The following is a 115343-nucleotide window of genomic DNA, read 5'->3' on the forward strand; positions in this document are numbered from 1 at the left end:
TCTGGGCAATTACAAATACCCTGCTACCCTACACTCTGAAAATCATTATTGATAAGGCCACAGGATTTCAAGGGGATAAGGCTGCGGCCTTTGCAGCTATTCAGCCCTACATCTTTTTATACATCGCTTTATGGATAGGCTTATGCCTGGACATGCGTCTATTGGATTGGGTAAAACTCAAGTTATTTCCAAGCCTTAGACAAGACACAATGACAAAGATGTTTGCTTATTTAAATCAGCACTCCCATCATTACTTCCAAAACAATTTTGCAGGTAGCCTGATTAATAAGGTGGTGGATATGCAAGGAGGGATTGTTGATATTCTAACGACCCTTGATGATGTTTATGCCCAATCATTGGGATTAGCCATTGCCATCGTTACTTTATTATTAATTCATCCGGTATTTGCCATTATTTTAGTTGCCTGGGTCATTGTATTCCTTGGCATTACCTTTTTATTTTTGAAATCGATTGAAAATCTTTCCCATGTGTTTGCAGAAGCGCGGAGCTCTTTGGTCGGTAAGATGGTTGATAGCATTAGCAACATTGTGAATATTCGTTTATTCGCAAAGCATCACTATGAAAACAGCCATGTCGGAGCCTCAATTGCCGATACAGTCCAGAAAGACAGGGACATGCTAGGTAAAATTATCCATATGCGCATCTGGTGGGATATCAGTATCGTTGCTTTGTTAGGTATTAATCTTTGGATGCTTGGCAAGATGTATAGCCAGAATCAGGTAACCGTGGGCGACTTTAGTTTTATTATTACTCTCTCAATCAGCATCTTATGGAATCTGTGGTTTATTGCAGGACAATTCGTGTCTTTTTCAGAGCAAGTTGGTAAGTGCAGGCAAGCGCTTTCTATTATTAATGCTGTTCACGATATTACAGATATCAAAGATGCAAAACCTTTAAAGGTTACTCATGGTGAGATTCAATTTAAAGATGTCAACTTTCACTATCGAGATGGCGGAAAGCTATTTCACAATAAAAATGTCCTCATTCATTCGGGCAAAAAAGTGGGGCTAGTCGGTTTTTCAGGTAGTGGTAAGAGTACCTTTGTAAATCTTATCTTAAGACTATTTGAAGTCGAGTCCGGCTCCATAACGATTGATCAGCAGAATATTAATCAGGTCACTCAAGAATCACTGCGTGAGAATATTGCCTTAATTCCTCAGGATGTCTCTTTATTTCATCGTAGCTTAATGGAAAACATTCGCTACGGCCGCTCCAACGCGAGCGACGAAGATCTAATCGAAGCCTCTAAAAAAGCCCATTGCCATGAATTTATTAGTCAACTTAATGAGGGCTACCAATCGATGGTAGGAGAGCGAGGCATAAAGCTATCCGGCGGCCAGCGTCAGCGAATTGCGATTGCACGGGCCATCTTAAAAAACGCGCCCATTCTCATTCTGGATGAGGCAACCTCCGCACTAGACTCTGTCACTGAAAAATACATTCAAGATGCTCTTCATCATTTAATGAAAGGCAAAACAACTATAGTCATTGCGCACCGTCTATCTACTCTTTCTGAAATGGATAGAATCTTAGTATTTGATAATGGACAGATTATTGAAGATGGGTCGCATGAGGAATTAATTCAGTTAAATGGCCATTATGCCAAAATGTGGCACATGCAAGCGGGTGGTTTTCTTCCTGAGCGCCCAGCCCCTTAGGGGCAAACATTGATAAAGACCCTGTCATCCCGAACATAGTGAGGGATCTCCGGGATTAGCACGGTGCCACACTCAGGAGATGTCTCTCTACGTTCGACATGACGTACGTCTTTGGGAGCATAATGATTAAATTTATACTCAACCCTTTACAAGGAAATTTATGTTTCAAGCGCTTATTTTCGATTTTGATGGTGTGATTTTAGACAGTGAACCACTTCACTATGAAGCTTGTTCTTTTGTTTTTAAACAATTGGGCTTGGCGCTAAGCTATGAGGAATATGTAGAGAAATACCTTGGTCTCTCAGATAAGGAAATGTTCCCTAAGGTTCTTTCTGCAAAAAATTTCAACCTTTCATTGGACAAAATTAATGCCCTTATTGAAGAAAAGACGAAGCACTATCAAGAAATAGTCAGGCTCTGTGATAGCTTGCCGATGATTGACTCTGTTGATCGATACATTGAATATATCTCTCAAAAAATACCTAAACTTGCTATTTGCTCAGGCTCCACTCGAAATGAAATTAGGGCGGTGCTCACAAAATTAAAACAAGGTAGATTGCAAAGCTATTTCAATACGATTATTACCTCAGAAGATGTGCAACAGGGTAAGCCCTCTCCTGAAGGTTATTTGCTCACCGCGAAGCAACTTAATGTTCCCCCTAGTGAATGTTTAGTTATAGAAGACACACCTCACGGGGTAGACGCTGCGAAAGCTGCTGGGATGCAGGCCATTGCCATATTGACTAGTTATAAAAAGGATCAATTTCAACATGCGGACAAAGTAATAACGAATTTTAACCAACTCATTGTGGAAGAAGTTTATTAAGGAGTATTTGAATGAAAGTAGCATTTAAAAATCAAGCAAAGGAAAAGGCAAATAGTAACAGCTGCTCTGTTATAGAATATCCCTTAAACGACCCTATGTTAGATATTGCCATTGCTGCTATTAGCGGTCGTTATCCTGAAAATGGCAGGGCGGTTAATCAAGAGTGTCAGGAACTGGCCTATGTGAAAGCGGGCGAAGGCAAGATTGTCATTAATGGCGAAGAAATTCCTTTAACCGTGGGTGATAGCATTATTATAGATGCTGGAGAGCCCTATTATTGGGAAGGGAGCCTAGAACTTATCCTTTCCTGTAGACCGGCATGGACAGCGGCTCAGCATCAGCAAGTCGATTAGTAACGCTAACAATGACGGAGTAAGGTAACCTATTACAATTTTGCCCGATGCCTATTTTTCCTCTAATAGTAAGATCAAATATCTTGCAAAAAACTAAATTGTAAATTTAAATATCAATTATCGCCAACTACACGAGACTCGATATGGCATTTGATGATGTGTTAATAGACTCGGGCATTTTACAACAATATATAGATTACTTCGTTCAGCTCCATCAGAAGCATCCCTTAGCTTTAAAATATATAGAGCAATTTTGGCTAAAAGGAGACGCTGCCTCTGAGGACTCCCCTCTTTCTGGACGTTTGTTTTTTTCAAATTTTTACATTGACAATGATGCTGTTGGCGAAGAGCTTGCGCCCCTAATAGTCAATAATCTCCTTTGCTCTACTAAACAACAAATTGATATATGCATGAATCTCTATATGAGTACCCCTGCAGATGAAAGACTCAAGTGCCTTCCTGCACAGATCGTTAAGGTATTTCATTTTTTCGTAACATTTTCTATGGAGATGACTGATTGGAGAACACTTTGGAATACCCTTTCTCTTGATGGTAAAACTGTTGATAGCGAGCGCAATAAGAAGTTATGCGATTTTGTCATTCAGCAAATAGCTTTCGGTATTGCCCCTATTATTCAAGATCACATAAAAAGAAGAGAAAGTGGCTATTATCTCGGGTTTAAAACCATTGAAAACATGAAACAACTGAGAAAACTTAATTCTCACGAAATAAAATGTCCTGCACTTATTCGTCTTAACGATGGTCAAGATGGGACTGCTTTTTATCTATTAAAATCGATAAAATCAGGTCCCATCTTGCTTAAGAATCTCGATAAAAGCACGCCTTGTAACGCTAATGAGCAACCAGACTTATGGGTCAATAGCGCAGAAAATCAGGCAATTTATAAAGCGATCGATCCGCTGTTAAATACCAGTAAAAATGGGAAAAAAGCAACTTTCTTCTACTATGCTAATAGCCTTTCCTCATCAGATAGCCAATCACCACGCGTAACAGCGCAATACACAGGCTGATCGCTTACAAACATTCTTTTATTGCCGATATTCTATATTGCCGGGAGCTAGCTCTGTATCCTCTGCACGACTAAGCTGCTCCTTCGCATCGCGGGCAAATTGCCCGCCCTTACTTAAGGCGCCATCTTTGCTAACAAGCGCTTTAAGTTTACGCCACAATTCATAAAGCAAAGAATCGTCGCGGTGCTTTTCCAGCTTAGACGTTTTCTCCTCTGAATTGAGTGTCTCGTGAAGGGAGGCAAGTATTTGGCTAGGCTCCTGATCTTGCGTTAACGCCATATTAAAATCAGAGATTATTTCCCTTTTCTCTAGCAATAACTGTTCACTTGCAGGCAACTCTTGCTGAGCATCATGTCCACGCCCCTCAGGGGCTTTTGGCAAATAACGCTCATAGATCTGCAAAGTTTGATTAAATGCTAATAATTTCTCAGTTTGTCCTATCCAGGTACCTAATCTCGGTAAGTCATCCGCTTCAAGCAAATGCTTTACGGAATTTGTAATGATTTGAGCTGCTATATTTCGCTCCTCCTCAGAACCCGCTGCACATAAATATTTAGACTTTAATTCATCCAATTTTAGAAGAGCAGAATGAATACTTGCTGCCTGCTCTAGATCAGCAAGACTTCCAAGTGACTCAGGTTTTCTAATAGCTAACCAAGGGGCTTCAGAAAAAAGTTGTTGCTTAAAATCAGCCAAAAGCTTTGGTGGTGCATCGGCAGGAAGGCTTTTCTCAAATTGAGCCAGATATCCTAATTTATCTGCATGCAATTGCAGATGTCTTTGCAGGAGCCCATTTGGTGATAGATATAATTGGTAGGCCTTGAGCAGATAGGCTTTTTGATTATCAGGACTGTCACTAGTAAACGCATCAGAAAGCAGATGTTTTGCAAGCTCTGGAGCAGCATCCACTAAAGCACAAACGATTGCATCACGTACTCGCTCAACCTCGTCTTGCCGAGGATCCAGGGTAATTTCACTACTACCAATAACCGAATGATCACGCGCAGCTCCTGCAACGGGTTGAATTATAGAGCCGTCTAACTCAACCACTGCAGAGGTTGACGAAGCCAATTGCGTTTTAGCTGCATCAATATCTGTATGAGAAACAACATCGAGCATTCCGCCTTTCGCCCTACCTACTCGTTTCTTATCAGCCCTGTTCAACACATCCACCCCTTCAATATTTAAGTAGGTTGAAGGCCGCGATTGATGGTGATTACCAAGAGGGGCCATGGCAAAGCCCTGCATATCTGGATTAGAAAGGTGGTCCCATGCGTTTTCGCTTTGTATTGTGCCATGGCTGTCTTGGCTCATAATATTGCGGGTATTCATATCAAGACCGCTACAGCTAAGATGAGGGATTACCCCACAGAGCTCCGTCCAGTTAGTAACATTAAATTTTTGTAAGCCGTGAACATTTGCCCAATCTTGGGCTCGCTGGGCATCACTAAAGGCATCGAGATGCCCGTTTACAGCATCAATGCTATAAGTCTCTTGCCCTTTTGTCGCTTTTATCCGGGTTAGCATACCCCCTTTGTTGTAACCACTTCCGCCACGAATACGCTCCCCATCTCGTCTCGCATGACCGCTCACCTTATCATCAAATTCAACACTAACTTCCGGTTTATGCAACACAATAGACATCATGCCTGTATCTTTATGGAATTGCGTGCTGAATTTAGTATGAGTCGCCATCCTAGGGCCTTTGCTAACAACGAGGTCAGTGGTTCCTATAGCTTTTTGCAAATCCTCCATCGCTTCATTAAAATCCACCTCCTGACAGTTCAAGATAAACAGATCGGTATCGGAGTTAGCTAAATCCTCAACAAGGCTTTTTGCGACTTCTTGGCCTGGGGTGCTATTACCACAGTTAAGAGTATAAACTTGTAATGTTAAGGGCATAATTGCAAATCACTCTGTTTAGGACCATTCTTTTTATTATACTCTTAAACAATTAGTTTTCGAGCATGTTTTGCATAAAAAATAAGCTTTTAGAACACCGTGATCCAATAATAAACAACCCTTGCCTCTAAATCTATTTCAAAATTAAGCCTATTCGAGCTAACATTAGAACTTAACTAGTTTCCTAGTATTAATACCCACTTATTGAGATAAAAAATGGGCCATCTTAGTTTTATTGAACACCTTATTTGCGGAGTTGATGACGCTTTGCGCACCTTAGCGCCCCCTAAAAGCCGCCCATGCCAAAGAAAATCCCCTGGCGAAAATCTTGCAGATGCCCCTTTAAACTCGCAGGAGAAAAAACATGTGGCGGGATTAATGCGGGTTAATCACTCAGGTGAGGTCTGCGCACAAGCACTTTACCAGGGACAAGCATTAACCGCGCAATTAACAGCGGTTAAAGCGCAAATGGATGCGGCTGCAGAAGAGGAGATCGATCATTTAGCCTGGTGCGAACAAAGATTAAAGGAACTTGATAGTCAGCCTAGTTTGCTAAACCCCTTTTGGTATTTAGGCTCATTGCTGTTGGGGACCTTGGCAGGCGCCGCAGGTGATCGCTGGAGCCTGGGTTTTGTCGCAGAGACAGAAAAGCAAGTTGTCGACCATTTGCAAAAGCATTTACAAAAACTACCCGCCCAGGATCAAAAGTCAAAAGCAATTTTAGAACAGATGAATGAAGATGAGGCACAACATGCTGAGGTTGCTATAGAAGCCGGTGCGGCAGAGCTACCTTTTTTTATAAAACAATTAATGCAGAGCGTATCCAAATTGATGACACGCTCCAGCTATTATTTCTAGTATGGAAAATTTCCTTTTTATTCTTGCAGCCTTTGTGCTGGTTTTACTAAATGCCTTTTTCGTCGCAGCTGAATTCGGCATGGTGAAATTACGCTACACGCGTGTGGCAATCATCAAGGAAGAATACCCCCGACGAGGCAAAATTCTAGCCAAGGTTCATCAAAATCTTGACTCCTATCTCTCAGCCTGCCAGCTTGGTATTACACTCGCCTCCTTAGGTTTGGGCTGGGTTGGTGAGCCGGCCTTTGCTCAGCTTTTAAGTCCTTTTTTTTATTGGATTGGCCTTAGTAATCCCGCTGTAATTGGATTTATTAGCTTCGCCATCGCTTTTACACTTCTTTCCTTTCTGCACATAGTCGTCGGTGAGCTAATGCCCAAATCGCTGGCAATTCGCCAAAGCGAGCAAATATCACTATGGACAGCAACTCCCCTATATTATTTTTATTGGCTAATGTACCCGGTGATTTGGCTGCTTAATTCCTGTTCAATTCTATTGCTGAAAAGCCTCAAGTTAGACGTTATTCATCCCGGAGAACAATATCACTCCAGTGCGGAGATTAAATTAATCCTACGTTCCAGCCAATTGCACGGCGAGTTGAGCCAACAAGAAGGAAGCATTCTGGCCCACACCTTGGAAATGGGTGATCTTAATGTGAGCGATATCATGCGCTCCTATGACGATATGGTCATGCTGGACAACAAAATTGCCAGCAATGATTTGATGGAGATTTTGAGTCGCTATCGCTATAGTCGTTATCCAGTCTATGACCGCAGCAAAAAACAAATTATTGGAATTCTTCATGTAAAAGATTTACAACCCTTGCTGCACGAGGCTCAAGGCAATGTCGAGCTTTCTTTTGATAGTTTAATTAGACCTGTCCCTAAAATTTCCTACAGGCTTCCTGTTTTAAACTTATTACGACAATTTCAGGGTGGAATGCCTCATTTTGCCTTAGTTTATGGGCGTCAGGGAGCAATTGCCGGCTTTGTGACTTTGGATAATTTATTGCATTTAGTTCTTGGTGTGATTAAAGATGAATTCCACAAAACACAGGATGCCTGGCTTAGCCACAGTGATGGCAGCATCACTGTGCAAGGCGATTGCCCTCTGTATGCACTTGAACGAGCATTACAACGTGAGTTATCGTTAGACATTGATGAGGAAACCGAAGTCGCCACTATAGCCGGCCTCATTCTACATACACTCGGCTCCGTGCCCAAAGAGGGAACAACCATTAATTTTCCTGAGTTTTCTGCCACGGTTGAACGAATAAAAGGGGCGCGAATTAAACAGGTTAGGATTAGACCTGAGATCTAAGCACTTAATAGTCTGCATAAATACGCGGTAATTTCGAAGATATACTAACGGTGTGTTAGCTGTTTGGAGGGAGTTAATGATTTATAAGGATGAGCGATGGAATCAGGCAGTTTATTTATCATCTTGGTAATTATTATTGCCTTTAGTTTTGATTTCATAAATGGTTTCCATGATGCAGCCAATTCTATTGCTACGATTGTTACCACAGGTGTACTAACACCGCGCCAGGCAGTACTTTGGGCAGCTTTTTTTAATTTGATTGCCTTTTTAGTCTTTAACCTTATGGTGGCTAAGACCATTGGTAGTGGCTTGATTGATACTGCAATTGTTGATGCGCAGCTTGTCTTCGCTGCTTTAATTGGCGCTATATTTTGGAACTTGGTAACCTGGTTCTATGGTTTGCCCTCCAGTTCATCGCACGCCCTGATTGGCGGCCTTGCTGGCGCTGCCTTAGCAAAAGCAGGGGTAGGCTCCCTTAAACCACTGGGATTTCTTAAAGTTGCCATCGGTATTTTTGTTTCACCAGCCGTAGGTATCGTCACCGGTTTTTTATTGACCTTCTTATTTACCCTCTTATTAAAAAAGTATTCAGAACCCGCAGTCACAAAAGCGTTTAATAGCTTTCAACTCGTCTCCTCTGCCTTGTTGAGCCTCACTCATGGTGGGAATGATGCACAAAAAACAATGGGGATCATTGCTGTCTTGCTGTTTTCCGCCAATATGCTAGGCGATACCTTTTATGTACCCTGCTGGGTAGTCATCTCATGCCAAATTGTGATTAGCCTGGGAACCCTTACAGGTGGCTGGCGTATTGTTCATACTATGGGTACAAAGATAACTGAACTTAACTCACTGCGCGGCTCTGCAGCTGAATCCGGGGCAGCAATAATGATCTATCTGGCCACAGAGCAAGGTATCCCTGTATCCACAACACACACAGTGACGGGTTCCATTGCTGGTGTCGGTTTGTATAATGGTATGAAAGCAACTCATCGAACCGTTCTAAAACGCATTTTCCTTTCCTGGCTCCTAACCATTCCTGCAGCAGGGATTATCTCTGCTGCGATCATGCTGACCTTTTTCTAAGGAAAAATCTAATAGATGACTCCTCTATATTCCGTCATCCAGAGCGCAGCGAAGGATCTCCGGGATTAGCACGGTGCCTCATTCAGGAGATCCTTCGCTGCGCTCTGGATGATGGGGGTTCTGTGGCATAGCTATTACGAAAAAATAAGGTGCGTTAAACCGCGCGCCAAAGAGATCAGGAAAAGGGCATATAAAAAAGAACCAAGATAGGCCAAAGCCAGTACAATCCCATCTCTTTCAGAGATTCCTAAGCCAAACAGGATAATTAAAGATGAAAAAAAGAAGTTGCTAAAGGGAATAGGCAGCAATAAAAGCAAGCTTAGGCCTAATAAGACTATTCCATGTAGGCGTTCCATAGTGGGCGAGGAAAAAAATAACCAGCGCGTTTTTAGCATACGTTCTATATAGAGCAGATAAGGCAGGGTCTTCTTTATAACTTGGCTAAGCTTATCCATAGCAATACGGCGCTTAGCCAGGGTTTGCGGCAGCCATAAGGCAGGTCGTGCCAAAATAATATGGACTGCAATAAAGACAATGGGTAAACCAAAGATAAAAGAAATTCCCGGAATAGCTGAAACAGGGAGAGCACTTGGTAAGGCGAATAAGATTGCAATGAGGCCATAGGCCTTTTCACCCATTGTTTTTACCAGTTCCTCATAAGACACTGAAGATTCATTCTGATGAGTTTTAACCAGCTTTTTCAGCATTCCTGAAACAGAAGAGCCATTATTAACGCGTTCTTTCATTTAAATTTAATTCACTGCGATGTCGACTATAAGAAAAGTAGATTACCAACCCTACCGCCATCCAAATTATAAAACGGAGCATTGTGAGTCCAGGCAAATTATAAATCAGATAGCTACAACTAATTATGCCTAATGCAGGAATTAAGGGCATTAAAGGTGTTTTAAAAGGACGGGGCATATCTGGTTGGGTATAACGTAAAATAATTACTCCTGCACAAACCGTAATAAAAGCAAAAAGAGTTCCAATATTAACCAACTCGGCCAGATCATGCATAGGCACAAAGGCGGCAAGCAAGGCCATGAACAGACCACAGGTTACAATAATGCGCAGGGGGGTTTTTGTATAACCGTTCACCTGAGAAAAAAAACGCGGTAATAAACCATCTCGCGCCATAGCTAGAAAAATACGGCTAAGCCCATAAAACAGCACAAGCATAACGGTAGTCAAACCAGCAATAGCCCCCACACCAACCATTCCCGCAGCAAACTTATAACCCAGATTGAGTAAGGCATAACTAATAGGTGAAGACACATTAAGTGTGCTATAGGGTGCTATTCCGGTGAGCAAACCTGAAACAATAATATATAAAACTGTACAGATCAGCAAAGAACCAACAATTCCGACCGGTATATCACGCTGGGGATTTACAGCCTCTTCGGCAGCGGTTGAAACCGCGTCAAAACCAATGTAAGCAAAGAAAATCAACGAGGCGCCGTGCATTACTCCTGACCAACCAAAAGGCATAAAAGGAGACCAATACTGTGGTTTAATTGCGGTCGAAGCTATCACAATAAAGAGCAGAATCACCGCTAGCTTGACCAGAACCATTGTATTATTAAAGCGAGAACTGGATTTAACACCATAACCTAATAAAACCATTAGAAAAATAATGATAGAAAAAGCGGAAAGATTAAAAAGCCCACCATCATGGTGCAGTTTTGTTGGCACATAAAGTTTAAGCGCCGTGAGAAAATCATTGAAATAGCTAGACCATCCAACGGATACTGCAGAAACAGAAATAGAATATTCGAGCAACAAATCCCAGCCAACAATCCAGGCAATTAATTCGCCAAAACCAGCATAAGCATAGCCATAAGCGCTACCGCAACCACCAATACTGGCTGCTAACTCAGCATAAGATAAAGCGGCAAAGGCGCATGCGAAACCTGCGACTACATAAGATAAAACTATTGCAGGGCCTGCATCGTTCGCAGCAACTATACCGGTTAACACAAATATTCCAGCACCGATAATCGCCCCAACACCTAACAATAGCAAATCAATAGAAGACAAGCACTTCACTAAATTTGTTTCAGTATCTGCCGTATCATCTTTGTCTTTTTTACGAAACAAGTCCATGTTAGTATGCTCTTTCGATTTTTGAAATTGAATACACAGCGGTAAATGCCAAGATGGGTATTTTCATTTCAAGGATGTATAGGTTTTTAGAAACTTTAGCACTAAAGTATGACCTGAGAAACCCCGTTTATGCTGAATATCGAATGAAAAAATTTCTCATTACTCTGTTATTACTAAGTTTTTTGAATACGGCTAGCGCAAATGGCACTAATTCCGTATTACCGCAGCAAAGTCCTGCCGCAACAGAGTTACCCAAAGACTATACTGAAAGCTGCACCAAATGGTGGTCTTGGACAAAGCCCATTTGTAAGCGTTTTCATCAGATTTGGACAGAGGGTGACAAGGAACTTTATCTCAGTGGTTACGCCTGGCATAACCGTTATACCTACTCAAAACATAAAATCCGTTCTTACAATGAACAAGCTTGGGGTGGCGGCTTAGGTAAAGGGTTCTATGATGAAAAAGGGGACTGGCATGGGCTTTTTGCCTTTGCATTTCTGGATTCACATAAGAACATTGAACCTGCTGTTGGCTACGCCTTTCTCAAAGTTGCCCATCTAACACCTAATTTAAACCTTGGTGCCGGGTACACAGTTCTTGTCACTCAACGCCCTGATATATTTGGTGGCATTCCATTTCCGGGCGTTCTTCCTTGGGTTTCAGTAAGTTATCGCAAAGCGTCTATTTCAGCGACTTACATTCCCGGCGCAGCTGGTGCAGGCAACGTGCTTTATATCCTTGGCAAACTAAGCTTTGATCTCTTCTAAGATAGCGTTTTACGAGACTTGCACATTTCTATTTCAGTTGTTAGGCTGGCGGGGTTTTTATTTTTTATGGAGTAAGTTACATGATGTTAAAGTCCGGAATTCTTATGCTCTTAGGTACTTTGTCAGCAAACGCTGCTTTTGCAACGATTCAAATGCAAGCACCAGATGCCTGCCCTAAGATTAGCCTAATCAAAAGCGAAGGAGTCTCGATGGCCTATCAATTACCTCCAAAGAACTATTTTTTTGCCTTCCAGGAAAGCTCCTATGACACAAATCACACTTGGTACTTTGCTATCGGTTTTTTTGAAACAGACTCTATGGATGTTGCACTTTCGAAGGGCAATAGCGCTCTAAATAAATTGTCTGAACCTTCAAAACCTTACTATGACAAGGAAGGTTATTGGGTATGCAGTTACAATGTGGTTGGGACAGATCTTGCTGCGGTCGCTTTCTATGCAGATCAACCTATCTCCCCCTTACAGACCAAGCATCTTCTGAGAAAAATACGCTAAAGGATTCGTCTTTATGGAAAAATGCAGCTGGTGTCTTAAAGATCCGTTATATATTGCTTATCACGATGAAGAATGGGGAGTTCCCGTTAGAAATCGTGAAAAGCTGTTTGAAATGATCATTCTTGAAAGTATGCAAGCTGGATTAAGCTGGTTTACTGTTTTGAAAAAACGTGCAGCAATGCGTGAAGCCTTTTTAAATTTTTCTCCAGAAAAACTGGCGGTATTATCCGATGCAGACATGCAGCGTTTATTAGGCAATGAAGCAATAATACGTAATCGCTTGAAGATTAAATCCGTCCAAACCAATGCCCAAGTTTTTTTAAAAGTGGCAGACCGTGAGAATATCATTGACTATTTTTGGCAGTTTACGGATGGACGGGTTTTACAAAACAAAAGAGCGTCTTTAGCGGACATTCCTGCAATTACTCCTGAATCAACGGCCATGGCTAAGCAATTGAAGAAAGACGGTTTCGTATTTATGGGACCAACAACCTGCTACGCATTTATGCAGTCAGTCGGCATGGTCAATGATCATGTACAGACCTGTTTTCGCCACAACCAGCTTTCTCGTTAGTTGTGGAATTTGATCTTCGCTTGAAAATAAAGGTCTATAATTAACAGCAAGAGAGGGCGTGCCGAGGTCTAATGCAGGGGTTAAGCCCTGGTTCAAAGCAGCTAGGTAAAAATGCAGGAGGCTCTTATTATGAAAGGGTTAATCAAAAAGCTGTTCTCTGTACTTCTTGTTATCAGTTCTTGCGTAGGCTATGCCAATAATAAGATAGTAGTCACAGGAAAACCGGTCATTTTATTACCAGAGGCAAACTACTATGTCTTTCCCAAGACCTATTCTCCTGTCCGTAGTTATCATCTTGTAAATATTAGCGGCGATAATCGCGTCTGTTTTATCACGCCGCAACCAGATTTGGCTTCCCTTGATACACTAAAAATCTATATCGTACTCAATGATAAAAAATTTCTTTGGTTTTGTTATCGCTATAGCCCACAGTTTTTTACTATGGACTATTAGTAACTGTTCACTCTATTCAAGCACAAGAGATTCTTTAAAGGCCTTGATGTGGCTGTAGGCCTCATCAATCCGGCTTTTAGGAATCTCTCCTGATTTTACTTTGGCTTCAACAATATCGATAACCTCTGCAGGATCTTGTGCCCTATCAGCTAACTGGTTACCGAAAATCAGCATATCTGAGCCGGCATTAATAGCCAAGGTTAAGGCCTTATCTAGGCTGTAATGAGCGGTTATGGCTTTCATTTGCATATCATCAGTAATAATGACCCCATCAAATTGCAGCTGTTCACGCAAGAGTCCGGTTAGAATTTTGTGTGACAAGGTCGCAGGAAGGCCAGAATCGTCTAACTGACGGTTTACAATATGAGCCGTCATGACCATTTTACAGCTATCACTGCCATCCAATAATAACTTATAGGGTTCCAATTCAGAGTCGAGCCAGCTATTAGAGACATCCACAAAGCCTAAATGTGAATCAGCATTTGAGCTTCCATGACCCGGGAAATGTTTGTAAGCACATTGTGTTTTATGCTTTATAAAATTATGCGAATAGATCGATGCATAATGAGCAACCTCTTTGGGATTTGTCGAAAAACTACGTTTCAATTTAGCAATTATCGGGTTATCTGGATTCACATTAACATCTAAAACAGGAGCAAAATTTAAATTAAAGCCAGAATCGCTTAGCGTTTTAGCCATAGCTTCTGCAACCTGATTTGCTTCTTCATCCGGCATCTTACCTACATCAGCTGCAGAATGTGTCGCGGAAAAACCATAGGACTGTCCTAAGCGATTGACAGCGCCCCCCTCATAATCAACCGACGTCAGCAGAGGTAACTTCGGGCGATGATATTTTGCATTCGCCAGTTTGGTCGCTTTCTGTAATTGATGATTTAATTCGCTGACCTGCTCTGGACTCGCAATATTTTTATCATAACTAGCTGTACGAAAATTATAATCAAATAGAATAACGCCACCTATATTGACCTCATTGATTGCTTTAATAATTGGCGAATTTTTATTGACCGTTTTGCCATCAAAACCAATGATTAGCATCTGGCCAATCTTATCTCTTAAACTGGGTTCATCAGTGGCAAAACTCTGCTGTAGGTATAGCGAGGCAAAAAATAAGATTAAAACTTTAAGAAACTTCATAAATCTGTCCTTGTATGGGAGGACAGATATGATAATATTTTAAACAAAAATAATCAATTATTATCATCATGCTCTAATTTGTTTCTTTTGCTCCATAGTTTGTTGCCTATGCTTCAGCTAAACAATAAGCTATCAATTAAATCGTTTTACCATTTCAGGACTCACTATGTGGAAATCCATTATAGCCATCGCTTTAGGTGCATCCTTAGGCGCACTTCTTCGCTGGTTTCTTGGTGTAAAACTTAATACTCTTTTGCCGAATATTCCACCGGGAACCTTAGTTGCCAATCTTGTTGGCGGCTATATTATCGGAGTAGCTATTGCCTACTTTGTCCAGATGCCCACTATTGCGCCTGAATGGCGATTATTTATCATCACAGGATTTTGTGGCGGTTTGACAACCTTTTCAACCTTCTCTGCCGAGGTTGTCGGTTTGCTACAACAAGAAAGATTTGCCTGGTCTTTAGGCGCAATTTCTGTCCATCTCTTCGGCTCACTTTTTATGACACTTGCGGGGATGGCTAGCTGGCGATATTTAGGACGATTGCTAGGCTAAGAATTGCTTGTCTAATAAAGAGATGCTACTTTTTAATTAAGCCCTATTCAGGATGACCATAATGAATTCGTTTATAGAACAAGCAAAGTTTTATGCGGCCTATCACCAAAAACCTATTACTCGTTACACACATTTCATTGGTGTTCCCCTCATTATTTTTTCAGTTATGGTCTTTTTTGGGTTTCTCCATCTGATTATTCCTGGAGTTATGGATATTACACTTGCAGGTTTGGCCTCTTTAGTCTTACTTGGCTATTACTATTATCTAAATTGGCGTATTGCCTTGGCTCTGACCCTTATTTTTATTGTACTCCTGTGGTTTGCGAATTTAGTCAGTCAAAATGGTCCTAATAGCACCTCATTATGGGTTTTTATCATCACCTTTGTGTTGGGCTGGGCTTTTCAGCTTGTGGGGCATTTTATTGAAGGCAAGCGTCCTGCATTTATGGATAATCTATGGCAATCCCTAATTGCCCCAATGTATCTAACTGCGGAGCTTTTCTTTTTAGCAGGCTATATGCACGACCTGCAAAGGGAAATTGAGAGTGCGCCGACAAGCGACGAAACTACGGATGTAAAATCTGAGTAATAGCTCAGGTGGGATGTAAAAATCTTGGAGAAAGTTCAATTTTGAGCGTAATAGGTCACCCCCATCCCGAAATCCCACGGCTTGACCGCGGGATCTATGGGCTCAGAGTGAACACCGGATCCCGCGGTCAAGCCGCGGGAATTCAATACTGGGGTGGGGGCTGACCTATTACTTTTAATCACGTTTTTCTCTCGAGATGGGTCCAAAGCGGACTTTCCTGAGTATGGGGTGATCTATTACTCAGTTAGAAGACTGCGTTATCATATAGCACTGATGAATTCGCTTAGATCGCTTAAAATCCAAGTCGATAGTTTCTGCGCTAATATCCTCTATCTTATATTTTTGGCTAATCTCTGGCGAAAGCTTAAACTGCCGCAAGTTCGTCGAAAAATATAAAACCCCTTTAGCATTTAGCAAACGCATAGCAGCATTAATTAGATCAATATGATCACGCTGAACATCCAGGGTCTGCTTCATCCGTTTTGAATTTGAAAAACTTGGCGGGTCAAGAAAAATAACATCAAAGCGATCAGAGGTGATCTGCAACCATTCCAAACAATCGAAATGTATAAATTGATGTCTGGATAAATCAATATGATTAAGCCTGAAATTATCTTCTGACCAGCTTAAATAGGTTTTTGAGAGATCTACATTCGTAGTTATTGCCCCTGCCAAAGCGGCATGCACGCTAGCGCTTGCGGTATAACAAAAGCAATTTAGAAACCGCTGACCAGATTTTAATTGAGCAAAACGCATCCTGAGCGGCCGATGATCAAGAAACAAACCAGTATCCAGGTAATCATAGAGATTAACCTTTAATTTTGCCTGACCTTCCACAACCGTCATGTTATGTCGAGTTTGACTCATTTTTTGATATTGGCTACTTCCCTTTTGTTGTTTACGCTGCTTAACCACTAATTTGTCAGCTGAGATTCCTAAAGCAGCAGGGACAACTTGAATAACATCCAGGCTGCGTTTTTCAACCTTATGGGCAGCAATACTGGCCGGTGCGGCATATTCCTGCAGTACGGCATAATCATTATAGATATCTATGGCAAAGGCATATTCTGGTAAATCTGCATCATAAACGCGATAACAGTTGATATGGCTGCGTTTAGCCCATTTTTGCAAATGGTTATGATTTTTCTTTAACCGGTTTGCCAACATCTGAGCTGCAGAAGAGAAATGCCCTCTTTCAGCATTTTTAAGCTGATTCTCTGCATTAAGTGTTAAACAGTATAATTTGCATTCTAGGGCACCATTAAATAAGGTGTACTGCTTCTCGGCACGTAAACCTATTGCCTTCGCAAGCATCGGATTTGAAGTCAAAATTGCAGCATGCCAGCCCTGATAATAGGAATGAAGAATTGTCCCTAACTCATGATAAAGCGGGACAAGCTGCGTAGCGTCACCCAAGCGCTCACCATAGGGAGGGTTTGCAATAACCAACCCTTTTTCATTGGCTGGACGGCAATCTTTCACCGATAAATTGGCAAATTCCACTAAGGGCAATACACCCGCACGTTCAGCATTGTCCCGAGCGATATTTATTAATTTAGGATTGTTATCTGTCCCTAACAACTTAAGTTTTATAGGTTTAACTTGCTGTAGAGCCTGCGCCCTCACCTTATCCCATAATGAGGGTTGATGCTGAGCCCAACGAATTAAAGCCTGATCATGGCGCAATAATCCAGGTGCAATATGCCCCGCCATCATCGCAGCCTCGATAACGAGGGTGCCAGCACCACAAAAGGGATCATGTAAAACATAACCTTCCGCAGCTAGTTGCGGCCATTTGGCACGAATCAGCATAGCTGCAGCAATATTTTCTTTTAAAGGAGCCTCACCAGCCTGAGTACGATAACCACGCTGATGCAAGCTATAGCCTGTCAAATCAAGACTGACTGTAACCTGGTCATTTTTTAAATGGGCATGCAAGCGAATATCTGGCTGCCCCCGATCAATTGTTGGGCGCATCCCTTTAAAGCTGCGAAAATGATCAACAATACCGTCTTTGATTACCTGCGCGCCAAACATAGAATTCCGAATATGGTCCGATGAACCGTGAAACTCGATAGCTAGACTTTTATCCGCAGTAAAGACTGTTTGCCAGGGAAACTGGTTGGCTAATTGATATAGCGTTTGCTCATTATGGGCTTCGCCACTAAATAAAATCAGCTGTACGCGGTTAGCTAGCCTTGTCCAAAGGCACAAATGATAAATCATAGCCAACTCGGCCTGGCCATAAACCCCCTGAGGACTAACCCGGGAAACATGAAAGCCAAGTGCTTTCACCTCATCTTCCAACAGATATTCCAAACCTTTCGGGCAGCTGATAAAAAGAGAGTAGTTCATGATAGGCAAGACCTTAGAAAACGAAACAACGCTTTAGCGGCACCACTGGGTTTGCCACTCTGCTGCTCTTCCTCTGCTTTTTTTATAAGTTGGCGAAGTTGCTGAACATCACTGGGCTGATAATCATGAATAAATTCTGTAAGCGCATCCTTACCCTCGTTGATCAGCCGATCTCGCCATTGTTCTAACTCATGAAATACCGCTGTTTGCGCAGAGCCTTCAGCAAGAATTAGATCATAAGCAGCTAAAATGGCTTCACTATCAGCAGCTCTCATAAGCTTGCCAATCAACTGTGCCTGACGCCTTATAGCCCCGTGGCTTTTAATGTTTTTTGCTTGATCAATGGCATGGCGTAAATTTGCTGGCAGAGGCAAACGATCGAGTTTCTCGTTACTTAACCCAATAAATTCAACGCCAATTTTTTGCAAAGCATCAGCATCACGCTTTTTTTGTGATTTACTCTTTATCTCTTCCATCAAACTAACCTTTTTAAACTCAAACAACTTCTTCTAACCGAAGAATCGTTCGGGCAGTATTTTTTATTTTAGCATGTCTGAATTGACACTAATCAGCTGCTGCCAAGGGAGGAAAACTGGTCTGAGCATAACGTCTCGCTCTGGAGCGGAAGTATGTACGACTTATGGCGATGAGATTATAAATTAAAATACACAATAACAGTGAATGTAACCAAGTTACTGTTAGTTGAGTAAATAAGGGAATAGTAATAAAAACCCCAATACAACCGGCAAAACTTAAAATAAGCGTCTTTTTAAGAGGTATTTTATTTTGTTGGACAAAGACTAAGGTAGTCAGGGGTTGCTGCATAGCACCGGCTGTTGTCATGATAGGAAAGGCAACAACTGGCGATACGTTCAGGAGAAACAGAACACCTTGAACCATAGCAAAGAGGCCGATACCCACAGAGGTTAGAGCACCACAGACTATCATGGCCAAAAAGCCAAGTAATAATTTCCAAGATTGCAATTCAACTAAATCACCACCAATCGGCATTAAACGCATTTGATGACAAATTAGCAAAGTGATAATTCCGACAAAACAGCACATCATGGCTAAACGTATTGCTTGCTTACTTAAGTGGGTTACCACTACACCACCAATCAATCCACCGATACAAGTTCCTGCAACTAACGTAACCAAGGTGGTTAAATCAACGTCCACTATCTTCATAAAGAAGAGGGATTCAATCGTACCAGGTATAACTTGTGCACCATTATTAACGGCTGGTAACTCATCATCAGGAAAGGTTCTTAGCAACTTTGCTAAAGCAACATTAACCGCGAAACTACCAACACCAAGGGTGTCCGCAATAAAGGCCACAATACCGCTGAAAGTCAGTTTAATGTAATCAAAGGTAGATAAACGGACGGCTGGCTGCTGTCTCAGGCGATAAAACATAGCAATAACACAAATGAAGGTTAGAATTGCTATTGCAGAAATTATCAAGGTGATGGCCATCGAGTTCCCATTCTTTGTTGTAAGCGTTTCATCTCTTAATTGCTATTCTCCATGCTACCAATTAGTTTATCCTAAATTGATCTACTGGCACCAGAAGAATGATCGACCATTTTACACTAATTACTATTTTATGTAAATAAAAAATGGTCATTTGTTCGAGCAAAAACACATATTGCTCAACTCGTAGTCATGTTTTATTTTTGTGAGGAGTCTGAACTTTACAAAAATATTGCTCCGTATAAAGGCGGCTGTGTTAGAATGCTGCAATTTGCTCGAAGGAGGAGTTTAATGGGACGATTTAAATTAATGCTATCATTTCTTCTTTATATTTCTGTTTTGAGCCATGCCTTCTGTTCCACTGTGTTTTTAAAAGATGTCACCGGACAGATTATTCCTTTCGATAGCTTAAAAGGAAAATGGGTACTCCTTAATTATTGGGCAAGTTGGTGCCAACCCTGCCTAGATGAAATTGTTGAACTAAATCATTTTTATAAGAAAAACAAGGATAAGGTTGCTTTATTTGCTGTCAATTTTGATCTCATGCCCCTGCCTAGCCAAATTGCTTTAATCAGGAAATACAAAATTAGCTATCCTAGTTTACAATTTGATCCTGCCAGAGCTCTGGATTTAGGCGATATTCGTGGTGTTCCTGCGACCTTCGTTTTTAATCCTGACGGGAAACTTAGTACAACCTTGTATGGCGGGCAAACTGAGAAAAGCCTCAAAGAGGCTATACGCTAGACGCTGTTGGTTCTATGGTTAACTTAACTGCCCCTAGAATAAGTGTGCTTTTTGAGCCTGCGTTAATTTTATTTTCAAATACCAACCACCTTCATCGCTGGCTCTTTCGCTGACAATTGCTGCTAACTGATAAAGCTTTGCCCGCAATTTTGCGTCTGAAGGAGCAACATAGATTTCTTCTTCAATAATTGCACCCTCTAATTGGGTAGCAATTACCTCACAAAGCAAATCAAGCCCCTCTCCTGTTTTAGCTGATAGCCAAACCTTACAGCTATCTTCTTGCCAATCAATCTTCGGCAGCCAATCTTTTTGTAAATCAATTTTATTAAACACATGAATTATTGGAATTTCAGTTACCCCAATTTCGCTTAGCACTTGCTCTACTGCTATAACTGTATCCCGCCAAAAAGGATCTGCAATATCAATCACATGTAAAAGCAGATCAGCTTCTTCTGTTTCCTCCAAGGTCGCACGGAAGGCTTCGACTAATTGGTGTGGCAAATCACGAATAAAACCTACCGTATCAGTTAAAATAACGGATCCAGCTCCAGGCAAATCCAATTTACGCATGGTTGGATCGAGTGTAGCGAACAGCTGATCCGCAACATAAATCTGTTCGCCTGTAAGCGCATTAAAAAGTGTTGATTTCCCAGCATTGGTATAACCTACCAAAGAAACTGTTGGGAGTGCTGCCTTCTGTCTTGCGCGTCGGTTCTGATCACGACTGCGCCTGACCTTTTCTAGGCGCTTATTAATTGATTTAATTCGCTCTCTTAGCAACCTGCGATCAGTCTCTAACTGTGTCTCTCCGGGGCCCCTCAGGCCAATACCCCCTTTTTGTCGCTCCAAATGTGTCCAGCCACGAATTAGACGTGTTGAGATATGTTGGAGCTGCGCCAATTCTACCTGCAATTTTCCTTCGAAAGTTCGGGCTCTTTGGGCAAAAATATCGAGGATTAAGCCACTTCGATCAACTACCCGGCATTGGAACAAACGCTCCAAATTTCGCTCTTGAGATGGCGATAATTCGTGATTGACGAGAACAAGCTCAGCATTATGGGCAGCAACCAGCTCTTGAATTTCTTCAGCCTTGCCTAAGCCAACATAATACTTTGCCTCGGGAGTTGCGCGAGCGCCTACCACACAAGCCATTATCTCTGCTTGAGCAGATAGAGCTAGCTCCTTAAATTCGGACAATGCTTTTTCAGCATCGACCCCAGGTAACGCCAACTGAACTAATATGGCGCGCTCGCCACCTTGTGGACGTTCAAACAAAGACTTTTCCAATGACAAGAAAAACGCTAGTCTGCCATATTTCCATCATCCTCACCAGCATCCATAGATGGTAATTTAACGGGCCTGGAAGGAACAACTGTTGATATGGCATGTTTGTATACCATCTGAGTCACTGAGTTTTTTAGCATCAGAACATATTGGTCAAAGGAATCAACAACCCCATGTAATTTAATACCATTAACCAAAAATACTGATACTGGAATCTTTTCTTTACGGAGTTCGTTTAGAAAAGGGTCTTGTAAGAGATGTATTTTAGACATTGCCTACTCCTTATTATTATTTTATTAAGGCAACAACATTCATAATTGTAATCGTCTCTATTCTGTAAAACTTTATAGTAGTTTGATAATTATTTTTACATTTTTTAATTGGCTTTAACGTCCGTTCGGAATAAGAGTCGTTTAAAATCGAGAGAAATCAAAATAATCGAGGCAAAAGCGCCCAAAAAACGGAGGACTCGCAGTGCTAATTCGAGCATTTTTTGGCGCTTTTAACGAAGAGTACTTTGATTTATCGATGACTTTAAACGACTCTTATCCCGAATTGACGTTAAATTTAGGCTACCATTTCTCATTAGACCCTAGTAGGCTATACCGGCTTTTAGTTTTTATTTTATAAGGAGATGATATGACTAAGTTTGCCAAGGAATCATTAGTAGAGATGATACACCCCTCTTCACAAGTGAATCCTTATGATGCGTTGGTCAGCGATGGGAGTTCGCTGTTGGAAAGTGAAGAACATCTTGATAGTTTATCTTCGCATGAAAAAACTGCTCTGCTAACCAAGCTTATCTTAAACTGCCCACGGGAAAATCTTACTACCTTTGTAAATCTAAAGGGTAAATTGACTTCTACTTCAGAAGAGGCTTTTAAAAGCCATTGCCAAGAAACTTTGGTATTGCTCAATAATTTATTTGGAGAGGAACCTCATTTGCATTTAGGCCGAAACTTTAATTTTGATTTGATCCATGCCTACCCCAATTTGGTTGCTGCTGTATTTGACGGTAAAGATAGTTACTTTTTGTCGAATCTTAGGAACTCGCCTCGAAGTTCTCATTCAGCGATCTGTGCTACTTTAAGTATTCTCGCAAAATCGCCTAATAGAGAGCTATTTGGCCCCATATATACTCAATTCAGGGTACATGCTGAAGAAATGCAAGAGCAAAGCAGGCTGAATCCTGCTGAAGTTCCTAGTAGTTTACTTGCCCCACCGAATGCTCAGTCCTCATCAAGTCATGGTGAAGATCAGCCTCGTATTTCTCACGATACGCTCTCCTTTAGTTAATCGCTTACAGATGCCCTGATTTATTTAGGGCATCTGTAAAAACCAATCGCATTTAATTGTCAATGTGGTAGAATGTTGAACAAATTTATTTGAATATTATTCCCTAATGCTAAGAAAAACTACAATTGGCTTATTATCCGTTGCCTTGCTACCGTTTGGGTTTGCAGCTTCAGCTGCATTGTTTTTATTGCTGTTACCTGTTTTTGCCTTACTATTTCCGGTGACGGCATTAGGTGGTGCTATTGTTTCTGGGGGAAAGTTAGCCATTTTACTATTTGATGCTATTTTAGGTAAACCTGACCATCGAGGCACAAATACTATCTTTACTGCACGGAATATTTCCCTTGTAGTTACCCAGTTTTTATTTATTGCCCTGGCCTATATTCCTTCTGCTGCTATTATTGCAGCTGTTGCAGCAATCGTAGCGCCCTTATTATTTATAACTTCGGGTGTTCTTGCCTCCTACTATATGAGCAAGAGCTTTGTTGACTTTGTTGTGCCCCCTGTGGAGCCTGAGTATACCCTTATCGACGCTTTTTCTGAGAAGGCAATGATGCAAGTTTCTCGTGATAGTAAGGATGAAGCTGATATCAATGACAAGAGCATTTCTGTCGTTCAGCAAGAACCAAAGTCTAAGTCTTTAGACTTTTTTTCTAAATTTCGTCGTCATTTTGATTCTGAAGATGATTCTACTTTTAGTGCATCTAACAGTCCTTCCATGAGCTTAAGCAATAGTAAGAGTGATTAACGATATGCTCAAGATAGAGACAATACTGCTATTTATTTGAGATATTTCTTACAAATTGCTCATCGATTCTTGTTATGCTTATTTTAAGAGAATAGATATACTGTAAATATAAGGGATGACATGGATTGTCTGACAGGACGTCAACAATATGGACCAGCACAATGGATGTGCTTTGCCGCATGGATGCGGCTTTAACTTATTTCAGAGTTTATCTTCTTAAATTCAAAGCTTCTCCTTTAACGGTAATCTGTAACTTGATATGAGATTTCCCAAGTTCAATATATTGATGCTGGAACCCTATTTTCTGAGTTTTTCATAATTTGCCATCCTCTTCATACACAGCGCAGCCAAGTATCTCCGGGATTTACATAGACAGACTTCATTAGAATAATTGAATATAGGGACAAGAGGGGCCTGACCTGTTGCTGGTTCTCACATTAGGCAGAACAGTTTGTTTATTTTGGACTCTGCTTGTACCGTTTGGGCAGAAGAGTATAAGCATGTCTCGACAGTACTTACACTCAGAGCCCAAACAGAATAGCGAAGAAATTTCATTAAACTCTTGTCTTAAACATCAATGTTTTCAGCTTCAAGTGCATTAGTTTCAATGAACTCTCTACGTGGCTCAACATTATCACCCATTAAAGTAGTAAAGATCTCATCTGCTGCAACAGCATCTTCTATACTTACTTGCAACATACGTCTTACCTCTGGATCCATGGTAGTTTCCCATAATTGCTCTGGATTCATTTCACCAAGACCTTTATAGCGTTGTATTGTTTGGCCTCGCTTAGCTTCATCCAAAAGCCATTGCAGAGCTTGCTCAAAAGATTCAACAGCTTGTACCTTTTCACCACGTTTAACTTGGGCACCCTCTTCAACAAGGTTTGCCAGTTTAGCGCCCAGGTTAGTAAGTTCCTTATAATCCTTGGATATATAAAACTCAGGATTCAAGACAATTGAGTGATCACTACCGTGCTGTCTTATCGTTACTCGAGGCGAATAATTGCCATTTTCAGGATTGTGTATGATATCTACAAGATATTGCTGATTTTTACTAGCTAACTGCTGCAAACTCAAATCTAACTGTTTTAGCCAAGTGCTGATTTGCTCATGATTTTTGAAATCATCGCTTTGTAGAATCGGAAGGTAACTGATTCTTTTAAGTATTTCAGCATTATAGCGTCGTGCATGTCGTTTAATGATTTTTTCAACACGGCGATATTGCATAACCAGCTCTTCGAGAGCAAGCGCAGAAATAGAAGGTGCATCATTTGCAGGAAACAATTCTGCGCCATCTAATGCACTTTGAGTTAGATAATCATAAAGTGCTTCATCATCTTTAACATATTGCTCCTGCTTACCGCGCTTAACCTTATAGAGTGGGGGCTGTGCAATATAAATATAACCTCGCTCAATAAGCTCTGGGGTTTGTCTATAGAAGAAGGTTAAAAGCAGTGTGCGGATATGAGAGCCGTCGACATCGGCGTCGGTCATGATAATAATGCGGTGATAACGAATTTTCTCTGGGTCATATTCATCAGGTCCGATACCACAGCCGAGAGCCGTAATTAGTGTTGCAACTTCTTGTGAAGAAAGCATTTTATCGAAGCGTGCTTTTTCAACATTGAGAATCTTACCCTTAAGCGGCAGAATTGCCTGAAACTTTCTATCACGTCCCTGTTTTGCAGAACCGCCCGCAGAATCTCCCTCTACGATGTACAATTCGGAGTGTGCCGGATCTTTTTCTTGGCAATCAGCCAATTTGCCTGGTAGCCCTGCGATATCTAAAGCCCCTTTCCTTCTTGTCATCTCGCGTGCTTTGCGAGCTGCTTCCCTTGCTCTAGCTGCATCAATAATCTTACCAACGATTGATTTTGCGATTGCTGGGTTTTCTAAGAGAAAATCATTTAATTTTTCTGAAACGAAAGATTCTACAGCAGCTTTTACTTCTGATGAGACAAGCTTATCTTTAGTTTGCGATGAGAATTTTGGATCAGGAACTTTCACGGATAGAACTGCGGTTAATCCTTCACGCGCATCATCTCCAGTTGTTGTGATTTTCGCCTTTTTAGCAAAGCCTTCATTTTCAATATAGGAATTCAATGTTCTTGTAAGCGCAGCCCTAAAACCTGCCAAGTGAGTTCCGCCATCTCGTTGCGGAATATTGTTTGTGAAGCAGAAGATTGTTTCTTGGAAAGAGTCATTCCACTGTAAGGATAGGTCAACTGTAATATTATCTTTCTCGCCAGTAAGAGAAAAGACGATTGGCATAATCGGTGTTTTATTACGGTTAAGATGTTCCACGAAAGCTTTTATACCCCCTTCATAGCGGAAGGTATCCTGCCTTTGGCTTCGCTCATCATGAAGATGTATACAAACACCTGAATTCAAAAATGATAGCTCGCGCAAGCGCTTTGCCAGAATATCGTAATGAAACTCGATATTATTGAATGTATTCGCGCTTGGCTTAAACCAAACCTGTGTTCCTGTAGTTGTTGCGTCGCCTGTTACTGCTAGCGGCGCATCTGGAACACCATTGCGATAATGTTGCTCGTGCACTTTTCCGTGACGGCGAATAAGAAGATGCAATTCTTCAGATAGTGCATTTACAACTGAAATACCTACACCATGTAAACCGCCCGAAACTTTATAGGAGTTATCATCAAATTTTCCGCCAGCGTGCAAAATAGTCATAATAACTTCTGCCGCTGATCGGCCTTCTTCTTTATGGATATCAACTGGAATTCCGCGGCCATCATCCTTGACAGTTATTGATTCATCAGCATGAATAGTCACGTTAACCTCGTGACAATAACCTGCCAATGCTTCGTCAATTGAGTTATCGACAACTTCAAAGACCATATGATGCAAGCCAGTTCCATCATCAGTATCACCAATGTACATTCCTGGACGTTTTCTGACTGCATCCAGGCCTTTTAAAACTTTGATGTTCGACGAATCATAACTAGCGTCTACGCTCATATAGAACCCTCTTTACCTAAGCACTTTGCAAAAGATCCATTATAGCACTAGTCTTCATGCTTTTATATGATTGGCTCCGGTTTGTTATCCATCATTGATAAATGTTTCACGTGAAACATTCAATCTTTAAGGTGGGAAGTTAGCAGCAGGGATGCGCTCCTGGTTAGCGTTGGATTCATCAACTTGTTTCTTTGTAGTTGTAGTCGATTGAATCAGGGTTGATGGACTTGATGCAAGGCTTGGTAAAAATCGTAAATCAGGTAAATCAGCCTCCCTAATGGCAGCTGCAATCATTTTTTTATAATAATCAGCTAATAGATCATAGGTATCACGCTCGATCTTGTGTAACAAATGCTGGGGATTATCTTTATAAGATTGTAAGAGCTCTAATTGCATATCAAGTTGATGAGCAACACTGATCTTTAGGTTTGCATACATACCATAATCTTTTAAATTTCTAACAGCTGTATCCTCTGGTAAATAATTAATTGTCCTACACCATTGCCCCCATGAGTCAACAACTAAACAGCCTTTACCCCAGGAGCTAACATCATCCAGTTGACCAGCTCTATTCAAAGCAACAGATTCATGGCTACCACCATTTATTGCTTTAAATTGAATACATTCAATCTCTTTGGCTCTTTCTAAGCCTAGCAATTTAAAAAATGCCAGGCTTACAAGAATAGCGTGTTCTTGACAACCATTAGTACCACTAGCAGTGGCCCTCAAAACTGCGGAACAGATCGCCTCAAAACGAGTAATATTGACAATAACCCGATTCATGTTCGCCAGAAGAATAGCTTTCTCTTTATTAAATGTTGCTAATTGCTCGCTTGATAATAATTTCATTGCCTCTTTTAAATTTTGAGCTTCATTTTTTTGTGATTGTGACACAAGTAAGCTAAGTCTTGTCTCAACCACATCAACCATCGTCGAAAAAGAGCCAAAAGCATTTTTTCGTGCTTGTTGATCACTATTAGTTAGCTTTGAATTTAAAAATTTGATTAGAGCAGTAACAGTATCTAAATCTAAAATCATTATATTCTTCTTAAATAGTAATATTAAAAGACTTTATTATACACAGATTTAAAAAATATTAATCATTAAGACTAAAAATAAGATGTGGATGCTGACTAAGTTTAATTGCAATGGAATCCTTATTAATTGCTGTAATAAAGAACTGCCCTTCTAAGGTAAAGATAAGCTCAAATAAGCGATCAAGATGGGCATTATCTAATTCAGCTGTTAAGTCATCAAAAAGAAAGGTACAAGGTTTACCCATTAAAACAGTTTGAGCGAGTTTAATCGCAATTAAGATTATTTTTTGCTGCCCTCGTGAAAGGAATTGTTTTGCTTTTAAATGATGGGAATCAATCAAAATATCAGCTTGATGCGGTCCATAATGAGTATATTGTCTCTGAAGGTCTGAATCATGACTTTCAATCAATATTTTAGCCAACTCTTTATTTGTCCCTTTTCTGTCCCAACCTTTGTAGTAACCTATATCACAATCAATATCAGTTAATTGTTGTAATATCCTTTTAAACTCATCTTGCAACTGTGAAAAATAACCAGAACGAAAGTTATCAAGATTTAAAGCTAACTCAGAAATTATTTTATTCCAGGGCTCAAAATATCTTAATTGGGCCTTTTGTCGTAATAGTGCATTACGCTGTTTTAACGCTCTTTTATATTCTTTTAGAAGGTTATGGTAGGAAGGTTCCACGTGAAACAATCCCCAATCCAATAAACTACGCCTCACAGAGGGTCCAGCATCAATAATTTGAAAAAGATCCTGATAAAAAACCTGGCAAGGCAAAAAATAAGCGAGTTCACTGGTTGTTTGACAAGGATAAGAATTTAATCGAACCTGCGTTGCTGAGGTTAAGGATTTTTGAATACTTATCGATTGTTCGTCATTGGTGCGAGCAAAGACTGTTAATTGATCCTTATCATGGCTAACTAGGGGGGAAATTTCACGAGTTCGAAAGGAATGACCGCTACCTAAGAGATAGATTGCTTCTAAAAATGAAGTTTTGCCCGAGCCATTAGCACCAATAATTAGATTGAGATGAGGATGAAAATTATAACGAGCAGAACGGATGTTACGAAGATTTTGTATCTGCAGTTGCGCAAGTGTCATAATTTCATTGGCATAATGATGTATTGATAAAGCTCGTCCTGCAAAGACTCAACTAAAATACTGGAATCAGTATTTGACATTGATAAGCGAACAAGCCCCTCACCAACAAAATTTAACACATCAAGCAAGTAGCTAGCATTAATACCAATTTTCAACTCACCACCATCAATATGCGCTTCTAAGGATTCAATAGCTTCTTCTTGTTCTTGATTATTAGCAATAAGAGTCAAAGAATTTGCTTGCAGATGCAATAAAACTGCACGCGATTTTTCATGGGCTAAAATAACAATGCGAGAAAGAGCACGTTTTAGTAAATCTCGATCAATAAGAACGAACTTATCTTGCTCACGGGGTATTGCTTTAGCATAAGGAGGAAAGCGTGCCTCGATTAATCGCGATTGGAAGCTATATTCAGCAGTAGCTAGCCTAAAATGATTTTTTCCTGCTGAAATAGCTACCTGCTCATCACTCACATTATTTAATAATCTCAGCATTTCCTGTACGCCTTTTTTTGGCAAAAGAAAACGATTATGAGAAAAAGAAAGCTCAGAGGGTAGTTTTGCCACAGCCATACGATGCCCATCTGTTGCAACAGCAGTAATAGTCTGGGCATCAAGCTCGAGCAATAAACCATTCAAAAACATTCGAACATCATTTTGAGACATAGCAAAATGAGTAGATTGCAAAAGATGAATTAAGGATTGGCGGGAGACAGAAAACTCAACCTCACTTAACTCATTTTCAGCGGAGGGGAAATCATCAGCAGACAAGGTTGCAAGTTTAAACTGGCTTCGGCCAGCTTTTATAACTACGGTATCCGATTTAAGACTAATTGTTGGAGTTGCCTCATCATCTAGTGAACGTATGATATCAATAAATTTTTTAGCAGGAACAGTAATTTTTCCCGATACTTGAGTAGCAACACAGTTAACGCGAGCAGTAATTTCCATTTCCAAATCGGTTGCACTAAGCACCAACTGATTGTCATTAATACCTAATAAAATATTAGATAAAATCGCTAAGGATTGCTTCTTATCAACAGCCCCTGCAACTGTTAACAGGGGGGTAAGTAATTGCTCTTTTGCAAGTGTCAACTCAAACATAATTAGTCTCAAAATCAAGAAGATAGGGTACGCATAAGATTCTTATAATCTTCAGCAAAATCGTTATCATCCTGTATTAATTCCTTAACCTTACGGCAAGCATGAATAACAGTAGTATGATCACGGCCACCAAAATGATCACCAATTTCTGGTAAACTGTGGTTAGTTAGTTCCTTAGCTAAAGCCATAGCCATTTGCCTTGGTCGTGCAATAGAACGACTGCGTCTTTTCGACAATAAATCAGCCACTTTGACCTTATAATACTCAGCTACGGTCTTCTGGATATTCTCAATCGTAACAAGCTTATCCTGTAAAGCAAGCAAATCACGTAAGGCTTCATGAACAAATTCAATAGTTATAGGTTTGCCCGTGAAATGCGCATTAGCTATTACACGCCGTAAAGCACCTTCTAATTCACGAACATTAGAACGAATACGTTTAGCAATAAAGAAGGCTACTTCATAAGGAAGCTCAATATTCGATTGCTCAGCCTTAGAAATAAGAATCGCAACTCGAGTTTCAAGCTCAGGAGGCTCGACAGCAACCGTCAATCCCCATCCAAAACGTGATTTTAAGCGCTCTTCCATGCCCTCTATCTCTTTTGGATAACGATCACTAGTAAGAATAATTTGCTGCTGACCTTCTAGTAGGGCATTAAAAGTATGGAAAAATTCTTCCTGAGACCTATCTTTTCCAGCAAAAAATTGAATATCGTCAATAAGCAAAGCATTAAGCGAACGATAAAAACGTTTGAATTCGTTAATTGAGTTAGTTTGCAATGCCTTAACCATATCGGCAACAAAACGCTCTGAATGAAGATATAAAACCTTTGCCTCAGGATTGTTCTTGAGAATAGTATTACCGATCGCATGCATGAGATGAGTTTTACCCAGGCCAACCCCTCCGTAGATAAACAAGGGGTTGTAAGCATCACCAGGTCGCTCAGCAACCTGCCATGAAGCAGCACGGGCTAATTGGTTTGAGTTTCCTTCAACAAAACTATCAAATATAAATTTCTTATTAAGATAGCTATTTTTATAATCAGCAGTTTTCTTAGATATTGGTTTAGAAATAGTTTCAGGTACTTTCACAGACGGGGTTTCTATATGTGTTGGGTCAGCAGCCTTGCTACCAATGTTTATACTGAGTAAGGAAAAAGCGTCACCGCCAATTTGACTCACAATTTCTTTTATACGTGTATAAAAATTTCGCTTAACCCAATCGACAACAAAACGATTAGGCGCAAGCAAAACCAGTCCATTATCATGGACTTCAGCTTGTAAAGGGCGCAACCAAGTATTGAATTGTTGTGGGGGGTATTCTTCTTCCAAAAGATCCCGACACTTCTTCCAAACATCTTCAGACACAAAAACTCCTCATACAAATAAAAGTATGAAAACATAATCAACGCTGGAGGCTAAATCAGATAATTGAGCCAGCTAAAAAACCGCATTAAGAAAAGCCGCAAATCCCTAAAGATTTACCATATCAATCATAGGAACTGCAATGTAGATTAAAACTTTGTCAAACGAAATGCTCTCACAGAAAATCTATGTATTAGCTTCCCCTAGACTGCAAAGCGTACAGAATAAATCTTCTTATCCTTTATGAGATAGGGCGAGGATTTTACTTTCAGGCTTCGTTGTCAAATTTCAGAGGAAAACTCATCTAGCTAGGAATTGGATTAAAAAAAACCAAAACTTTGTTAAAGAGAACTGTCATTATACGCAGCTAATAAGAAAAAAACAGAGTTATCCACAGTTCAAACAAAAAATTTTAGTTTTTAAAACTGAAAACAGCAAAAATAAAAGAGGGCTAAATAACGTCAGTTATGGTTAAAACTCACTTGAAAACAAGAGAACTTTAATTTATCGAAAATCTTAAATGAGCCACAACTGACATAAATAAGAAACTATGGATAACCAGCTTATAAACTCGGGATTAAGATCTGGATAAATCACAAAGAGATAATTGTTCTAGAAGATATTCAGAGGAAAACAGGCAGTTAAACAACCTTTATAAACAAGAAGACATATTATATAACTTATTGTTTTTGATTAAAAAAACAAAAATATCAACAGTAAATCAAAGCTATATAATAAGAATAGATCTATATAAAATATTATTTAATTATATTTAGAGCGTATTCGCGGTAAGAATTATTTACCATCAAAAGAAACCAGAAAAATGCGCAGGACTAGGAGGCTAGTACGAACATTTTTAGGCCTATTAACAGATCTCTTCGACTTTTTGAAGATTCGTACTCCCAAACAAGGGTTATTAAAGGTTTTCAACTAAAAACACAGCAAAACAAAAAACATTTGTGATAGCAAACTGAAGCTACAAGTCCTGGGCTGAAAATACTAAGCTGTGGGTAATCCTATAAATACCTTGATATAAATAGTGGATATTTTGATGGGCATAACTTCATTATCTAAGTTATTAATGTCTAATTAATAGTAGTTTACAGAGGTATTTAACAAGAATTAAAGTTATTAACTTATTGTTTTTAAATTATTTTAGTAAGTTATTAACAGTAATTAAGCTGCTATATAATAAAAATCAAATAAACTTTTATATTTTTATTTTTATTATCTGCCAGCAAAAAAAACTTCTGTCCAAAGAGCGCATTGTTTGACAGCAGATGTAAAGTTTTCTATCATTGCCAACCTCAAAATTTAATTAACAACAGGTTCATCATGAAACGCACTTTCCAACCCAGTAACTTAAAGCGTAAACGGGATCATGGTTTTCGTCAGCGTATGGCGACACGCGGTGGTCGTTTAGTATTGAAACGTCGTCGTGCTAAAGGTCGTAAGCGTTTATCAGCTTAAGTGAATTGTTTTAGCAAAACGCGGCGCTTGTTAAAGAAAAGTGATTACGATCATGTCTTTGAGCAAGCAAAAAAAACGGTAACCCCAGAGTTTATTATTTTGCACCGCGCAAATACTTTGGGGCACGCCAGACTTGGCTTGGCCCTGTCAAAGAAAGCAATACCTAAAGCGCATGACCGAAATCGCATAAAGCGCCTTTTGCGCGAGAATTTCCGTACCACTCGCTTACCTGCTATCGACATGATATTTTTAGCAAAACGAGGTGTGGCAGAAGTTGAAAACAAGACAATTATTGCGAGATTGGATAAAACATGGGACAAATTAACCGTTTTATACGCAATTTGATTTGCTTCCCAATAGTTTTATACCGATTGCTACTAAGTCCTATCATCCAACCTTGTTGCCGCTACTATCCGAGTTGTTCGCAATATGCCCTTGCAGCAATAAAAAACTACGGTGTGTTCAAAGGCGGATGGTTGGCTGTGCGCCGTTTATTACGATGTCATCCTTGGGCCGAGGGTGGCTATGATCCAGTATCACCTAACGAAGAGAAGCTTTGATGGATATACGACGTGTAGTTTTATATGCAGCGCTTGCGCTGGTAGTTTATTCCTTATGGACTAGTTGGCAGCATGATTATCCGCCAAGACCACAGCCAATTACTCAAAATTCAAATATCGCTGCTGCATCTGCCAAAGATGACGGTCTATTGCCTAATCTCTCAAATAGTTCGAACAATCAAACAACAGAAATTAAGCCCATTAATACGGCTGAAGAGACAGGCACGAGTTCGTCAGCGCAGGTTATCAAAATTAAGACAGATGTTCTTGATTTGGCTATTGATTTACGACATGGGGACATCGTTGAGGCCCAGTTGCTTGATTATCCTGTAAGCGTCGAAGAAAAGAACAAACCATTTACTCTCTTGCAAAATCAGACTCAAGAACGTTACGTAGCTAATAGTAGCTTGTTTACGAATGCAAATCAGGTTACGAAAAATATTGATTTTGGTTTTAGAGCTACACAACAGCAATATCAAATGACTCCTGGAGAGAAAACATTAACAGTTGTCTTAACTGGCAAAACAGCTGATGGCCTTGATGTTAAAAAAGAATTTGTATTTACCAAAGGCAGTTACCTGATTCAGATGAGATATCTGATCGATAATCAAGGAACAGCTGCTTGGCAAGGTTATATGAATACCCAGCTTTTAAGAAGTTCTCCACAAGAAGATAAATCGAGCATGTTCCAGGTAGGTTCTTACACTGGCGCCTCCTACTCAAACCCTGGTGTACATCGCTATCAAAAAGTTAATTTTAAAGACATGACCAAGTCAAACCTCTCTGCTGATGCAAAAGGGGGATGGGTTGCTATGCAGCAACACTATTTTGTTAGTGCATGGATACCAAACCAAGATAGCTCTAACATGTTTTATACTCGCTATGCTGATGAAGATTACACAATCGGCGTGGTAACCCAGCCAATAACTGTTGCTCCGGGGAGTCAAAAAGAAATCGGCGCAAGCTTATACATCGGGCCAGAAGTTACATCTAGCCTGAAAGAAATTGCTCCTGGCCTTGATTTGACAGTTGATTACGGGATTCTGTGGTTTTTATCATCACTGCTATTTTCATTGATGAGGGCAATACATTCCGTTGTTAATAACTGGGGTTGGTCTATTGTACTGGTTACTGTGCTAGTAAAACTTGCCTTCTACCGATTGTCAGCATCGAGTTATAAATCAATGGCGGGTATGCGCAAATTACAGCCCAAACTACAAGCACTACGTGAGCGCTATGGTGATGATAAAGCAAAAATGAGCCAGGCAACCATGGAGTTATACCGCCAGGAAAAAGTAAATCCTTTAGGTGGCTGTTTACCTATTATTATTCAGATTCCTGTCTTTATCGCGCTTTACTGGGTATTGTTGGAAAGTGTTGAACTGAGACAAGCCCCTTTCATTTTCTGGATAAAGGACTTAGCAGTTGCTGATCCTTTCCATGTTCTGCCAGTCATTATGGGCGCTACTATGCTGATTCAGCAAAGATTAAACCCAGCACCTCCAGATCCGATGCAGGCTAAAATAATGATGTTTTTACCCATCCTGTTTACTGGTCTGTTCTGGAATTTCCCCGCAGGTCTGGTTCTTTACTGGATAGTGAACAATACACTGTCAATTCTGCAGCAATGGTATATCACCAGAAAATACAGTGAAGATGACAAATCTAATAAAGCTCTTGCTTCAGCTAAATAAATGCAAGAAGAAACAATAGTTGCAATTGCCACTCCACCCGGTCGCGGTGGAGTGGGTATTATCCGCCTTTCAGGCCCCCTTGCTCACTCAATTGCTCTACAACTGAATGGCAATAAGGCCTTAACCCCACGCCTTGCTAATTATGGTCCCTTTTACAACCGCCAGAATGAAATTATTGATAAGGGACTAATAATCTTCTTCAAAGCTCCTCATTCCTTTACTGGGGAAGATATTGTCGAATTTCAAGGTCATGGGTCCCCCTTTGTCTTAGATAGTTTGCTTAAGGAATGCACAACCCTTGGAGCCAGACTCGCAAGACCTGGAGAGTTTTCTGAACGAGCCTTCCTAAACGATAAAATGGATTTAACACAAGCAGAGGCTATTGCCGATCTGATTCACGCAAGCTCGGAAACAGCTGCGCGAATGGCAGTTAAATCCCTACAAGGGGAATTTTCAAAAAAAATTAATGAGATCAGCGAAAAGCTAATTTATTTACGGCTATATGTTGAGGCAGCAATAGATTTTCCTGAAGAAGAAATTGACTTTTTAAGTGATGGTAAGGTCGCTGGTATGCTTACGGGCATTTTGCAAGCATTGGAAGCAATCCGTTTGAATGCCTCGCAAGGTGCAATGATGCGAGAGGGTCTTTCTGTGGTTATCGCTGGCCGACCTAACGCAGGTAAATCAACTCTTATTAATTGCCTTGCTGGCCGAGATGTTGCAATTGTTACCGATGTAGCTGGAACAACACGCGATGTCATGCGCGAACATATTTTGCTTGATGATATTCCGCTGCATGTGGTCGATACAGCCGGTTTAAGAGATAGTGACGATTTGGTTGAGAAAGAAGGAATCAAGCGTGCATGGCAGGAAGTCAGTCGTGCGGATTGTCTGTTAATCATAAGTGATATAAATAGCGCGGAAACCAATATTGAGTTGAATGAGACAATTCGCAAAGCTCTGCCTCAATCAGTACCTATTATTCAGGTGTTTAATAAAATCGATTCCTGCAATATTGGGCCTAAGATAGAAATGAACGCCGTTTATCTTTCCGCAAAACAGGGAATTGGTATTGATTTATTGAAAGATAAAATCAAAAAAGCAGTGGGTTATCAACCCGCAGAAGGTCAATTTTTAGCTAGAAGACGTCATTTGCAAGCCTTAGATCTGGCGAAAGAATTACTATTAGCTGGACAAGAGCAACTGAGAGGTCAACGTGCTGGTGAGTTATTGGCAGAAGATTTACGCCTTGCGCATCAATCCCTTTGCGAGATTACTGGTGAATTTAGTTCTGATGACTTATTAGGACGAATTTTTTCCAGTTTTTGTATAGGCAAATAAGTAAATATCTATCTTAAGTTAACGTCAGTTATGGATAAAGGCATTTCTATCCGTTCGCGCTGAGGTCTATGCGCAAGAACAGGTCTCGAACTGAGGTATCCCCACGAATTTGAGACTCAGAAGCGCTACTGAAAAGATGTTTATTTATTGCTTAGATTGGTCTGTTTTTCTGTCATTCCTGCGCAGGAACGACATAAGAAAGTGCATAATGATTTAATCAATAGCTATTTCTTTGAGTTACAAATTCGTGTGGATACCTCAGGTCTCGAAGCGTCACTGCGCAAAGCTTCGAGACGGCCTAAAGGCCTCCTCAGCCCGAACGGCTTTAATGTAGTGTCCTTATCCATAACTGACATTATGTTACTTAATAAAAACAATGTGAAAAAAATAAATGCAAAATGTCTTGTACCTTGCAAAAGAGAGTGGTAATTTTGTCCGTTTCACTTTCTGGAGGGTTTAATTATGGTCTCTAGGGTCAAAGAAGCACAATTTATCGATGTTGCATTTGATAAACGCGATTTTTTTGCAACAGTAACCTCTATTGATGAGGCAAGGATGCGTGCTAATGACGAAGAGCATAATTATGACTTTGTAGGGACAAATATAAAGCTTATTCGACAAGAATTTGAGCTCTACTACAACCTTCTCCTAGAGAATGATGTCAATCACGATATTTTCTGGTTCTACTGCTACTACTGCTGCATCATGTTACAAAATTATCATCAAGCTTATGGGCAGAAGGAAGAAGCAAAAAAATTTTTAAAACTAAGAATACAAATAAGGAAACGTTGTATAACCGGTGAATACCCTAAGGATCCCAAATCTAATGATAGCTTTATTGCATATCTGGCTAAGGCAATTGCAGCAGGGTTGGTTGATTGGTTAACTACACCAACTAAAATATCAAAAATTAAGGATACAGTAGCTTTTGCTAACATAAGCCGTATTTACTGGTTTTTCTGCCGTACATCAATAACCAAATCATTCCTTTTAGCACGGGATTTGGATTTGATAGATAGAATTGGCAGTGTATTTGGTAAAAAAATCGATGTGGATGGCATTATAAATACTTTGGAAAAGCCAAATGCAGTACTTAGGGTTTTGAGCGTTGGTTTTTTTGCAGCCCGCTTTATTATCAATGGAGGTACAATTCTTAAGCATGTCTTATTTCCAAGCAAACAAGAACAAGCCTTGCACTGGTATACACGTTTAGCCAACGACTTTTATGATCTTCACCCTGAGATGCTCAATGATATCGTTTGGGGCACGGTTAACTTTCTCACTAACTATAACGAGCTAGTTCATATTGCAGGACCAACTGCGGGTTGGATTGTAGCAGGATTCTTGTTTTTTGATTTCTGTCTTATCCTTTGGAAACGTCATCTAGCTAAGCGTGAATATGAGGTAAAACGAACACAACTTTGCTCCGATCTTCAGTATTATCAGGATTTAGCAGAGCGAATACCTAATACCGAAGGCTTGGGAGCCGAAGAATTAAACGATCTTCTTGATGAAAAAACGATGCTTGCAGAGCATTGTCGTTTGTTGAACGAACAAATTAAACGTCTTGATATTCAGTGGCAGGCAAAAAGTGCGACTTATTGGTTTAATGCTAGCGCGGCGCTTTTATTGATGGCTGGTTTTTCTGCCTCAATGATTTTCTCACCGCCAATTATGGTACTTGCTTGTTACATGCTCTGTACTTTTGCTGTAGCTATGTATCTCTCAGATGGTGCTTACAATAAATATAAAGAGAAAAGCTTGCTTCTTGATAACGCAGGTTTTGAAAACCTAAATTACGATAAGTATTTGGCTGAATACAAACAAGCACGCAATGATTTTTATCTTACCATGGCAAAAAATGTGGTTATGCCAGCCTTGTTAATTACGATGATTGCCGTTTGCTGGCAAGCTGCTGTGGCTGTTGCCCTTCTTTATATAGGGTATCAATTATTAAGTTCTGCCAGTAAGCATGCTGCGGATAATAAAAATCCAGAGGATATTGCGATAGAGTTAGAGCTTCTGAGTGAGGAAAAACCTCTGAAAAAAGAAATGGTACAGATGGAAGATAGCACTGAATATGAGCCAGGGTCTTGTGTTCCTTGTTTTTAGTCGCATCACCTGGCAGGTATTGTTGCCTTAATGCTGCGAAGCGAAATCCGGGATCCATCAGTCATGACCACCCGGATTTCGCTGTGCTGCATCCAGGCTACATTTAATCTGTACAACTAACGCTAATGACCTTAGGACTATTCCAGAGGATACATAGCATTGATCGCAGCAATGTCTTTCTCACTTAACTGTTCTCTCTGCCCTATTACCGCACCATCAGTCAGCGGAATGATGGTTTTTTTACCATTTTTTGAAAAGGCAAAGGCACTATAATGCATGATTGATTGATAATCATAATCGCCATAATCTTTACCATCAGATAATTTCTGATCAAAATTATGTTTATTACTCTCATCAATATTTTCCCAAGCAATGCGAACAAAACTCTCTCGATCACCACGAGATTGCTCATGCCATAATCCCAGAGCATGGCCAATTTCATGAACGGTATTCATGGTATTACATCGTTTTGCCAGATTAATCACTTGGCGTCCACCCAGCCTGCCAACATAAGATGAGCAGGTTCTGCCTTGGGCGGGAACAAAGACAATATAGTCTTCATAGAGAAGACGGTTTTTTGAGTTAAGTTCTATAAATTTTACATTAGAAGAATTTTGCCATTGAAGAAGGGCTTGAAAAACAGCTAGTTTGTTCTGCCAGGGCAGGTCCTCTGATATTTCAAAGGGAATTTGACCATTTTCCCAACGACTTCCTCCCAGCTTTAAGCGAAATACTGCGTTACGATTACCAAGTTCTTGAACTTTTGCCAGCAGAATATCCCCTTCTACAACAGCAAAGCCATTAATTACTTCGTAAATGATAGAGCGATTATTAAAAAGGGGATCGGTGATCTGAACTTGACCAAGAGGCTTTGCTAAACAGTAGGAAGAAAGTAGCAAAGAACAGGAAAAAAGTAACTTCTTTAGGGGGCTATATGGCACGATTAATATCCTTATTAAAGCGACCAGAACCAATTCTATACTGATTTTTTTTAAAGAATCTACATTTTGTTTTATCTTTTTTCTTTTTGTTCGTTTAACAGCAAGGCTAATTTGTAAAGTTCATTCTTGTTCTTTTGGGTTAATAGGCTTGCGATTTTTACTGCTTGTTTTAAGGGTAATTCATTCAGTAAAAGAGTTAAGACCTCTTTTTCATTCTGATTTGACTGTTCTTGAATGGGCCTGGCTGGCAGGATGAAAACAAATTCCCCTTTAGTGTGAGCTGCATCAGCAAAAAACCAATCTTTAATCGCCTGCACAGAGCCGCTAATAAAACGCTCAAAGGCTTTGGTTAATTCCTTAGCGACTACCATTTCATAGTCTTGACCATAAATCTCAATAAGATCATCAAGACAGTCAATGAGTCGATGAGTTGATTCGTAAAAAACGATGGTATGTTCACTATGACGTAAGGATTCTAGTTTAGCACGACGGGCAGTTTGTTTAGCCGGTAAAAAGCCTATGAAAGTAAAGCTGTCACAGGCGACGCCAGCAGCCGATAATGCAGTTATTAATGCGCAAGCCCCTGGGATGGGAACTATGTTAATTTGCTTTTCGCGTGCTTGGCGAACGAGTGGAAAGCCAGGATCACTGATTAAGGGTGTGCCTGCATCACTTATTAAGGCAAAAGATTGCCCTTCTTCCATTGCTTGGATAATTTGCGCACTTTTCTGGGCTTCATTGTGTGCATGTAAAGAATGCAAGGTTTTATGGATACCGAGGAGGTTAAGCAATTGTGCCGAGTGTCGTGTGTCTTCAGCTAAGATGGCATCGACAGATTTTAAAGTTTCAAGTGCCCTTAGACTGATATCATCGCGGTTACCTATTGGCGTGGCTACGATATAAAGAGTACCTGTAGTTCTTGCTGAATTTTTTACCATAGTTTATCCTATTGCGTTCCTGCGTTTTGGACCTACCTTCATGCTAGCAAATTCTCCAGTTTTAAAAGTTGTATCCATAATTGTTTCTGCTTTTTTACTTTCTCAGTGTGCAAAAGTGATCGAACCTCAGCTTCAACCTATTGTAAATAAAGAGCAATCAAAGGCAGAAGCCGTACCTTTTACCATGCCTGCAACAACCTATCTTGCACTGGCAAGGAATCAGGCAGATGAAGAAAAGTCAAACCTGCTAATAATGGCTGCTGGGCGTTTTATCTACGATGGCCAGTGGCGTGATGGTATACGCACCTTAGCGCAAACAACTAATTTATCGCCAGAACAAGCTAGCGCGAAAACTATCCTACTTGCTAAGACAGATATTATCCGGGACCAGCCAAAGGCAGCAATTTCGCGCTTGGCTGGGGTGCATGAAATTAGCAGTTTGTCTCCATTTTATCAAGTTCAATACCATGAAACGCTGGCTTTGGCCTACGAATCTGTAGGTAATCCTGCAGAATCTGTTGTTGAGAGGATCAAGTTGGAGCGTCTAATTCCTGATGAGGCTGGTCAAACGAATAACCGTCGAATCTTGTGGTTAACTCTTACCAAATTGCCGGTTGAAGAATTGAATACCCTTGCAGTTGAAGCGCCTGAAAGCTCAGAATTACAAGGTTGGATGAAATTAGCACTAGTTGCCAGAGAGAAAAATGCTAATGTGCAAGAAACCTATGCCCAGGTTGAGCAATGGCAAAGTACTTATTCAGAGCACCCCGCTAATAAATTATTACCATCGCCTCTGGCATCCGTGAAACCCTATTTGCATGCTAATCCTAAACAGGTTGCCTTATTGCTACCCCTTAGCGGCCCCTTAGCCGGACCTGGTGGTGCCATTCGTGATGGTTTTATGGCTGCATCAGCAAATACTGCAACAAAGGTTCGACTCTACGATACAGCTGCAACAAATGTTTCCGAGCTCTATCAGCAAGCAATCAGTGAAGGCGCTGATTATGTGGTTGGACCACTAACTAAAAATGATGTCGCTACTGTAGCAGCAGCCGAGCATCCAGTCCCTACTCTTTTGCTTAACGATGTGGATACTAGTGGAAATCCCAATGCTTATCATTTTGGCCTATCACCGACGAATGAAGCACGCCAGGTTGCAGCAAGAGCTGGTAAAAAAGGTTACAAGCGGGCCTTGGTTATAGCACCTGCCGGTACTTGGGGAGATGAAATTGTAGCTGCCTTTACAGCGCAATGGCGAAATAATGGTGGCACTATTGTTGATAAACTTGCCTATGGCAACAGCGAGGATTTGAATGTTGCAGTAAGGAACTTGCTCCATGTTTCAGAAAGTCAGGCCAGAGAAAAACAAGTTAAACAGTTGCTAGGCCGGAATATTCAAACAATCCAACGCAGACGACAAGATTTCGATATGATCTTTTTGCTTGCCTATCCAACAAAAGCACGACAAATCATGCCTTTGCTTAGATATTATTTCGCGGGCAATGTTCCTGTCTATGCAACATCTACTGTGTATGGCGGTAGCCTAAACATCATGAAGGACAAAGACTTAGATGGCATTATTTTTAGCGATATGCCCTGGGTATTTAACCATCAGGCGGGGAATAAAAATTGGCCGGAACAGTTAAATAGTTATAATCGCTTATATGCCTTGGGTATGGATAGTTATACCTTATCGACTCAGCTCAATCAGTTATTACTCTTCCCTGCTATGGGTATGGATGATAAGAGTGGAGTTCTTTATTTAAATCGTGCGCAGCAGATTGCAAGAATTCCTGCCTGGGGGCAATTTAGAGGCGGTGTAGCAGTAGCTACAAGCATCTCTTGATCTCTTAAGACATATTGAAAGGGAAACCGATGTCCTTAAAAATAGGATTTGCAGCAGAGCAGCAAGCGCGCAATTATCTTGTTGCTCAGGGTTTGCAATGGATTGAGTCTAACTATCGATGTCGATGGGGCGAGATAGATTTAATTATGCGAGAGAACAACTATCTCGTATTCGTGGAAGTAAGGGCCCGTGCATCAAATTCTTTTGGTGGGGCATTGGCAAGTGTTAGCTATTCAAAGCAACAAAAACTGATAAAGGCGGCAACAACCTATATGTTGCTCAAAAACATTTTAGATAAACAACCTGTCCGTTTTGATGTTTTGGGTTTTGAAGGACCAGAATCTCAGATTCAATGGATTAAAAACGCCTTTGATTTGAGTTTTTGATCAGGTTTCTATGTTTAGATTTATTTGAGTGAAAGGTGGGACTCACTGCCATTAAGTTGAACCGTTCGGGCTGAAGAGGCCTTTAGGCCGTCTCGAAGCCTTTAACAGTGACGCTTCGAGACGTGAGCTAGGGCTCAAAGAACGGTGTCTAAAGGATAGATGAGGAGCTTCTGATTCGAAGTTTTTCCCGATATTTGCCCAAAGGGGCTGAGTTACTCTGCGCGAACGGTTCAAATTAATGGCAGAGAGGTTGGAGCTGATAACTTACTAAGGGTTTATATGACACAGATGGAAGACAGAGTTAGGCAGCTATTTGGTGTCAGTATTGAAGAAAAAATAGCTGTGGCAGATTCATTATCAGCACTGATAGCGAAGGCAGGTTTACGATTAGTTAATTGCTTGCTGAATGATGGCAAAATATTATTGTGTGGTAATGGTGGTTCCGCTGCGAATTGTTTGCATTTTTCAACGGCAATGATTAACCACTTTGAGGTTGAACGTCCTGCTCTGCCAGTGATTGCACTAACAACGGATACAGCTTCATTGACTTCTGTTGCTAATGACAGCCACTACGATCAGGTTTTTGCTCGTCAAATTCAGGCTTTGGGTCATGAAGGTGATGTTCTGCTTGTAGTTTCAACTTCAGGTAATGCAGACAGTATTTTACAAGCGGTCAACGCCGCAAATGATCGGGGAATGGATACTATCGCTCTAAGTGGGCGGGATGGTGGTGTTCTGGCTAATCATCTAGGACCAGAAGATATTGAGTTGCGTGTACAAGGTGATAATGCTGCTCGCATACGTGAAACGCATTTGTTCATTTTACATTGTTTTTGTGATTTGATTGATCAATCTTTATTTGGCCAAATGTTGGGGTAGTTTATGAAAACACGTTCAATCATTTTTTTATTAGTTAGTTGTTTACTTAGTGGCTGTGTTGCTGCTGTAGTTGCTGGTGCAGCAGCTGGAATGGTTGGTTACGACAGACGAAGCGTGACCACTATTGAAAGCGACACAAGGATCTTTCATAAAGTGCATACAGCAATAGTAAAAGATCCTCGCTTTCGTGATTCCCGTATCATCGTTAGTAGTTTTAACCGTGTTGTGTTATTGGTAGGCCAAACTCCGGCTGCATCTTTGCGTGTGTTGGCTGAGAAAATTGCCCAAAGCACTCCAAACGTGACTCGTGTTTATGATGAGATTAGCGTTGATTATCCCTTGCCAATTTCACAGCGCACTAAAGACGCCTGGATCACAAGCCAAGCACGTAGCATGATGCTGACACAAAAAGGTTTGGAATCTGGCTCAATTCGGATAGTGACAGAAAAAGGTGTGGTCTACTTAATGGGAATTGTTACTCATGAACAAGCAGATCTTGCCGTACACGTCGCCAGACAAGTGAAAGGCGTCAGAAAAGTTGTCAAAGTTTTCCAATATATTGTCTAAAAATATAGAAAAAACTTTATAAATTATGATAAAGCAAGGACGTTTAGTAGTTATTCTGCTTATAGGCAGCTGGCTTCAGCTAGGCTGCCTTAGTAGTTTGTGGACAGGTGCTTCGCTATTTTACGATCGCCATAATGTCTACAAGCAGGTCGATGATTTTCAACTGGCAACAAAAGCAAATCGAGCGATCTACAAAAATAATGATTTCAAAGAAAGAAATTGTTCGATCGAAATAGCCGTATTTAACGGAGATATTTTATTGACTGGTTATGCTTCTACTTTGGAGCTCCGCCAAGAGGCTGTTCAACGAATATCCGCGTTAAAAGGATATCGTCGCATCATCAATCAGATAGATATTAGCTCTAAGCCGGATAATAACGTTGAAGATAGCTGGATTACAGCAAAAATACGAAGCCAAATAATTGCTGATTCAGCAATCGATCCCCACGCATTCAAAGTAATAACATCCGATCGAATAGTCTATTTAATGGGAGATGTTCGTCCTCATCAGGCGACTCGAGTGATTAATATAGCCAGAAATACCGAAGGAGTTGAGCGAGTGGTTAAACTATTTAAATATTTTAATTTAAGTGAAATAGCAGAAACTGATACTTGATCAAATAATAAACTGTGGCCTGGCATATCCAGGCCACTGTGTACTGTTGTTGTCCAAACCAGGAAGTGGCTAACCTGGAGGATGTAATTACTTTATCAATGGAAGCGACCTTTATCCAGTCGTTTACGAATTTTTCTTAATTTAACTGCACGCAACGTACCTGTAGAGGCATTTGTGTCTTCCTCGTCTTCTTTACCATTTAACCATTGAGCTGGGTGAGATCTACAATGTTTCCTATAGGAAATATGATTTTTATCATGTTTGTGATGGAGTCCATCGCCGTAGCGATTGATCATTTTTTCCCGCATACTCGCAGCGGTGCGCTGTTGCTTTTCAGACATAGATCTTTCCTTATGTTGCGAAGTGAATTGCGCAGGTAAAGTTGGCATCTCTCACTTGGGCGCATACTGATGGTTCCTCGGTTCAAGCAAAAAAAGACAACAGAACCTATTTAAAATATAAGCAATATGGTCATAATATTCCAGTTGCTTGAAGCAAAAGATAGAGATTAATTACTTGCGGCGTTGATTATCCAAATTGATTACTTTATAATCCGCGCGTTATAAAGATGGGTGAAAATGTGAAAGATAGGCTCGGCGTAGCCGGCGTTAAACGTTTGCTTAAAACGCAACTGATCACTAGTGTATTTATTTCACTGGTGTTTTTTTTGTTTTTTGGTAAAAATGAAGGGATTTCGGCGATGCTAGGAGGACTTGTAGCTTTAGTACCTTCGATTCTCTTCGCTAAAAAAATGTTTCGCTATCAAGGCGCCAGAGCAGCAAGACAAATTGTAAAAAGTTTTTACATTGGTGAGGCTTTGAAGATTTCGTCGACTGCTATCTTGTTTACATTGGTTTTTGTAATGTACAAAATAGCCCCTCTTGCGTTTTTTTTCACCTACATTGTGGTGCTAATGAATTATTGGTTCGCACCGCTGATTTTTGCTAACAAACAAAATAGGCCAGAAAGTGACTGAAATGGTATCAAGCACCCAATACATCAAACATCATCTAACCTATCTAACCTTTAACTTTAAGACAATGAGTTTTGGGGCTGATGGTTTCTGGACATTAAACCTAGATACGCTTTTTTTCTCGCTAGTATCAGGTTTGTTTGTTTTAACGCTTTTATACTTTGGCGCTCGCAGGGTAACCACCGGAGTTCCGGGAAAGCTGCAGAATTTTGCAGAGCTCATGCTTGAGTTTGCTGATAATCAGGTTAAAGACTGCTTCCACGGTAAAAATAATCTTATTGGCCCCTTGGCTTTAACGATTTTTGTCTGGGTGTTCTTCATGAATTTCCTAGATATCGTGCCTGTTGATGTACTGCCATTAGCAGCGCAATCAATTGGAATTCACTATTTGAAAGTGGTTCCAACAAATGATCTTAATATGACCTTCGCACTTTCAATTTCAGTATTCTTGCTTATCATTATATACAGCTTGAAAATTAAAGGGGCAAAGGGTTTTATCAAAGAGCTTACCTTACAGCCGTTTAATCATTGGGCTTTTATACCCTTTAACCTTCTCTTAGAGCTGGTAGGTTTGATTGCTAAGCCCATCTCCTTGGCATTACGTCTTTTTGGTAACTTATACGCTGGCGAATTGATCTTTATTCTGATAGCCTTGCTAACCTTGAATGCAACCTCCACATCTGTTGTTGGAACAACAACCCTGGGAGCGGCGCAATTTTTGTTAGCCTTAGCTTGGTCAATATTCCATATATTGGTGATCACCTTGCAAGCGTTCATTTTTATGGTGCTGACTATTGTTTATCTCAGTCTGGCTCATGAAGACCATTAATCATTTTAATTTAATCTTAGTCCATTAAGGGGATTTATATGCAAGCTGCAAATTTAATAGCACAAGTTCAAAGTATGACTGTTTTAGCAGTCGCTTTGTTAATCGGTTTAGGTGCATTAGGTACTGCAATTGGTTTCGGTTTATTGGGTGGTAAATTCCTTGAAGGTTCTGCTCGTCAACCTGAAATGGTTCCAATGTTGCAAGTAAAAATGTTTATTGTTGCGGGTCTTCTTGACGCGGTTACAATGATTGGTGTGGGTATCGCGTTATTCTTCACATTCGCAAACCCCTTCTTAAGCAGTTTGGGTTCTTAATAACACCAAATAAGGGCGCTTTATTGCGCCCTGCATGCTACGGGAGAAAATACCTTGGATATTAATTTAACTTTAATTGTGCAAATGCTCGTGTTCCTGGCATTTGTCTGGTTTACAATGAAATTTGTCTGGCCACCATTGTCAAAGGCGATGGAAGAACGTCAGGACAAAATTGCAGATGGTTTAGCTGCCGCAGAGCGTGGCCGCAAAGAGCTTGAACTAGCACAGCACCGCGTTAAAGATGATTTGAAACAAGCCAAAACGCAGGCATCGGAAATTGTTGAGAAAGCTAACCGACGTGCTGCTCAACTGATTGAAGAAGCAAAGGAAGAGGCTAAGCTAGAAGCACAAAGACAAGCAAGAATTGCCCATGAGCAGTTACTGCAAGAAATTAATCGTGCAAAAGATGATTTGCGTAAGCAGGTTGCCCAATTGGCGATAGCTGGCGCAGAGAGAATTCTTAATCGTGAAGTTGATGCAAAGGCGAACTCTGCGCTGCTTGATAACCTGATTGAAGAGATTTGATATGTCAAATACCACTACAATCGCCAGACCCTATGCAAAAGCAATTTTTGAGTATGCCTTAGCTTCACAAAAATTGAGCCAATGGTCTGAAATACTGCATGAACTTGCTGTTGCAGTATTGGATGATAAGGCGACCCACTTTATTGCAAATCCCGCCGCAACAGTAGAGCAGCAAATAGAGTTGCTGATGTCTTTATTTACAAAGATTGACGCGAATGAAAAAGCAGCGGTTGAGAACTTGGTCGCTTTATTAGCACATAACAAGCGCCTAATGTTATTGCCAGATATTAAAGTGCTCTTTGATGCTCTGCGGGCTGAACAAGAAAAGACTCTGCAAGTAAAAGTTATCAGTTTTTCTGAGCTTTCATCTGCGCAACAAGCTCAATTAGCCAGTTCTTTGAGCCAGCGGTTGCAGCGTCAAGTAACGCTAAGTCTTAGCATTGATAAGTCGCTAATAGGTGGAGCAGTTATCCATGCGGGAGATTTAATTATTGATGGTTCGGTACGAGGCAAGTTGAATAAACTGCGTACTGATTTAGCCGCGTAATAGAGAGGATAGATTTCATGTCAGAACAAGTAGCATTAAACCCATCTGAAATCAGTGAATTAATCAGAAAAAAAATCGAGCAATTCAACGTTGTATCTGAAGCCAGAAATGTTGGAACAATTGTAAGTTTGAAAGATGGTATTGTACGTCTTCACGGTCTTGCGGATGTTATGCAAGGTGAAATGATTGAGTTCCCTGGCAGTGTATATGGCTTAGCGTTGAACTTAGAGCGCGATTCTGTTGGTGCGGTAATCCTCGGTGATTACTCCGAACTCTCAGAGGGTCAAAAAGGTAAATGTACAGGACGTATCCTGGAAGTACCCGTTGGTAAAGGCTTGCTTGGTCGTGTTGTCGATGCATTGGGTAATCCTATCGATGGCAAAGGCCCAATTGAAGCAGCAAAAATGTCTCCGATTGAAAAAGTTGCTCCTGGGGTAATTGCCCGTCAATCAGTAGATCAACCGGTACAGACAGGTCTTAAAGCAATTGATGCAATGATTCCTGTTGGTCGTGGTCAGCGTGAGTTGATTATTGGTGACCGCCAAACAGGAAAAACAGCGATTGCAATTGATGCCATTATTAACCAAAAAGGAACGGGCGTTAAATGTATCTACGTTGCTGTTGGTCAAAAAGCGTCTTCAGTTGCTGCAATTGTTCGTAAGTTAGAAGAAAATGGCGCAATGGAACATACCATTGTCGTTGTTGCCGGTGCTTCAGATTCTGCTGCGCTGCAATTTATAGCACCCTACTCCGGTTGTACTATGGGTGAGTACTTCATGGAACGCGGTGAAGATGCCTTGATTGTTTATGATGATTTAACAAAACAAGCCTGGGCTTACCGACAAATTTCTCTGCTTCTCCGTCGTCCACCAGGACGTGAAGCTTATCCCGGCGATATTTTCTATCTGCACTCACGACTTTTGGAGCGTGCAGCAAGAATCAATGCGCAGGAAGTTGAAAGATTAACTAATGGTGAAGTTAAGGGCAAAACAGGTTCTCTTACTGCCTTGCCAGTTATCGAAACACAGGCAGGGGACGTATCAGCCTTCGTACCTACCAACGTTATTTCTATTACCGATGGCCAGATTTTCCTTGACGTTGATCTGTTCAACTCAGGTGTCCGTCCTGCGATTAACTCAGGTTTATCAGTATCTCGGGTTGGTGGCGCGGCTCAGACAAAGATCATGAAAAAGTTGGGTGGTGGTACACGTTTGGCGCTAGCACAGTTCCGTGAGTTAGAAGCTTTCTCTCAGTTTGCTTCTGATTTGGATGATGCAACACGCAAGCAATTAGAGCGCGGCCAACGTATTACTGAACTGATGAAACAAAAGCAATATTCACCCTTCTCTGTCGCAGAAATGGCACTATCGCTCTTTATCGTTGAAAAGGGCTATTTGGATGATATTCCTGTTTCTGAGGTTAGCTCTTTCGAATCAGCCATTCATGGTTATGTTCGTACCTCACATGCTTCCTTATTGCAGAAAATTAATGAAGCAGGAGGCTATGATGGTGAGATTGAAGCTCAATTGAAAGCCGCTGTTGAAGAATTCAAACGCAGTGGCAGTTGGTAAATTATAGAGTCTCTAACCTTTTGAAGGTTAGGGACTTCATTGATTACACAGATTGTAGTTCCTTAACTATAACCTGTTGATTAAAGGCGAAGCGAGATATGGCTGGAGCAAAAGAGATCCGTTCAAAAATTGCGAGTATTAAAAACACGCAAAAAATCACACGAGCAATGGAGATGGTTGCTGCAAGTAAAATGCGTAAAACGCAGGATAGAATGCGTGCATCTAAGCCCTATGCAACCAAAATCTATAATGTTGTAAGACACCTTGCGCGTGCTAGCTCAGAATACCGACATCCATTTATGGTTGCTCGTGAGATAAAGCGAATAGGCCTTATTGTTATTACTTCAGATCGTGGTCTTTGCGGTGGTTTGAACTCGAATTTATTGCGAGAATCTATCCGCACAATTCGCGATTGGCAGCATGGTGGCAAAGAAATTGATCTTTGCGTTGTTGGTCGAAAAGGACAGGCATTTTTTAGACGTGTTGGTGGACGAGTGCTAGCAACTGTCGATCAACTTGGCGATAAGCCAGCTGTAAGTGATTTAATCGGTATCGTGAAGGTAATGCTGGATGCCTACGATAAAGGCGAAATTGACGCGTTGCACGTAGTGTATAACGAATTCGTGAACACGATGACGCAAAAACCAACCGTTAAGCAGCTGTTACCCTTGCCGATTGCAGAAGAAGATTCTAAGTCATTAGGACATCACTGGGATTATATTTATGAGCCTGATGCAAAAGAACTACTTGATGCATTGCTGGAGCGCTATATTGAGCTACAAGCTTATCAAGCTGTTGTAGAGAATATTGCTTGTGAGCAAGCAGCAAAAATGATTGCAATGAAGAGTGCAACGGATAACGCTGGTGATTTAATTAAAGAATTTCAATTGGCTTATAACAAAGCCCGACAAGCTGCCATTACCCAGGAATTGGCTGAAATTGTCGGTGGTGCAGACGCTTTATAAGAGGGTATAAGATGAGTTTAGGAACAGTAGTTGAAGTTATTGGTGCGGTTGTGGACGTTGAGTTTCCCCGCGATAACGTTCCCAAAGTTAACGATGCGTTAAAGCTCGTTGAGGGAGATTTAGTATTTGAAGTACAGCAACAATTAGGTGATGGTGTTGTGCGTACTATTGCAATGGGAACCACAGATGGTTTGAAGCGTGGCCTAAAAGCTGAAAATACTGGTGAACCAATTCAGGTTCCTGTAGGTAAGAAAACGCTTGGCCGTATTATGGATGTATTAGGACGTCCAGTTGACGATGCAGGTCCAATTGGTGCTGAAGAGCATTGGTCTATACACCGTCAAGCGCCTAGCTACGAAGATCAGGCTGGTGGCCAAGAATTATTGGAAACTGGTATTAAAGTTATTGACTTGCTCTGTCCTTTCGCAAAAGGGGGTAAGGTCGGTCTCTTTGGTGGTGCCGGTGTAGGTAAAACAGTAAACATGATGGAGTTAATCCGTAACATTGCTCATGAGCATAGTGGTTACTCTGTATTTGCCGGGGTTGGTGAGCGTACTCGTGAGGGTAACGACTTCTACCACGAGATGAAAGATTCTAACGTACTCGATAAAGTATCCTTGGTTTACGGACAAATGAATGAGCCACCAGGAAACCGTTTACGCGTTGCCTTGACTGGTTTGACAATGGCAGAGAAGTTCCGTGATGAAGGCCGTGACGTTCTGTTATTTATTGATAACATCTACCGTTACACCTTGGCTGGGGTAGAGGTATCAGCTCTGCTGGGCCGTATGCCATCAGCAGTAGGTTATCAGCCAACATTGGCTGAGGAAATGGGTATGCTGCAAGAGCGTATTACCTCAACAAAAACAGGTTCTATTACGTCTATTCAAGCAGTCTATGTACCAGCGGATGACTTAACTGATCCATCACCTGCTACAACCTTTGCTCACTTGGATGCGACAGTAGTACTTTCACGTCAAATTGCTGAGTTGGGAATTTACCCTGCGGTGGATCCTTTGGATTCTACTTCACGCCAGTTAGACCCATTAGTTGTTGGACAAGAGCATTATGATACTGCCCGACGTGTTCAACAAACTCTGCAACGATATAAAGAATTGAAAGATATTATTGCAATTCTTGGTATGGATGAGCTCTCAGAAGAAGATAAACGTGTTGTAACTCGGGCTCGTAAAATCCAGCGTTTCCTTTCACAGCCATTTTTCGTTGCTGAGGTATTCACTGGATCACCTGGTAAGTATGTATCACTAAAAGATACTATCAAGGGCTTCCAGGGAATTCTTGCCGGCGAATATGACGATCTGCCTGAGCAGGCATTTTACATGGTTGGTAGCATCGAGGAAGCTGTTGCTAAAGCTAAAACCTTATGAGGCAAACAGACATGGCAATAACAATGCACTTAGATATCGTCAGTGCTGAACAAGAAATATTTTCAGGGGTAGTGGAGATGGTTATCGCTACCGGTGAATTAGGTGAGGTGGGCATAACCCCTGGTCATGCCCCTCTGCTGACAATCCTGAAACCAGGGGAAATTCGTGTAAATCTTCAGAATGATCGTCAGGAAATCTATTATGTTTCTGGTGGGATGCTTGAAGTGCAACCCTACTATGTAACTGTTTTGGCTGACACTGTTGAACGCGCTGAAGATTTGGATGAGGCTGCCGTCATTGCTGCAAAGGCAAGGGCTGAGGAAGCTATTTCAAATAAAAGTTCTGATGTTGACTATTCCATCGCAGCTGCTGAATTAGCTCGCGCAGCAGCACAGATACGTGCAATACAGAAAGTTCGCAAAAATCTGAAATGATACACTTCTACAACTGTCCTATATAGGACAGTTGTAGTTCTGTCTAACCTTATGCTAGTAATTAGTTCACATTGTTATCCACAGCTTCTGGTTTGATAGAAAAGACAAAAAACTCTGTGAAATCAATAAGATAAAAAATAAAGTCTTGCTTTTCAAGAAAATTTATAAAATTATTCACATTTGCGATTGAAATAGGTCATGCTCTCCTATCCTTGCTTTTCGTCGCCCTGAGCGCTTCTCGCCATCCTGAGCCCCTTCGCCATACCGAACGCAGCGAGGGCTCTCCGGGATTGCACTAAGCCACATTCAGGAGATGTATCTCTACGTTCGACATGACGTACGTCTTTGGAGGCGTCCGCAGGAAGGGAGGGGTAGTCGATTCGAAGTTCTTTCCTTTCTAATCTCAGCAAATTCGCTGCCTGCGAAATAAACTGATAGAATGTTTTTGCCCTATTAACCCTATTTGCACTAGGATGAAGTTTATCTGCAAATACAAGCCAGAAAAATAGTGTTATGAATGATGCCATAGAACGTAAACCTCTGACTGAATTTACCGAAAAGGCATACCTTGATTATTCAATGTATGTCATTCTCGATAGAGCCCTTCCCCATATTGCTGATGGACTGAAACCTGTACAAAGGCGTATTGTCTATGCCATGTCTGAATTGGGGTTGAAAGCAACTGCTAAGCATAAAAAATCTGCACGTACCGTAGGGGATGTCTTAGGTAAATTCCATCCGCATGGCGATTCAGCTTGCTATGAAGCAATGGTGCTAATGGCGCAGCCCTTTTCCTATCGTTATCCCTTTGTTGATGGACAAGGAAACTGGGGGTCAGCCGATGATCCTAAGTCTTTTGCTGCTATGCGTTATACAGAAGCCCGCCTGTCGCACTATGCAGAGATTCTATTATCCGAGTTGCAGCAAGGAACTGTTGAGTGGGTTGATAATTTTGATGGTACTTTGCAAGAACCCTCTCTGCTTCCAGCCAGACTACCCAATGTATTGCTTAATGGAGCGACAGGAATTGCTGTGGGCATGTCATCGGATATTTTGCCTCATAACCTAACCGAAGTAGCAAATGCCTGTATTCATTTGCTTGATAATCCAAAGGCAGATTTGGCAGAGATTTGTACCTATATAAAAGGACCGGATTTTCCTACAGAAGCGGAGATAATCACTCCCGCATCAGCGATTCAGGCGATGTACGAGACGGGTAATGGCTCAGTGAAGATGCGCGCAATCTATCGTGAGGAAAAGCACGATATTGTGATTACCGCCCTTCCTTATCAGGTATCAGGTGCAAAGGTGATCGAACAGATTGCCGCCCAGATGCAGCAGAAAAAGCTACCTATGATAGAAGATTTGCGCGATGAATCTGATCACGAGCATCCCACGCGGATTGTTATCGTACCCAAATCGAATCGGGTGGATGTTGATGGCTTGATGTCACACCTCTTTGCTACGACGGATCTTGAACGTAGTTACCGCGTCAATTTCAATATGATTGGCCTGGATGGCAAGCCGCGGGTGAAAGGCCTGTTAACCCTGTTACAAGAATGGCTAACCTATCGTACAACAACAGTAAAAAGACGGTTGCAGCACCGCTTGGATAAGGTTTTGGATCGCATTCATGTATTAGAAGGTTTGATCACCGCTTATCTAAATATCGATGAGGTGATTGCTATTATCCGCGAGCATGACAATCCAAAGCTAGGATTAATGGAGCGCTTTCAGCTGAGTGAAAGGCAGGCTGAAGCAATCCTTGAAATGAAATTGCGTCATCTAGCCAAATTAGAAGAAATAAAGCTACGTGGCGAATTAGATGAACTATGCAAAGAACGCGATTCATTGCAGGCTATCCTGGCTAGCGAAAGACGCTTAAAGAGCTTAATTAAAGATGAAATTAAGGCTGATAGAGATCAATATGGTGATGTGCGCCGCTCACCACTAATGGAGCGCCAAGATTCGCAAGCGCTGAAGGAAGAAGACATCTTACCGAATGAGCCAATCACGGTTGTGTTATCACAAAAAGGTTGGATTCGTGCTGCCAAAGGCTATGACATTGATGGTCGTGAACTAAGTTATAAAGCTGGTGATGAATTTAAGGCCCAAACCAATGCCAGAAGCAACCAACAGGTTGTGTTTTTCGATAGTGAAGGAAAGGTCTATGCCTTGCCAGGCCATGTGCTACCTTCCGCGCGAGGACAGGGCGAGCCGCTAACTGGAAAATTAAATCCTGCTGATGGTATGTCATTTCAAGCGCTCATTTCAGGTGATGCAAATGATTGGGTTCTGCTAGCGAGTGATGCTGGTTATGGTTTTATAACCAGGGTGGAAGAATTGTATGTGAAAAACCGTAACGGTAAAGCCTGCATTAAATTATCCAAAAATAGTGTGGTTCTCCCCCCGCGGTTGATTAGTGACAAGGAGTCTCAATTAATTGCCGCGGTTACCAGTGCTGGTCGACTACTTATTTTCCCAGTAGCAGAATTGCCAGAACTTTCCAGGGGCAAAGGGAACAAGATAGTAAATATTCCTACAGCAAAGGCGGAACAACGTGAAGAGTTCGTCATTGATATCCAAGTATTAGCTCATGATGACTCATTAACTGTACATGCAGGAAAACGCCATTTTACTTTGAAAGCAGCTGATTTGAATCATTATCTAGGTGAGCGAGGGCGCCGTGGTAATCGCTTGCCTAGGGGATTACAGAATGTTACGGCCTTGCAGGTTTCAGCGGGGTCTAGTGCTAAGTAGAGTGAATATCCCGGGCTTTAAGTAATAGGTCACCCCCCCATCCCGAATTTCCGCGGCTTGACCGCGGGAGCTATCGACTCAGGGTGAAGCGCTTCTAACCATTGGGTCCCGCGGTCAAGCCGCGGGAATTCGATACTGGAGTAGGGGCTGACCTATTACGAGCTTTAATCCCCCAGTAAAGCCTGTACCTGCAATTTCTGCTCATTAGACAAGGTTGTTAATGGCAGAGTTGCTAATCCAGCACTGCAATATAAATCCTTGATCTCTCCTCGGGGAAGTGCGTTCAGATGCATTTTAAGCGTGTTTAGATCGCCGCGCTGCAAAGGGCCAGTAAGCGCCTCAGGTAAATTAGCAGTTTGCTGAATATTACCCAGACTGCTAGTCATTAGATTGACTACCATTTGTTTTGCGATATCCTCAGGTATTCCTGCATTATCAAACAATTCAATCGCTGCTGCAGCCAAGGTTAGCAAATAATTCGATGCAATTACTGCTGCTGCGTGATAAAGCGTTTTGCTCTCGGCCTTTATAGGGATAACCCTTGCTTCTAATCGTTTAAAAAGAGAGGTGATTTTCTCTACTGCTCCTTCATCACCCTCAATGACACAATCACAACCACGAAATGCAGCCTTATCGGGATTGCCCCACCGAAATGCCTTGAGTGGGTGAATGGAGGCAATTTGGCAACCAAGTTCTTTCAAAGGCGTTAAAATTGTAGAGGGCAGAACGCCACTACAGTGGGCGACAATAGTTTGCGGGGCAATGATTTTTTCCTGCGCTAAATATTGAGCTAGTTGAGCGATTCGATCATCGGGGGTTGTGATAAAGGTTAAATCGGCAAAGGGAAGTTTGTTTAAATCAGCTACGGCGATCCCCGAACCAATTTGCGCTATAGCCATTTCTGCGTTAAGGTATTTTTCAGAACAGATGGCCGCTAAATTTACCCCGTCTAGGCCATGCAAGGTTTGAGCAATTGTCTTACCTAGGCGCCCCCCTCCAATAATATTAAATTTCACTGCTATCCCCCTAATACCAGGCTAAGACAACTTTTAGCACAATCTTTGCTAAAATTTTTCACTTTGTAGCAAAATAATAAGGTATAATAGCCCAAAGTAGTTTGTAGAGAGTATTATTATGCCCTTTCATATTCAAGGTACTGCTAAACAAGTATTTGAGCGTTTTGGATGCCAGTGGCTCATGGCTTCGGGGACTACGCAAGCCCAAGTCAATAAAGATATTGCACGAACCCTGTTTTTTGGTACGAGTCAGCAACATGATGAACATCTGAAAATTTGGTCTGATCCAGAGCAAAGTCCGCCGAGTCAGTATGCCCAGGGCAATATGTTTGCCGGTAACCTGATGTTTTTATTTGCTAAAAACGGAGTCCCGCGCTCATTTTTTAAAAAAGAAGAATTGGAATTAGGCGATCCTCTTCAAGCTGTAGCGCACAAAATATCAACTACTAATTTTGCTTATATTGATGAAGAAGGTAACCCAAGAGGGCTATTAATTTATTACCGTCAAGATGATCCAACTCAATGGTTTATTGCCCATACGAAAAATGCCAATAAAGCGCCGGACGAAACTCAAATAGAAATACTGACCTCCTTTGAGCCTGAACCAGTGCCGGTATCTGGGAAGACAACCTGTAAAATAGAAAAGGTATCATCAGCCAAAGATGCTTTCCTTAATTCTATTGGCTCCCCACGGTTGGAGCGTTTTGTTCGCAGCATTTTAGGGGCGAATAACAGGTTAAATTTAGCCGCAAATAAGATTGACCTATTCACACAATATGTCTCAACAACGAATGGCTTTGAGGATAATGTAGACTTACTTGATGCCTTTGATAATCGCTTAGATGATATTTTAGCGAACCCAATATATGCTTTACTGCGAAGCTTCAGGCCGGCTTTAAAGCTTGCAGTAAGACAGATGCTGAACTGTTTGGATCCAAATAGCCCCTTGTCTCGATTAATTAGCCAATATCCTCTTCAAGAAGATGACTACACGAATAAGCGCCGCTTAGGGACAATAATCTTCCTCGATAAATGGAATTTAAATCACAGGCAAGAGCTTTTTGCTGCTGACGAAAAACTTGAGCAAAATCTCCAAAGCTTATTAGGTCGTTGTGAGCATGAGTTTTTGGTCGATTGTCTGGCAAACGACTTAAAATGGAAGGGAGTGCAATTTTTAACAAAGATTTCTGCTGGAAACCAGCACCTGGATTTTGTGCAGCAACTTAGTGGCATAGAAGAAGAGGCGATTTGGGGTAAATTAGCTGTTTTGGCTGATTTGAAATGGGAATTTCCAAAAGATAATTATCACTATCTCTTCGCCTGTAAGTATCTTTTAAATTCACCAACAACTTCACTTGAAACGCTTCTAAAATTGGCTGACACTCTTTCACCTGGCTTGCAAGAAGTTTTTGAACCAACAGACTTGGCGGATCATTTGACAAGCCCAGTGAAAGATGATGGCGGGCTTAGGTATTTGCAGCAGGCTAAACGGGACTTCTCAGAAATCCTGCCAAAATATAAAAAGGCTGCTGCTTGGCGGAAAGTGCCTCTACCAGCTAACCTTCTTGCAGAGCTTGGAGAAAAGTATAAAAATGGCGCAGGGGAGGAGCTTTTAGCTCAACTCGGCTTTTGCTCTAGTGTTGAACAATTCAAGGCTGCTTATAGTTTAGCTGATATAGGCTTTAGCCTGATTGAGTTACAAGGGTTGGTAATGGATCCTGATTTGGTTTTCATTATTAATTCTCTCAATAAGTATAATTTAGGTCTGAATTTGCTGCGGAATGGCTCTAAACTCGCTGTTTTCAAAGAGATCCGTGCTATCAAAGATAGTAACGAGCGAGATGCTTGTTTAATTTTATTTGCGCAAAGACAACTTAAAGCTGATGAATATTTTCAGTTCAGGGAGTCATGCAAGACTTATCCTAGGTTGGCCGCTTTAGTTGTTGAGCAACACAAACAAGGTTTGAGTGAGGAAGAGTTAAAGGAACTTGCCTTTGATCCTACTCTGCATCGTTCGGCTAGCTTTTTGTCGGGCTTAGGTATTAAGTATGAGTTTAGCAATTTAACCCCTCTTCTCCGTCAAACAACTTTGGCAATTGCGGACTTAGCTAAAGAAAACAAAGACGACAGCACAATCGATGCCTACCTGAAAGCAGTATTGCTGGGGCTTCTGAAATTTTATGGTGATGACGGCGATCTTGAGGAGATGCAAAAAGTATTAGCCGACGCCAGGATAGTGGCAGAGAAAAAACTGGCTGAAGGTGAAGAACCTTTGGAAATGAAGAAAGAGTTCGCTCTTATCAAAAAATTAGAGGCCTTTCTTAAGGGACAAATAACCCTCTGTACAAGAGCCTCAGAACTAGAGATTCCTCAAGAGCAGCTCCTAATGAATAGTAGAGTGCATGCTCATGAAGCAGCAAGAGCCCTAGCTTTAGTTGATATTATGGCTAAAGAACGGAAGGTTGATTTATTAGCCCACGTAGGCCGTCTCGCAACCCTTGGTGAGCAAATACTCAAGGGGTTTGCGAGCTTGGATGCGAAGATAGCGGTCAATGAGGAAATAACTACGGAAGCAGTCAATGCGCTAATTGAAGTGTATTTAGACAATGATGATGACCCAGAGGAGCTAGCCTTTGAGCGCTTGTTAACAAATCGCAAATTGACTAGGGCAATTCTGGGTGTTGCGCAACATAATTTGCCAGTTCAGCCTTTACTAGATTTAGAAGAGCCTGAAAGTAAGGAAATCTTAGCCGCCTTAAATGATCTCAATGAAATTGGACCAAAGCAAAGAGAGGGCTATGAGTTAGCAATGCAAGATGATGAGCAAGGACATGATTTCCGTTTGCTCCTGTCTAAGATTCCTGTCGCTAACCAACCTGAATTGGTGCAGATGTTAAGTGAAGGTATTATAGAGGAGCGAACAGTTTCGGTTTCTGATGGAATTGCAGCCTTCTATAAAAATCAAAAACTTAGAAATCTTGCTTACCGTTTAGATGAATCTTTAATAATTGTTAATCGTCTGCGAGAACTTGATTTTGATGATGATGTTATTGAGTTTGCGCTTAAAGATAATGAAAAAAGCAGATACTTTTTCAATACTGTTGCAAAAATTGAAGCGGAGAGCGGGGAAATAAGAAGCCGTTTGCTCGTAGAGCATAAAACAAAATATGATCTTCTTGAGGCAGGACCTGAAAAAGACTATCGGAAGACCCTGTATCAAACTATATATAGTGCTCTGAATGCAGAAGCGTCGACAACAAAACAGACCTTGGTGGCCCAGTTGGAGCAAGGTATTAAGGATGCAGATGCACATATAGAGCCTATTCTGCCAATTGAGAGTCATCCTTGGCTGCGTACTGCAAAGATGATTATCGCTAACCTGGTAATGGGCGTACTAACCGTTCTTACCTTAGGAGCGGCGGGAGCTAGTTTTTACCAGCATTATGAAAAGACCGGTGATGTACTGTTTTTCGCGAGACCTGCGTCAGAGGAAAGCTATAATGCGATTAATAAACAAACCTTGAATGAGGTTACAGAGATTATTAATACAACACCAACCCGATGAGGTTGGTTAGCTCTTTCATTGCGAACCTCGGTTGGGCTTAACAGCCCAGCCTACGTCCTGTTCTCCCCTCCCTGTCAGCTTAGTTGTCCTGCTTTGCAGATTGTGTAATAGATTAGCCCCGCTCCAATATTGAATTCCCGTGGCTTGACCCATAAGTATCTACACAAGTGTTGGCAATAGGTCAGTCCTGTCACTCTAACGCAGCGTCATCCTGAGCACAGCGAAGGATCTCCGGGATTAGCACAGTGTCACATTCAGGAGATCCTTCGCTGTGCTCAGGATGACGTAGTGCTGAGACAAGGAGGGGATGACCTATTACCAGATTGTTCAGTATTAAGCCTTCTAGTTAAGGTAAAATAACCCAATATGACCATTGCTTTTGCAAGTTATTTTATGCGAATACATAATAGTCTTTAAAAATACTATTGAACAACTGAGCGTTTTTTGCTTAATATGGATAATCTATAGGGATAGAGATTAAGGAAAGAGCCATGTCTTTGCCAATGAAGGCGCTACGCTATGGCCAGTTTAAAGTCAAAACCACGGGAGAAACAGTACCCCCATCAGGGCACGAAGTACTCCAAGTCGAATTTACCGATGCCGATGGCCAACTTAAAACGGGATTCTATAAACCGCTTGCTGCTGATTATCCTCCCTTATTAGCTAAATACTCTGTAGCAGCAGGTATTGCTATGCGCTTATCTCTTGGCGATAGGGCTGCTGAGGATAGGCTTGTATTTGATGATTCAGGAAAGAATATCGTCGGTACAATATCAATAGCTGTTCCAGGCTATAAGCCCTTATTGAGCTCTGGTAGTACGGTGCCAGTAGATGTCCAAGAAAAAGAACAGGTTTGTCCTTCTGTAGAAACTCTCCTGCAAGAAAATGCTGCTGAGTTGCTAATTGCCTCCTGGTATCGCAAATGTGACGATCGCCACCCCGGTAATTTTAGCCTTGCTGGACTCATTGACTGGGATATGCTCCTTTATAATATTACCCACATCTTGAAAGGGGGCCGTTATATCGATGGCATTCTTAAACCCATTCCGCAAAAAGCCATGGGGTTAAGAGCCTCAGATTTGGATAATTTTCCCAATATCGAAGGCAGGACACATTGGCCTGCGAATACCAGACCCGGAAATTTTAACTACTATAAACATCATCTTGCCGCAGAGTCTTTTAAGTCTTTAGCAGCAAATCCTGCCTTAGAAACCAACGATGGGCCGGTCTCTTTTCAAGAGCAAATGTTTAGTGCTTTATTAAAGGAGTTACTCACCTTTGATCCAGAGGTACTACGCGCACGTCTGCAAGAGTATTTTGGTGATATGACGCTTGATTACCAATCGCTTGAAACCTCTAAGCGCGAAGCGCTAGAAGCCCAGTACCCTCAGTTGTTTAACAAAGAGGCCAATGGCAAGTCCTTTGTTGACCATATGATGGCGGTATTTCAACGGGAGTATGATGAGCTACGTTCTACAGTAGTGCTATACATGGGCTGTGAGTCAAATAGTTTTGGAGTTCCTGTAACTAGCTTTGCCAGTTTTCTACGTAATAAGCCCTCTGCTTTTAAGAAAATTAGTGATTGGGTCGATATGCAGTCAGCAAAGATGGAAGAAAATTGGAATAAGAATAAAGAGCGGATTCTTAAGCCGGAGGAAAATGCCGCAAAGCTGATTCCGGGTGCTAATTTTGTTGCTCCGGAAGGACGATTTAATAAAGCCAAAATGAAACAGCGTTATCATAAGTTTTGGCGTGATGCCCATGCCCCCATGTTGGGTGCTATTTTGGATGATGCAAAATTATTAGCCAATGATTTAGCCAATACTTTAAGAAGTGATAGACCCATTTCCTTGGCTCAATCAGTGTTGCAAATGCCCAAGAATGAGGGTGAAATTACTGAAGCCTGGATGTTATTAGGGGATCCAGATGGAATTAGCGAATCAAAAACGACAGATTGTGAGCCTAACAATGAGCAGCGGCGTGGGCTTATTATCCTGGAAAAATTTATAGCTGATCTGCATAGGCGTTCTGATCTTTATTTTAAATTGAAAGACGAGCAGCTGACCCCTGAAAATAATTGTAGCTTTATTGCTGATGTAGAGAGAATTCTTCAAGAGTGTGAGTCCAATCTCTATCGCGCTCTGGGAAATGAAGGGTCTAGTGTCTGGGCTCGTGAGTTCACCAAGATTGCCCAAGACTTACAACAGTTGACTGGCGGGCTCAATTTTGAGCGTCACTTACGTTCAAAAGACCAAAAGCTACACGCCGATATGCAACATGATTTCGTCGCTTTGTATAAGCGCAAACATACTGATAAGAATGTTGTAATAAGCTGTTTGAACGCCTTATTTGACTGGGCAGACAGCTTGGAGTCTGGCGTTCTCGATGACTATATTCGAACTATCATTAAAGACTGTTATGAGGCAAGTCCTTATAATTTTACAGCTAAGCGCTCGCGTGGTACGCAAGTTAGAGAATATTTAAAGTCAACAACAGAGCCCAGTGGCGCTAATCGCTTGGCAGCAATTTTAAGTACAGGAGGATGTGCGAATACCTCATTAAATACTCAATTGATTGCAACCCTAATTCCGCAGATGTTACAGGATACGAATCAAGTGGATGTCAATCTGCTTTCTGTTCGTAGTGCTTGTATGCGTGAACAGCTAGATAAGCTTTTATATACCCAGAAAGCTAGAGAGTTTGTGCTGGGTAATGAGCGCTTTGCACATGTCTATGCCAAGATTAATATGGAGCATTTTAATAATAGGATGTATAGCTGGATCTCAAATTTACCGCGTAAGGACTTTAAAATCCTAGTTGAGGACGCTTTAAAACTTTATGAGCCTTTTTCCTTTAACTGGTTCAGTGGCAAGGTAAGAGGTCCTAAGGTGCGTGGTTATTTAGATGACGAAAGAGGGCTTAGCAATGAAAAAGTGCTTGCCTTTATTTTTGCTGAGGGTGGATTAGAAACAAACTCCCTAAACACCATCTTATTTGAAAAAATTTTAGCCTTAATGAAGACGGAGATCCTTGCAGATAGCAACATACCAAAGGATGCCAGTAGTCAAATTGTGCTTAATGCAGAAATTAGTCCCGTTCCTCCCTGCCCTATCCTCTCGAGTTTGGAGGTCTATGCCAAACCAAGAACCTTTGAGCAGAAGCCTATAGCTGGATTAAAACGATCAAGAGACCATGAATCTTGCACTGTATAAAGTGATATGGTTCTGGGGGAAATAGCAACACCTGCATTTTCAAGGTATGATTTGCATCCATTTATTTTTCATTAGACCTATGTTCAAAGATTATTTAAAAACTGCACCGCAGTATTTACTCCCCAAGCAAGGTTTAACGCAGCTTGCTGGATTTTTGTCGGATGTGCAGCGCCCTGCTATTAAAAATGCCTTAATTCGCTTTTTTATTCAGCGCTACCAGGTGAATATGGCTGAGGCTGCTGAAGAAAACCCTGACAACTATAGTTGTTTCAATGAGTTTTTTATCCGCCATTTAAAACCAGAGTGCAGGCCTTTGGCGAAGGCTGATATTGTATCGCCAGTGGATGGTATTATCTCCGAGCTGGGCAGTATAAAAGAAGGTCAAATTTTACAAGCCAAGGGACGTTACTATACCGTCGCCGAATTACTGGCTTGCGATGCCGCTGTAAGCCAGCAATTTACGGAGGGTCGTTTTGCCACACTCTATCTTTCGCCAAAGGATTATCATCGCATTCATATGCCCATCGATGCCCAGCTTAAAGAGATGATCTATGTGCCCGGCAAATTGTTTTCTGTACAACCAACAACTGCTCGTGTAATTCCTCATCTTTTTGCACGCAATGAGCGCTTAGTCTGCTTTTTTAATACGAATGCCGGCCTAATGGCAATGGTTTTGGTTGGCGCTACTATCGTTGGCGCAATTGGTACACGTTGGCAGGGGGATATTCAACGCTCTGAACAAAAGCAATACTTCGATTTTGCAACCTTGAGTGAAGCAGAGGCATCTATCAAACAAGGCGATGAAATGGGCTATTTTAAATTGGGTTCTACGGTAGTATTGCTATTTGCAAAGGGTCAAGAGATTAGCTGGCATGAGGGACTGAAAGCCGGTACCAATATTCGCTATGGCCAGGCTTTTGCAGATCTTCGGTAGAACCATTTGGGGGCTGAGTAGTGGGTTAAGGACGTTTCATCAAAGCTGTTCGGGCTGAGGAGGCCTTTAGGCCGTCTCGAAGCCTTGCACAGTGTGACGCTTCGAGACCTGTGCTTGCGCACAGATCCCCGCGCGAATAATGGATCTTGCACTGCTTGCTTGTTTTGGTTTTCTACCACTGATAATCTGGTTGCCAACTAGTAATAGATTAGTCTCGTCATCCTGGGAATCTCCAGGATTAGCACTGTGACTCGTTCAGGAGATCCTCCCAAAGACGTACGTCATGCCGAACGCAGAGAGACATCTCCTGATGTGTAGCACAGTGCTAATCCCGGAGATCCCTCGCTATGTTCGGGATGACGAGGTCTTTATCGATGTTTGCCCCAATGGGGCTGGGCGTTCAGAATGACGGACAGTAATAGTAGGGCAGGGAGATATATACATATGCCAAGTCTCAGCAAACTTCTTTTCTGTATAGCAAATTTTGTTCTATTTACTTCAAATGCTATCGCTGGAACTATGGAAGCTATTTCATCGCCTGGAAGCTATCAACACGTTATTTCTTTATTTGGTGGTTATGCCAGCATAAATCATTCAGGCCGTTCACAAACCTATTTGGGCACGGATGATGAAGTTTTTGCCTATAACGGAAAGCGAAACAACAAAAATACTGAGTTGGTTGGCGTGTTTTTAGGCGAGGAATTTAACCAATTGACAATCAATCCTTCACTGCTATTTCAAGCCGGCATTGAATACACCTACTTCGGAAAAAATCATCTGTCTGGTTCAAATACCGCAGGAGTTGAGCCGGAAACCTCAACCTTATATCGCTATGATTATACTCTCCAATCTCAACAACTCCTGGCTGTAGCTAAAATCTTAGCGACGACACATCAAGTCTTCCATCCCTATCTATCTGTAGGCATAGGAGCATCATCTAATGATTCACGCCAGTTTAGTCAAAAAACACAAGAGCTAGAGAGCATCAATTTAGCACCAAGATTTGCTAATCACAGGAAAACTGCCTTCAGTTATAGTTTGGGTCTGGGTCTTGATGTTAATGTCAGCGCGCATCTGCGCATGGGGGCAGGTTATCGATTTTCTGGGTTAGGCCATTCTTCTCTAGGTAATGGTAGTATTGTGTTTAATAACTACAATTATCCTACTAGCTTTGGGCTGCACACAGGCAATGTTTATGTGAATCAAGCTGTTTTTCAGGCTAGTTACTTGGCTTAATGTAAGTGATTTGAGAAGAAAAACAGTGGGAATAATCAATAAATTACGAGTATTTATGAATCATTGAGAATCGTTTTAATAGTTCTCAATGGTACCGAGAAGAGGACTCGAACCTCCACGGGGTTACCCCCACTAGCACCTGAAGCTAGCGTGTCTACCAATTCCACCACCTCGGCATAGGGCGGTAAATTACTTAAGAATTGTTCGGCTGTCAATAATTATTGTTCCGATGAGTGAATTTATTGTTGTTACCTAAAGCCTGGCAGTTATGACTACCAGGCAAATAGGGCTCTAAAATACTTGGATTTCCTGTGGAGCTGGTACTACTGTTTGCACAGCGTTTTGTACAACAGTTTGTACTGCACTTAGGCTTGTACTCGCTTGACGTATCGCGGCTGCGTAATCTTCTTCTACTGGTGAGGCAAAGAGTTGTGGGCTATATCGCGGCTTTTCTTGTTGTGTAATGAAATTCCAAATTGCATGGAGCCCTTCAACCAAGGCGCGAAGGAAATTTCCAGCTGTTGATGCGTCCTGAGCGTTGTTAGTCAATTGTGCTAAATTATCTGCGGTAACATGTTGCTCTAACCTGCCTGTAACTCGAGTTACTAACTCACTGGGTTCAATATCCAACGCTAAATAGTCTGATTTAATATTATTTAAGTCTCTTAATAAGGTTGCGGCCCATGGGGTGTCTTGAATAAGCCGAGTTGCTTGAGTTAAACCGTCTATAAGGCCTACTGCAGCCGAATTACTTCTTTGAATATAAGTGTCGTTCAAACTTTTGTGGCGCTCTTCAATTGCTTTTATTGCCGAGTCAGCATCATCCAAAATTCCATCTAAAACTCTCTTTGATTTTGAATGATAGTCTTTAGCCAGATATGGCAAGGTATTACATATCTGTTGAAGATCACTAATATCATTACCACATATCATAGAAAGTGGTTCCACATTTCGTTGAGCTGCTAATTGTTCGAGCCGTTTTATCAAACTATCTTTTCTAGTCAAAAAGGCTTGCGCGTTGGTTATTTTCTGACTTAATGCTCTAGCAAGCTCATCAAGGTTTTTCTGAGTCGCTAATGAGGTTCTTGCTACTTCTGCAGTGGTTAGAGCCGTTAATGTCTCTATTTTTCCACGGGCAACTTCAATAGCTGTATTGATTGCCAGCTCGTCAAATTGCACATAAATCTGCAGTTCAGGCTTACCAGCAACAGAGACCGTCCTCTGTAATTCGGGCTTCTTGGCATTAGTTACCAACTCTTCAAGTGGTTTAATTGAAAGATTTATATGACTGCGTGCCAAGCTGGCGTCATAAAGTCTTTCTTCCTCAGCGGTTTGCAAAGTAGGATTGAGCCTATCTGCTATTAGGCCGGCTAACTCTATATTTACCGCACCTAAAGATTCAAATGCTTCCTTGGTGCAATCGATTTGTTTTTGAATTCGGTCTTTTTCTAAGGCGAATTTAGGTATAAGGTGAGCGTTTTTGCCGGTATATTCCTCGACTATCTGCTCTCTTTTGCGAATGACTTCATCTTTTACTAGCAATAAGCGGTTATATTCCTTCAGCAACTCTTGCACTCGAGGCTCATGTTCCACGTAGGGCTTGCTTTTCTTATTAGTCTCAAAAACTTCGATGACTCTCTGGAGTGCCGCCACTTTTAAATCATAAAACTCAGATAAACTATTTAATTGAGCCCTAAGATCAGATATAGCCGATGAACTACTAAGAGTCTCTTTGGGTTCTGTTTGCTCGATACCACTATCGCTTGCACTACTAGACTTTGAATGGGAGCTTCCAGCGTTGTTGATAACGGGACTCCTTAGTGCATCGATTTCCTCAATTCTAGCGGAAACTAAGTGGGTAGACTCATCTATTTTTTGAGTTAGGTAGGTGAGTTGTTCGATATATACTTCACGTTGCTTGATTAGTATTTCGTATAACTCTTCTAAAGTCCGCCCACTATATTTTCTGCGTAGTTCTAATCTGCGCTCCTCCTGTTCTTTACTCATAGAGGTCCCAGATGCATTTATCAAGAACCATGTCTCTTCAATGGTTTGCTCTTTGAGTTGTATTAAACGGGGTAGGTCTATATCTGCAATATTTTTAAGCAGCTCAAGTTGCTCATTAATCAGGGGATCTCTTTCTAATAGCGGTGTTAAACGGGAGATATTTTGACTATGGCGAGCCATTGCATCTCTGACTATTTTATGATGAGCTTTAATCACCTCAGCTAATTTATGAGCTTGGCTTTTAAGTTCTGTCTGCCTTTCTAGATTATCTGGTGCCGTAATTTCTGCTGTTCCTGTTATTTTTATTTTCTTACGTTTTGTATTCGCCTTAGATTTTGTATTCGCCTTAGATTTTGTATCGTCGACCACAGAAGCTGACACTGTTGCTTGATGTAGAGGACCGTATTTTTCTTCATGTATTTTTGTATAAACATCAATAAGGTTATTAATACCATCTAATTTATGTGCTTGATTAGGCTCGCTTATTAAGAGTTTGGCTTTTGCTTGTTCAAGCCTTGCAATAAATGCGGTGGCATCTTCTTTAAAACTTGTTTCCGGGGAGAAGTTGTCCGCAATTTTGGATAAGGTATCTTCAATACCTCCAAAGAGTTTACTAAAAAACAATTTTGCTCCGGATGTGTTCTCCGATGACTCTGATTCTGAAGGGGCTTCGTCTCCTATCATCCCTTTAAAACTACTAATCATTAAATCGAATAGAGCTAATTGGTACTCTTTACCTGCAATACGCCCGAGATTAATTAGCTTCTTTTGTATTGCGCTATCTTGAGTATGTTCATACTGACTAATTAGGTCATCTACTATGCTTAACTGATCCATGGTTCTGTCATTCTTTGGGAAGCGATCCATTGTTTCACGTAGTCTAAATAAATAATTTGCTCTTGCTTCAGTTTTTCTTTGCATAATAGATCCACCAAGATAAGTTCGCCATAAACAGGTCGATTTGGTCAAAATGATTACAGTTATTTTACTTGTCAAATGTTAGCAAAGTATTAAGAGGCTGGTATTTTCTGCACAGTTTTTTCATAAGAAAGTGTAAAGATTTTTAATTCAAGGGCTTATTAAGATTTGCAATAGGCCGGGTTTTTGCGAAGATGCACCATCGGGCTTTTAATAATCAGAGATACCATGTCGTTAAAAATACTAGAAAAAATAGTCGATAGCTTTTTTGCTTCTTTACCACGTAGACAATCTGATAAAACAAGTAGGAGCAACGCCTGTCTTATTGCTCATCGTGGAGCTCATGATAATAAGAGCGGTCTAATCGAAAATACAGATAGCGCTTTTGCCCGCGCTCTTGCCTTGGGATGTTGGGGAATTGAGTTTGATATCCATGAAACAGCGGATGGTGTTTTAGTGGTCAATCATGACCCTAATTTGAGACGGCTCTGGGGAAAAGAACAAAGTATAAGGGAACTGGATTTTAAAACCTTGCGCCAATTAGCGCCGCAAATACCCAGTCTTGCGGAAGTCGTTGCAAAATATGGGAAGCGTATGCATCTTTTCGTTGAGTTGAAAGCACCTTTTCAGGCTGAAACCGCTTTAAAAGAGACGTTGTCTACCTTAGTAGCTGGTAAAGATTATCATTTACTAAGTTTGGAGGAGCCTCTATTTGCCTCTCTTAGCCTCTTTTCCCCGGAGGAAATGTTACTCGTCCCCACCCTTAATAATGTGGGCCAATTCTGTAAACTTGCGCTAGAAAAAAACTACGGCGGTGTGCTAGGACACTATCTATTAATTACTGATAAACGGGTTAAACAACTGAGATTGGCAAATAAAATTGTTGGCGTTGGTATCGTTAATTCTAAAGCAGTCTTGTACAGAGAGTTAAATCGTGGAATACCTTGGATTTTTTCAAATAAGGCTGACTTGTTAACAACCTGTTTATGAGCCTCTTTAAAAGAGGCTCTAGATTGATTACTTAGGATTAACCATCTCTTCCGGTCTTACATACTCTTTAAATTGCTCAGCGGTCAAAAAGCCCAATTTTACAGCCGCTTCTTGTAAAGAAATATTTTCATGGTGGGCCGTCTTTGCAATTTTAGCTGCCTTATCATAACCAATATGTTGGTTTAAGGCGGTGACCAGCATCAATGAGTGTTGTACATAATAGTCAATCACTGTGCGGTTCGCTTCGAGTCCTTCAACACAGAACTCTTGGAAAGAATGGCAGGAATCAGCAAGTAAATTTAGTGAGTGCAGGACATTAAAAATAATAACCGGTTTAAATACATTTAACTCGAAATTACCCTGGCTTGCAGAGATAGCTACGGTGGTGTCGTTCCCTATCACTTGCGCGCAAACCATGGTCATCGCCTCGCTTTGTGTGGGATTTACTTTGCCAGGCATAATTGAAGAGCCGGGTTCGTTTTCAGGCAAAATCAGCTCACCAATACCGCAACGTGGGCCAGAGCCAAGCCAGCGGACATCATTAGCTATCTTCATGAGGGCGCAGGCCAGTGTTTTGAGAACGCTATGAGCCATGACCAAGGGCTCATGAGAGGCTAGGGCTGAGAACTTATTGGGTGCGGAAACAAAGGGCAGCTTTGTAATTGCTGCGATTTGAGTTGCTGCTTTTGCTGCAAACTGTGGATGGGTATTTAAACCTGTACCGACTGCTGTGCCCCCTAAGGCCAATTCATATAACTCAGGCATCACTTCTTTTATACGATGAATACAAGCATCCAATTGGGCGACATAACCGGAAAATTCTTGTCCCAGAGTAAGAGGAACCGCGTCTTGTAGATGTGTGCGGCCAATTTTCACAATATCTTTGAAGGCATGTACTTTTTTAACAAAAGCTTCTCTTAGATTCTGAACCGCAGGCAATAATTTTTCCTGAAAAGCAATCGCAGTTGCTATATGCATTGCTGTCGGAAAGGTATCGTTTGATGATTGGGACATATTCACATGATCGTTTGGATGAATAGGGGTTTTGCTGCCCTGAGTCCCCCCTGCCATTTCAATAGCGCGGTTAGAGATTACCTCGTTAGCATTCATGTTGGATTGTGTACCACTACCAGTTTGCCAGACATGAAGGGGAAAATGGTCATCCAACTTCCCTGCGCTTACTTCCTCCGCGGCTTTAATAATCAAATCAGCCTTATCTTGAGGAAGTTTGCCTAATTCAACATTAGTTAAGGCCGCAGCTTTTTTTAGGATACCGAAAGCATGAGTTACTTCGCGAGGCATAATGTCTCTGCCAATATTGAAATGGTGTAGCGAGCGCTCTGTTTGGGCACCCCAGTAACGGTCTGCTGGAACCTCAATTTCACCCATACTGTCCGATTCGATACGCGTTTCTGTCATCTTGCTTATCCCCAATAAAATAAAAACGCTAACATAGCACCAAGATTTTTCGAGGTATAGTAAAATTATAATTTTTGCGAGTAAATATGAGAGAAATTCGTATTTATCAGGCCGGCTCTTTCAGCCCTGGCCAAACCCTAGAGTTAACTCCCGAAGCTGGCCAACATGTTGGTGTTGTTTTGCGTATGCAGCCAGGTGATAAAATAACCTTATTTTGTGGTGATAATCGTGAGTTTGATACCTGCCTTGTCTCTGTGCATAAAAAAAAGGTGATGGTCAGAATTGATGCTGCACGCGAGGTTAGCCGTGAGTCGTCAAGAGTTATTCATCTAGCACAGGCTATTTCAAAAGGTGAACGCATGGAGCTGGTAATGCAAAAAGCAGTTGAGCTTGGTGTTACTAGTATTAGCCCGATAATAACAGCTCGCTCAGTTGTGAAATTGGATCCGGAGCGAATGGACAAAAAGCTTGCGCAGTGGCAGGCAATAGTAATCGCTGCTTGTGAACAATCAGGCCGTAACCAGGTCCCGCAAGTCAAAAAGCCGCTTGTATTGGATGAGTTTTTACAGAAGAATGATCCAGGACTCCACTTTGTTTTAGATCCAAGAGAATCAAAAACCTGGCGTGATTATAATTTCGGGCAAGCTGAGCTTAGCTTGCTAATTGGTCCAGAAGGCGGTTTTTCTAAGGAAGAGCTTGAACAGGTTTTTGCTGCAGGTTTTAATCCCTTAAACCTTGGCCCACGAGTGTTACGCACGGAAACAGCGGCAATTGCGGCACTGAGTGTGTTGCAAGCTGTATGTGGTGATCTATAATGTTTCTCAGGTCACAATTAATTTAATCAAGAGGTTTTTTTCATGAGTGCAAATATAAAGGTGATAACCGATTCGAATTTTGAGCAGGACGTATTAAATTCAGGTAAGCCAGTTCTTGTTGATTTCTGGGCTGAGTGGTGTGGACCATGCCGAGCTTTAACTCCAATTCTAGAAGAGGTCGCGGCAAATCATAGTGAGAGCATTACCTTCGCTAAAATCAATATTGATGAAAATCCTGAGACCCCCTCCAAATACGGTGTAATGAGTATTCCTACTCTAATTCTTTTCAAGAATGGTCAGGTCGAAGCAGTAAAAATGGGATTGCTTTCTAAGTCTCAATTGAGTGCTTTTATTGAGTCTAATACTTAATATTACCTGTTTGAAAAGCTATTTTACGTGTCCGGACTTTCGGGCGCCGGCACGTAAAATTCTAATATTTTTCGCTTCTCTATGAGGTGGAAAGATAAAAATTAGTGGATCTCGCTAAAAAGCTATGTTAGGCTGTTGTCTCAATGTGTAGTCATTTTCTCAGAGACTGCAGCTTCAAATTACCCCGTTTTGTTTTTACAGCTGTCAATTATCGAATAAAAATGTACGATGAGCAGTTGTGCTAATAAGGATTAGGTAGTGAATTTTAAGTGAGCATAGAGAAATTGCTATGGACAGCGGCTTTCCCGGACTGTCCTTTCAAATTAAATTACCTCGGAAAACCATATCATTTAACCAATACATCAAGTGAGAAGTATGAATCTTAGTGAACTCAAGAAATTGCCCATTGCTGATCTTGTTAATATTGCACAGGAAATGGGGGCGGAAAATACTGCCCGCATGCGCAAGCAAGATATTCTATTTGCCATTCTAAAAGCCCATTCGCACAAAGGAGAAGATATCCTTGGTGGCGGTGTTCTAGAAGTACTAACTGACGGTTTCGGTTTCTTGCGTTCTGAAGATGGCTCTTACCAGGCAGGGCCTGATGATATTTATGTTTCACCAAGCCAAATCAGGCGGTTTGGTTTACGTACAGGCGATACAATTACTGGTAAAATTCGCCCACCCAAAGATAATGAGCGTTATTTTGCCTTATTGAAGGTTGATCAAATCAACTATGACTCCCCTGAAAGTGCTAAACGCAAGATTTTGTTCGAAAACCTCACTCCTCTATTTGCTACCGAGCGTCTGGTTATGGAACAAGGCAATGGTAGTACAGAAGATTTAACGGCTCGAGTTGTCGATTTATGTGCTCCATTCGGACGCGGCCAACGTGGTCTTATCGTATCTCCGCCGAAGGCTGGTAAGACTTTGATGCTGCAGAATCTTGCTCATTCTATCGAGAAAAACTACCCCGAATGTTATCTGATCGTCTTATTGATTGATGAGCGGCCTGAAGAGGTAACGGAGATGCAGCGTTCAGTGAAAGGGGAAGTGGTTGCTTCTACTTTCGACGAGCCTGCAAACCGCCATGTTCAAGTTGCAGAAATGGTCATTGAAAAGGCGAAACGCTTGGTTGAGCATAAGCGTGATGTGGTTGTCTTGTTAGACTCGATTACTCGTCTGGCTCGCGCCTATAACACAGTTGTTCCTTCTTCAGGTAAGGTATTGACTGGGGGTGTCGATGCTAATGCTCTGCAAAGACCCAAGCGGCTTTATGGTGCTGCGCGTAATATTGAGGAGGGAGGCAGCTTAACGATTATCGCAACTGCTCTCGTTGATACTGGTTCTAAGATGGACGAAGTTATTTATGAAGAGTTCAAGGGAACCGGTAACATGGAAATCCACTTGTCACGTAATATTTCTGAGCGACGCGTCTTCCCTGCAATCAATATCAATCGCTCTGGTACTCGTCGTGAAGACCTACTCTTAAGTCCGGAAGAATTGCACCGTACTTGGATTTTACGCAAAATCCTGCAGCCAATGGACGAATGCGATGCGATTGAATTCTTAATTGAGCGCATGAAAAACCATAAAACTAATGCCGAGTTCTTCGACGCAATGAAACGCCAGGAGTAAGCACTAGTTTTAATGCCTTGAATGATTTAAATGAATTTGAAATCCTGTAGCTTGCCTACAGTCTAGGTTGGGCCTCGGCCTGACCTGCAAATCATTCAACGCAGAATAGGGATTTTCGTTAAGGTGCTGCTAATGCCTTAACCAGCAACAAATTTTTCTGAATCAATTACTCATGAAATATGCCGATCTTCGTGATTTTATTGCTCAATTAGAAGCCCGTGGCTTACTAAAACGGGTTAGTTATCCTGTTTCTACAAATCTTGAGATGACCTCTGTTAGCGATCGTGTTTTGCGAGCTGGCGGGCCAGCTTTACTTTTCACTAATCCTAAAGAAAGTACCATGCCTGTTTTAACAAACCTGTTTGGTACAGTTGAGCGCGTAGCGCTTGGGATGGGTGAGGAATCTATCTCTGCCTTACGCGAGGTTGGAAAACTTTTGGCAGCTCTTAAAGAACCTGAGCCTCCTAGAGGGTTTAAAGATGCAGTTGCCAAGCTGCCTCTGTTAAAGCAAGCGCTTAATATGGCGCCCAAATATGTTAGCTCAGCACCATGCCAAGAGAATGTTTGGGAAAAAGATGAGGTAGATTTAACCCGTTTGCCCATTCAAACCTGCTGGCCAGGTGATGTAGCGCCACTAATTACCTGGGGTTTGGTGACCACAAAAGGTCCGCATCAGCCTCGTGAAAATATGGGCATATATCGTCAGCAATTGCTGGGTAAAAACAAAGTAATTATGCGTTGGCTCTCACATCGTGGTGGTGCCTTGGATTATCAGGCCTGGCAACAGGCTTATCCCGGCGAACGCTTTCCTGTTGTAGTGACTTTGGGTGCCGATCCAGCAACACTATTAGCTGCTGTAACCCCCATTCCCGATACGCTTTCAGAGTATGCTTTTGCCGGATTATTAAGAGGACAACGCACCCAGTTAACTCGCTGTTTAGGTAGCGATTTATCGGTTCCTGCCAGTGCTGAAATTATTTTAGAAGGTTATATTGAACCCGGCGAAGAAGCACCTGAGGGGCCTTATGGCGATCACACCGGCTATTATAATGAGGTGCAATCCTTCCCAGTATTTACAGTCGAGCGTCTGACTCATCGTAATCAAGCGCTTTATCATAGCACCTACACAGGCCGTCCTCCTGATGAGCCGGCAATTTTAGGTTTGGCTTTAAATGAGGTTTTCATTCCTTTATTACAAAAGCAATTTCCCGAAATCGTTGATTTTTACCTGCCGCCAGAGGGATGTTCTTATCGCTTGGCTGTAGTAACAATTAAGAAGCAATACCCAGGGCATGCCAAAAGGATCATGATGGCTGTCTGGTCTTATTTACGTCAATTTATGTATACCAAATTCGTGATTGTCTGTGACGATGATATTGATGCACGTAACTGGCAGGATGTAATTTGGGCAATTACAACGCGTATGGATCCCTTGCGTGATACGGTTATGATGGATAATACCCCGATTGATTATCTCGATTTTGCTTCACCCATTTCGGGCCTAGGCTCAAAAATGGGGATGGATGCGACAACTAAATGGGCTGGCGAAACTCAGCGGGAATGGGGAAGAGCAATTACTATGGATAGTGAAATTCTACAGCGAGTTGATAATTATTGGTCGCAACTTGGGTTGGATTTATGAATAAAAAGATTGTGCTTGCACAAGTAGAGAGTATTAACCCCTTAACAGATAGTATTTTGCGACTTGTCCTTAAGCCTGAGCAGTATATTGAATACCAGGCAGGTCAATATCTGGATATCCTTTCTGCTAATGAAGCACTAAGCTATTCAATAGCAAACGCCCCCCTAGGCGCTCATAAATACGAGCTACACATACGGCATACCCCGGATAATGAGTCTAACCTGCGGTTGATGGCAGAAATTAAACAGCAAGGTATTTTGAAAATTAACTTACCCCTTGGTGATTGCCATTTGGATCAATTAGATCCGGAGAAGCCTATATTATTTATTGCCGGTGGTACTGGCTTCGCACCTATTAAAGCGATGATCGAGCAATTGCTGGCTACAGGTGATAAGCGCCCTTTCGAATTGTTCTGGGGTGCGCGCTCACAAAGCGATCTCTATATGAATGAAATGGTAACGCATTGGCAGACACATGTTACCCATTTTCGCTATTTTTCATTGTTACCGAATAGTTCAAAAGATACCTTGGCGTCCTTAGTTCTTGAGCAACATCAGCAGGATCTTAGTCGTTGGCAATTTGTGATTAGTGGTCCCTTTGACATGGTTTATGCCATAAGGGATGTTCTAATCGCTCAAGGCCTATCACAGGCACAACTATTTTCAGACGCATTTAGTTTTGAAGGAAAGGAGATCTAAAGATGGAAACCTTATATCAGATTCTAGGATTAGTCGCAGCCGGCCTTATTATTTGGGTTTTGTATCGCAATATAAAAGGGCGCCCCGAACAATTCAGTCGTGAAAATCTCTCCAAAAGTTTCTCTACCATGGGATTCTTAGGAATTCTTTTAATAGGCTTTATTGCCTTTTTAGTCTTTATGTTGCGTCATACTTGATTAGTGGCGGTGAGTATTAGGGCAATAACCACCTCGCTGTTCGTGCAAATATTCCTTCACAATAGGGTTATCGATGGCGAGCTGACTTGGATCATGCTTTAGCAAACACTCTTCAACATAAGTCATTTGGCTAGAGCCATCAACGAGCAGGCGGTACCAAGGGTTGCGTGTTGCGAATTCACGTTTGTAAGCTTGGGGGTTATAGCGGCCGGATGCTTGAAACAGGGGATCAACATCAATAATAACAGCGCGATAGCCTTGGCCAATATGAATTACCAATTCGCCAACGTTAAATTTAGCTCGGTCTTTCATTATGTTCTCCAGATTTCGTAATAGGCCACCCTCGTCACCCAAACATAGCCCGTCATCCTGAGCGTAGCGAAGGATCTCCGGGACTAGCACTCTGCCACATTCGGGAGATCCTTGGCTACGCTCAGGATGACTGGATGGGGGTGGCCTATTACCAGGTTCCATGCAAGAATTTGGCTGCAAAAGCGATTCTTGCATTTGATCTCTAATATCGGTTAGCCTCGATAAATCTTGAACATGAAGCAATTCATTATATGAATAGTGATATTTTCCGATATAAATGCAGTTTTATAACCTTTGCCTTGCTTCTTGGTTATACCTTTCTTCATATCGAACTTACTGGCCTTTATAGTGAATTATCTCTCGATGGCTTAATGAATTTTTCAGTGCGCCTGCCCTATGCACAACGCCTTCTGGTTCCGGGTTTGGCTCGTTTGTTATCAATGCTGCTTCCCCTGAAATCTGGAGAGTTATTCTTTCTGATGGAATGGCTCTTTGTCACTTTGTTTTATTTCGCACTGCGAAGATTGTTACAAGAAGAGTTTAGCCCGCGACAAGCACAACTGTTCAGTTGGTTAAGTATTCTTCTCTTACCTCTGATCACTGTTGTGAATTATCGTTTTCAAAGCCAGGGAGCAGCGGCAGTCTATTCGCCAAGTGATACGGCCTCCTTATTCTTTATAGTCCTGGGATTTTTATTTTGCTTGCGCAAGGAATGGGGTTACTTTATTCCCTGGGTCTTTTTGGCGACCCTAAATCGTGAGTCTAGTATTTTGCTGGTGTTCATAATCCCTGCCCTCCATTGGCAGAATCGTAAAATGATACTTAAGCCCATGTTTCTGGCGATATTGGCCTATTTATTTGCGCGGTTGCTGGTCTTAGAGTTTTTGTCAGGTGTACAGGGACAATTGATGGAATGGTATCTGCAGGGAGGTTTGAGCACGCATTTTGCTGATAACCTGATTTGGTTGTTGAATGACCAAAATATTCTTTTGTTTAGTTTCTGTTTTGCAGGATTATCCCTATTGTGGTTCGCGTTCTTTGACTACATTCCCGAACGATATAGGCCTTTACGTTATGTCGTTCTATGCTATTTCTTGGGCTTGCTGTTGATAGGGCGTTTTATGGAAGCAAGGATCTTTAGTGAAATTGTTGCCTTGCTTTACTTCCCCGTCTGTCTAGCTTTAAGAAACTGGGTTGCGGGGCTCGAACCGGTTTATCCTGTTAATCCGGGATTTAGTTATTATTTTAATAGGTATTCTGTTCTTTGTGCCTTAATGGCGACAGTTATGTTAAGACAACCGCTCAATCAGCTCGTAATTTGGATTGCAGGGTGACGGAATTATCCCTTCTGCCCCTCAGGGAGAGGGGCACTGCCTTTAACTTAATGGTAGTGAGGGAGCTCATTAGAAATGTGATTTAACCCGTTGCCAAAAAGATTCTTTAGGATTCTTTTTGCATTCTTCAATGATTTCTGGAACCAGTTTTTCAGTGCCACTGATTAGAACATTGATGTCTTCAGTGTTACCTTTTTTTACCTTTCCAGCAGTCCAGTAAATAACTTTGGGTCTATAAACCTCATCAAGAGCCAGAAACTCTTCACAGGTCATTCTGTTGGCTTGTTTAGCTTTAGTAGCAGAGTCAGAAGATGTTTTGTCAGTTTCAGCAGCTAGGTTTCCAGCAAAGGCTAGCAGTAAGGGCAGGCTTATTATTTTTATTAGTCGCATTAAAATTTCTCCATAAATAGGTTTACAACTGTGCTCGGTGATAAAGTCAGAATAACGTTCAGCACTGGCGGCGAGTATTATTGTGCTTCTATGAATTAAAAGCGAGTACTTTTGTAAGTGTTTCATCAGCCCGTCATCCAGAGCGCAGCGAAGGGTCTTCTGAATGTGGCACCCTGCTAATCCCGGAGATCCTTCGCTGCGCTCTGGATGACGGAATGCAGAGGGGGCGTGACCTATTACAACGAATATGTGTTTTTAACCGGTTATTGATTTCAGCCAAACCTTATAAGGTTGAGCAAGCCACCATTTAAGTGGAACATGGCTGTGATGTTTTCTAATTGTTTTTATTGCCTCTTGATAATGCAGGCGGCGGTTGGTTTTCGTCTTTGTGAGCTCATGCTCTCTATTTACCGCAACAAAGTTATCAACATGGATAAGCGGTCCAAAAGTCTTAAACAGGCGCCACCACAGATCATAGTCCATTGTCATATGCAGACTTTCATCCAAGCCTCCGATGGCTTCCCATGCGGAACGTCTCATCAAGGTTGCTGGTTGAGCAATAATACAGCGTAAGGCCAAGCGGCGGACGTTAAAAGGTTCAACCCAAACAGGGCGCATGGACTGATTTTTCTCGATAAAATTCCAGGCTTTCCCATAAGCTGCTGGCGCTTTGGGATGCTGATTCAAGGTGTTAATTAAAGAAGATAGGCCGCCTGGCAATAACCAATCATCACTATTTATCCAGCAAACATAGGGGGCGGACCCTTTGGCAATGCCTTCATTAATAGCTGCAGACTGGCCATTGTCTCGTTGACTGCGCCAGCCAGCTAATTTATGTTCCCACTTTTTTATGACCTCAACAGAATTGTCAGAAGATCCGCCATCAAGCACAAAAACTTCTACAGGCAGATCCTGTTCGAAAATAGAGGCTAAGGCCTTATCCAGGAAGCGCCCTTGGTTAAAGGATGGCACAGCGATGGTTACTTGTGGTTGCATTGACATTAGTTTCTATGGTTGTGTTTTAAAAAATCTTGATAGGTCTTGGCAATTCCATCTCTTAGCGCTGTTCGGGCTGACCAGCCAAGAGTTCTCATCTTCTCTACATCCAAAAGCTTGCGTGGTGTGCCGTCTGGTTTTGTGGTATCAAAAATAATGTCACCTGTAAAACCAACAACTTCCATGATTATTTCCGCTAGTTCCCGAATACTTACGTCTGTTCCAGAACCAATATTAAAAATTCCATCGGCAATGTCATTTTCCATTAGATAAACACAGGCGTCTGCCATGTCATCAACATAGAGAAATTCCCGCATCGGTGTTCCAGAGCCCCAAACAACCAGTTGCTTATCACCTCTAAGCTTTGCCTCATGAGATTTACGCATAAGTGCCGGTAAAACATGACTATTATTTAAGTCATAATTGTCATTAGGACCATAAAGGTTGGTCGGCATCGCGCTTATATATTGCGTACCATACTGGCGATTGTAGCTTTCACAAAGCTTGATCCCAGCGATTTTAGCTATAGCATAGGGCTCGTTGGTTTGCTCCAAGGGACCTGTTAACAAATAGTCTTCTTTGATGGGTTGCGCACAATCGCGGGGATAAATACAACTTGAGCCAAGGAATAACAAACGTTTAACACCTGCCTGCCAGGCAGCATGAATGACATTGGCTTGAACCATCAGATTTTCATAGATAAATTCCGCGCGATAGGTATTGTTCGCGTGAATGCCCCCTACCTTTGCTGCAGCAATAAAGACGTATTCGGGTTTTTCAGCCTTGAGAAAAGCCGTCACCGCAGCTTGATTCGTTAAATCAAGCTCAGCGTGATTACGTAGGACTAAGTTAGTATAGCCCGCCTGATCCAAGCATCTTACAATAGCTGAACCAACCATGCCACGATGCCCTGCAACATAGATCTTTGGCATATTCACTCACCTCACTCATGGTAATCATAAGTAGCAAAACCATGGCTTCGCATTAGCTCATCCTGGCGTGCTGCATTCAAATCGCTAAGCATCATTTCTGAGACCAGCTCTTTGAAGCTTGTTCTCGGAACCCAGCCCAACTTTTCACGTGCTTTGGTTGCATCACCGAGGAGTGTCGCCACTTCTGCCGGACGGAAATAGCGTGGGTCAACACGAACGATAGCATTCCCTTGTTGATCTTTTCCGATTTCATTAACACCGTCGCCTTCCCAGGTGATTTTAATGTCAATTTCAGCAGCAGCTGTTTCTACAAATTCGCGCACGCTATATTGTTCACCTGTAGCAATTACGAAGTCTTCCGCTTCTTCTTGTTGGAGCATTAACCATTGCATTTCGACATAATCACGGGCGTGTCCCCAATCACGCAGTGCGTCAAGATTACCCAGGTAGAGGCAGTCTTGCATTCCCAGCTTAATGCGTGCCAGAGCGCGGGTGATTTTACGAGTTACGAAAGTTTCCCCACGTAAGGGGCTTTCATGATTGAATAAAATTCCGTTACAAGCATAGATGCCATAAGCTTCACGATAGTTAACTGTAATCCAATAGGCGTAGAGCTTGGCAACAGCATAAGGGCTGCGCGGATAGAACGGGGTTGTTTCCTTTTGGGGAGTCTCTTGAACCAGGCCATAAAGCTCGGAAGTAGATGCTTGATAAAATTTGGTTTTTTTCTCAAGGCCAAGCAGGCGAATTGCTTCTAGAATTCGTAAAGTTCCAATTCCATCCGCGTTTGCTGTGTATTCCGGTGTTTCAAAACTCACAGCAACATGGCTCATTGCGGCCAGATTATAAATCTCGTCAGGTTGCACTTCTTGGATGATTCGAATCAGATTCGTAGAATCGGTTAAATCACCATGGTGTAAGATGAAATTACGATTTTCAGCATGGGGATCCTGATAAAGATGATCAATACGTGCTGTATTAAACAGTGATGCGCGCCGCTTTATGCCATGCACAATGTAATTTTTTTTAAGTAATAACTCAGCAAGGTAGGTTCCATCTTGACCTGTCACACCTAAAATCAACGCTGTCTTCATTTTTATCCTTTACCTCTTTCAAATAGTTGCGAATTGTATCACTAAACTCGCCCATAGTTATCTTGGAAGCGAACAATATCGTCTTCACCTAAATATTCGCCGCTTTGTACTTCAATCATCACTAAATTGAGAACGCCAGGATTTTCAAGGCGATGCTTATGTCCTGCTGGGATATAGGTGGACTCATTTGTTTTAACGAAAAAAGTCTCTTCGCCATTGGTTACGCTAGCCATCCCGCTGACTACGATCCAATGCTCACTACGATGATGATGCATTTGTAAACTTAAGCTTGCCCCGGGTTTTACCTCAATTCGTTTAATCTTAAAGCGTTCACTTTCTTCTAAAATAGTATAACTGCCCCAAGGACGATGCACTGTGCGGTGAAACTTGTGAGCTTCGTGATTTTGAATTTTTAACTTGGTATAAATATGTTCAATATCATGAGTCCGGGATTTGTCTGCAACTAATAATGCGTCATGGGTATCAATGATCATGAGATTATTTACGCCAACAGCACCTATTAACCGACTATCACTTTGGATATGACAGTTTTCGACATCATGCAGAAATGCCTCACCGTCGATGCGATTGCCATTGATATCTGCTGGCATTAACTCACTCAGAGCGTTCCACGAACTGATAGAGGTCCAGTGGATATCACAGGGAATAACGGCAGCCTGAGATCTATCAGCCATAATAATTTCTTCAATGGTTTTTTCAGGAACATCGCCAAAGCTTGATGACTCAAGATCAAGTCGATTGAAGTTCTTACCAGAAATAAACTGGGATTGTTCTACGCAGGTTCTAAGTGTGTGTAGAATCTGAGGGCATTGCTTTTCAATGGCTTGTAAAATCGTTCCTGCTTTGAAAAGGAAGATTCCTGAACTCCATAAGTACCGATCGTTATTCAGGTATTCATGAGTCTGCGCTAAATCTGGTTCTTCTATGAAATTTAGAATCTGGCCATCTTCATGCTCGATGAAGCTATAGCTTGCACTGGCATCCTGAGCTTTCATACCAAAGGCAACAAGCTTGTCCTTTAAGGCCAATACGGAGGCCGCAGAAACAGCCTGCTGAAAGGCATCTTGATCACTTATTAAGTCATCTGCGCTTAAAACCAATATCAAGCTTTCTTCACCATAAGTTTTCATTACTTGTAGGGCGGCGGTGGCAATAGCTGCTGCGGTATTCCTTTTGAAGGGTTCGAGTATAAAAGATGTGGTTACAGCGCTGTCATTTATCTCACGAAATTCATCTTCAATTTTGAAGAAAAGTTCACGATTAGTTACTGTGAGTATTTCCATAACCCCTGGCAATCCTGTCCCATGCAAAAAGGCTTTTTGTAACAGACTATGACCATTATCAAGACGAATGAAGGGTTTAGGGTGCATTTCCCGCGAAACTGGCCATAGACGTGCGCCTTCTCCGCCACAAAGGATTATGGGAATTAAATGCATAACTTTCCTTAGCTCTTGATTCTCAATGTTCATTAAAAGTATCTATATTCCGGATTATTTTAATAGCAATTAGATTTCACTTAATCGCGAATTTTCTTCATCTAAACTGAGTATTTATTTGCGATTTAACTAGGCCAAATAGCATGAAACTGAAGAATAAATTGCTTTAGCAAAATGAGTATCGTACTATTTTGGGCATAAAAATGGAAGTTGATTATTTTTTTTTCAATCTTTGAGTCGTGATTATCTTCATAAAACGAGGTATTTCCCTATGAGTTTGTTGCCTTTTGAACAGTCATTAACCAACAAAAAGATTCTTGTCACGGGGCATACTGGTTTCACAGGTGGCTGGGCTTGTCTGTGGTTACAACGCATTGGCGCAAAACTAGCGGGTTACTCTCTGCCACCAAATACCTCTCCTTCTTTATTCGATGCCCTGAATCTACAAGACACAGTGCCAACAACCTTGGGCGATCTTTGTGATTATGATGCCTTACTAAAAACGGTCGATGATTTTCAACCCGACATGATTTTGCATCTAGCCGCACAACCCTTGGTGCGTCGATCCTATCAAGAACCTGTGCGGACCTTTGCTGTTAACTCACAAGGCACTGTCCATGTCCTTGAAGCAGCCCGTTTGGTTAAAAGTGTTAAGGCTGTTTTATGTGTTACCACCGATAAGGTCTATAAGAATAAGGAATGGCTCTGGCCCTATCGTGAAGAGGATGCCTTAGGGGGGAAAGATCCCTATAGTGCGTCAAAGGCCGCAGCAGAGATGGTTATATATAGTTATGCCGCATCTTATCCCTGGCAGGAAAACAAGGGACCGGCGATTGCTATAGCCCGAGGCGGCAATATTATTGGTGGTGGTGATTGGTCAGAAGACCGCTTAATTCCTGACTTTGTCCGTGCGGTAACCAGCGGCGACTCAATGACTTTGCGTTATCCCGATGCAACGAGACCCTGGCAGCATGTTCTGGCCCTAGTGCATGGCTATATGATGCTATTGGCGGGGCTAATCTCTGATAATCCTGCAACCTATGCTCGTGCCTGGAATCTTGGCCCCCAAGATCCCCAGTCTTATTCTGTGCGAGATGTACTAGAGCTGATGTGTGAGTGTTGGGAACGCCCGAAGCTGAACTATATGCAAAACCCCCTTCCTGAGGCTAGCGCCCTTGCTTTGGATAGCTCGATGGCCAAAGCGCTTCTTAAATGGAGCTCTGTTTGGGACACTAAACAAGTTATTGCGGAAACTGCTGCTTGGTATAGGGAATATTATGCTAATTCTCGTGCTGTGAAAGAGAGTACTTTGGGGCAGATTGAGTTATGGCGGGATGGCCTGCGGTAACTGTGAGCCGGCTACCCGGATTTCGCTTCGCTGTATCCAGGCTACGGACTGCTCGGAACAAGAGCAACGGTATTAAAGTATCAAATACAGACTTTCTGTGAATAGGACGTGAATACTCAATGGCGTCAACTTAAGGAGCAATACCTCAGGTTCGAAGACGATATGTCCTCTTTCCCCTTGAGGAGAGAGTTAGAGACACTGCCATTAAGTTAAGGGCATTTGTCATTCCCGCAAAGGCGGGAAACCATCTCTACATTGGCACTGTGCTTAGCTAGAAATATTTTCCCGCCTTTGCGAGAATGACAAAACCTGCCTTAACTTAATGGCAGTGGGAGTTAGAGAGAGGGGGGGATGCGGCATAAATTTACTTAAGTTGACGCCATTGTGTGAACACTTACCCAAGTTGTCCCCGGAAATAGAGATCTTAGAATGAATTATTTTGGAACAGAAATATTTTGGACTGCACTGTTATCACAAGTGTTCACTTTATTTTTGAGTACGATAATCGGTCGATTATGGGCTGTGGCTCTTCCCTATAAAATGCAAGCACCAGCAAGATTTTATTTATCCCCCGTATTTGGTTTAGCAACACTTACTATTTTTGCATGCTTTGTTGGACGTTTTTTACCCCTAGGCAATACCCCAGTGGTACCGGTCGGTATTAGTGCGCTATTTATTTGGGCTCTTTATCGCGAGCAAAACAGATATTCTGCATTACAACATGCTGTGGTAGTAAGCTTAGTCGGCGTCATCTGTGGGACAAGTATCTTGTGTATTTTGTATAAATACGGTGGGTTTAATCCCCATAACGATGCTTATTTCTATCTGACGCACGCCAACTGGCTGCAATCTAATGCTTTTGCTAAGACTATCCCTCCTGAGCAAGTCATACCCTATGACTCGGCTGTTGCTAATTTTCAGAGCTTGGGCTTGAGAATGGGCGGAAGTTTTCTAATGGCACTAATCCAGGCATTACTGAGAATTCAATGGTCTTATGATGTTTATCCCTCCGTGGTTGGTTCATCAATCACAGTCTGTTGCCTAGCAATGGGTTTTCCGATAGCTACCGCCTTAAGACCTATGCGACGATTTTATCGTTTTGCCTTACTTAGTTTACCCGCTTTAAGCCTGGGTGGGCTTGTACTCAGTGCTAATTCTGGTTTTATGTCGCAATGTGTTGGGCTTGCTGTTGGTGGTGGTCTGCTCTTTCTTGTTGGACCACTTTTGGCTTGGATTAGCAAAGAAAATCCAAAGGGGCGCACTATTGTTAGAGCTAGTTTGCCCGCGATATTACTGCTAGTCGGTTTGATTTATACCTATCCTGAGCCGGCCCCCTTCCTCTGTTTAGCACTCGGGCTAAGCAGTTTGATTATGGCTTATCGCTTTAAGGCATGGAAAAAGCTATTCCTATTTAATATCGTTCTGTTTGGCGTTTCCTTTTTAATTGTTAATTCAGAAATATTGCGTGTTATAACCGCCTTAGGATTCGAGTCTGGTGCTGTTGTCGGTTCACCTGTTGATTGGACTTTGTTAGGTTATATAGGCCATATGTTTGGAGTTCATGGTGGCGTATGGTCTGATCCCTTTCAGTGGACTCTACCAATGACTATCAGGCTCCATTTTTATTTAGGCGCTTCCCTTTTCGCCCTTTTGCTATTATTTCTGGCTGTTAGAGCCAACTATATTAAACTAGAAATCTTAAAGGGTACTCTTTTACCGGCTGCTGTCGTTTGTGTTGTATTTTTATTAGCGGTATTGATCTATCGCTATTTTGTTGCCTCACCATTTCCTGTAGGAAAAGGACAAAGTTGGAGCCAATTTAAATTAACAGATTGGGCTCATCCCTTTGCGATGGTACTGGTTATAGCTGCTATTGCCTCGACAAGACGCTATCTAGGTAAACTGAATGACTATGGTATCTTGTCTTTAGTTATTTTGTGTTTTCTCACGACTATCCATATGTCAAAACTTCGGTTTTTACAAATTCACTATATGTACCCTAAAACAAGAAACATTGAGCAGGTATATCTTGATCTACGAAAGACGGTATTAGCCCAATGCCCTGCTGATCTTCCTGTTTACTTGAATTTTCCTATGGGCAATCTTAAATACAGGCAAATGGTTGTCTACTATTTGTATGATAGAAAAGTTGCATCTGACTGGTCTGATGACCCCTATATCTATCAATTCCTGCCCCGACAAAATTATGTACAGGAACCGGCTCTAGGAGCCTGTGTAGTTGAGCTTAAGCATAATAGAATGGTGGAACAAGGCGTCCTAATTGATCCCTTCCACATCGGCAAATTAGAACGGCTGGGATATTTTCAAATTATATCTGTAACAGATAGTTACGGTAGAGAAAGCGATGGGGAAAACGAGTGGTACTGGGTCAAAAATAAAATAAATATAGAGCTGAACCCATTGCTGTTTGCCAAGGATCAATTGAAAACAAAAATAAGTTTCGAATATCAAACTCGAGGTGAGCAACAGTTAACCCTACATCTAATTACAGACGATAACAAAACTGAAGATATTATTATTAATCAAGGAAATACAAGCAGAGAGGCTTCTTTTGAGGGGGTAATCGATATACCACCCGCTTCACTTAGACAAGTTATTATTGAAACCGATGGTAAGGCAACTCCATTGAGTGCAAAGGATTCTAGAGAGGCTGCTTGGATGCTTAAGAATTTTAAAATTGGTGGTAGCAATTAAACCGCGAATGGCTGGCGGGTTTTCTACTCTAAACAGCTACGCCTTCAATACATTATTATAAAAAATGTAGAACTTTTGTGGGAGGGGCTTCTGTACAGTTTTTCATTGACAATTAGAGATCTGCCTACATAGAATAGCCGAGCTTTTTGAACTGAATAAGAGCAGTCTTGTCCTTAACTCGCGAAAGTTTAACTACAGGGGATTTAGTTTGAACGAGATGTTTCCTATTGACTCATTGTTGAAGAGTGAATTGTCAGAAAATAATAAAGTCTACGAATTTAAGAAGTTCTATCAATATGTTGTTGCATACTGTTTGATAAACAAGTTTGGTGTATTAGAGTCAGGCACGGACATTATTTTTAGTAGCGAGCTTGTTTTTTATCTTTTTTCTATTGATACTCCTCAGCCCATATCGCAAGGCAATAATGCCCAACAATTAATCTGTATCTCAGACACCCTCCAAAAAGTAAACCGTTTGGTTCGAAAAAGTAATAGACAATTTCACGATCAGTTAGCATCTCTTCATATCGCTAATCGCCAATTTGATGAGCATGTTCAAGGGGTAATGGCGGAGCTCGAGCAAAAATCACAAATTATTCTTTCATTAAATAATACAATTAACGAAATTTTGTCTTCTTTTAGTTGGCGGATCACTTTTCCCTATAGGGCATTAAGATTATACCCAAAGGCGTTTTACTCAAAAATAAAGAAAATAGTCTGGTTGGGGAAGAATAGTTTTCTTAAGACAACAGATAACATCTCTTTGGTAACAGACAGTAAGCCTTTGGTAACAGACACTGAGCCTTTGGTAACAGACAGTAAGCCTTTGGTAACAGACAGTAAGCCTTTGGTAACAGACAGTAAGCCTTTGGTAACAGACACTGAGCCTTTGGTAACAGACACTGAGCCTTTGGTAACAGACACTGAGCCTTTGGTAACAGACACTGAGCCTTTGGTAACAGACACTGAGCCTTTGGTAACAGACACTGAGCCTTTGGTAACAGACAGTGCCTCTTTGGCAACAACCAATTCTCAATTATTAACACAGTTATTTAATCAAGCGTCCGGTAAAAGTGCTGATTATGTGCCTTTTCAGAAGAACTCCTCTCTTGCAACAGATATTAAGTTAATAGCTTTTTACCTACCACAATTTCACCCTATCCCTGAAAATGATAGTTGGTGGGGCAAAGGTTTTACAGAGTGGACTAATGTAAGTAAAGCTATCCCTCAATTTTCAGGCCATTATCAACCTCATTTACCTGGGGAACTAGGTTTTTATGACTTGCGCATTATCGATATTCAAAAACGACAAATCGAACTAGCTAAGAATTACGGCATTCATGGGTTTTGTTACCATTATTACTGGTTTAGTGGCAAGAAATTGCTTAACTGTCCCATAGAGACCATGTTAGCTAATCCTTCACTGGATTTTCCTTTTTGCGTAAGTTGGGCGAATGAAAACTGGACACGAAGATGGGATGGACTTGAAAATGAAATTTTAATCAAACAGAACTACGCCGAAGATGATAGTTTGGCTTTTATTAAAGAACTGGAAAGCATTTTTCGAGATCTAAGGTATATCAGAGTAAATGGCTGCCCTCTTTTGATTGTATACCGTGCTGATAAACTTCCAGATGCTCACAAGATGATCGGGGTCTGGCGCGATTACTGTCGTTCAGTGGGAATCGGCGAATTGTATCTTGTAGCTGTGAAAGGCTTCGAAACACATACACTGCCTGAAGGTTTTGACTCCTTGATTGAGTTTCCCCCTCACTGGCTTTCTATCGGGGCGCCTCAGATGAATGGCTCGGTCGAGTATTTTAATCCGAATTATGTAGGTTATACTTTTGATTATAACTACATGGTGACGAAGGCTCGCGAGATAGAAAAATCAGACACATTAATCAGAACAGTTTGCCCCTCATGGGATAATGAGGCTAGGAAGCCAGGGGGTGGATATTCGGCCATTAACACAACACCTGAGGCTTATAAGGAATGGTTACAAGAGTCTATTGAGTTCACACAAAGAAATAATAATAAGGCGCAATCTGTATTTATCAATGCGTGGAATGAATGGGCAGAAGGTGCGCACTTGGAACCAGACAGGCGTTATGGTTATGCCTGGTTACAAGCTACTTACGATGCACTGGCTGAAAAAGTACTGGCAAATTCGGCGAATAAACTAGTTTTTATCTCCCATGATGCTCATGCCTGTGGCGCGCAGCTTCTAGCTTTGAAAATAATAAGTACTTTACGCTATGAATTTAAATTCAACATAGAAATTATTTTGCTTGAAGGCGGCATACTAATCCCTGAGTTTGAAAAACTCGGTATAGTTCATCTCATTACGAAAGAAGACATTCCTAACCTAAAAACAAAAGAATTAATTCAGTCACTTCTTTCCAATCAGTACCAGATAGCTCTATTTAATACCATAGCTAGCTGCCCTATACTGCAGAATTTCGCGCAAGAAGGGCTTGATTGCGTTGTGCTTGTTCATGAATTACCTCATACAATTCATGAAATGCAATTGGATGTATATGCTGAAAATGTGTTCAAATTCGCTAGCAAGGTTGTTTTTCCTGCAAAATATGTAGCTGATTCTTTTTGCGCGGTTTATCCCTTTGAACCAGATAATATAATTATTCGACCTCAGGGGCTCATTAGGAAAAACTCTCTCCTACTTGAAAAAGATCAAGCAAGGAGAGCATTACGTGACAGATTTGGCCTGCAACATGATGCAAAAATTATTTTAGCGATGGGATATGCTTACCCTCGAAAAGGCACTGACTTATTTGTAGCAATAGCTGAGCAAGTATTAAGGATGCATCTCAATACCTATTTTATTTGGGTAGGTGATTTTGATCATCAGATGCAAATACAGATAGAGAAACATCTAACTAACTCACTTTTTGCGAAGCATATTATTTTTCAATCTTTTGTTTCCGATACAGATATTTTCTTTGCAGGCGCAGATATATTTGCATTAACTTCACGAAAAGATCCCTTTCCTTCAGTGGTATTACAGGCATTAGAAGTAGGGCTCCCTGTTATTGGTTTCTCCGATACGGGAGGTTTTGCTGAGTTGCTGGAAAAAGGCTGTGGACTACTTGTTCCTTATGAAGATACGAGCGCGTTTGCCTTAGCTATTATCAGCCTGTTGGAAAATGAGGAAGAGAATTATCGCTTGGGTGATCTGGGTGCAAAACTGATTGCCGAACACTTTTCTTTTCATCGCTATGCCTGGGATCTATTAAGCTATAGTAGAATTCCCTTGAAAAAAATATCAGTTATTATTCCAAACTTTAATTATGCACAATATCTGAATGCTCGGCTGGGATCCATTACCAATCAGACCTATCCTATCTTTGAAATTTTATTTATGGATGACTGCTCAACAGATAATAGCGTAGAGGTTGCACTCAACTGTCTGAAAGATTCTCCTATTCCATGGCGTATTATAGAGAATAAAACAAATTCAGGTTCTGCTTTTGCTCAATGGAAAAAGGGAATTGAGCTCGCGCAAGGGGATTATGTTTGGATATGCGAAGCTGATGATATTGCTGATAAACAATTTATCCAGTCAACAATCGATTCCTTTGACGATGAACTTGTTAATCTAGCTTATACACAGTCCTATCAAATTGATGAAAACAATCATATTTTGGATTTGAATTATTTGGCGTATACCAATGATATTTCTAAAGAAAAATGGCTGAAGAATTATACAATATCAGGAATACAGGAACTTTCGGAGGCTCTTTGTATTAAAAATACCATCCCTAACATTAGCGCAGTTCTTTTTCGCAAAGACAGAATCAAAAAAGCTTTGAGTCACTGCACTGAACTAAATGAGTTCAAAGTTGCGGGAGACTGGATGCTTTACTCGGAAATACTAAAACAGGGAAAATTAGCTTTTATTGCCAAATCTCTAAACTATCATCGGCGGCATAAGCAAAGCGTAACACAATCTTCTGAACATAAAATACAACACTTAGAAGAAATTTATTTTATGCAGCAATACATTGGCGACATGATAAGACCAGACGACAGAACTTTAAGAAAAATAGACAACTACAAGAAAAAAGTACAGGAGATTTTATATCCTGTTGAAAATTAACCTCCTAATAAAGTTGAAAATGCAAAGTAACTTATATTAATAAGCTAGGAGACTTAGTGTGGAAAAAAAAACGGGGATTGTGCATTTAAAAGGAATTGATACGATTCGTATGGTAAGTGCGTTTATGGTTATTGTTTTCCATGCCACTGCCTTACCAAAATTGACACCACCAAATATTGTCGCAGCTATTTTGCCTTATTTTGGGATGGCCGTTCCTCTTTTTTTTGCTGTTAGTGGTTTTATAATCGCCTATGTCTATCAAGGTAAATTATCTGAAAATGATTCCATTATAAATTTTTACATCAAGCGGTTTTTCCGTATCGCACCATTATTTTATTCTATGCTTGTTGTGTGGATGATAACTGCTTACATAGTATGGGATAAGCTATATCCCTTCAGTGAGATAATTATTAATCTATCTTTTTTATTTAATAACGTACCTAATCAGCAAGAAAGCATCGTCTGGGCTGGATGGTCTATAGGTGTGGAAATGATTTTTTATTTTTTATTTCCTCTTATTTCGCTTTTCACTACTAATGTAAGGTGCGCCCTAATAGGACTAGTCTTATCTCTTCTACTAGCAATGATGGCTCATGCACAATATACAGAAATTGGTGTCCCTACTTATGGATATATGAATAGTTCAAACCAATTTTGCTATTTTATGAGTGGAATGCTCGCTTTTCATATTTGGTGTAAAAGTGGGTTTAGACAATCTCAAAAAGCAGTTGTAATCAGAACATTACTTATGATACTAGCTATTGCGATTGTGGTTGGTATAGTAGCTAGTAATTTAATATTTATTGGAAATACCGAGAAATATAGGCAAGGTGGCTGGTGTATAGCTTTTGTGGTAATTATTCTAGCTATTTGTTATTGGCAAAATCCCTTAGTGAATAATAAGCTATTTAATTATTTGGGAGCAATAAGCTTCAGTCTTTATTTAGTGCATCCATTTATTATACAAATGCTTGTGTTTTTAAAGTTTTACAGCTTTCTGGAACAATATATTTCTTATAAAACATATTCCTATTTATTCAGTCAGGTTGGTACAGTCTTAATTACTATAGGTATCAGTAGTTTGACCTATTTTTATATTGAAAAAAGAGGTATAGCCTTAGGAAGCATAGTAATAAAACAACGGAAACACTTCAGAAAAATTATTCTCGGATATTTTTGGCAGAGATGGAAACGGGAGATGGAAGAGGCCACTCACAATCAGGGAAGCATCGCTGTTAGTGCAAAGCTTGAATGATCATAATTGATATCAATTCTAGAGTGTTTGTCGAAACGTATAGCTTAAGCAACGAGTATGAGCGGCTCTTTATGTTCGTCAATAGGCCACCCCACTCGGCCATCTGCGAAAGAGGGTTTTCCTAGCCCTGTTTATTTAAATCAGTGTAGTACTCCAGCAAGCTAAGCCCTATTAGGGCAATACTACAAAAAATTAACATAAATATAATCAAAGAGTTATATTTATGTTAATTGAAAGGTAGGTATAGCAAAGCGGGAAATCTTAGGCATAATAGCAACTGTCTTGGAGAAAGTTTTTAAACCAAGACGGTCTGCGAAGAATTAACCCCAATTTGTTTTTTTCTGATAAGAGCATTCATGATAATTAATAATTTACGCATAGCAGCAATAAGTGCCGTTTTTTTAGCTTTACCCGAAGCACATAAACGCTGATAAAATTGCCTAATCTGAGGGTTATGTCTAGTTGCAGCTAGAGTAGCCCCATATAAAGAGCTCTTCTGACAGAAGCTCTTCCACCCCAAATGGCGCGAGTGCCATTTAAAGTTCCACTATCCCGATTAAAAGGAACTAATCCGGCTGTGTCCAATAGAGCCAAGCTCAGGCAGTTCAGCAAGCATACTCAAAGCAGTAATAGAAGCTACGCCTTTAATAGATTGAACTATTTCATTCTTCTGAGAAAAATCTGCATGCCCATTTGCTAATTTTTGCTGAGCCTCATCAATCAGTTCTAACTCGTGCTCCAATACTTCTAACACACGACCAATCGATTCACATTGCTCAGACGATGCTTTATCGAGACGGTTTTTTTCCATGGTAATCATCTGAATTAATTGGAGGCGTCTAGCGTTATTATTGGCTAAAAGGAGCTGTTAGTTACTATAGATCATTTGCGGCTGAGGTTCGATTTTACTTGCGAAAAGGGCGATAAGTTCTGCATCAATTTGGTCTGTTTTAGCTAACCAGCCCAGGGCTTTGACAAAATCTCTAATTTGGCGAGGATTAACCACAGAGACACAAACCCCAGCCTCCATAAGCGCATAAGCCAGAGGAGCCCCGTAGACTCAATGATAATAAGCGTATTCGAGATTAATTTGATTTTATCAAGAAGCTTTCTAATTCCCTCAGCATTATTTTTAAACCGCATATATTTTCTACTGGGTAAAATAAACACATCTAAATCTGACTTAGACACATCAATTCCAATATAGATTTTTTCTTCTTGAGACATGATAATAGAGCTCCTTTAATCACTCTGCCTTGTAGATACGGTATCTCATAGGTCCCTGGCAACTGTCCGAATTCGGTTAAGGGGTTGAAGCGCCGATCTTGCTATTACACGGGCTCGTAGCCCAAGGTCACCGCGATCCGTCGCTTCTTTTAATTTGCTACTGTACGACAGTAACAAGCTTCCATTAAATCATGTTTTTAAGACACAAGGTCAGCCCCCACCCCAGTATTGAATTCCCGCGGCTCGACCGCGGGATCCTGAGCTCATTCTAAGCCCTTAGATCCCGCGGTCAAGCCGTGGGAATTTGGGATAGGGGTGACCTATTACTCTTATGCTCTTTTTTTGCCGGTGGGGATGAGCTATTTCTCATACAGAATTGATCTATTGCTGATTCATTTAGATTTAAGAGTATTAGCTCCCCTATAAATCAGCATAGTGCTTTATAAAATAATCAGCAAAACCATAACCATGCCGTGGCACATTGTAATCCACCATCTCTAAGACGACGATATCACTCTTGGCGATTGCCGCCATAACTTGCTCACCTATGTTTTGATCCTTTGTGACAGTGCCATTCTCTGCTGTACTTTCCTGATAGGTTTGAAAATAATTAGACCTTGTTATGGAGGACAAGATATCTGCGTCCTTCCAGGCCTCATTGATTTGATCAGAAAAGCTATCTCCAATAAAAACAATTTTGGGGCGTAATGCATCTTTAGTTAGACCTTTGACGGTAGGAATGGTGGTTTTTCTCAATAATCCCATTTTTGACCAGACATTTAATAATTGATATCCATCGGTATCGATCATAAATAAATTCGGCCATATTCGTTGCTCCGCACCGCAATTAATCTTAGCGATATCGGAGAATAGAGATCGGGAATCCTCTAGAATTTTAGACGCTATCACACAACCCGAATAACGGTTCCAGTGCACACCAGATACTGGATGTGTTTCAACACCTGTTCGATGAATTAGATCGCGCAAGATCGGACCTGAGTCGACAACATTCACCCCGCTTCTTTTCAGAATCTGGGCAAAATCAGCAACGCGCGTAAATACGTTCGCTGAGCCTCCTACTAAATAACGAGAACCGAGTTCTTCTGGATAGGCATAAGCCTTAGATGTTGCGATAACAACCTCGAAAAACTTACCCTGGGCGGCCAAAGCGGTTTGAACTTTTAATAACTCCTTGGCCTCTGCTTGGTACTGCTTCTCTAGTGCGTCTTTATTCAGAATATTAACATTGAGGTTGTTGACGGTGTCGCTAATATACAAGCCACGTCCCTTCGTTGCGAAAATCGGAATTTGAGCATTAGACGTTTCACGAAAAAGTTTAAAATTTAATTCGTTATAACTACGTATTAGGTAGGCTCTAAATCCTAGGTGGGTATTAAAATATTGCTCTATCCAGGGTTGCAGTTTTTTATTGAAAAAAGCTGCTGTAAGATTTGCTGGTTTTTCTTTAATGGGTGGAGTGTAGCCGTAAAGAGGTTTTCTTTCTGAATAAATGTGGGTTGCAAATTGCACTAGGGGAACTAATAGTAATAGGACTAACGCTATTGGCATCAGGAATTTTAGTCTTTCGAAAAAATGGTTCATTTTTTAAAACCTAAAATAAAGAAAGGGGACATAATCAGAACTAACAATGGCTGATGCCGCCAAAACAAGCAGGAAGAAGCTTATTATAAATTGCAAACTAACTGCCCCCCCAACTTCAAGCTCCGCAGCTTTATTCCATCCTGAGCTAAAATTTAAGCCTTTTAATCCCCTGAGCTTTGGAGTACTTAAGGTGGCGAGCATGATTCCGATAAAGATAGTCGTGATTGCATGGTTACTGAATATCATTCCCCAAGGAATAACTTGTCCGGAGGCTAAACCTTTTAGGCCAAACATGACTAATAGGTAATCTATCGCATAACTTAGAGTAGGCGATCTAAAAAATACCCAACCAATGGTTATGATCAGAAGGGTCAACAACTGATGGAAATAACCAGGCAAGGTAATCCTCTTAAAAAATGTACTTGTTGCCAGGATTCGCTCTAAGCAGAGGAAGAAACCATAGTAAGCACCCCAAACAATAAAGTTCCAACTGGCGCCATGCCAGAAACCAGAAATTAAAAATACAATCCAGAGATTCATATAAGTTCTAGGAATACTTACACGATTTCCACCTAGGGGAATATAGAGATAAAGCTTCATCCAATTCGATAAAGAGATGTGCCAGCGTTGCCAGAAATCAGTAACGCTTTGTGCTGTATAAGGCCGGTTAAAGTTCTCTGGGAAACGAAAACCAATCATTCTGGCTAAGCCAATTGCCATATCAGAGTAGCCTGAGAAATCAAAATAAATCTGCAAGGTATAGGCAATAATCCCGCCCCAGGCATAGAGTGATGTCAGACCATCTGGAGCAAAGCCAAAAACCTTATCAGCTACCAGACCTAAGGGATCTGCAAGTAATAGCTTCTTAATTAGTCCGATGGTAAAGCGAAAAAAACCACTTATAAAACCATCGATGCTGTGTGTTCTTGCATGAATTTGACTACCAATATCATGGTAACGAATGATTGGGCCAGCAATCAGTTGCGGGAATAGGAAGATATAGAGGGCGCAATCGAAAAAATGCCGTGGCGGTACAGCTCGGCCTTTATAGCTATCAACAAGATAACTGATTTTGTGGAAGGTTATGAATGAAATACCCAAAATAAGCGGTAAATTGGGTGAGGCAACTTCGGTAGCTAACCAAGGTTTCATTAAGGGCAAAACTTCAGCACAAATGAAATTCAGATATTTTGACAGAATCAAAATTAAGGTATTAAGCGTAATTGCCAGTATCAATAAGAGCTTTTTATAGCTTTGCTTTGTAGGTTTTTCAGGGGCTAGTCTTAAGGAAATCTGATAGTCAAAATAAGTGCCAATAAGCAGAGCAAAAACAAAAATCGGCTCTCCCCAGGCAAAAAAAATGACCGAGCCTGCGAGGGCAACCGCATTTTTTGCAGAGATATTTTTATTAGGCACTAAATAATAGCTAATTAAAAATAGGGGCAAAAATATAAATAAGAATATTGGGGCGGTGAATAACATAAAAATAATTACAATTATTGGTAGCTCATCATATATAGCTCGTCGTTGTTTTACAAACGATTCTCATCCCGAGCTGACATTATTTAGTACATTCTGCTTGTTGTTCGTTATAAAAACAAAGCGTTTCATCAAAGTAAAATTAAGTATTGCCATGAAAGGGATAGAAAAAATATAGGCATAATATTCATTCAAGCCGATCATTATGCAAGATTTTATTATTGCTATATTGATCAGGTAGGTAAATCCGTAGGTCATTACATACTGAATAATCCGTGAGTTTCCTGTGTTATTAAATACGAGTTTACCTGTAGAAAAATAATTAAAGGCAACGCCTAAGATTGTAGAAAGCAAAACAGCTAGTGAATAATGCATCCCAAGATTGATAAAAATTGCATATAGAGCAAAACCAACAAGAGTATTTAGCATTCCTACAAAAAGAAAGGTGATAAATTGTCTATCTATACGCAAGTTAAAGTCCCCTTTGTATGGTACAAAAATGTGCAGGCTCAGAAAAGGTAACAGGTTACCCCCGTCACCCTAACCTAGTCCGTCATCCCGAACATAGTGAGGGATCTCCGGGACTAGCGCAGTGCTGCACTCAGGAGATGTCTCTCTACGTTCGACATGACGTACGTCTTTGGGAGAGCAGCGAAGGATGACGATAATAGGTCAATCCCAGCCCGAATTCCCGCGGCTTGACCGTGGGTGCTGCGGTGGTGAACGTTAAATGGACCGGTGGCCAAGCCGCGAAGATTCGGAGCAAAACTTTTAGCCATCTAGATTTATTCGTTCATTTTCAAGCACTAGCGGTCGCTTTCGGACCTGCACTAAAATCTGGTTCACATATTCACCAAGTACGCCCAAGAAAAATAGTTGCATCGAGAAAAAGAAAAACAAACCCACGACAACCGGCGCAACACCCATAGAAAATGAGTTCCAGAAAACGAGCTTAAGTACTAAGTAAAAGAAGGAGACAAATAAACTTAGGGCTGCCAAAGAAAAGCCTAGCAAGGCCGCCAGTCGCATTGGAACTTTAGAGTTGCTGGTAAATCCAAGCATGGCCATGTCATATAGCGCGTAAAAATTATTTTTGCTAAACCCTCGTTTCCTTTGTGGCTGAATATAAAACACCCTATCCGTTTTGAAACCTAGCTCTGGAATTAGGCCTCTAAAGTATGGGTAAGGATCATTAAGCTCCCTTAAGACCTTTAATACTTCTTTATCGTATAAACCAAAACCTGTGTAGTTTTTAATTAGCTCTACCTCGGCAATTTTAGTAACCAGCATGTAGTAGAACTTTCTTATAGCAAAAAATATTTTTGATTCTTTGCTTTGATTTTTAACACCGACAACAACCTGAGCCCCTGCTTCCCATTTACGGATAAAATCAACAATTAGCTCAGGTGGTTCCTGCAGATCTGCTGCAATCAATATCGCTGCATCGCCCTGCGCCTGTAATAAGCCATAATAGGGTGAACGGACATGGCCAAAATTTCTGTTATTCACGATAAGCTGCACATTTTTATCTTTTTCTATGAGCTTTTTAATCAGGGCAACGGTTGAATCGTTAGACGAGTTATCAATGAATAGATGTTTGTATTGGTATTGTGGAAGTTGTGCAAAAACATTTTTAACTTGAGTATAAATATCGTCAACATTCACCTCTTCGTTAAAGCATGGTGTTACTATCGTAATTGTTTTCATATTTCACCTATCAGACAAGACTAAGGTTGTCAGAAATTAAATTTGTTCTCTTAGCTGCGGCATATTTTGTATTCATTGCATTAATAAGTTGTGTTGCAAATGCTTCTGTTGTCATATCACTTTGAATTTTACCTTCAATTCCAAAGCGATGTACCAAGGGTATTCTTTCTATTTGGGAATTCGATCTGAGGCTATGGATGGCTTCTAATATTGCCGAACCAAAACCACCATCTAGTTGATGTTCTTCTACCGTATAAATACTTGATGAAAACTCACAAATTTCGGTTAAGGTTTCGAGATCCAGGGGCTTGATCACCGGTACACTGTACAAGTTTAAAGGCAGCTTGGTCTCTTGTAGCCATTTGTAAACATGCTGAGTAATAACGCCGGTCGATAAGATAGTATCTCTATGTCCTGTGATTAGGGGAAGTATTGCTGGAAACTTGTACTTTGCAAGATCCTTATGTAGCGCGGGCTCACCTTGTTTTGCAAGTCGTATATATCCAGGACCTGATTGTTTAATTAAATGTTCAAGTGCCCAAGTTGTTTCTACCGGGCAAGCTGGGGAGAAAACTCTCATATGGGGCAAGGATCGCATCACGGCAATATCTTCTATTCCATGATGTGTATAGCCCTGTGTTCCATAGGCAAAACCGCTGCCAACAGAAACAACTTTCACATCGGCATTGTGATAGCAAACATCATTTCGGATCTGCTCAAGACATCGGATAGTGGGGAAGTTCGCAATAGAATAGGTTACGACTTTTTTACCTGACAGTGCTAAGCCAGCTGCCACACCTGTCATATTTTGTTCTGCAATACCGGCATTAATAAACTGCTCAGGATATTGTTGTTGAAATGGCTCCAGAACTGAATACCCCAAATCGCCGGTTACAAGCATTAGATTTCTGTCTGTTTTTGCATATTCAATCAGTTTTGCAATAAATGTAGTTCTCATAGCATAGCCTCAACTTCTTCTATAGCAATTTGCAATTGTTCAGGGTTGGGCGATTTATAATGCCACTCGAGCTTATTTTCCATGTAGCTTACCCCCTTCCCTTTGATGGTATTTGCAATAATCACCTTGGGCTTTTTCTCGTGATTTTGAGATGAAAAGGCTTTATAGAGTTCCCGGTGGTCATGGCCATCAATATCAAAGACTTCCCATCCAAAGCTAGACCATTTAGCTGCAAGATTAGATAAATCAATTACTTCTTCTACAAAGCCAAAGCTTTGAATTTTATTGTAATCGATAATCAAACATAAATTATCCAATTTGAGTTGTCTCGCTAGCAGCGCAGCCTCCCAAATTGACCCTTCATTACACTCACCATCACCGACAAGCACGTAGACCTTATAATCTAATTTATCTATTTTAAGAGCCTGTGCCATACCTAAACCAACCGATAAGCCATGGCCTAAGGAGCCTGTTGATAGCTCAACACCAGGAACATTATGGCTTGTACAATGGCCAAGCAATTTTGCGCCGTGGAAGTTATAGGATTCAAGCCAATCTTTTGGGAAAAAACCTTTTTCTGCCAAGGTTGCGTAAAGAACTGCCGTTGCATGACCCTTACTTAAAATAAAGCGATCTCTACTTGAGTTCTCGGGGTTCGCTGTGTCATAACGTAAAATCTCTTCATATAGGACAGCAAGTATATCGGCTATAGATAAGCAACAACCCACATGTGAAGATTTTGAGCGTGCAACCATTTGTAGTGAATGCTTTCTTATTTGCTTTGCTAGGGTCTTAGTTTTTTGAATATCCATTTGTCCTATACCATTCTATTGTTCGAGTGCAACCCTCCAGGAACGGTACCTGTGGTTGCCAAAGGGCTAATTCATTAAGTCTGGTTATATCCGCTTGCAAGTGCATCACCTGATCGGGCCTGAATGGCACCTTGCCAAATCCCAAAGTTAATTCGGGATTAATTTGATCCCGAATCATTTCAGCTATGGATCTAATGGTGATTGACTCTCCTGAGCCTAAATTAAATGCGCCTTCAGACTTAAGGTTTACTAAGGTTGCAACAACAGCTCTTGCCGCATCTTCAACATAGATATAATCCCATAGCTGGGTTCCAGCAGTCATATCTGGCTGGCGGCCATTCATAAGCTCATTGATCAGAAAGGGAATAAACCAGCTTTGGTGATCTTTAGGGCCATAAGAAGAAAACAAGCGATGCCATACAAAACGAATATCATTTTGTGCACATAGCACTTTTAATAAGTGATGGGCAGCAAGTTTTGCTACGCCATAAAGCGTAGTTGGTTCGGTGGGTGTTAGTTCATCAACGACTTGATTGGCTGGTCCATACTCCGCCTGCGAGCCAAAGCCAATAAGAGTCTTTATTCCCGCCTTTTGCATCACTGTAAATAAATTATGGGCGACGGTTATATTTTTCGTAATCTGAGTGGCATCATTTCGCTTATCGTTTGTTACCCCTTCCCAAGCAAGATGGATCAAGGCATCTGGGCAAAATTCATTGATGGCATTTTGGGCTAAATCGATCGACTCAAGATTCTGCTCTATTAGCGTGCACTGAGGAAGTAGAGATTTTATCCGCCATAGATCAGATTGAGGTCTGAGGATAACAGCTACTTTAGCATTAATTTTTAACAGCTCAGCTAACACATAGGAACCGACAAAACCTGTTGCGCCAGTTAATATAACATTCATACCATAACTTCCTTTAACTGCTCTAAAGCTTCCGAAAGACGTTTCGCTGGCGGTATTTTATCAGACCGGCAATACTGAAAACGATAACGATGTACTGTTTTGGCAAGCAGAATCCTGTAGGAATAAAGAAAATATCTTAAATAAAAGTCAGAGGGACGTTCGTCATCCGGGTAATAACCTTTAAGGAAATAATTTAACTTGCCTTGGTTTTGCATAAAACTTCCCCACATAGCGATATCAAAAATGGGGTCGCCACCGATGGCATCCTCCCAATCGATGATACAAAGCTCATTTTCCGGGGTTAATATAATATTTTTTGAGCCGAGATCACAATGCAACATCGCAGGCTGGTCAAGCTTAATCTCATCGGCTAATTCATTAATGATTGTTGCACTAAATTTACAATCTGCACCGCTAAGATAAGAATTCTGTTCACAAATTTCGAGATGTGTTTCCAACTGTGATAAAAGAAACGATTTCCATGTACCGTCAATTGTTTGTAACTTGTCGCTATTCTCTTGCGGCAATATCTGACCACAACCCTCTGTTGGAATCTGGTGATATAGAGCCACAGTTCGACCAAGCTTCTCAGCAACAGTGTTGAACTCTGGGGAATCAGCTAGGCTTTCATAGGAGAGCCCGTCAACATACTCCATTGCCAGATAATTAGGGATATCCAATGATTTTTCTGTGTTTAATGCGAACACTTTGGGAGCGCGGATATTATTGCGCTCTAAAACTCGATGTAAATAAAACTGCTTGGTTAGCCCTAAGTTCGTATTTCCAGGAATATTTACTAGGGTTTTTAATATGAGTTTCCGAGACTCATATTCTATCTTGTAGATAACGTGAAAGGTGCCGCCGCCAGATAATACTTCACAGCTTTTAGGACTTAAACCAAAAAGCTGATGTGCAATTTTTTGTACATCAGCTTCATCACTCGCCACTTGCTGCTCACGAAGTGCAGCAAGTGACTGTAAAACACTATCATCTATCTGAATATCAGCCTTTAATAAAAAGCTGTTAAGCATATTGCGCTATCTCAATTTTTTGATTAGCAACATCGTGAATGAAATCTTCATAACCAAAGTGCTTAATCATTAAGCCTGAGTATTTGATTATGTTTTTCATTTCTTCACTTGAAAGAGAGGCTGCAGTTGCTTTGTTCTCTTCCTTGGTCGCATTATTAATCGTTCCCCAAGGGAAGATATTGCCAGTAATATCTTTACTGTTGAACGATGGGTGCAACATGCTGTCAGAATAGGCAATACCGACTCGTGAACAAATCATTTCCATCGTTTTACGTGTATTACCAACGATGTCTTCGTAACGAACAATAGTCATACGCTGTGGATTCAAGCTTTGTTGAACCAAGGCTGCATGGTGATAAAGGTTCCAAGACATTACGTATTGATGGAAAGGTAAGGGGAAAGGTCTCTTCTTAGTATCAGCATAAGCAGATAATGGGTTACGCACGACATGAACGACATGTGCTTTAGGGAAATCAGCTAAAATCTTATGCGCATCAATTCCAATAATTGGGCTGTAACCAACATACATGTGGTTCTTACCAGAAACCTTGTAATTTTTCCAAGCACTGAACGTTGAAACAAAGAAAGCAGCAACAATGTTTGCTCTTGTATAAGGCTTGTTTTCCAAATATTTGCAGAAAGCATCTATACGATCTGATTCTTTCATTTCAATATTAGCAGTTTTGAATTTACTGCCGTTTGGTTTTCTCAATAAGGTCTTGAGTTCTTCGTCATAAAACAACTCATAGAGTTCTCTAGCGCTCAAACCAGCGGGGAACTCAGGATATCTATATTGAGTACGCTCCATTGATGATAAGAAATCTGTTGTATGCTTATTTCCAATCTGAGACTCAAAAGGATAAACAAACAGTTCATCGTGTCCATCCAATAAACGCAGTGTCACGTTACCACCGTGTTCAAAACCTGCAGAAATCATCAAAAAATCTAGATCATTAGTACCGTTCATTCTCTTTACCCTTGCTTAATTACATACTTAATTGATTCAATAAAAGCGACAACATTATTTACCACACTTTCCAGGGCGCTTCTCCTGAATTCCATAACTGCTCTAAACCACGTTTTTCACGTAAAGTATCCATTGGTTGCCAAAAGCCACTATGTTCAAACGCCATCAGCTGCCCTTTTTCAGTTAGCTGTTGCAGAGGCTCATGCTCCCAAATTGTTTGATCATTATCAATATAATCAATGACTTTCTTATCTAACACAAAATAGCCGCCATTTATCCAACCACCACCATCAACCGGCTTTTCTTTAAATTCTGTTATCCGACCAGCGTGAATCTCCATAGAACCAAATCGAGAGGCGGGCTGGACAGCAGTAACAGTGGCTAATTTGCCGTGGCTTTTGTGATATGCGAGAAGTTTAGTTATGTCGATATCTGCTACCCCATCACCGTAAGTAAAACAAAAAGGGGTATTATCATCTAAATATTCAGCAACACGCTTCAGGCGTCCGCCAGTCAAAGTATGATCGCCGGTGTCTACCAAGGTAATTTGCCAATCTTCTGATTGATTCTGGTGAACCTCAAGAGTCCCCGTCTTTGTACAAATGGTGACATTGGAGTTATGAAGAGCGTAATTTAGAAAGTATTCTTTGATCTGATAGCCTTTATAACCTAAACAGATAACAAACTGATTAACTCCATGCGCGGAGTAGGTTTTCATAATATGCCACAGAATGGGTTTGCCGCCGATTTCTACCATGGGCTTTGGGCGAAGGTCTGTTTCCTCACTCAGTCTGGTACCTAATCCACCGGCTAATAAAACTGCTTTCATATAAAATTTTATCCGTTAAAGTTAGATGAGATAGTCTTATATACGACTTAAAAGCCGCAAGTCTGGCATAGAGCATCGTGAATGTCCAGCGAATTGCGTCATATAAAGCCTAACCAAAGCGATATTTAAAATTGCTAACTAATGTTATCCCTTACAAGAATAAAGTGAATAGTTACCCTCTTTAATTTCAATTTGACAGGAATTTTGAAGCATTGATGTGAACAAATCATCACCATGAAGCAAGAATGCTGAGTTGGTTATTACTAACTTCGGGAGTGTTATCCTGTTATTAGGTTCTAGCCAGATAGAGTATCGATATGTATTTGAAGACAGATATGTAAGGGCCGCTGTATGGGCCCACCACTCAGTCATAATTTTTTCTTTTGGGTAATGCAACTCGATGTAATTAGATATTTTTTCTGCGTCGAGTAAGGCTTGGTTCGTTTTTATGTTAAATATAGATGCCCAGTTAGCTGCTGAAAAACCATTAAACAGTGTTATAGTAATTGAAAACATCATGAGAGATCGGCTTATAAAACCTTTGCCTGCAACACAGGCAATTGAGACAAGAAATAAGCCTGAGACGATGGATATATATAGGTATCTTGGCCAGCCAGCAGAAAAAAACACCCAATAAGAAAGCTGTAATAGTAAGCCAAGTGAAAGAAACTTAGAAAAGCACCTTAATGATTTGGGCAAAGAAAAAAATAAGCGTGGATAACTAATGATTGCTGGAATAACAGCGTAGTTTGATAAAAAGAAATGTGAGTTAACAACTTCCCAGCGTTCTTTTAATAAGGAGCCCAAATTGTAGGAAGATGAACGAACTCCGTTATCGGAGATAAAGTTTATCATTTCCTTCCAGTTTGTAACCCAACCATCAGTATGTAAAATACATAGCTTCCATAACTCAAAACAAACAATAGGCGCTGCTATTCCAATAAAAAAACTTATGCTTATCTGACTATCTCGTATGGAATGAAAAGAACGCTCCTGAAAAAATTGAAATAATATTATTAATGAAATCGCTGCTGCATAGAAAACTATAATTAACTTAGTCAAAATCGCCGCCCCAATTAAAAACCCAGCTGCAAAGTAATGAGTTGGAGATGGGGATGAAAAACTTAATACTGATATACCAGTAAAGATTAATAAAATAGAAAGTATCTCGCCTAGTTGTGCGAACCAATGCTCAAAATGTTTGTGACCCGTTGAAAAAATAAGCAAGATAAAAATTATAAAAATTAACCCTGCTACTGTTCTGTTAGTCGTTCTCGCTATATTGGATAAAAGAAACATAAAAATAACGGCATAAAGGCTAATATGTACATAACCGGGAATAGAAGGATGAGGGCCAAACAAATAAATTCCAATCGCTACAGATAATATCGAAGGAGCTCCTGTGCTAATGCCAGGATCAAATAAAACCCCTTTTTCAGGAAAATTTTTTTGTACCCAAGAGTTATTGGTCGACAAATAACCATGACCTTGAGCTAAATTTTTTGAAACAGCTGCAATATATGCATCATCTGCGCAACATAAAGGGCTTGTTGTGGCAAATTTGATTAAGAAAAGGATAAAGCATCCCAAGATAATAAAAGAAAATATCCAAGCAAGATTTCTGTGTTTTATCAGATTCATTAGTAGTTCGCGATGATTCTTTGAGTCCTTGATAAGTTCTCTCATGGTAATTGCCTTCACTAAAAACGAGACGCAACTTGAAGAATTAAAACGTTAACTGTCTGAGAACCCGTTTTGGTGTTAATTTGTGGTCAAAATTGGTCTCACCTCGGACTACGTGATCCTAAAGTGTCTTATAAATATTTTTTTGTAAGCGAAAATAAAATCAATAGCAAGGGTACTATGATTTTTTATGAGAAACAATCTGCTGGTATTTGTGTAAGAGAATGCTGTGTGGTATTTTCTGATCTCTTTTTGGCTTTCTATTGTTGCCTTTGGTTATTATCCTCATGGTTTTAATGACTTTTGGAATGGCTTGTATCATATTTTCGTCAGCTGTTTATCTCTGGAATAGCGAAAAATTCTTAACAGAACTAAGTATAATAGTAAGGTTGTTTTGAGGGATGAATTAATGAACATACTTATTACAGGTGGCGCAGGATTTATTGGTACATGGCTAACAGAGTTACTACATACAAAAGGGCATACAATTACGATTTTTGATAATTTAAGTGCTCAAATTCATGGGGAAATCCCTGCATTAATGCTGCAAAAGTTTGATAAACCTGGTGTGTTTTTTAAACGAGGTGACATTCGCAACAAAGATCTTCTTAATGACCTTCTAGAACAGTGTGATGCTGTAATTCATTTGGCCGCAGAAACCGGAACAGGCCAATCAATGTACATGATTGACCATTACTATAGTGTAAATGTTCAAGGTACAGCAGGTTTATTGGAGCTTATTGGCACACGCCATCGACATATATCTAAGGTTATCTTGGCTTCAAGCCGATCTGTTTATGGTGAAGGAGCGTACAGACTTGGCGATACCATACTTATTCCTAATTCTCGAAGTGCTACGCAACTTAAAGCAGGCCAATGGGAACCAACTTCAAAAGAAGGGCGTTCTTTATCGTTGATTGGCACACCAGAATTTGTTACCCCTAAGCCGGCTTCAATATATGCGGCAACAAAGCTTGCAAATGAACAGTTAGGGCGAATTTTTTCAGATGCTTATGGGGTTGATGTATTTGCTTTGCGTTTTCAAAATGTTTATGGGGAATATCAATCATTAAATAACCCTTATACAGGAATTTTATCTATATTTTCGAATCAAATGAGGAAGAATCTCCCCATAAATATTTTTGAGGATGGTTTAGAAAGCCGAGATTTTGTTCATGTTTCTGATGTAGTAAATGGGATTGCCCTAGCATTATTATCGGAACATAAAGGATTTCATGAAATAAACATTGGCTCAGGAATCGCAACTCCAGTATATGATGTCGCTGAACAATTACGAGAAATCATAGGAAGTCAGTCAGAACTTAGGGTTACAGGTGATTACCGGGTAGGTGATATTAGACATTGTTTTGCGGATCTTAACTTGGCCAGGGAGCTAATCGGTTTCACTCCCAATGTGTCCCTAGAGCAAGGCTTAAGACAATTTGTTGCATGGGTCTTAACTCAAGATATTGCACAAGACAAATCTAATATCGCACAATCTAAATTAGCCAGCTTAGGATTAAGCTAATACATTTGAGGGTGAATATATATGCGCCGCATTGCTTTTTACTTGTTTTATGATCAAGACGGAATCGTAGATGATTATATTATCTATAAACTACAAAAGCTTCGTGAGCACGTTGAAACGATATTTGTTGTATCAAACTCATCTTTGGATAAGATAAATCGTGAAAAAATTGAAGGTGTTTGCGATATTTTTTATGAAAGAGAAAACGTAGGTTTTGATGTATGGGGTTATAAAGAGGCTATGGAGCATTTTGGTCTTGATAAAACGAAGGCCTATGATGAATTAATTTTAATGAATTATACTTTTTTTGGCCCTATCTTTCCCTTTCAAGAACTATTTTCAGCTATGGAGAAAGAGCCATGTGATTTTTGGGGTATTTCTGCACATAAAGAGATTTCGCCAAATCCCTTTAATGGTGAAGAAAGTCTGCCATTTCATATCCAGTCTCATTTTATTGCAGTCCGTAAGCAGATGTTTGAAAGCCAGTGCTTTCAAAATTATTGGGCTGATATGCCAAAGATTGAATCTTATTATGACTCCATACTAAAACATGAGTCTGTTTTTACTAAATACTTTAGTGATAAGGGATACACCTTTAAAGTCTATATTGATCCTCAAGACTATTCGAGCGATTACCCTTTGCTTAAGGACATTGAGCAAGCAACTCAAAATAGATGCCCAATATTAAAAAAACGAGCCTTGTTTCATGACCCAATTTTTCTTGAGCAACATGCTATTTTTCCTCGTAATGTCATGGAATATATTCAAAAACACTGCGACTATGATATTAATTTTATTTGGAAAAATCTTGTGCGTACGGTTGAGCCGCGTACTTTATATACCAATTTGGATATGCTGGAAGTTCTTCCTGATAGCCTAAATCAACCAATGCCAGATAAGGTGCCTCGGATAGCTGTTATTGCTCATATGTACTATAGCGATATGATAGCCGAATTAATGAGTTATATGAGTAATATTCCTTACAATTATGATTTATATATAACAACAGATTCTGAGCGTAAAAAGCAGGAAATGCTACCTCAAGTATCAAAATTTAACCTCTCTTATTTTGAGATTAGAGTGACGAAAACGAATAGAGGACGGGATATGGCACCTATGTTCGTCGCATGCCAAGATGTTCTGCTTTCAGAGAAATATGATTATATTTGTCGATTACATTCTAAAAAATCACCTCAAGATGGCTTTCAAGTGGGCAGTCATTTTAAAAAGCATATGTATGAGAATTTACTTTATTCAAAAAATTATATTTCAAATGTACTTTCTTTATTTGAAACTCAGCCTTTGCTGGGTGTTGTTATGCCTCCAGTGATACATATCGGTTATGGAACCTTAGGGCATTCATGGTCAATCAATAAAGAGAATGTTCGCAGTTATTGTAAAAAAATAGGAATCAAAACAATGCTCGATAAAAGTACACCTCTAGCTCCCTATGGTGGTATGTATTGGTTTCGACCTTCAGCATTAAAAAAGCTAGCGAGCTATCCTTGGAAATGGAATGATTTTGAAGTTGAAAATGGACAAGTTGATGGTACTTTAGCACATGCCTTAGAAAGGATAATTGTCTATGCCGCAATGGATGAAGGTTATTATGCTCGTACTGTTATGAATGTAACTGCAGCGGCGCTTAACTATACTAAGTTAGAATATAAGCTTCAGAAGCTGTCTTCCATGATACCCTACGGACAAGTTAGATCGCAGATAGATTGGTTGCATTTTGTGCATGCTAATTTTGGTTCCTGGAATACCATAAGAGGATCGCTTAAACGACTTCTTGTTGTGGTTTTCTATGGTGTTAAGAGAAGACTAAAATGGGCCTCATAAATAAGATTTAATAGATAATTTATTAAGTTAACTCGCTTCTAATCTTGGGGAATAATTTATGTATGGGCGTCGTGTATTCGGCTTAGATGTACTTCGTGCATTAGCTATATTAATCGTAGTATATGCACACGGAGTAATCTTTCAAGGTAATAGCCATTTTTTGAAGAAGCTATATAAAATCCACATCCCTATCGATGGTGTGGATTTATTTTTCGTTTTAAGTGGATTTCTTATCGGGCATATATTATTGAAAGCCGTATCAAATGGTTTTTTTAATATAAGCTCTCTTTTCGAGTTTTGGATCAGACGCTGGTTTAGAACATTGCCCAATTACTTTTTAATCTTGGGCTGTTTAATGTTAATTTTTAACAGCTACTTCGATAAATATACCATTATAAAGTTTATTTTTTTCATCCAAAATCTTGCATATCCTCATCCAGATGTTTTTCCAGAGGCTTGGAGCCTTGCAGTGGAAGAATGGTTTTATCTAGCCACACCACTCCTGTTGTTTTTTTTAATGAAAATCAAAGGATTGGAGCATAAAAGAATTATATTATCGTGGATATTCATGATTATTATATTTTCCACGGCTTTTAGAGTTTATCAGGCAATTTTAATGAATCTTGATGGATATGCCTGGGAGGCCCATATACGAAAAGAAGTGTTTACACGATTAGACAGTTTAATGTATGGCATTTTGGGGGCATATTTGAATCGCTACCATGAAAAGGCTTGGAGTGCATGGGCAAATAAATGCTTTGCTCTTGGTATAATTATGATTTTAGGAGTTTTACCTGCTATTTCTGCTGCAATCTCACAAAAGTTTTTTTTAAATTACATCTCATTAACCTTCTATCCAATAAGCGTTTTATTGCTTTTACCCAAGTTGTCTGCTTGGAATGTAGGTCCAGGCCGAATTAGGAATGTAATCATTTTTATAAGTAAAATTTCTTATTCAATGTATCTAACACATTTATCTTTAATTATGTTCTATGTTTTACCCAAGGTTATGGGCTGGATGCCATTTCATCTTGGTCGTTCTGAAGATTTAGTGAGATATATTATGTATTGGACACTGACTATTTTAATTTCAACAATACTTTATAAATATTATGAGCAACCTATGACCTCACTACGCGATAAGTTTAGTTTTCGTAAATTATCCATTATGCCTAGACCCTTAACTAGCTCTACCTAGCTTAAAGAATGGGGGTAGCTGAGGGGGCGGAGAATAGTCTGTATTTGGCGCATTTTGCAGAAAAATTGAAGAAACTACTCACATAGATAGCTATGCTATTTTTTTTCAGTTTTTTTCACAATCTGCGCTCGAACCCAAGCTTTCATCCAGATTCAAACATACCCTGAACGGATACAATACATCTAAATCAGGCCTCGAAACTTTTGCTTTACCTCGACATATTAAGGTTTTCATTCATGATTTTGCTAAGGAATTTGGGAGCAAGGAAGGAAATTCTTTTACAAAAGATTCTGCATAAAACTCACTTCCTTTAACCGACAAATGATTGTGATCAAAATATAAAGCATTGCCATTTTTCGTGGCATAACACCATTGACTGTCACAAAAATACTTTAAAGGATCGAATACTTCAACTTGGGGATAATCTTTAAGTACTTTATTTAGTATTTTTCGGAAGGGCGCTTGCCGCTCGTCGACAATCTTCCTGGGAATATTACAATTGGGCACAGTTTTTTTACTTATTCTTACTGGCCTATTGTCAATACAGTCTTTCATGTCATGAAATAATTCGGGAACTTGATAAGTCAGTATTATTCTATTATCTCTTTCTATAAATTTATTGAGCAGGTCACGTAACGCAGGCTCCCAGAATGAAATATCTTCTCTTGGAATTTGTTTCCCATTAAATATGATCCCTTCTGGTCCTAGTGGGGGGTAGGGATAGCGAGGATCATCATGATTTGTTGTGGCATATAATGCACTGAATATGATGGTTTTTCTATTTTGTAAAAGCCTATTTTTATAAAAGGTTAAACAATTTTCTGAGTCATTAAGACCTTCTACAGGAAAGCATAATAGAGACGTTAAAATACGCATCTTCGTATTAGGATAGGTTTTTACTAGCCCCGGCCATAAGTGAACAGCATGAGAATTACCTAATATTAGTACCTCTGTCTCGCCTGGATTTGTAGAGATACAATATTGACCTTCTCCTGCTGTAAATAAGCAGGTGCTTAAGTCAACCTTGTCATAAGTTAATTTATGGGCAGACAAAGGAATTTCGATGGTTGAGACTCTGAATGGAAATCCCTTTTGTTTATAACAAAAGATCCCTATCAAAAAAAAGCAAATTAATAACACAAACAAAATAGTCGCTTTCAAAACTCGATGTTTACCAAAGCGAATTGGTTTTTCAATAAAATAATAGGTAAGAGCAGCAAGAACAAAGCTTATAAATAAACAACCGAAACGAAGTAGTCGAGATGGTGCTTGTTGCTCCATAATGCGGGCGAAACTTAGCAAGGGCCAATGCCACAAATAAAGTGGAAAACTAATTAATCCTATCCAGACTAAAAAGCGGTTTGCAAGAATATGGCGGTTAATGAATGCCTCTCTTCCAGCAGCAATGAGCAGAAAGGCTCCTATAACTGGGTAAAAGGCATTCTTTCCGGGGAAACGTTTCTCTGGACTCAGCTTGTGAAATGCAAAGAGTATTAGCAAAAAACCTAAAATTGAAATTAAATCCTGAGTCCACTTCACATTCGACCAAGCAGAAAATCTTCCCCAAAAAAGCTTCGATTGATTCTTGAGGACTTGTTGGATTTTATCGCTGTGTAAGGAAGCTAACAAACTACCCGATAATAGCTCATAAAAGCGCATATGAGGCAAATAAAAAGCGCCAATACGATCGGTTTTTAATCCTTTGAGGTTTAACCAAAATGAGATAAGAATGCAGAATAATACTAGCATTGGTACATTAAATCGTAGTTTATAAGCAATGAAGATCAGGATAGGCCATATCAGATAAAATTGCTCTTCAACACCTAAAGACCATAAATGCAGCAAGGGTTTGAGCTCCGATGCAATATCAAAATAGTCTGCACTTTTCCATAATAGGAGGTTAGACGAAAAACCTGAGGCAGCTGATATATGTTTACCGAGTTCTTTATATTCATCAGGTAATAAAACAAACCATCCTATAAGAAAAACACTGAATAGAACGACAAGTAACGCAGGTAAAATGCGATTTATTCGACGAACATAGAAGTTTTTATAATTAAAGCGATTATAAGAGTCCATTTCTTCAAAAATAATGCGCGATATTAAATAGCCAGAGATTACAAAAAATATATCTACGCCAATAAAACCGCCTGAGAATTTTGCGGGGAAGGCATGAAATACTAAAACCGACAGAACAGCAATTGCACGTAACCCATCTATATCTGCTCGGTAATTAATAGTTTTACCTACATTAATTTGATTAACTTTTTCTTTTAAAAAGCTCATGTTGTAATTCTCAACTCCATTTTTTGAGCCTATTTTTCCGGGCTAAAATTCTAATAAGTCTTCCTCTTAAGGATGCCACATCAGGTCTTAGAGCCTTTTGCTGTTTGGATTTATCGCAATTGGTAGGCAAACAGCCGGTTATTTTATGCAATTTATTATCATTGCTATAAAAACTTTTTACCAAACCGTCGCTCAAAACGTTTAAGCAAATAGACCAAATTTCTGCTTGCTGTACTAGTAAAGATAAAAGGTAGGAATGCATGAATGATACAAACGCTACCTGAAAAAATCATAATCAAGCCACAGTATATTGCTTCAAATAGGTGACCAATATAAGTCTCACCTGTATTTTTGGGGTGATGAGTAAAAGGGTTTTTCATCTTTTTTTCCTATTATGAATCTACAACCTCTAGGAGCTGCCTTTTATAGGCCAAACTAAGAAACGGCTAATAAAACGTAATGGCTTTGTTATAACCCAAGATTTAGATTTAAGCGTTTTATTTAGCTCTTGGCTTAAATTAATCACCTGAGCCTCGCGTTCAGCTACATTCTGAGTAAGGGCAGTTACCAGTGCATCGCGTTCAGCTACATTCTGAGTAAGGGCAGTTACCAGTGCATCGCGCTGAGCTACAAGCTGGGTAAGGTTTGTAATATGAGAATCATACTCAGTCACAACCTGACTAAGGTGAGCGACCTGCATCTCACGTTGAGTTACAGCATGACTAAGATTTGCCGCATGAGTATCGCGTTCAGCTACAAGCTGGGTAAGATTTGTCGTATGAATATTATACTCAGCCACAACCTGATTAAGATGAGTAATTTGAGTATCGCGCTCAGCTACAAGCTGGGTAAGATTTGTCGTATGAATATCATACTCAGCCACAACCTGATTAAGATGAGTAATTTGAGTATCGCGCTCAGCTACGAGCTGGGTAAGGTTTGTCGTATGAGTTTCATACTCAGCTACAACCTCACTTATGCGAGCGATCTCAGTCTCGCGCTTATCTACAAGCTCAGTAAGGCTTGCCGCCTGAGCTTCGTGCCCTACTATAGCCTGAGTAAGGTTTGTCACTTGCCCTTCACGCTCAGTTACAAGCTGGAGGAGATTCGCCGTATGAGTTTCGTATTCAGTTATCGTGTTAGTAAGGTTAGTTACTCGAGCCCCGCGTTCAGCTAGCTGACAATTAAGATCCTCTATCTGGTTTTTATATTCAGTTATGGTTTGTAATGCAATTGCTTCACGGGAGATAAGTTTGTCCGCTAGTGTAAAAGAAAAATAAAATTTCTCTATTTCTTTCCCCCAAAGTGTTAGTTTATTTTGTAGTTTAGTATCGTCAATCGGAGCCCTATCTCTGGCAAGCATCAATAGGTCATTATAAATTTCGCGAACAACTGAGGGGCAAATATTATCTTGTAAACTATCTAGATTATAGACTGTATGTCGAAGTCTTTGCTCAAGAAATGTTTCTTTATATTGCCTCATCTCGTTAAGATCAATATCTTGAGCAATAGCTTGACCAATGCGTTCTAATTCACTATCTGCAGACTGCATTAAATGATCATAATCAACAACAATACGATTACAACCGATACTATGTTTTAAGCTTTCATAAACGTAACATAGCCATAATAAGAAACCATGCTCTAATGTAAAATTGTCTCTTTTATTCAAAGAGCTCGCTACACTAAGTGGATGTCGTATAGCTAAAACGTAGTGAACATCTAATTGGCAATGGAGGAAAACCTCTTTCCAAAAAGCTAGCAGTCGAGCCACTCGAGGATCTTTGATACCAAAAACGAAGGTTCCCTCCATTTTCTTTTGTATTAATTCGACAGCACGGTCGAAATATCCCTTTTGACGCAAACAATCAACATATTCTGTATCAAAAGAAGATAGATCGCTCCATTTTCTATGAATAAATGCCAATATCTCTTCATTAAGCGTATTTAAATCAATGTCTTCATAGAAGCCCTTATCATTGTCACCTATAATTGGAGGTATTAAATTATCACCTAAGCCTATACCTAGTACTTGCAATCCTCGGGTTATTACACTAGTGCCGCTGCGGTGCATGCCTAAGACAACAATTAGCTTTTTATTTTCTGAGCTCATTCCTATATTACCTCTAAACACAGTTCCTCTTGTTTCTTAATCAAAGGAGAACAGGAAAAATCTACAATACCAGTTGCTAGACTATCTATATCTGTTTGCACTCTGAACATCGCAATATCAATTAGGCGATGCAAATAAATTTCCTCGTCATTAATATAACCAAGTACTCCCGCATTTAAAAAGTACGTTCCGGGGGTTAATGAGCAGCAAAATTGAAACTCTATTTTATAAGTAGAACCAGCTTTTACGTCAATAAAACTACTTTGGGATGCATTTGTAGATACTCCGCCTCCAAGTTCAAAGCCGGAAGTTGTTTTAATTAACATCCCAAAACGAACATGTTTGACATCTCTAGTAAAGCGCACCTGATAACAATAACGGTACACTTTGCCGCGTAAAAGATTATTCACTTTCTTCCCAGACAAAGAGAATAATGACGGTGAATCTATATATGCGCCTTGTGATTCATATTCGATATTACTGCTGGGTTTTAAGCTCGAGTCGAAAAATTCTTGTTGTGAATCTTGGGCTTCATGTATGGCCACCTCCTCAGTCGGTACCTGATCCTTTTCCTTTACAGTCAAATCACTAATTTCCTTGAGAATAAGGTCTCGCTTATCCGCGGGAGCATAAAGTAATTTTTGATAATAGCCTACTACTTGTTTGGGAAAACCATCAATGATCATTTTACCCTGATCTATTAGTATTGCTCGGTCACATAGCTCGATAATTTGTGCACCAGAATGCGAAACAAACAAGATAGTTGCACCGCTAGCACGGATGGATTCAATCCGCGAAAAACACTTCCGTTGAAAACGCTCATCTCCGACCGACAAGGCTTCATCTACGATCAAAATTTCTGGATCTACATTAATGGCTACTGCAAAGGCTAAGCGTACCATCATCCCACTAGAATAAGTTTTAACGGGTTGATCGATAAACTCATTGATTTCAGCAAAAGCCACGATATCGTCAAAGCGCTTGCATGTTTCCTCTTTACTTAGGCCTAACACAGAAGCATTCATATAGACATTTTCTCGCCCAGTGAATTCTGGGTTAAATCCAGAACCTAGCTCTAATAACGCTGCAATGCGTCCCTGAGTGACAATCTTGCCTGCTGTCGGGTTCAATGTACCACAAATCATTTGTAACAGTGTAGATTTTCCACTGCCATTTCGCCCAATAATACCAACGGTCTCTCCTTTTTTTACTTCAAAAGAAACATCCTTTAAAGCCCAAAATTCATGTCCATATTGTTTTCGGCTTCGGGTGAGCATTTGGAGCAAGCGCTCTTGGGGCTTGCTATAAATACGATAGCACTTAGATAATTGCGCTACTTTGATTACAACCTCAAAAAACATTTACAAATTCCTCTCGCGGTTGAAGCCAGATAGGTCCCAACCATATAAAAAACAAAGGATCGTGAAAAGATAAGCGATCGCTTGGAATGGGGTGTTTCTTCTGTAATGACTTTGCTTGCATTGAGAGAGCTCCTTTAGTCGATTATCGCTTCTTTAATCCAACTCATTGTACGACTGAGGCCTTCTGTAAAAGTTATTCTTGGCTTCCATTTTAGTTCTTGTATTGCACGCTCAATGGAAAGAATATTTACTGGTACATCAAATGTTCTTCCTGGAGTGTATTGA

Annotated in this window: 102 protein-coding genes and 1 tRNA gene (2 of these 103 only partly in view); 56 read left to right on the top strand and 47 right to left on the bottom strand. The window is 40.7% G+C overall.

Features of this window, described 5'->3' with window-relative positions; all coding sequences use genetic code 11:
* From BN1094_RS01970 to BN1094_RS01985, 4 genes are all read left to right on the top strand, one after another.
* Positions 1-1679, top strand: the 3' portion of a protein-coding gene (locus BN1094_RS01970) for an ABC transporter ATP-binding protein (RefSeq protein WP_043873654.1). It extends 85 nt beyond the left edge of the window; only the last 1679 of its 1764 coding nucleotides appear in the window; its start codon lies off the left edge, out of view; its stop codon occupies positions 1677-1679.
* Between the two features lie 160 nt (positions 1680-1839).
* Complete coding sequence (locus BN1094_RS01975) at positions 1840-2505, top strand: HAD family hydrolase (RefSeq protein ID WP_043872734.1); 666 nt, start codon at positions 1840-1842, stop codon at positions 2503-2505.
* An 11-nt stretch (positions 2506-2516) separates the two neighbouring features.
* On the top strand, positions 2517-2858 hold the full coding sequence (locus BN1094_RS01980; RefSeq protein ID WP_043872735.1) for a cupin domain-containing protein: 342 nt from the start codon (positions 2517-2519) through the stop codon (positions 2856-2858).
* Between the two features lie 143 nt (positions 2859-3001).
* Positions 3002-3889, top strand: a complete 888-nt coding sequence (locus BN1094_RS01985; RefSeq protein ID WP_043872736.1) for a hypothetical protein — start codon at positions 3002-3004, stop codon at positions 3887-3889.
* An 18-nt stretch (positions 3890-3907) separates the two neighbouring features.
* Here BN1094_RS01985 and BN1094_RS01990 read toward each other — a convergent pair whose 3' ends face one another.
* A complete protein-coding gene (locus BN1094_RS01990) occupies positions 3908-5791 on the bottom strand; it encodes a hypothetical protein (RefSeq protein ID WP_043872737.1) in 1884 nt (627 codons plus the stop codon).
* A 216-nt stretch (positions 5792-6007) separates the two neighbouring features.
* Here BN1094_RS01990 and coq7 point away from each other — a divergent pair, with 216 nt between their 5' ends.
* From coq7 to BN1094_RS02005, 3 genes are all read left to right on the top strand, one after another.
* Positions 6008-6649 carry a 2-polyprenyl-3-methyl-6-methoxy-1,4-benzoquinone monooxygenase gene (gene coq7, locus BN1094_RS01995; protein WP_043872738.1) on the top strand — a complete coding sequence of 214 codons (642 nt, stop codon included), beginning with the start codon at positions 6008-6010 and terminating at the stop codon, positions 6647-6649.
* A 1-nt stretch (position 6650) separates the two neighbouring features.
* Positions 6651-7967: a hemolysin family protein gene (locus tag BN1094_RS02000; protein ID WP_043872739.1), complete on the top strand. Its 1317-nt coding sequence runs from the start codon at positions 6651-6653 to the stop codon at positions 7965-7967.
* A gap of 96 nt (positions 7968-8063) precedes the next feature.
* Positions 8064-9053 carry an inorganic phosphate transporter gene (locus BN1094_RS02005; protein WP_043872740.1) on the top strand — a complete coding sequence of 330 codons (990 nt, stop codon included), beginning with the start codon at positions 8064-8066 and terminating at the stop codon, positions 9051-9053.
* Between the two features lie 134 nt (positions 9054-9187).
* On the opposite strand, the gene BN1094_RS02010 is transcribed toward BN1094_RS02005, so the two are convergent.
* Together BN1094_RS02010 and BN1094_RS02015 are read right to left on the bottom strand one after the other, a co-directional pair.
* Positions 9188-9799, bottom strand: coding sequence for an exopolysaccharide biosynthesis protein (locus BN1094_RS02010; RefSeq protein ID WP_043872741.1), 612 nt, complete (start codon positions 9797-9799; stop codon positions 9188-9190).
* Positions 9783-11159, bottom strand: a complete 1377-nt coding sequence (locus BN1094_RS02015; protein ID WP_043872742.1) for an amino acid permease — start codon at positions 11157-11159, stop codon at positions 9783-9785. Before BN1094_RS02015 ends, BN1094_RS02010 begins: the two co-directional genes overlap by 17 nt.
* Before the next feature lie 143 nt (positions 11160-11302).
* Between BN1094_RS02015 and pagP the strand changes: the two genes are divergently transcribed.
* From pagP to BN1094_RS02035, 4 genes are all read left to right on the top strand, one after another.
* Positions 11303-11926 (top strand): lipid IV(A) palmitoyltransferase PagP, encoded by a 624-nt coding sequence (gene pagP / locus BN1094_RS02020; RefSeq protein ID WP_043873655.1) that lies wholly within the window; start codon positions 11303-11305, stop codon positions 11924-11926.
* Between the two features lie 80 nt (positions 11927-12006).
* The gene (locus tag BN1094_RS02025; protein WP_043872743.1) at positions 12007-12438 is read left to right on the top strand and encodes a DUF4949 domain-containing protein; all 432 of its coding nucleotides are present in this window, start codon (positions 12007-12009) and stop codon (positions 12436-12438) included.
* Between the two features lie 13 nt (positions 12439-12451).
* Entirely contained in the window at positions 12452-13012 is a 561-nt protein-coding gene (locus tag BN1094_RS02030; RefSeq protein ID WP_043872744.1) for a DNA-3-methyladenine glycosylase I, read from the top strand.
* A gap of 129 nt (positions 13013-13141) precedes the next feature.
* Entirely contained in the window at positions 13142-13465 is a 324-nt protein-coding gene (locus BN1094_RS02035) for a hypothetical protein (protein WP_141650405.1), read from the top strand.
* A 12-nt stretch (positions 13466-13477) separates the two neighbouring features.
* Here the strand turns inward: BN1094_RS02035 and BN1094_RS02040 are convergent, their stop codons facing one another.
* A complete protein-coding gene (locus tag BN1094_RS02040) occupies positions 13478-14620 on the bottom strand; it encodes a glycoside hydrolase family 3 protein (RefSeq protein ID WP_043872745.1) in 1143 nt (380 codons plus the stop codon).
* Between the two features lie 166 nt (positions 14621-14786).
* Between BN1094_RS02040 and crcB the strand changes: the two genes are divergently transcribed.
* Together crcB and BN1094_RS02050 are read left to right on the top strand one after the other, a co-directional pair.
* The gene (gene crcB / locus BN1094_RS02045; RefSeq protein WP_043872746.1) at positions 14787-15176 is read left to right on the top strand and encodes a fluoride efflux transporter CrcB; all 390 of its coding nucleotides are present in this window, start codon (positions 14787-14789) and stop codon (positions 15174-15176) included.
* Positions 15177-15237: 61 nt separating this feature from the next.
* A complete protein-coding gene (locus BN1094_RS02050; RefSeq protein ID WP_043872747.1) occupies positions 15238-15765 on the top strand; it encodes an Mpo1 family 2-hydroxy fatty acid dioxygenase in 528 nt (175 codons plus the stop codon).
* Between the two features lie 240 nt (positions 15766-16005).
* On the opposite strand, the gene rlmKL is transcribed toward BN1094_RS02050, so the two are convergent.
* The 3 genes from rlmKL to BN1094_RS02065 form a co-directional block, all read right to left on the bottom strand.
* Positions 16006-18120, bottom strand: coding sequence for a bifunctional 23S rRNA (guanine(2069)-N(7))-methyltransferase RlmK/23S rRNA (guanine(2445)-N(2))-methyltransferase RlmL (gene rlmKL / locus BN1094_RS02055; protein ID WP_043872748.1), 2115 nt, complete (start codon positions 18118-18120; stop codon positions 16006-16008).
* Complete coding sequence (yjgA, locus tag BN1094_RS02060) at positions 18117-18596, bottom strand: ribosome biogenesis factor YjgA (RefSeq protein WP_043872749.1); 480 nt, start codon at positions 18594-18596, stop codon at positions 18117-18119. The genes rlmKL and yjgA overlap by 4 nt, the downstream gene beginning before the upstream one ends.
* Before the next feature lie 88 nt (positions 18597-18684).
* Positions 18685-19596, bottom strand: a complete 912-nt coding sequence (locus BN1094_RS02065; RefSeq protein ID WP_043872750.1) for a TSUP family transporter — start codon at positions 19594-19596, stop codon at positions 18685-18687.
* Between the two features lie 288 nt (positions 19597-19884).
* On the opposite strand from BN1094_RS02065, the gene BN1094_RS02070 reads away from it, so the two are divergent.
* Entirely contained in the window at positions 19885-20337 is a 453-nt protein-coding gene (locus BN1094_RS02070; RefSeq protein ID WP_043872751.1) for a TlpA family protein disulfide reductase, read from the top strand.
* A 33-nt stretch (positions 20338-20370) separates the two neighbouring features.
* On the opposite strand, the gene hflX is transcribed toward BN1094_RS02070, so the two are convergent.
* Both hflX and hfq read right to left on the bottom strand, forming a co-directional pair.
* On the bottom strand, positions 20371-21612 hold the full coding sequence (hflX, locus tag BN1094_RS02075; RefSeq protein ID WP_043872752.1) for a ribosome rescue GTPase HflX: 1242 nt from the start codon (positions 21610-21612) through the stop codon (positions 20371-20373).
* A gap of 26 nt (positions 21613-21638) precedes the next feature.
* Complete coding sequence (hfq, locus tag BN1094_RS02080) at positions 21639-21893, bottom strand: RNA chaperone Hfq (protein ID WP_043872753.1); 255 nt, start codon at positions 21891-21893, stop codon at positions 21639-21641.
* A 367-nt stretch (positions 21894-22260) separates the two neighbouring features.
* On the opposite strand from hfq, the gene BN1094_RS02085 reads away from it, so the two are divergent.
* Positions 22261-22917, top strand: a complete 657-nt coding sequence (locus BN1094_RS02085) for a hypothetical protein (RefSeq protein WP_043872754.1) — start codon at positions 22261-22263, stop codon at positions 22915-22917.
* A gap of 106 nt (positions 22918-23023) precedes the next feature.
* A complete protein-coding gene (locus tag BN1094_RS02090; protein WP_043872755.1) occupies positions 23024-23665 on the top strand; it encodes a hypothetical protein in 642 nt (213 codons plus the stop codon).
* A 567-nt stretch (positions 23666-24232) separates the two neighbouring features.
* Here the strand turns inward: BN1094_RS02090 and gyrB are convergent.
* From gyrB to dnaA, 5 genes are all read right to left on the bottom strand, one after another.
* Positions 24233-26650, bottom strand: coding sequence for a DNA topoisomerase (ATP-hydrolyzing) subunit B (gene gyrB / locus BN1094_RS02095; protein ID WP_043872756.1), 2418 nt, complete (start codon positions 26648-26650; stop codon positions 24233-24235).
* 126 nt (positions 26651-26776) lie between these two features.
* Positions 26777-27688: a hypothetical protein gene (locus tag BN1094_RS02100; protein WP_043872757.1), complete on the bottom strand. Its 912-nt coding sequence runs from the start codon at positions 27686-27688 to the stop codon at positions 26777-26779.
* A 58-nt stretch (positions 27689-27746) separates the two neighbouring features.
* Positions 27747-28793: a DNA replication/repair protein RecF gene (gene recF, locus BN1094_RS02105; protein WP_043872758.1), complete on the bottom strand. Its 1047-nt coding sequence runs from the start codon at positions 28791-28793 to the stop codon at positions 27747-27749.
* Positions 28790-29896 carry a DNA polymerase III subunit beta gene (gene dnaN, locus BN1094_RS02110; RefSeq protein ID WP_043872759.1) on the bottom strand — a complete coding sequence of 369 codons (1107 nt, stop codon included), beginning with the start codon at positions 29894-29896 and terminating at the stop codon, positions 28790-28792. Before dnaN ends, recF begins: the two co-directional genes overlap by 4 nt.
* A 14-nt stretch (positions 29897-29910) precedes the next feature.
* On the bottom strand, positions 29911-31263 hold the full coding sequence (gene dnaA / locus BN1094_RS02115) for a chromosomal replication initiator protein DnaA (protein WP_043872760.1): 1353 nt from the start codon (positions 31261-31263) through the stop codon (positions 29911-29913).
* Between the two features lie 1332 nt (positions 31264-32595).
* Between dnaA and rpmH the strand changes: the two genes are divergently transcribed.
* The 6 genes from rpmH to BN1094_RS02135 all read left to right on the top strand — a co-directional run bounded on the left by rpmH (position 32596) and on the right by BN1094_RS02135 (position 38437).
* A complete protein-coding gene (gene rpmH / locus BN1094_RS19110) occupies positions 32596-32730 on the top strand; it encodes a 50S ribosomal protein L34 (protein ID WP_019215662.1) in 135 nt (44 codons plus the stop codon).
* Positions 32731-33075: a ribonuclease P protein component gene (rnpA, locus tag BN1094_RS02120; protein ID WP_043872761.1), complete on the top strand. Its 345-nt coding sequence runs from the start codon at positions 32731-32733 to the stop codon at positions 33073-33075. It abuts the gene before it with no gap.
* Entirely contained in the window at positions 33042-33290 is a 249-nt protein-coding gene (gene yidD, locus BN1094_RS19115; protein WP_081934937.1) for a membrane protein insertion efficiency factor YidD, read from the top strand. Before rnpA ends, yidD begins: the two co-directional genes overlap by 34 nt.
* Positions 33290-34984 (top strand): membrane protein insertase YidC, encoded by a 1695-nt coding sequence (yidC, locus tag BN1094_RS02125; RefSeq protein WP_043872762.1) that lies wholly within the window; start codon positions 33290-33292, stop codon positions 34982-34984. Before yidD ends, yidC begins: the two co-directional genes overlap by 1 nt.
* On the top strand, positions 34985-36325 hold the full coding sequence (gene mnmE, locus BN1094_RS02130; RefSeq protein ID WP_043872763.1) for a tRNA uridine-5-carboxymethylaminomethyl(34) synthesis GTPase MnmE: 1341 nt from the start codon (positions 34985-34987) through the stop codon (positions 36323-36325). It begins immediately after the preceding gene.
* Positions 36326-36787: 462 nt separating this feature from the next.
* A complete protein-coding gene (locus BN1094_RS02135; protein WP_052403081.1) occupies positions 36788-38437 on the top strand; it encodes a hypothetical protein in 1650 nt (549 codons plus the stop codon).
* A 137-nt stretch (positions 38438-38574) separates the two neighbouring features.
* On the opposite strand, the gene legP is transcribed toward BN1094_RS02135, so the two are convergent.
* Together legP and rsmI are read right to left on the bottom strand one after the other, a co-directional pair.
* Complete coding sequence (legP, locus tag BN1094_RS02140; protein ID WP_052403082.1) at positions 38575-39378, bottom strand: Dot/Icm T4SS effector Zinc-dependent metalloprotease LegP; 804 nt, start codon at positions 39376-39378, stop codon at positions 38575-38577.
* 71 nt (positions 39379-39449) lie between these two features.
* The gene (gene rsmI / locus BN1094_RS02145; RefSeq protein ID WP_043872764.1) at positions 39450-40316 is read right to left on the bottom strand and encodes a 16S rRNA (cytidine(1402)-2'-O)-methyltransferase; all 867 of its coding nucleotides are present in this window, start codon (positions 40314-40316) and stop codon (positions 39450-39452) included.
* A gap of 40 nt (positions 40317-40356) precedes the next feature.
* On the opposite strand from rsmI, the gene BN1094_RS02150 reads away from it, so the two are divergent.
* The 5 genes from BN1094_RS02150 to BN1094_RS02170 all read left to right on the top strand — a co-directional run bounded on the left by BN1094_RS02150 (position 40357) and on the right by BN1094_RS02170 (position 44610).
* Positions 40357-42162 (top strand): penicillin-binding protein activator, encoded by a 1806-nt coding sequence (locus tag BN1094_RS02150; RefSeq protein ID WP_043872765.1) that lies wholly within the window; start codon positions 40357-40359, stop codon positions 42160-42162.
* A gap of 29 nt (positions 42163-42191) precedes the next feature.
* Positions 42192-42548 carry a YraN family protein gene (locus BN1094_RS02155; RefSeq protein ID WP_043872766.1) on the top strand — a complete coding sequence of 119 codons (357 nt, stop codon included), beginning with the start codon at positions 42192-42194 and terminating at the stop codon, positions 42546-42548.
* A 279-nt stretch (positions 42549-42827) separates the two neighbouring features.
* On the top strand, positions 42828-43427 hold the full coding sequence (locus BN1094_RS02160) for a D-sedoheptulose-7-phosphate isomerase (protein ID WP_043872767.1): 600 nt from the start codon (positions 42828-42830) through the stop codon (positions 43425-43427).
* A 3-nt stretch (positions 43428-43430) separates the two neighbouring features.
* Complete coding sequence (locus tag BN1094_RS02165; protein ID WP_043872768.1) at positions 43431-43994, top strand: BON domain-containing protein; 564 nt, start codon at positions 43431-43433, stop codon at positions 43992-43994.
* Positions 43995-44019: 25 nt separating this feature from the next.
* Positions 44020-44610, top strand: a complete 591-nt coding sequence (locus BN1094_RS02170) for a BON domain-containing protein (RefSeq protein WP_043872769.1) — start codon at positions 44020-44022, stop codon at positions 44608-44610.
* A gap of 95 nt (positions 44611-44705) precedes the next feature.
* On the opposite strand, the gene BN1094_RS02175 is transcribed toward BN1094_RS02170, so the two are convergent.
* Positions 44706-44951, bottom strand: a complete 246-nt coding sequence (locus BN1094_RS02175; protein ID WP_043872770.1) for a hypothetical protein — start codon at positions 44949-44951, stop codon at positions 44706-44708.
* Positions 44952-45178: 227 nt separating this feature from the next.
* On the opposite strand from BN1094_RS02175, the gene BN1094_RS02180 reads away from it, so the two are divergent.
* The 10 genes from BN1094_RS02180 (at position 45179) to parC (ending at position 54916) form a co-directional block, all read left to right on the top strand.
* A complete protein-coding gene (locus BN1094_RS02180; protein ID WP_043872771.1) occupies positions 45179-45586 on the top strand; it encodes a F0F1 ATP synthase subunit I in 408 nt (135 codons plus the stop codon).
* Position 45587: 1 nt separating this feature from the next.
* Complete coding sequence (atpB, locus tag BN1094_RS02185; RefSeq protein WP_081934939.1) at positions 45588-46412, top strand: F0F1 ATP synthase subunit A; 825 nt, start codon at positions 45588-45590, stop codon at positions 46410-46412.
* A 38-nt stretch (positions 46413-46450) separates the two neighbouring features.
* Positions 46451-46726 carry a F0F1 ATP synthase subunit C gene (atpE, locus tag BN1094_RS02190; protein WP_043872772.1) on the top strand — a complete coding sequence of 92 codons (276 nt, stop codon included), beginning with the start codon at positions 46451-46453 and terminating at the stop codon, positions 46724-46726.
* A 54-nt stretch (positions 46727-46780) separates the two neighbouring features.
* Positions 46781-47251, top strand: coding sequence for a F0F1 ATP synthase subunit B (locus BN1094_RS02195; RefSeq protein ID WP_043872773.1), 471 nt, complete (start codon positions 46781-46783; stop codon positions 47249-47251).
* Position 47252: 1 nt separating this feature from the next.
* Positions 47253-47798 carry a F0F1 ATP synthase subunit delta gene (locus BN1094_RS02200; RefSeq protein ID WP_043872774.1) on the top strand — a complete coding sequence of 182 codons (546 nt, stop codon included), beginning with the start codon at positions 47253-47255 and terminating at the stop codon, positions 47796-47798.
* Between the two features lie 17 nt (positions 47799-47815).
* Positions 47816-49369, top strand: coding sequence for a F0F1 ATP synthase subunit alpha (gene atpA, locus BN1094_RS02205; RefSeq protein WP_043872775.1), 1554 nt, complete (start codon positions 47816-47818; stop codon positions 49367-49369).
* A 98-nt stretch (positions 49370-49467) separates the two neighbouring features.
* The gene (atpG, locus tag BN1094_RS02210; RefSeq protein ID WP_043872776.1) at positions 49468-50334 is read left to right on the top strand and encodes a F0F1 ATP synthase subunit gamma; all 867 of its coding nucleotides are present in this window, start codon (positions 49468-49470) and stop codon (positions 50332-50334) included.
* An 11-nt stretch (positions 50335-50345) separates the two neighbouring features.
* Positions 50346-51722: a F0F1 ATP synthase subunit beta gene (atpD, locus tag BN1094_RS02215; protein WP_043872777.1), complete on the top strand. Its 1377-nt coding sequence runs from the start codon at positions 50346-50348 to the stop codon at positions 51720-51722.
* A gap of 11 nt (positions 51723-51733) precedes the next feature.
* A complete protein-coding gene (locus BN1094_RS02220) occupies positions 51734-52156 on the top strand; it encodes a F0F1 ATP synthase subunit epsilon (protein ID WP_043873660.1) in 423 nt (140 codons plus the stop codon).
* 513 nt (positions 52157-52669) lie between these two features.
* On the top strand, positions 52670-54916 hold the full coding sequence (gene parC / locus BN1094_RS02230; protein WP_043872779.1) for a DNA topoisomerase IV subunit A: 2247 nt from the start codon (positions 52670-52672) through the stop codon (positions 54914-54916).
* A gap of 164 nt (positions 54917-55080) precedes the next feature.
* Here parC and BN1094_RS02235 read toward each other — a convergent pair whose 3' ends face one another.
* The gene (locus tag BN1094_RS02235; protein ID WP_425411905.1) at positions 55081-55947 is read right to left on the bottom strand and encodes a Rossmann-like and DUF2520 domain-containing protein; all 867 of its coding nucleotides are present in this window, start codon (positions 55945-55947) and stop codon (positions 55081-55083) included.
* Between the two features lie 103 nt (positions 55948-56050).
* Here BN1094_RS02235 and BN1094_RS02240 point away from each other — a divergent pair, with 103 nt between their 5' ends.
* The 4 genes from BN1094_RS02240 to BN1094_RS02255 all read left to right on the top strand — a co-directional run bounded on the left by BN1094_RS02240 (position 56051) and on the right by BN1094_RS02255 (position 64879).
* The gene (locus BN1094_RS02240) at positions 56051-59497 is read left to right on the top strand and encodes a hypothetical protein (protein ID WP_043872781.1); all 3447 of its coding nucleotides are present in this window, start codon (positions 56051-56053) and stop codon (positions 59495-59497) included.
* 491 nt (positions 59498-59988) lie between these two features.
* Positions 59989-62709, top strand: a complete 2721-nt coding sequence (locus BN1094_RS02245; RefSeq protein ID WP_043872782.1) for a hypothetical protein — start codon at positions 59989-59991, stop codon at positions 62707-62709.
* A gap of 79 nt (positions 62710-62788) precedes the next feature.
* Positions 62789-63643 carry an archaetidylserine decarboxylase gene (asd, locus tag BN1094_RS02250; protein WP_043872783.1) on the top strand — a complete coding sequence of 285 codons (855 nt, stop codon included), beginning with the start codon at positions 62789-62791 and terminating at the stop codon, positions 63641-63643.
* Between the two features lie 444 nt (positions 63644-64087).
* A complete protein-coding gene (locus BN1094_RS02255; RefSeq protein WP_052403083.1) occupies positions 64088-64879 on the top strand; it encodes an outer membrane protein in 792 nt (263 codons plus the stop codon).
* Positions 64880-64968: 89 nt separating this feature from the next.
* Here BN1094_RS02255 and BN1094_RS02260 read toward each other — a convergent pair.
* Together BN1094_RS02260 and BN1094_RS02265 are read right to left on the bottom strand one after the other, a co-directional pair.
* Positions 64969-65055 (bottom strand) — tRNA-Leu (locus tag BN1094_RS02260).
* Positions 65056-65170: 115 nt separating this feature from the next.
* The gene (locus BN1094_RS02265) at positions 65171-67807 is read right to left on the bottom strand and encodes a hypothetical protein (RefSeq protein ID WP_043872785.1); all 2637 of its coding nucleotides are present in this window, start codon (positions 67805-67807) and stop codon (positions 65171-65173) included.
* A gap of 225 nt (positions 67808-68032) precedes the next feature.
* On the opposite strand from BN1094_RS02265, the gene BN1094_RS02270 reads away from it, so the two are divergent.
* Positions 68033-68794: a glycerophosphodiester phosphodiesterase gene (locus tag BN1094_RS02270; RefSeq protein WP_043872786.1), complete on the top strand. Its 762-nt coding sequence runs from the start codon at positions 68033-68035 to the stop codon at positions 68792-68794.
* A 27-nt stretch (positions 68795-68821) separates the two neighbouring features.
* On the opposite strand, the gene fumC is transcribed toward BN1094_RS02270, so the two are convergent.
* Positions 68822-70213, bottom strand: coding sequence for a class II fumarate hydratase (gene fumC / locus BN1094_RS02275; protein ID WP_043872787.1), 1392 nt, complete (start codon positions 70211-70213; stop codon positions 68822-68824).
* Between the two features lie 86 nt (positions 70214-70299).
* Between fumC and BN1094_RS02280 the strand changes: the two genes are divergently transcribed.
* The 6 genes from BN1094_RS02280 to BN1094_RS02305 all read left to right on the top strand — a co-directional run bounded on the left by BN1094_RS02280 (position 70300) and on the right by BN1094_RS02305 (position 75572).
* Complete coding sequence (locus tag BN1094_RS02280; RefSeq protein ID WP_043872788.1) at positions 70300-71028, top strand: 16S rRNA (uracil(1498)-N(3))-methyltransferase; 729 nt, start codon at positions 70300-70302, stop codon at positions 71026-71028.
* A gap of 42 nt (positions 71029-71070) precedes the next feature.
* Complete coding sequence (trxA, locus tag BN1094_RS02285) at positions 71071-71397, top strand: thioredoxin (protein ID WP_043872789.1); 327 nt, start codon at positions 71071-71073, stop codon at positions 71395-71397.
* 375 nt (positions 71398-71772) lie between these two features.
* Positions 71773-73035 (top strand): transcription termination factor Rho, encoded by a 1263-nt coding sequence (gene rho, locus BN1094_RS02290; protein ID WP_043872790.1) that lies wholly within the window; start codon positions 71773-71775, stop codon positions 73033-73035.
* Positions 73036-73207: 172 nt separating this feature from the next.
* Positions 73208-74677 carry a 4-hydroxy-3-polyprenylbenzoate decarboxylase gene (gene ubiD / locus BN1094_RS02295; protein WP_043872791.1) on the top strand — a complete coding sequence of 490 codons (1470 nt, stop codon included), beginning with the start codon at positions 73208-73210 and terminating at the stop codon, positions 74675-74677.
* Entirely contained in the window at positions 74674-75375 is a 702-nt protein-coding gene (locus BN1094_RS02300) for an NAD(P)H-flavin reductase (RefSeq protein WP_043872792.1), read from the top strand. Before ubiD ends, BN1094_RS02300 begins: the two co-directional genes overlap by 4 nt.
* A 2-nt stretch (positions 75376-75377) precedes the next feature.
* A complete protein-coding gene (locus tag BN1094_RS02305; RefSeq protein ID WP_043872793.1) occupies positions 75378-75572 on the top strand; it encodes a hypothetical protein in 195 nt (64 codons plus the stop codon).
* Here the strand turns inward: BN1094_RS02305 and hspQ are convergent, their stop codons facing one another.
* Positions 75573-75884, bottom strand: coding sequence for a heat shock protein HspQ (hspQ, locus tag BN1094_RS02310; protein ID WP_043873661.1), 312 nt, complete (start codon positions 75882-75884; stop codon positions 75573-75575).
* Positions 75885-76135: 251 nt separating this feature from the next.
* Here hspQ and BN1094_RS02315 point away from each other — a divergent pair, with 251 nt between their 5' ends.
* A complete protein-coding gene (locus BN1094_RS02315) occupies positions 76136-77218 on the top strand; it encodes a hypothetical protein (RefSeq protein ID WP_043872794.1) in 1083 nt (360 codons plus the stop codon).
* Positions 77219-77287: 69 nt separating this feature from the next.
* On the opposite strand, the gene BN1094_RS19120 is transcribed toward BN1094_RS02315, so the two are convergent.
* From BN1094_RS19120 to BN1094_RS02340, 5 genes are all read right to left on the bottom strand, one after another.
* Positions 77288-77734 carry an HdeA/HdeB family chaperone gene (locus tag BN1094_RS19120; RefSeq protein WP_218054595.1) on the bottom strand — a complete coding sequence of 149 codons (447 nt, stop codon included), beginning with the start codon at positions 77732-77734 and terminating at the stop codon, positions 77288-77290.
* A 129-nt stretch (positions 77735-77863) separates the two neighbouring features.
* Positions 77864-78610, bottom strand: coding sequence for a glycosyltransferase family 2 protein (locus BN1094_RS02325; RefSeq protein ID WP_218054596.1), 747 nt, complete (start codon positions 78608-78610; stop codon positions 77864-77866).
* Positions 78610-79536, bottom strand: coding sequence for a GDP-L-fucose synthase (gene fcl / locus BN1094_RS02330; RefSeq protein WP_099908957.1), 927 nt, complete (start codon positions 79534-79536; stop codon positions 78610-78612). The genes BN1094_RS02325 and fcl overlap by 1 nt, the downstream gene beginning before the upstream one ends.
* Before the next feature lie 11 nt (positions 79537-79547).
* Positions 79548-80630: a GDP-mannose 4,6-dehydratase gene (gene gmd, locus BN1094_RS02335; protein ID WP_043872796.1), complete on the bottom strand. Its 1083-nt coding sequence runs from the start codon at positions 80628-80630 to the stop codon at positions 79548-79550.
* A gap of 41 nt (positions 80631-80671) precedes the next feature.
* On the bottom strand, positions 80672-82120 hold the full coding sequence (locus tag BN1094_RS02340) for a mannose-1-phosphate guanylyltransferase/mannose-6-phosphate isomerase (RefSeq protein ID WP_245614128.1): 1449 nt from the start codon (positions 82118-82120) through the stop codon (positions 80672-80674).
* A gap of 238 nt (positions 82121-82358) precedes the next feature.
* Here BN1094_RS02340 and rfbG point away from each other — a divergent pair, with 238 nt between their 5' ends.
* From rfbG to BN1094_RS02360, 4 genes are all read left to right on the top strand, one after another.
* Complete coding sequence (gene rfbG, locus BN1094_RS02345) at positions 82359-83435, top strand: CDP-glucose 4,6-dehydratase (protein ID WP_043872797.1); 1077 nt, start codon at positions 82359-82361, stop codon at positions 83433-83435.
* Between the two features lie 429 nt (positions 83436-83864).
* Positions 83865-86150: a hypothetical protein gene (locus tag BN1094_RS02350; protein WP_043872798.1), complete on the top strand. Its 2286-nt coding sequence runs from the start codon at positions 83865-83867 to the stop codon at positions 86148-86150.
* 217 nt (positions 86151-86367) lie between these two features.
* Positions 86368-90270: a glycoside hydrolase family 99-like domain-containing protein gene (locus tag BN1094_RS02355; RefSeq protein WP_052403084.1), complete on the top strand. Its 3903-nt coding sequence runs from the start codon at positions 86368-86370 to the stop codon at positions 90268-90270.
* A 58-nt stretch (positions 90271-90328) separates the two neighbouring features.
* Complete coding sequence (locus BN1094_RS02360) at positions 90329-91525, top strand: acyltransferase family protein (protein ID WP_043872799.1); 1197 nt, start codon at positions 90329-90331, stop codon at positions 91523-91525.
* Positions 91526-91993: 468 nt separating this feature from the next.
* On the opposite strand, the gene BN1094_RS20245 is transcribed toward BN1094_RS02360, so the two are convergent.
* The 15 genes from BN1094_RS20245 to BN1094_RS02420 all read right to left on the bottom strand — a co-directional run bounded on the left by BN1094_RS20245 (position 91994) and on the right by BN1094_RS02420 (position 104688).
* Complete coding sequence (locus tag BN1094_RS20245; RefSeq protein ID WP_081934941.1) at positions 91994-92137, bottom strand: transposase; 144 nt, start codon at positions 92135-92137, stop codon at positions 91994-91996.
* Entirely contained in the window at positions 92082-92336 is a 255-nt protein-coding gene (locus tag BN1094_RS19600; protein ID WP_052403086.1) for a hypothetical protein, read from the bottom strand. The genes BN1094_RS20245 and BN1094_RS19600 overlap by 56 nt, the downstream gene beginning before the upstream one ends.
* Positions 92337-92393: 57 nt before the next feature.
* On the bottom strand, positions 92394-92555 hold the full coding sequence (locus tag BN1094_RS20250) for a hypothetical protein (RefSeq protein ID WP_081934943.1): 162 nt from the start codon (positions 92553-92555) through the stop codon (positions 92394-92396).
* Entirely contained in the window at positions 92480-92752 is a 273-nt protein-coding gene (locus tag BN1094_RS19745) for an IS110 family transposase (protein WP_052403087.1), read from the bottom strand. Before BN1094_RS19745 ends, BN1094_RS20250 begins: the two co-directional genes overlap by 76 nt.
* 420 nt (positions 92753-93172) lie before the next feature.
* On the bottom strand, positions 93173-94354 hold the full coding sequence (locus BN1094_RS02370) for an alginate O-acetyltransferase AlgX-related protein (protein WP_043872800.1): 1182 nt from the start codon (positions 94352-94354) through the stop codon (positions 93173-93175).
* A 3-nt stretch (positions 94355-94357) separates the two neighbouring features.
* Positions 94358-95770, bottom strand: a complete 1413-nt coding sequence (locus tag BN1094_RS02375; protein ID WP_245614130.1) for an MBOAT family O-acyltransferase — start codon at positions 95768-95770, stop codon at positions 94358-94360.
* 129 nt (positions 95771-95899) lie between these two features.
* Positions 95900-96304, bottom strand: coding sequence for a GtrA family protein (locus BN1094_RS02380; RefSeq protein WP_043872802.1), 405 nt, complete (start codon positions 96302-96304; stop codon positions 95900-95902).
* A 300-nt stretch (positions 96305-96604) separates the two neighbouring features.
* The gene (locus BN1094_RS02385) at positions 96605-97540 is read right to left on the bottom strand and encodes a glycosyltransferase family 2 protein (RefSeq protein ID WP_043872803.1); all 936 of its coding nucleotides are present in this window, start codon (positions 97538-97540) and stop codon (positions 96605-96607) included.
* Positions 97541-97550: 10 nt separating this feature from the next.
* Positions 97551-98498, bottom strand: a complete 948-nt coding sequence (locus BN1094_RS02390) for a transketolase family protein (protein ID WP_052403088.1) — start codon at positions 98496-98498, stop codon at positions 97551-97553.
* On the bottom strand, positions 98495-99310 hold the full coding sequence (locus BN1094_RS02395; RefSeq protein ID WP_043872804.1) for a transketolase: 816 nt from the start codon (positions 99308-99310) through the stop codon (positions 98495-98497). Before BN1094_RS02395 ends, BN1094_RS02390 begins: the two co-directional genes overlap by 4 nt.
* The gene (locus BN1094_RS02400; RefSeq protein ID WP_043872805.1) at positions 99291-100220 is read right to left on the bottom strand and encodes an NAD-dependent epimerase/dehydratase family protein; all 930 of its coding nucleotides are present in this window, start codon (positions 100218-100220) and stop codon (positions 99291-99293) included. The genes BN1094_RS02395 and BN1094_RS02400 overlap by 20 nt, the downstream gene beginning before the upstream one ends.
* Positions 100217-101251, bottom strand: coding sequence for an aminoglycoside phosphotransferase family protein (locus BN1094_RS02405; RefSeq protein WP_043872806.1), 1035 nt, complete (start codon positions 101249-101251; stop codon positions 100217-100219). The genes BN1094_RS02400 and BN1094_RS02405 overlap by 4 nt, the downstream gene beginning before the upstream one ends.
* Positions 101244-102218 carry a sulfotransferase family protein gene (locus BN1094_RS02410; protein WP_052403089.1) on the bottom strand — a complete coding sequence of 325 codons (975 nt, stop codon included), beginning with the start codon at positions 102216-102218 and terminating at the stop codon, positions 101244-101246. Before BN1094_RS02410 ends, BN1094_RS02405 begins: the two co-directional genes overlap by 8 nt.
* Before the next feature lie 58 nt (positions 102219-102276).
* Positions 102277-103047, bottom strand: coding sequence for a glucose-1-phosphate cytidylyltransferase (gene rfbF / locus BN1094_RS02415; protein WP_043872807.1), 771 nt, complete (start codon positions 103045-103047; stop codon positions 102277-102279).
* Between the two features lie 144 nt (positions 103048-103191).
* Positions 103192-104688, bottom strand: a complete 1497-nt coding sequence (locus BN1094_RS02420) for a hypothetical protein (protein ID WP_141650408.1) — start codon at positions 104686-104688, stop codon at positions 103192-103194.
* 451 nt (positions 104689-105139) lie between these two features.
* Here BN1094_RS02420 and BN1094_RS02425 point away from each other — a divergent pair, with 451 nt between their 5' ends.
* From BN1094_RS02425 to BN1094_RS18680, 3 genes are read left to right on the top strand one after another with little or no spacing between them, the layout of a single operon-like run.
* Entirely contained in the window at positions 105140-106258 is a 1119-nt protein-coding gene (locus tag BN1094_RS02425) for an NAD-dependent epimerase/dehydratase family protein (RefSeq protein ID WP_043872809.1), read from the top strand.
* Positions 106259-106279: 21 nt separating this feature from the next.
* Complete coding sequence (locus BN1094_RS02430) at positions 106280-108100, top strand: rhamnan synthesis F family protein (protein ID WP_043872810.1); 1821 nt, start codon at positions 106280-106282, stop codon at positions 108098-108100.
* A gap of 58 nt (positions 108101-108158) precedes the next feature.
* Complete coding sequence (locus BN1094_RS18680) at positions 108159-109298, top strand: acyltransferase family protein (RefSeq protein ID WP_052403090.1); 1140 nt, start codon at positions 108159-108161, stop codon at positions 109296-109298.
* 234 nt (positions 109299-109532) lie between these two features.
* Here BN1094_RS18680 and BN1094_RS02440 read toward each other — a convergent pair whose 3' ends face one another.
* From BN1094_RS02440 to BN1094_RS02460, 5 genes are all read right to left on the bottom strand, one after another.
* Entirely contained in the window at positions 109533-111584 is a 2052-nt protein-coding gene (locus BN1094_RS02440; RefSeq protein ID WP_052403091.1) for an acyltransferase family protein, read from the bottom strand.
* A gap of 164 nt (positions 111585-111748) precedes the next feature.
* The gene (locus BN1094_RS02445) at positions 111749-111964 is read right to left on the bottom strand and encodes a DUF6356 family protein (RefSeq protein ID WP_043872811.1); all 216 of its coding nucleotides are present in this window, start codon (positions 111962-111964) and stop codon (positions 111749-111751) included.
* Between the two features lie 29 nt (positions 111965-111993).
* The gene (locus BN1094_RS02450) at positions 111994-113697 is read right to left on the bottom strand and encodes a sulfotransferase family protein (RefSeq protein ID WP_043872812.1); all 1704 of its coding nucleotides are present in this window, start codon (positions 113695-113697) and stop codon (positions 111994-111996) included.
* Positions 113698-113699: 2 nt separating this feature from the next.
* Positions 113700-115058 (bottom strand): ABC transporter ATP-binding protein, encoded by a 1359-nt coding sequence (locus BN1094_RS02455; RefSeq protein ID WP_043872813.1) that lies wholly within the window; start codon positions 115056-115058, stop codon positions 113700-113702.
* 134 nt (positions 115059-115192) lie between these two features.
* Positions 115193-115343 carry the end of an NAD-dependent epimerase/dehydratase family protein gene (locus BN1094_RS02460; RefSeq protein ID WP_099908958.1) on the bottom strand. It continues 791 nt past the right edge of the window, so the window shows 151 of its 942 coding nt (coding positions 792-942); its start codon lies beyond the right edge, outside the window; the stop codon is at positions 115193-115195.

Origin of the sequence: Legionella massiliensis, assembly GCF_000756815.1 — a bacterium.
GTDB lineage: Bacteria > Pseudomonadota > Gammaproteobacteria > Legionellales > Legionellaceae > Tatlockia > Tatlockia massiliensis.

Coding starts and splice junctions, on each gene's coding strand:
- BN1094_RS01975 (WP_043872734.1), top strand. CDS start 1,840: ATGTTTCAAGCGCTTATTTTCGATTTTGATGGTGTGATTTTAGACAGT.
- BN1094_RS01980 (WP_043872735.1), top strand. CDS start 2,517: ATGAAAGTAGCATTTAAAAATCAAGCAAAGGAAAAGGCAAATAGTAAC.
- BN1094_RS01985 (WP_043872736.1), top strand. CDS start 3,002: ATGGCATTTGATGATGTGTTAATAGACTCGGGCATTTTACAACAATAT.
- BN1094_RS01990 (WP_043872737.1), bottom strand. CDS start 5,791: ATGCCCTTAACATTACAAGTTTATACTCTTAACTGTGGTAATAGCACC.
- coq7 (WP_043872738.1), top strand. CDS start 6,008: ATGGGCCATCTTAGTTTTATTGAACACCTTATTTGCGGAGTTGATGAC.
- BN1094_RS02000 (WP_043872739.1), top strand. CDS start 6,651: ATGGAAAATTTCCTTTTTATTCTTGCAGCCTTTGTGCTGGTTTTACTA.
- BN1094_RS02005 (WP_043872740.1), top strand. CDS start 8,064: ATGGAATCAGGCAGTTTATTTATCATCTTGGTAATTATTATTGCCTTT.
- BN1094_RS02010 (WP_043872741.1), bottom strand. CDS start 9,799: ATGAAAGAACGCGTTAATAATGGCTCTTCTGTTTCAGGAATGCTGAAA.
- BN1094_RS02015 (WP_043872742.1), bottom strand. CDS start 11,159: ATGGACTTGTTTCGTAAAAAAGACAAAGATGATACGGCAGATACTGAA.
- pagP (WP_043873655.1), top strand. CDS start 11,303: ATGAAAAAATTTCTCATTACTCTGTTATTACTAAGTTTTTTGAATACG.
- BN1094_RS02025 (WP_043872743.1), top strand. CDS start 12,007: ATGATGTTAAAGTCCGGAATTCTTATGCTCTTAGGTACTTTGTCAGCA.
- BN1094_RS02030 (WP_043872744.1), top strand. CDS start 12,452: ATGGAAAAATGCAGCTGGTGTCTTAAAGATCCGTTATATATTGCTTAT.
- BN1094_RS02035 (WP_141650405.1), top strand. CDS start 13,142: ATGAAAGGGTTAATCAAAAAGCTGTTCTCTGTACTTCTTGTTATCAGT.
- BN1094_RS02040 (WP_043872745.1), bottom strand. CDS start 14,620: ATGAAGTTTCTTAAAGTTTTAATCTTATTTTTTGCCTCGCTATACCTA.
- crcB (WP_043872746.1), top strand. CDS start 14,787: ATGTGGAAATCCATTATAGCCATCGCTTTAGGTGCATCCTTAGGCGCA.
- BN1094_RS02050 (WP_043872747.1), top strand. CDS start 15,238: ATGAATTCGTTTATAGAACAAGCAAAGTTTTATGCGGCCTATCACCAA.
- rlmKL (WP_043872748.1), bottom strand. CDS start 18,120: ATGAACTACTCTCTTTTTATCAGCTGCCCGAAAGGTTTGGAATATCTG.
- yjgA (WP_043872749.1), bottom strand. CDS start 18,596: ATGGAAGAGATAAAGAGTAAATCACAAAAAAAGCGTGATGCTGATGCT.
- BN1094_RS02065 (WP_043872750.1), bottom strand. CDS start 19,596: ATGGCCATCACCTTGATAATTTCTGCAATAGCAATTCTAACCTTCATT.
- BN1094_RS02070 (WP_043872751.1), top strand. CDS start 19,885: ATGGGACGATTTAAATTAATGCTATCATTTCTTCTTTATATTTCTGTT.
- hfq (WP_043872753.1), bottom strand. CDS start 21,893: ATGTCTAAAATACATCTCTTACAAGACCCTTTTCTAAACGAACTCCGT.
- BN1094_RS02085 (WP_043872754.1), top strand. CDS start 22,261: ATGACTAAGTTTGCCAAGGAATCATTAGTAGAGATGATACACCCCTCT.
- BN1094_RS02090 (WP_043872755.1), top strand. CDS start 23,024: ATGCTAAGAAAAACTACAATTGGCTTATTATCCGTTGCCTTGCTACCG.
- gyrB (WP_043872756.1), bottom strand. CDS start 26,650: ATGAGCGTAGACGCTAGTTATGATTCGTCGAACATCAAAGTTTTAAAA.
- BN1094_RS02100 (WP_043872757.1), bottom strand. CDS start 27,688: ATGATTTTAGATTTAGATACTGTTACTGCTCTAATCAAATTTTTAAAT.
- recF (WP_043872758.1), bottom strand. CDS start 28,793: ATGACACTTGCGCAACTGCAGATACAAAATCTTCGTAACATCCGTTCT.
- dnaN (WP_043872759.1), bottom strand. CDS start 29,896: ATGTTTGAGTTGACACTTGCAAAAGAGCAATTACTTACCCCCCTGTTA.
- rpmH (WP_019215662.1), top strand. CDS start 32,596: ATGAAACGCACTTTCCAACCCAGTAACTTAAAGCGTAAACGGGATCAT.
- yidD (WP_081934937.1), top strand. CDS start 33,042: ATGGGACAAATTAACCGTTTTATACGCAATTTGATTTGCTTCCCAATA.
- yidC (WP_043872762.1), top strand. CDS start 33,290: ATGGATATACGACGTGTAGTTTTATATGCAGCGCTTGCGCTGGTAGTT.
- mnmE (WP_043872763.1), top strand. CDS start 34,985: ATGCAAGAAGAAACAATAGTTGCAATTGCCACTCCACCCGGTCGCGGT.
- BN1094_RS02135 (WP_052403081.1), top strand. CDS start 36,788: ATGGTCTCTAGGGTCAAAGAAGCACAATTTATCGATGTTGCATTTGAT.
- rsmI (WP_043872764.1), bottom strand. CDS start 40,316: ATGGTAAAAAATTCAGCAAGAACTACAGGTACTCTTTATATCGTAGCC.
- BN1094_RS02150 (WP_043872765.1), top strand. CDS start 40,357: ATGCTAGCAAATTCTCCAGTTTTAAAAGTTGTATCCATAATTGTTTCT.
- BN1094_RS02155 (WP_043872766.1), top strand. CDS start 42,192: ATGTCCTTAAAAATAGGATTTGCAGCAGAGCAGCAAGCGCGCAATTAT.
- BN1094_RS02160 (WP_043872767.1), top strand. CDS start 42,828: ATGACACAGATGGAAGACAGAGTTAGGCAGCTATTTGGTGTCAGTATT.
- BN1094_RS02165 (WP_043872768.1), top strand. CDS start 43,431: ATGAAAACACGTTCAATCATTTTTTTATTAGTTAGTTGTTTACTTAGT.
- BN1094_RS02170 (WP_043872769.1), top strand. CDS start 44,020: ATGATAAAGCAAGGACGTTTAGTAGTTATTCTGCTTATAGGCAGCTGG.
- BN1094_RS02175 (WP_043872770.1), bottom strand. CDS start 44,951: ATGTCTGAAAAGCAACAGCGCACCGCTGCGAGTATGCGGGAAAAAATG.
- BN1094_RS02180 (WP_043872771.1), top strand. CDS start 45,179: ATGGGTGAAAATGTGAAAGATAGGCTCGGCGTAGCCGGCGTTAAACGT.
- atpB (WP_081934939.1), top strand. CDS start 45,588: ATGGTATCAAGCACCCAATACATCAAACATCATCTAACCTATCTAACC.
- atpE (WP_043872772.1), top strand. CDS start 46,451: ATGCAAGCTGCAAATTTAATAGCACAAGTTCAAAGTATGACTGTTTTA.
- BN1094_RS02200 (WP_043872774.1), top strand. CDS start 47,253: ATGTCAAATACCACTACAATCGCCAGACCCTATGCAAAAGCAATTTTT.
- atpA (WP_043872775.1), top strand. CDS start 47,816: ATGTCAGAACAAGTAGCATTAAACCCATCTGAAATCAGTGAATTAATC.
- atpG (WP_043872776.1), top strand. CDS start 49,468: ATGGCTGGAGCAAAAGAGATCCGTTCAAAAATTGCGAGTATTAAAAAC.
- atpD (WP_043872777.1), top strand. CDS start 50,346: ATGAGTTTAGGAACAGTAGTTGAAGTTATTGGTGCGGTTGTGGACGTT.
- BN1094_RS02220 (WP_043873660.1), top strand. CDS start 51,734: ATGGCAATAACAATGCACTTAGATATCGTCAGTGCTGAACAAGAAATA.
- parC (WP_043872779.1), top strand. CDS start 52,670: ATGAATGATGCCATAGAACGTAAACCTCTGACTGAATTTACCGAAAAG.
- BN1094_RS02240 (WP_043872781.1), top strand. CDS start 56,051: ATGCCCTTTCATATTCAAGGTACTGCTAAACAAGTATTTGAGCGTTTT.
- BN1094_RS02245 (WP_043872782.1), top strand. CDS start 59,989: ATGTCTTTGCCAATGAAGGCGCTACGCTATGGCCAGTTTAAAGTCAAA.
- asd (WP_043872783.1), top strand. CDS start 62,789: ATGTTCAAAGATTATTTAAAAACTGCACCGCAGTATTTACTCCCCAAG.
- BN1094_RS02255 (WP_052403083.1), top strand. CDS start 64,088: ATGCCAAGTCTCAGCAAACTTCTTTTCTGTATAGCAAATTTTGTTCTA.
- BN1094_RS02265 (WP_043872785.1), bottom strand. CDS start 67,807: ATGCAAAGAAAAACTGAAGCAAGAGCAAATTATTTATTTAGACTACGT.
- BN1094_RS02270 (WP_043872786.1), top strand. CDS start 68,033: ATGTCGTTAAAAATACTAGAAAAAATAGTCGATAGCTTTTTTGCTTCT.
- fumC (WP_043872787.1), bottom strand. CDS start 70,213: ATGACAGAAACGCGTATCGAATCGGACAGTATGGGTGAAATTGAGGTT.
- BN1094_RS02280 (WP_043872788.1), top strand. CDS start 70,300: ATGAGAGAAATTCGTATTTATCAGGCCGGCTCTTTCAGCCCTGGCCAA.
- trxA (WP_043872789.1), top strand. CDS start 71,071: ATGAGTGCAAATATAAAGGTGATAACCGATTCGAATTTTGAGCAGGAC.
- rho (WP_043872790.1), top strand. CDS start 71,773: ATGAATCTTAGTGAACTCAAGAAATTGCCCATTGCTGATCTTGTTAAT.
- ubiD (WP_043872791.1), top strand. CDS start 73,208: ATGAAATATGCCGATCTTCGTGATTTTATTGCTCAATTAGAAGCCCGT.
- BN1094_RS02300 (WP_043872792.1), top strand. CDS start 74,674: ATGAATAAAAAGATTGTGCTTGCACAAGTAGAGAGTATTAACCCCTTA.
- BN1094_RS02305 (WP_043872793.1), top strand. CDS start 75,378: ATGGAAACCTTATATCAGATTCTAGGATTAGTCGCAGCCGGCCTTATT.
- hspQ (WP_043873661.1), bottom strand. CDS start 75,884: ATGAAAGACCGAGCTAAATTTAACGTTGGCGAATTGGTAATTCATATT.
- BN1094_RS02315 (WP_043872794.1), top strand. CDS start 76,136: ATGAATAGTGATATTTTCCGATATAAATGCAGTTTTATAACCTTTGCC.
- BN1094_RS19120 (WP_218054595.1), bottom strand. CDS start 77,734: ATGAAACACTTACAAAAGTACTCGCTTTTAATTCATAGAAGCACAATA.
- BN1094_RS02325 (WP_218054596.1), bottom strand. CDS start 78,610: ATGTCAATGCAACCACAAGTAACCATCGCTGTGCCATCCTTTAACCAA.
- fcl (WP_099908957.1), bottom strand. CDS start 79,536: ATGCCAAAGATCTATGTTGCAGGGCATCGTGGCATGGTTGGTTCAGCT.
- gmd (WP_043872796.1), bottom strand. CDS start 80,630: ATGAAGACAGCGTTGATTTTAGGTGTGACAGGTCAAGATGGAACCTAC.
- BN1094_RS02340 (WP_245614128.1), bottom strand. CDS start 82,120: ATGAACATTGAGAATCAAGAGCTAAGGAAAGTTATGCATTTAATTCCC.
- rfbG (WP_043872797.1), top strand. CDS start 82,359: ATGAGTTTGTTGCCTTTTGAACAGTCATTAACCAACAAAAAGATTCTT.
- BN1094_RS02350 (WP_043872798.1), top strand. CDS start 83,865: ATGAATTATTTTGGAACAGAAATATTTTGGACTGCACTGTTATCACAA.
- BN1094_RS02355 (WP_052403084.1), top strand. CDS start 86,368: ATGTTTCCTATTGACTCATTGTTGAAGAGTGAATTGTCAGAAAATAAT.
- BN1094_RS19600 (WP_052403086.1), bottom strand. CDS start 92,336: ATGGAAAAAAACCGTCTCGATAAAGCATCGTCTGAGCAATGTGAATCG.
- BN1094_RS20250 (WP_081934943.1), bottom strand. CDS start 92,555: ATGGAGGCTGGGGTTTGTGTCTCTGTGGTTAATCCTCGCCAAATTAGA.
- BN1094_RS19745 (WP_052403087.1), bottom strand. CDS start 92,752: ATGTCTCAAGAAGAAAAAATCTATATTGGAATTGATGTGTCTAAGTCA.
- BN1094_RS02370 (WP_043872800.1), bottom strand. CDS start 94,354: ATGAACCATTTTTTCGAAAGACTAAAATTCCTGATGCCAATAGCGTTA.
- BN1094_RS02385 (WP_043872803.1), bottom strand. CDS start 97,540: ATGAAAACAATTACGATAGTAACACCATGCTTTAACGAAGAGGTGAAT.
- BN1094_RS02390 (WP_052403088.1), bottom strand. CDS start 98,498: ATGAGAACTACATTTATTGCAAAACTGATTGAATATGCAAAAACAGAC.
- BN1094_RS02395 (WP_043872804.1), bottom strand. CDS start 99,310: ATGGATATTCAAAAAACTAAGACCCTAGCAAAGCAAATAAGAAAGCAT.
- BN1094_RS02400 (WP_043872805.1), bottom strand. CDS start 100,220: ATGAATGTTATATTAACTGGCGCAACAGGTTTTGTCGGTTCCTATGTG.
- BN1094_RS02405 (WP_043872806.1), bottom strand. CDS start 101,251: ATGCTTAACAGCTTTTTATTAAAGGCTGATATTCAGATAGATGATAGT.
- BN1094_RS02410 (WP_052403089.1), bottom strand. CDS start 102,218: ATGAACGGTACTAATGATCTAGATTTTTTGATGATTTCTGCAGGTTTT.
- rfbF (WP_043872807.1), bottom strand. CDS start 103,047: ATGAAAGCAGTTTTATTAGCCGGTGGATTAGGTACCAGACTGAGTGAG.
- BN1094_RS02420 (WP_141650408.1), bottom strand. CDS start 104,688: ATGAATCTGATAAAACACAGAAATCTTGCTTGGATATTTTCTTTTATT.
- BN1094_RS02425 (WP_043872809.1), top strand. CDS start 105,140: ATGAACATACTTATTACAGGTGGCGCAGGATTTATTGGTACATGGCTA.
- BN1094_RS02430 (WP_043872810.1), top strand. CDS start 106,280: ATGCGCCGCATTGCTTTTTACTTGTTTTATGATCAAGACGGAATCGTA.
- BN1094_RS18680 (WP_052403090.1), top strand. CDS start 108,159: ATGTATGGGCGTCGTGTATTCGGCTTAGATGTACTTCGTGCATTAGCT.
- BN1094_RS02440 (WP_052403091.1), bottom strand. CDS start 111,584: ATGAGCTTTTTAAAAGAAAAAGTTAATCAAATTAATGTAGGTAAAACT.
- BN1094_RS02445 (WP_043872811.1), bottom strand. CDS start 111,964: ATGAAAAACCCTTTTACTCATCACCCCAAAAATACAGGTGAGACTTAT.
- BN1094_RS02450 (WP_043872812.1), bottom strand. CDS start 113,697: ATGAGCTCAGAAAATAAAAAGCTAATTGTTGTCTTAGGCATGCACCGC.
- BN1094_RS02455 (WP_043872813.1), bottom strand. CDS start 115,058: ATGTTTTTTGAGGTTGTAATCAAAGTAGCGCAATTATCTAAGTGCTAT.